101 protein-coding genes and 1 pseudogene (2 of these 102 cut by a window edge) are annotated in these 113,876 nt (G+C 63.7%); 50 read left to right on the forward strand and 52 right to left on the reverse strand.

All coding sequences use genetic code 11. The annotated features are described in order from the left end of the window. Positions 1-440, reverse strand: partial view of an APC family permease gene (locus tag LAN61_00230; protein MBZ5538922.1) — the 5' end (the start) only. Its footprint begins 952 nt before the window's first position; the window shows 440 of its 1,392 coding nt (coding positions 1-440); its start codon is at positions 438-440; the stop codon falls past the left edge of the window. A 368-nt stretch (positions 441-808) separates the two neighbouring features. Between LAN61_00230 and LAN61_00235 the strand changes: the two genes are divergently transcribed. The 7 genes from LAN61_00235 (at position 809) to LAN61_00265 (ending at position 11,388) form a co-directional block, all read left to right on the forward strand. Next, positions 809-3,355 carry a response regulator gene (locus LAN61_00235; GenBank protein MBZ5538923.1) on the forward strand — a complete coding sequence of 849 codons (2,547 nt, stop codon included), beginning with the start codon at positions 809-811 and terminating at the stop codon, positions 3,353-3,355. A gap of 31 nt (positions 3,356-3,386) precedes the next feature. Continuing rightward, entirely contained in the window at positions 3,387-4,400 is a 1,014-nt protein-coding gene (locus LAN61_00240) for a hypothetical protein (protein ID MBZ5538924.1), read from the forward strand. A 250-nt stretch (positions 4,401-4,650) separates the two neighbouring features. Further along, positions 4,651-5,490 (forward strand): cupin domain-containing protein, encoded by an 840-nt coding sequence (locus LAN61_00245; GenBank protein MBZ5538925.1) that lies wholly within the window; start codon positions 4,651-4,653, stop codon positions 5,488-5,490. Between the two features lie 405 nt (positions 5,491-5,895). Next, the gene (locus LAN61_00250) at positions 5,896-9,024 is read left to right on the forward strand and encodes a carboxypeptidase regulatory-like domain-containing protein (GenBank protein ID MBZ5538926.1); all 3,129 of its coding nucleotides are present in this window, start codon (positions 5,896-5,898) and stop codon (positions 9,022-9,024) included. A gap of 238 nt (positions 9,025-9,262) precedes the next feature. Further along, positions 9,263-9,706, forward strand: a complete 444-nt coding sequence (locus LAN61_00255) for a hypothetical protein (protein MBZ5538927.1) — start codon at positions 9,263-9,265, stop codon at positions 9,704-9,706. Between the two features lie 142 nt (positions 9,707-9,848). Beyond that, positions 9,849-10,328 (forward strand): transcription elongation factor GreA, encoded by a 480-nt coding sequence (locus tag LAN61_00260; GenBank protein MBZ5538928.1) that lies wholly within the window; start codon positions 9,849-9,851, stop codon positions 10,326-10,328. Positions 10,329-10,470: 142 nt separating this feature from the next. Next, on the forward strand, positions 10,471-11,388 hold the full coding sequence (locus LAN61_00265) for an isoaspartyl peptidase/L-asparaginase (GenBank protein MBZ5538929.1): 918 nt from the start codon (positions 10,471-10,473) through the stop codon (positions 11,386-11,388). A 163-nt stretch (positions 11,389-11,551) separates the two neighbouring features. Here LAN61_00265 and LAN61_00270 read toward each other — a convergent pair whose 3' ends face one another. Beyond that, entirely contained in the window at positions 11,552-12,373 is an 822-nt protein-coding gene (locus tag LAN61_00270) for a transporter (protein ID MBZ5538930.1), read from the reverse strand. Between the two features lie 361 nt (positions 12,374-12,734). On the opposite strand from LAN61_00270, the gene fusA reads away from it, so the two are divergent. Continuing rightward, entirely contained in the window at positions 12,735-14,861 is a 2,127-nt protein-coding gene (gene fusA, locus LAN61_00275; GenBank protein MBZ5538931.1) for an elongation factor G, read from the forward strand. A 116-nt stretch (positions 14,862-14,977) separates the two neighbouring features. Here fusA and LAN61_00280 read toward each other — a convergent pair whose 3' ends face one another. The 3 genes from LAN61_00280 to LAN61_00290 are packed head-to-tail and all read right to left on the reverse strand — an operon-like array spanning position 14,978 to position 18,138. Next, entirely contained in the window at positions 14,978-16,525 is a 1,548-nt protein-coding gene (locus tag LAN61_00280) for a response regulator (protein ID MBZ5538932.1), read from the reverse strand. Further along, positions 16,526-16,975: a response regulator gene (locus tag LAN61_00285; protein ID MBZ5538933.1), complete on the reverse strand. Its 450-nt coding sequence runs from the start codon at positions 16,973-16,975 to the stop codon at positions 16,526-16,528. It abuts the gene before it with no gap. A 26-nt stretch (positions 16,976-17,001) separates the two neighbouring features. Beyond that, a complete protein-coding gene (locus LAN61_00290; GenBank protein ID MBZ5538934.1) occupies positions 17,002-18,138 on the reverse strand; it encodes a two-component sensor histidine kinase in 1,137 nt (378 codons plus the stop codon). Positions 18,139-18,401: 263 nt separating this feature from the next. On the opposite strand from LAN61_00290, the gene LAN61_00295 reads away from it, so the two are divergent. Further along, the gene (locus LAN61_00295; GenBank protein MBZ5538935.1) at positions 18,402-19,586 is read left to right on the forward strand and encodes an aminotransferase class I/II-fold pyridoxal phosphate-dependent enzyme; all 1,185 of its coding nucleotides are present in this window, start codon (positions 18,402-18,404) and stop codon (positions 19,584-19,586) included. A 3-nt stretch (positions 19,587-19,589) separates the two neighbouring features. Here the strand turns inward: LAN61_00295 and LAN61_00300 are convergent, their stop codons facing one another. The 4 genes from LAN61_00300 to LAN61_00315 form a co-directional block, all read right to left on the reverse strand. Further along, entirely contained in the window at positions 19,590-20,339 is a 750-nt protein-coding gene (locus LAN61_00300; GenBank protein ID MBZ5538936.1) for a GGDEF domain-containing protein, read from the reverse strand. A gap of 204 nt (positions 20,340-20,543) precedes the next feature. Next, positions 20,544-20,846: a hypothetical protein gene (locus tag LAN61_00305; protein MBZ5538937.1), complete on the reverse strand. Its 303-nt coding sequence runs from the start codon at positions 20,844-20,846 to the stop codon at positions 20,544-20,546. After that, positions 20,843-21,082, reverse strand: a complete 240-nt coding sequence (locus tag LAN61_00310) for a hypothetical protein (GenBank protein MBZ5538938.1) — start codon at positions 21,080-21,082, stop codon at positions 20,843-20,845. Before LAN61_00310 ends, LAN61_00305 begins: the two co-directional genes overlap by 4 nt. Before the next feature lie 93 nt (positions 21,083-21,175). Further along, positions 21,176-21,382: a cold-shock protein gene (locus tag LAN61_00315; GenBank protein MBZ5538939.1), complete on the reverse strand. Its 207-nt coding sequence runs from the start codon at positions 21,380-21,382 to the stop codon at positions 21,176-21,178. 338 nt (positions 21,383-21,720) lie between these two features. Here LAN61_00315 and LAN61_00320 point away from each other — a divergent pair, with 338 nt between their 5' ends. From LAN61_00320 to LAN61_00335, 4 genes are all read left to right on the forward strand, one after another. Then, positions 21,721-23,496, forward strand: a complete 1,776-nt coding sequence (locus LAN61_00320) for a transglycosylase SLT domain-containing protein (GenBank protein MBZ5538940.1) — start codon at positions 21,721-21,723, stop codon at positions 23,494-23,496. A 276-nt stretch (positions 23,497-23,772) separates the two neighbouring features. Beyond that, positions 23,773-24,102 carry a hypothetical protein gene (locus LAN61_00325; GenBank protein ID MBZ5538941.1) on the forward strand — a complete coding sequence of 110 codons (330 nt, stop codon included), beginning with the start codon at positions 23,773-23,775 and terminating at the stop codon, positions 24,100-24,102. A gap of 195 nt (positions 24,103-24,297) precedes the next feature. Beyond that, complete coding sequence (locus LAN61_00330) at positions 24,298-25,131, forward strand: phosphatidylinositol kinase (protein ID MBZ5538942.1); 834 nt, start codon at positions 24,298-24,300, stop codon at positions 25,129-25,131. Positions 25,132-25,134: 3 nt separating this feature from the next. Then, entirely contained in the window at positions 25,135-25,962 is an 828-nt protein-coding gene (locus LAN61_00335) for a DUF3037 domain-containing protein (GenBank protein ID MBZ5538943.1), read from the forward strand. Positions 25,963-26,200: 238 nt separating this feature from the next. Here the strand turns inward: LAN61_00335 and LAN61_00340 are convergent, their stop codons facing one another. The 6 genes from LAN61_00340 to LAN61_00365 all read right to left on the reverse strand — a co-directional run bounded on the left by LAN61_00340 (position 26,201) and on the right by LAN61_00365 (position 33,013). Then, positions 26,201-27,553, reverse strand: coding sequence for a 2-oxo acid dehydrogenase subunit E2 (locus LAN61_00340; GenBank protein MBZ5538944.1), 1,353 nt, complete (start codon positions 27,551-27,553; stop codon positions 26,201-26,203). Between the two features lie 145 nt (positions 27,554-27,698). Next, positions 27,699-28,673 carry an alpha-ketoacid dehydrogenase subunit beta gene (locus tag LAN61_00345; protein MBZ5538945.1) on the reverse strand — a complete coding sequence of 325 codons (975 nt, stop codon included), beginning with the start codon at positions 28,671-28,673 and terminating at the stop codon, positions 27,699-27,701. Between the two features lie 2 nt (positions 28,674-28,675). After that, positions 28,676-29,893 (reverse strand): thiamine pyrophosphate-dependent dehydrogenase E1 component subunit alpha, encoded by a 1,218-nt coding sequence (locus LAN61_00350; protein MBZ5538946.1) that lies wholly within the window; start codon positions 29,891-29,893, stop codon positions 28,676-28,678. Between the two features lie 110 nt (positions 29,894-30,003). Next, the gene (lipB, locus tag LAN61_00355; protein MBZ5538947.1) at positions 30,004-30,756 is read right to left on the reverse strand and encodes a lipoyl(octanoyl) transferase LipB; all 753 of its coding nucleotides are present in this window, start codon (positions 30,754-30,756) and stop codon (positions 30,004-30,006) included. A 3-nt stretch (positions 30,757-30,759) separates the two neighbouring features. Continuing rightward, a complete protein-coding gene (gene lpdA, locus LAN61_00360; GenBank protein MBZ5538948.1) occupies positions 30,760-32,157 on the reverse strand; it encodes a dihydrolipoyl dehydrogenase in 1,398 nt (465 codons plus the stop codon). A 202-nt stretch (positions 32,158-32,359) separates the two neighbouring features. Continuing rightward, a complete protein-coding gene (locus tag LAN61_00365) occupies positions 32,360-33,013 on the reverse strand; it encodes a CGNR zinc finger domain-containing protein (protein MBZ5538949.1) in 654 nt (217 codons plus the stop codon). 138 nt (positions 33,014-33,151) lie between these two features. Here LAN61_00365 and LAN61_00370 point away from each other — a divergent pair. Then, positions 33,152-33,458 (forward strand): annotated as a pseudogene (locus LAN61_00370) (antibiotic biosynthesis monooxygenase). After that, positions 33,455-33,955, forward strand: coding sequence for a DinB family protein (locus LAN61_00375; protein MBZ5538950.1), 501 nt, complete (start codon positions 33,455-33,457; stop codon positions 33,953-33,955). The pseudogene LAN61_00370 and the gene LAN61_00375 overlap by 4 nt, the downstream one beginning before the upstream one ends. On the opposite strand, the gene LAN61_00380 is transcribed toward LAN61_00375, so the two are convergent. Next, on the reverse strand, positions 33,952-34,224 hold the full coding sequence (locus LAN61_00380) for a DinB family protein (protein ID MBZ5538951.1): 273 nt from the start codon (positions 34,222-34,224) through the stop codon (positions 33,952-33,954). The two genes, LAN61_00375 and LAN61_00380, sit on opposite strands and share 4 nt — an antisense overlap. Before the next feature lie 56 nt (positions 34,225-34,280). On the opposite strand from LAN61_00380, the gene LAN61_00385 reads away from it, so the two are divergent. Further along, positions 34,281-35,057 (forward strand): acetoacetate decarboxylase family protein, encoded by a 777-nt coding sequence (locus LAN61_00385; GenBank protein ID MBZ5538952.1) that lies wholly within the window; start codon positions 34,281-34,283, stop codon positions 35,055-35,057. 299 nt (positions 35,058-35,356) lie between these two features. Here LAN61_00385 and LAN61_00390 read toward each other — a convergent pair whose 3' ends face one another. The 4 genes from LAN61_00390 to ffh all read right to left on the reverse strand — a co-directional run bounded on the left by LAN61_00390 (position 35,357) and on the right by ffh (position 38,545). Next, positions 35,357-35,899, reverse strand: coding sequence for a DinB family protein (locus LAN61_00390; protein MBZ5538953.1), 543 nt, complete (start codon positions 35,897-35,899; stop codon positions 35,357-35,359). Positions 35,900-36,024: 125 nt separating this feature from the next. Continuing rightward, on the reverse strand, positions 36,025-36,675 hold the full coding sequence (locus LAN61_00395) for a hypothetical protein (GenBank protein ID MBZ5538954.1): 651 nt from the start codon (positions 36,673-36,675) through the stop codon (positions 36,025-36,027). A gap of 11 nt (positions 36,676-36,686) precedes the next feature. Further along, positions 36,687-37,037 (reverse strand): hypothetical protein, encoded by a 351-nt coding sequence (locus tag LAN61_00400; protein MBZ5538955.1) that lies wholly within the window; start codon positions 37,035-37,037, stop codon positions 36,687-36,689. Positions 37,038-37,201: 164 nt separating this feature from the next. Beyond that, a complete protein-coding gene (gene ffh, locus LAN61_00405) occupies positions 37,202-38,545 on the reverse strand; it encodes a signal recognition particle protein (GenBank protein MBZ5538956.1) in 1,344 nt (447 codons plus the stop codon). Between the two features lie 375 nt (positions 38,546-38,920). Here ffh and LAN61_00410 point away from each other — a divergent pair, with 375 nt between their 5' ends. Next, entirely contained in the window at positions 38,921-39,391 is a 471-nt protein-coding gene (locus LAN61_00410; GenBank protein ID MBZ5538957.1) for a PH domain-containing protein, read from the forward strand. A gap of 77 nt (positions 39,392-39,468) precedes the next feature. On the opposite strand, the gene LAN61_00415 is transcribed toward LAN61_00410, so the two are convergent. From LAN61_00415 to LAN61_00425, 3 genes are all read right to left on the reverse strand, one after another. After that, positions 39,469-39,771 (reverse strand): hypothetical protein, encoded by a 303-nt coding sequence (locus LAN61_00415; GenBank protein MBZ5538958.1) that lies wholly within the window; start codon positions 39,769-39,771, stop codon positions 39,469-39,471. 242 nt (positions 39,772-40,013) lie between these two features. Further along, complete coding sequence (locus LAN61_00420) at positions 40,014-43,031, reverse strand: TonB-dependent receptor (protein ID MBZ5538959.1); 3,018 nt, start codon at positions 43,029-43,031, stop codon at positions 40,014-40,016. Between the two features lie 144 nt (positions 43,032-43,175). Further along, the gene (locus LAN61_00425) at positions 43,176-44,030 is read right to left on the reverse strand and encodes a DUF6159 family protein (GenBank protein ID MBZ5538960.1); all 855 of its coding nucleotides are present in this window, start codon (positions 44,028-44,030) and stop codon (positions 43,176-43,178) included. A gap of 289 nt (positions 44,031-44,319) precedes the next feature. On the opposite strand from LAN61_00425, the gene LAN61_00430 reads away from it, so the two are divergent. Further along, entirely contained in the window at positions 44,320-45,609 is a 1,290-nt protein-coding gene (locus LAN61_00430; GenBank protein ID MBZ5538961.1) for an aminotransferase class V-fold PLP-dependent enzyme, read from the forward strand. Between the two features lie 65 nt (positions 45,610-45,674). Here the strand turns inward: LAN61_00430 and LAN61_00435 are convergent, their stop codons facing one another. Together LAN61_00435 and LAN61_00440 are read right to left on the reverse strand one after the other, a co-directional pair. After that, positions 45,675-46,835, reverse strand: a complete 1,161-nt coding sequence (locus LAN61_00435) for an IS30 family transposase (protein MBZ5538962.1) — start codon at positions 46,833-46,835, stop codon at positions 45,675-45,677. 263 nt (positions 46,836-47,098) lie between these two features. Further along, complete coding sequence (locus LAN61_00440) at positions 47,099-48,256, reverse strand: hypothetical protein (GenBank protein MBZ5538963.1); 1,158 nt, start codon at positions 48,254-48,256, stop codon at positions 47,099-47,101. A gap of 787 nt (positions 48,257-49,043) precedes the next feature. Between LAN61_00440 and rpmH the strand changes: the two genes are divergently transcribed. The 5 genes from rpmH to LAN61_00465 are packed head-to-tail and all read left to right on the forward strand — an operon-like array spanning position 49,044 to position 52,158. Further along, positions 49,044-49,184, forward strand: a complete 141-nt coding sequence (gene rpmH, locus LAN61_00445) for a 50S ribosomal protein L34 (GenBank protein ID MBZ5538964.1) — start codon at positions 49,044-49,046, stop codon at positions 49,182-49,184. Positions 49,185-49,194: 10 nt separating this feature from the next. Further along, a complete protein-coding gene (gene rnpA / locus LAN61_00450; GenBank protein MBZ5538965.1) occupies positions 49,195-49,524 on the forward strand; it encodes a ribonuclease P protein component in 330 nt (109 codons plus the stop codon). Next, on the forward strand, positions 49,431-49,856 hold the full coding sequence (gene yidD / locus LAN61_00455; GenBank protein ID MBZ5538966.1) for a membrane protein insertion efficiency factor YidD: 426 nt from the start codon (positions 49,431-49,433) through the stop codon (positions 49,854-49,856). Before rnpA ends, yidD begins: the two co-directional genes overlap by 94 nt. Next, positions 49,853-51,619 carry a membrane protein insertase YidC gene (gene yidC / locus LAN61_00460; GenBank protein ID MBZ5538967.1) on the forward strand — a complete coding sequence of 589 codons (1,767 nt, stop codon included), beginning with the start codon at positions 49,853-49,855 and terminating at the stop codon, positions 51,617-51,619. Before yidD ends, yidC begins: the two co-directional genes overlap by 4 nt. A gap of 14 nt (positions 51,620-51,633) precedes the next feature. After that, on the forward strand, positions 51,634-52,158 hold the full coding sequence (locus LAN61_00465) for a single-stranded DNA-binding protein (GenBank protein ID MBZ5538968.1): 525 nt from the start codon (positions 51,634-51,636) through the stop codon (positions 52,156-52,158). Between the two features lie 75 nt (positions 52,159-52,233). Here LAN61_00465 and LAN61_00470 read toward each other — a convergent pair whose 3' ends face one another. Next, positions 52,234-53,430: a metal-dependent hydrolase gene (locus LAN61_00470; protein ID MBZ5538969.1), complete on the reverse strand. Its 1,197-nt coding sequence runs from the start codon at positions 53,428-53,430 to the stop codon at positions 52,234-52,236. Further along, entirely contained in the window at positions 53,430-54,509 is a 1,080-nt protein-coding gene (gene selD, locus LAN61_00475; GenBank protein ID MBZ5538970.1) for a selenide, water dikinase SelD, read from the reverse strand. Before selD ends, LAN61_00470 begins: the two co-directional genes overlap by 1 nt. 216 nt (positions 54,510-54,725) lie before the next feature. On the opposite strand from selD, the gene LAN61_00480 reads away from it, so the two are divergent. The 7 genes from LAN61_00480 to LAN61_00510 all read left to right on the forward strand — a co-directional run bounded on the left by LAN61_00480 (position 54,726) and on the right by LAN61_00510 (position 60,517). Beyond that, positions 54,726-55,439, forward strand: a complete 714-nt coding sequence (locus LAN61_00480) for a CPBP family intramembrane metalloprotease (protein ID MBZ5538971.1) — start codon at positions 54,726-54,728, stop codon at positions 55,437-55,439. A 17-nt stretch (positions 55,440-55,456) separates the two neighbouring features. After that, positions 55,457-56,101: a 16S rRNA (guanine(527)-N(7))-methyltransferase RsmG gene (gene rsmG / locus LAN61_00485; protein ID MBZ5538972.1), complete on the forward strand. Its 645-nt coding sequence runs from the start codon at positions 55,457-55,459 to the stop codon at positions 56,099-56,101. 257 nt (positions 56,102-56,358) lie between these two features. Continuing rightward, positions 56,359-57,165: an AAA family ATPase gene (locus LAN61_00490; protein ID MBZ5538973.1), complete on the forward strand. Its 807-nt coding sequence runs from the start codon at positions 56,359-56,361 to the stop codon at positions 57,163-57,165. After that, positions 57,113-58,009, forward strand: coding sequence for a ParB/RepB/Spo0J family partition protein (locus tag LAN61_00495; protein MBZ5538974.1), 897 nt, complete (start codon positions 57,113-57,115; stop codon positions 58,007-58,009). Before LAN61_00490 ends, LAN61_00495 begins: the two co-directional genes overlap by 53 nt. A 176-nt stretch (positions 58,010-58,185) precedes the next feature. After that, complete coding sequence (locus LAN61_00500) at positions 58,186-58,599, forward strand: polymer-forming cytoskeletal protein (GenBank protein ID MBZ5538975.1); 414 nt, start codon at positions 58,186-58,188, stop codon at positions 58,597-58,599. Between the two features lie 209 nt (positions 58,600-58,808). Next, positions 58,809-60,089, forward strand: coding sequence for a phosphoribosylamine--glycine ligase (gene purD, locus LAN61_00505; protein ID MBZ5538976.1), 1,281 nt, complete (start codon positions 58,809-58,811; stop codon positions 60,087-60,089). A gap of 5 nt (positions 60,090-60,094) precedes the next feature. After that, positions 60,095-60,517 (forward strand): MOSC domain-containing protein, encoded by a 423-nt coding sequence (locus tag LAN61_00510; protein ID MBZ5538977.1) that lies wholly within the window; start codon positions 60,095-60,097, stop codon positions 60,515-60,517. Between the two features lie 3 nt (positions 60,518-60,520). Here the strand turns inward: LAN61_00510 and LAN61_00515 are convergent, their stop codons facing one another. Continuing rightward, positions 60,521-61,471, reverse strand: coding sequence for a hypothetical protein (locus LAN61_00515; GenBank protein ID MBZ5538978.1), 951 nt, complete (start codon positions 61,469-61,471; stop codon positions 60,521-60,523). Positions 61,472-61,642: 171 nt separating this feature from the next. Between LAN61_00515 and LAN61_00520 the strand changes: the two genes are divergently transcribed. After that, positions 61,643-62,197, forward strand: a complete 555-nt coding sequence (locus tag LAN61_00520) for a pentapeptide repeat-containing protein (protein ID MBZ5538979.1) — start codon at positions 61,643-61,645, stop codon at positions 62,195-62,197. Between the two features lie 141 nt (positions 62,198-62,338). Continuing rightward, positions 62,339-65,308 (forward strand): 1-acylglycerol-3-phosphate O-acyltransferase, encoded by a 2,970-nt coding sequence (locus tag LAN61_00525; protein MBZ5538980.1) that lies wholly within the window; start codon positions 62,339-62,341, stop codon positions 65,306-65,308. Between the two features lie 11 nt (positions 65,309-65,319). Here LAN61_00525 and LAN61_00530 read toward each other — a convergent pair whose 3' ends face one another. Beyond that, complete coding sequence (locus LAN61_00530; GenBank protein ID MBZ5538981.1) at positions 65,320-66,105, reverse strand: energy transducer TonB; 786 nt, start codon at positions 66,103-66,105, stop codon at positions 65,320-65,322. Positions 66,106-66,416: 311 nt separating this feature from the next. Between LAN61_00530 and LAN61_00535 the strand changes: the two genes are divergently transcribed. Further along, entirely contained in the window at positions 66,417-66,731 is a 315-nt protein-coding gene (locus LAN61_00535; GenBank protein MBZ5538982.1) for a hypothetical protein, read from the forward strand. A gap of 75 nt (positions 66,732-66,806) precedes the next feature. Here LAN61_00535 and LAN61_00540 read toward each other — a convergent pair whose 3' ends face one another. Both LAN61_00540 and LAN61_00545 read right to left on the reverse strand, forming a co-directional pair. Beyond that, positions 66,807-67,136, reverse strand: coding sequence for a hypothetical protein (locus LAN61_00540; protein ID MBZ5538983.1), 330 nt, complete (start codon positions 67,134-67,136; stop codon positions 66,807-66,809). A 192-nt stretch (positions 67,137-67,328) separates the two neighbouring features. Next, complete coding sequence (locus LAN61_00545; protein ID MBZ5538984.1) at positions 67,329-68,201, reverse strand: TIGR00730 family Rossman fold protein; 873 nt, start codon at positions 68,199-68,201, stop codon at positions 67,329-67,331. A 157-nt stretch (positions 68,202-68,358) separates the two neighbouring features. Between LAN61_00545 and LAN61_00550 the strand changes: the two genes are divergently transcribed. Further along, positions 68,359-69,522: a VWA domain-containing protein gene (locus LAN61_00550; protein ID MBZ5538985.1), complete on the forward strand. Its 1,164-nt coding sequence runs from the start codon at positions 68,359-68,361 to the stop codon at positions 69,520-69,522. Between the two features lie 107 nt (positions 69,523-69,629). Here LAN61_00550 and LAN61_00555 read toward each other — a convergent pair whose 3' ends face one another. The 9 genes from LAN61_00555 to LAN61_00595 all read right to left on the reverse strand — a co-directional run bounded on the left by LAN61_00555 (position 69,630) and on the right by LAN61_00595 (position 82,103). Further along, positions 69,630-69,992, reverse strand: a complete 363-nt coding sequence (locus LAN61_00555; GenBank protein MBZ5538986.1) for an antibiotic biosynthesis monooxygenase — start codon at positions 69,990-69,992, stop codon at positions 69,630-69,632. A gap of 156 nt (positions 69,993-70,148) precedes the next feature. Continuing rightward, positions 70,149-70,577: a hypothetical protein gene (locus tag LAN61_00560; GenBank protein MBZ5538987.1), complete on the reverse strand. Its 429-nt coding sequence runs from the start codon at positions 70,575-70,577 to the stop codon at positions 70,149-70,151. Positions 70,578-70,859: 282 nt separating this feature from the next. Beyond that, the gene (gene gyrA, locus LAN61_00565; GenBank protein MBZ5538988.1) at positions 70,860-73,493 is read right to left on the reverse strand and encodes a DNA gyrase subunit A; all 2,634 of its coding nucleotides are present in this window, start codon (positions 73,491-73,493) and stop codon (positions 70,860-70,862) included. A gap of 184 nt (positions 73,494-73,677) precedes the next feature. Next, positions 73,678-73,929 (reverse strand): hypothetical protein, encoded by a 252-nt coding sequence (locus LAN61_00570; protein MBZ5538989.1) that lies wholly within the window; start codon positions 73,927-73,929, stop codon positions 73,678-73,680. Between the two features lie 32 nt (positions 73,930-73,961). After that, positions 73,962-76,397 carry a DNA topoisomerase (ATP-hydrolyzing) subunit B gene (gyrB, locus tag LAN61_00575; GenBank protein ID MBZ5538990.1) on the reverse strand — a complete coding sequence of 812 codons (2,436 nt, stop codon included), beginning with the start codon at positions 76,395-76,397 and terminating at the stop codon, positions 73,962-73,964. Positions 76,398-76,890: 493 nt separating this feature from the next. Further along, positions 76,891-77,529, reverse strand: a complete 639-nt coding sequence (locus LAN61_00580; protein ID MBZ5538991.1) for a DJ-1/PfpI family protein — start codon at positions 77,527-77,529, stop codon at positions 76,891-76,893. After that, a complete protein-coding gene (gene dnaN / locus LAN61_00585) occupies positions 77,529-78,641 on the reverse strand; it encodes a DNA polymerase III subunit beta (GenBank protein MBZ5538992.1) in 1,113 nt (370 codons plus the stop codon). The genes LAN61_00580 and dnaN overlap by 1 nt, the downstream gene beginning before the upstream one ends. Before the next feature lie 667 nt (positions 78,642-79,308). Further along, on the reverse strand, positions 79,309-80,646 hold the full coding sequence (dnaA, locus tag LAN61_00590; GenBank protein ID MBZ5538993.1) for a chromosomal replication initiator protein DnaA: 1,338 nt from the start codon (positions 80,644-80,646) through the stop codon (positions 79,309-79,311). A gap of 425 nt (positions 80,647-81,071) precedes the next feature. Next, a complete protein-coding gene (locus LAN61_00595) occupies positions 81,072-82,103 on the reverse strand; it encodes a hypothetical protein (protein MBZ5538994.1) in 1,032 nt (343 codons plus the stop codon). A 198-nt stretch (positions 82,104-82,301) separates the two neighbouring features. On the opposite strand from LAN61_00595, the gene LAN61_00600 reads away from it, so the two are divergent. Beyond that, on the forward strand, positions 82,302-82,778 hold the full coding sequence (locus tag LAN61_00600; GenBank protein MBZ5538995.1) for a nuclear transport factor 2 family protein: 477 nt from the start codon (positions 82,302-82,304) through the stop codon (positions 82,776-82,778). A 140-nt stretch (positions 82,779-82,918) separates the two neighbouring features. Here LAN61_00600 and LAN61_00605 read toward each other — a convergent pair whose 3' ends face one another. From LAN61_00605 to LAN61_00615, 3 genes are all read right to left on the reverse strand, one after another. Next, positions 82,919-83,722 carry a TIGR00282 family metallophosphoesterase gene (locus LAN61_00605; protein ID MBZ5538996.1) on the reverse strand — a complete coding sequence of 268 codons (804 nt, stop codon included), beginning with the start codon at positions 83,720-83,722 and terminating at the stop codon, positions 82,919-82,921. A gap of 282 nt (positions 83,723-84,004) precedes the next feature. Beyond that, the gene (locus tag LAN61_00610; protein ID MBZ5538997.1) at positions 84,005-86,677 is read right to left on the reverse strand and encodes a TonB-dependent receptor; all 2,673 of its coding nucleotides are present in this window, start codon (positions 86,675-86,677) and stop codon (positions 84,005-84,007) included. 127 nt (positions 86,678-86,804) lie between these two features. Next, positions 86,805-87,104 carry a hypothetical protein gene (locus LAN61_00615; protein ID MBZ5538998.1) on the reverse strand — a complete coding sequence of 100 codons (300 nt, stop codon included), beginning with the start codon at positions 87,102-87,104 and terminating at the stop codon, positions 86,805-86,807. A gap of 94 nt (positions 87,105-87,198) precedes the next feature. Here LAN61_00615 and LAN61_00620 point away from each other — a divergent pair, with 94 nt between their 5' ends. The 4 genes from LAN61_00620 (at position 87,199) to LAN61_00635 (ending at position 93,309) form a co-directional block, all read left to right on the forward strand. Continuing rightward, positions 87,199-87,564 (forward strand): hypothetical protein, encoded by a 366-nt coding sequence (locus LAN61_00620; GenBank protein ID MBZ5538999.1) that lies wholly within the window; start codon positions 87,199-87,201, stop codon positions 87,562-87,564. Positions 87,565-87,643: 79 nt separating this feature from the next. Next, on the forward strand, positions 87,644-88,957 hold the full coding sequence (locus LAN61_00625) for a TolC family protein (GenBank protein MBZ5539000.1): 1,314 nt from the start codon (positions 87,644-87,646) through the stop codon (positions 88,955-88,957). Next, positions 88,954-90,141 (forward strand): efflux RND transporter periplasmic adaptor subunit, encoded by a 1,188-nt coding sequence (locus LAN61_00630; protein ID MBZ5539001.1) that lies wholly within the window; start codon positions 88,954-88,956, stop codon positions 90,139-90,141. Before LAN61_00625 ends, LAN61_00630 begins: the two co-directional genes overlap by 4 nt. Positions 90,142-90,168: 27 nt before the next feature. After that, positions 90,169-93,309 carry a CusA/CzcA family heavy metal efflux RND transporter gene (locus LAN61_00635; protein MBZ5539002.1) on the forward strand — a complete coding sequence of 1,047 codons (3,141 nt, stop codon included), beginning with the start codon at positions 90,169-90,171 and terminating at the stop codon, positions 93,307-93,309. A 115-nt stretch (positions 93,310-93,424) separates the two neighbouring features. Here LAN61_00635 and LAN61_00640 read toward each other — a convergent pair whose 3' ends face one another. The 3 genes from LAN61_00640 to LAN61_00650 form a co-directional block, all read right to left on the reverse strand. Next, complete coding sequence (locus tag LAN61_00640; protein ID MBZ5539003.1) at positions 93,425-93,715, reverse strand: cell division protein ZapA; 291 nt, start codon at positions 93,713-93,715, stop codon at positions 93,425-93,427. A gap of 26 nt (positions 93,716-93,741) precedes the next feature. Further along, positions 93,742-94,785, reverse strand: coding sequence for an L-threonine 3-dehydrogenase (tdh, locus tag LAN61_00645; protein MBZ5539004.1), 1,044 nt, complete (start codon positions 94,783-94,785; stop codon positions 93,742-93,744). 134 nt (positions 94,786-94,919) lie between these two features. After that, positions 94,920-96,947, reverse strand: coding sequence for a M28 family peptidase (locus tag LAN61_00650; GenBank protein MBZ5539005.1), 2,028 nt, complete (start codon positions 96,945-96,947; stop codon positions 94,920-94,922). Between the two features lie 277 nt (positions 96,948-97,224). Here LAN61_00650 and LAN61_00655 point away from each other — a divergent pair, with 277 nt between their 5' ends. Beyond that, positions 97,225-97,443, forward strand: coding sequence for a hypothetical protein (locus tag LAN61_00655; GenBank protein ID MBZ5539006.1), 219 nt, complete (start codon positions 97,225-97,227; stop codon positions 97,441-97,443). A gap of 468 nt (positions 97,444-97,911) precedes the next feature. Further along, on the forward strand, positions 97,912-99,177 hold the full coding sequence (locus LAN61_00660) for an MFS transporter (GenBank protein ID MBZ5539007.1): 1,266 nt from the start codon (positions 97,912-97,914) through the stop codon (positions 99,175-99,177). Between the two features lie 40 nt (positions 99,178-99,217). Here LAN61_00660 and LAN61_00665 read toward each other — a convergent pair whose 3' ends face one another. After that, a complete protein-coding gene (locus LAN61_00665) occupies positions 99,218-99,700 on the reverse strand; it encodes a tetratricopeptide repeat protein (GenBank protein ID MBZ5539008.1) in 483 nt (160 codons plus the stop codon). A gap of 166 nt (positions 99,701-99,866) precedes the next feature. On the opposite strand from LAN61_00665, the gene LAN61_00670 reads away from it, so the two are divergent. Beyond that, positions 99,867-100,241 (forward strand): c-type cytochrome, encoded by a 375-nt coding sequence (locus LAN61_00670; GenBank protein MBZ5539009.1) that lies wholly within the window; start codon positions 99,867-99,869, stop codon positions 100,239-100,241. Between the two features lie 217 nt (positions 100,242-100,458). Here LAN61_00670 and LAN61_00675 read toward each other — a convergent pair whose 3' ends face one another. Further along, positions 100,459-100,752, reverse strand: a complete 294-nt coding sequence (locus LAN61_00675; GenBank protein MBZ5539010.1) for an HU family DNA-binding protein — start codon at positions 100,750-100,752, stop codon at positions 100,459-100,461. 318 nt (positions 100,753-101,070) lie between these two features. Between LAN61_00675 and LAN61_00680 the strand changes: the two genes are divergently transcribed. Beyond that, positions 101,071-101,799 carry a DUF169 domain-containing protein gene (locus LAN61_00680; GenBank protein MBZ5539011.1) on the forward strand — a complete coding sequence of 243 codons (729 nt, stop codon included), beginning with the start codon at positions 101,071-101,073 and terminating at the stop codon, positions 101,797-101,799. 76 nt (positions 101,800-101,875) lie between these two features. Here the strand turns inward: LAN61_00680 and LAN61_00685 are convergent, their stop codons facing one another. After that, positions 101,876-103,240, reverse strand: a complete 1,365-nt coding sequence (locus tag LAN61_00685) for a dipeptidase (protein MBZ5539012.1) — start codon at positions 103,238-103,240, stop codon at positions 101,876-101,878. A gap of 228 nt (positions 103,241-103,468) precedes the next feature. Between LAN61_00685 and LAN61_00690 the strand changes: the two genes are divergently transcribed. Next, positions 103,469-103,831 carry a hypothetical protein gene (locus LAN61_00690; protein ID MBZ5539013.1) on the forward strand — a complete coding sequence of 121 codons (363 nt, stop codon included), beginning with the start codon at positions 103,469-103,471 and terminating at the stop codon, positions 103,829-103,831. Between the two features lie 140 nt (positions 103,832-103,971). On the opposite strand, the gene LAN61_00695 is transcribed toward LAN61_00690, so the two are convergent. The 3 genes from LAN61_00695 to msrP all read right to left on the reverse strand — a co-directional run bounded on the left by LAN61_00695 (position 103,972) and on the right by msrP (position 106,621). Further along, the gene (locus tag LAN61_00695; GenBank protein ID MBZ5539014.1) at positions 103,972-104,628 is read right to left on the reverse strand and encodes a PEP-CTERM sorting domain-containing protein; all 657 of its coding nucleotides are present in this window, start codon (positions 104,626-104,628) and stop codon (positions 103,972-103,974) included. A gap of 389 nt (positions 104,629-105,017) precedes the next feature. Further along, positions 105,018-105,632 carry a sulfoxide reductase heme-binding subunit YedZ gene (locus LAN61_00700; GenBank protein ID MBZ5539015.1) on the reverse strand — a complete coding sequence of 205 codons (615 nt, stop codon included), beginning with the start codon at positions 105,630-105,632 and terminating at the stop codon, positions 105,018-105,020. Positions 105,633-105,658: 26 nt separating this feature from the next. Then, positions 105,659-106,621 (reverse strand): protein-methionine-sulfoxide reductase catalytic subunit MsrP, encoded by a 963-nt coding sequence (gene msrP / locus LAN61_00705; protein MBZ5539016.1) that lies wholly within the window; start codon positions 106,619-106,621, stop codon positions 105,659-105,661. A 575-nt stretch (positions 106,622-107,196) separates the two neighbouring features. Between msrP and LAN61_00710 the strand changes: the two genes are divergently transcribed. The 6 genes from LAN61_00710 to LAN61_00735 all read left to right on the forward strand — a co-directional run. Next, positions 107,197-107,745, forward strand: a complete 549-nt coding sequence (locus LAN61_00710) for an Rrf2 family transcriptional regulator (GenBank protein MBZ5539017.1) — start codon at positions 107,197-107,199, stop codon at positions 107,743-107,745. 161 nt (positions 107,746-107,906) lie between these two features. Beyond that, entirely contained in the window at positions 107,907-108,323 is a 417-nt protein-coding gene (locus LAN61_00715; GenBank protein MBZ5539018.1) for a hypothetical protein, read from the forward strand. Positions 108,324-108,428: 105 nt separating this feature from the next. Further along, positions 108,429-109,151: a 4Fe-4S dicluster domain-containing protein gene (locus tag LAN61_00720; GenBank protein MBZ5539019.1), complete on the forward strand. Its 723-nt coding sequence runs from the start codon at positions 108,429-108,431 to the stop codon at positions 109,149-109,151. Then, complete coding sequence (gene nrfD / locus LAN61_00725) at positions 109,148-111,190, forward strand: polysulfide reductase NrfD (GenBank protein ID MBZ5539020.1); 2,043 nt, start codon at positions 109,148-109,150, stop codon at positions 111,188-111,190. Before LAN61_00720 ends, nrfD begins: the two co-directional genes overlap by 4 nt. A gap of 147 nt (positions 111,191-111,337) precedes the next feature. Further along, entirely contained in the window at positions 111,338-113,413 is a 2,076-nt protein-coding gene (locus LAN61_00730) for a c-type cytochrome (GenBank protein ID MBZ5539021.1), read from the forward strand. Next, positions 113,410-113,876, forward strand: partial view of a cytochrome c gene (locus LAN61_00735; GenBank protein ID MBZ5539022.1) — the 5' portion only. Its footprint extends 13 nt past the window's final position; the window shows 467 of its 480 coding nt (coding positions 1-467); its start codon is at positions 113,410-113,412; the stop codon falls past the right edge of the window. The genes LAN61_00730 and LAN61_00735 overlap by 4 nt, the downstream gene beginning before the upstream one ends.

The following is a 113,876-nucleotide window of genomic DNA, read 5'->3' on the forward strand; positions in this document are numbered from 1 at the left end:
CCGGAGATGGCCTTCTGCTGCCACGCCGGGAACGGGTGCAGGTAGGTGGCGTACTGCGAGAAGCCGATCGCCCCGCTGGCGATGACCAGGGGCGCCTGGATCAGCGTCTGCCACACGAAGAGGAAGGACATCAGCCGGCCCCAGCGCGGCGCGCCAAAAGCTTCGCGCAGGAAAACGTAACTGCCCCCGGCGCGGGGCATCGCCGCGCCCAGTTCCGACCAGACGAGGGCATCGAGCAGCGCCAGTGCCGCGCCGCCGATCCACGCCAGCAGCGCCTGCGGCCCGCCCATTTCGCGAATCACCAGCGAACTCACCACGAACGGGCCGATGCCCACCATGTCGATCATGTTCAGGGCCACGGCTTCGCGCAGGCCCAGCCCGCGCTCCAAACCCGCTGGGGGGGCGCTTTGCGGCGTAGAGGGCTCGGGTTGGGTAGGCATCGGCAGGGGCACTCCGCGCAGGAACAGTGAGGATAGCAAAAAGGCCCAGCCGCGCCTAACGCGGAGCGCGGAAAAAGCTTTCCACGACCTTTGCGCTATCGGCTACGCCGGGTCCTGTTGCTCAGGCCAGAATTGTGGTATGATCCCCGTCGTAAATTCAGCAGGTCCGATCCCCCCTTTCGTTTTGGTTTCTGCTGGACTCTCCGGGGCCAGGTTGTCTGCTTCATCCCCTCCCGCCATTGCCCCGAAGCCCCCAACCGTTCGGAAGTTACAGGAGCGCGCGTGCCGCCACGAAAGTCTGGCGCAGGCGGAGCGCCGGGAAAAAGCCCATGGGCACAAAGATCTCAGGCCGCGGTGTCCGGAGGAAATTGCTTTCTCCTCGCTCCGCGCGCTTTGCGCTCGCCTCCCTGTTTCCGCTGATGACGGTGCCGGGGCTCTTTGCGCTAACCCTCTGGCCGCCCAACGCCCTGCCGCGCGAATTCGGCTACCTCGGCCCGGTCCGCGTGCTCGGGACGGGTACGACCGTCAACCTGCTTGTCGGCCTCGCTTACCTGATCATTTCCGTCACGCTGTTCTGGCTGATTCGCCGTGCCGGCCGCGCTCTGCCTTTCCCCGTTTGCTTCTGGGCGTTTGGTGTTTTCATTTTCGGTTCCGGAAGCTTGCACCTCCTGGAAGTAGCCATGGCCGGGAAGCAGGGGAACTGGTTCACAATCTCGTTTATGGTTCTCACTGCGGTTTCTTCGCTCGGCGCCGCGGCCGTCCTGCTCTTCGGTGCAAACAAGATTCTTGCCTTTGTGCGTACCGCCGCAGAAGCCGCGGAACGCCGCGGTAATGAACGTTTCCGCGTGATGATGCAGGCCGCGCCCACGAGCGTCATCGGTTTTGACACCGAGGGCCGCATCAACGCCTGGAATGCGGCCGCGGAGCGCCTGTTCGGCCAGGGTCCCGGCACCATCGCGGAAGCGGAGAGACGCATCGTTCCCGGGGACCGGATGGCCGAGCACGAAGATTTGCTGCAGAGAGCGCGCGCCGGGGAAGTGATCACCGGATACGAGACCGTGCGGCTGCGCGCCGACGGCGCGCCCTTTCCGGCCAGCATCTCCCTGGCCCCTTTTTACAGCGATCAGGACAAACTGGAAGGCCTGCGGATGAACGTTGAGGATATCAGCGCCCGCAAGCGTGCCGAGCAGGAATTGCAGGAGAAGACAGCCACCCTGGCGGCCGTGACCCAGGCGCTGACCTCCTTCCTGGATAGCGGCGACTGGAGCCATGCCAGCCAGCATCTCCTGCAATTCGCCCTGCGCCAGACGCAGAGCGAATACGGCTTTCTCGGCGTGCTGGTGGACGGCCCGGTGCTGCGCGTCCTCGCGCACGACGGCGTAGTCTGGGACCAAACCCTCGGCCGCGCCCTGTACGAAGAGAAAATGCGGCAGCAGGCCGAAACGGGCTATTTCGATGTGACCCACATTCACAATCTTCTCGGCTACGTTATCACCCAGCACGAACCCGTCATCGCCAACTCCCGCGCCAGCGATCCGCGCTCCGGCGCGCTTCCCCCCGGCCATCCCCCACTGGATGCCTTTCTCGGCGTCCCCATCTTCAAGGGCCAGGAAGCCGTCGGCTTGATCGCCGTGGCCAACCGGCCGGGCGGCTATTCCGCGAATGAGTTGCGGGCCCTCGAAACCATGTCCCAGGCCACCGGCGTGCTCTACGACAACTACCGCCAGAGCCTGAAACAGAAGAAGCTCGAGGAAGAGCAGAAGCAACTGGAAGCGCAGATGCGCCAGGCGCAGAAGATGGAAGTGCTCGGGCGGCTCGCCGGCGGCGTAGCCCACGACTTCAACAATATGCTGATGGTGCTCAGCGGCAATTCCGAGATGCTCGACAAATTCCTCCCGCCGCGCTCGCCCGCCCGCAACTATCTGCAGCAGATCCACCGCACCACCGAGAAGGCCGCCGGGCTCACCCGGCAGCTTCTGGCTTTCAGCCGCAAGCAGGTCGTGGAGCTGCGCCGCCTCAATCTCCACGATGCCCTATGCGAGGCCGAAACCATCCTGTCCCGCCTCCTCGGCTCCGATATCCAACTCGAGTTTGTGCACCAGGCGGCGGACCCCTGGATTCTCTCCGACCCCTCACAGATCGAGCAGGTCGTCGCCAACCTGGCCATCAATGCCCGCGACGCCATGCCCCAAGGCGGCCATCTGCGAATTTCCACGCGCCACGCCGTGGTTCTACCCCAGGATTTTCCCGGGGTGGGGCCTAGTTCGCGTGGCTGGATTCTCCTCGAAGTCGCCGATACCGGCTTCGGCATGGACGAAGCCACCCGCGCACAGATCTTCGAGCCTTTTTTCACCACCAAGCCCGTGGGCAAAGGGACGGGGCTCGGGCTCTCCACCGTATACGGCATCGTGAAGCAGAGCGGCGGGGGCATCCGCGTGGAATCCGCCCCCGGCCTGGGAGCGCGCTTCGAGCTGTATTTCCCGGCCGCGGAACCCCTGGAACCCTCCGCGTCCGTGCTTCCGGTTAGAGTTCCGGAGATCGTCCGCGGGGAAGGAAGGACGGTTCTGATCGCCGATGACGAAACGGCGCTGCGCCACGCCCTGGTGGAAATGCTCCGCGGTTCCGGCTACCGCGTCCTCGAAGCCACCAGCACGGCCGAAGCCCTGGAACTGGCTGCCAACTTTTCCGGCACCCTCGATGTTCTGCTCACCGACCTGGACATGCCCGATCTACGCGGCACCGAGCTCGCCCGCCGCCTCAGCGAACAGCACCCGGGCGTCCGCGTCATCGTCATGTCCGGCTACGCCGAGGAACTCCCGGAAACGCAGCTCCCCCCGAACAGCACCCTGCTGCAGAAACCATTTCCGTTTGCCGCGCTCCTCGAAGAGATTAAACTAGCGCATCCCCGGCCGTAGCCGTTCGCAACGCTACGCGGGATGCCAATCCATGCGCCGCCCCTTCTCGCTCTCGAAATTTGTCCTTTCCCTGCTGGCTGGCCTCCTCTTCGTTGCCGGAAGCGCCCGCGCCGGCCTCTCCATGCCGCCGGCGGCCTCCGCGGGCCTCGAAACGCTCTATGGCGGCGATCCCGACGCGGCCATCGCAGAGTTCCGCGCCCTGCAGCAGGCCCAGCCCGATCATCCTCTCGGCTATCTCCTCGAGGGGGAGGCGCGCTGGTGGAAACTCTATTGCGCCTCCGCCGAATTCAAATACGGCATGACCGACGCCTGGCACCGCGCCAAATCCGCCCCTACGCTGGCCGAAGACCGCGCCTATCTGGACCTGGCGCAGAAGGTGGTGACGCTCGCCGAAGCCCGCCTCCGCCAGGGCGACTCCGCCGAGATGCAGTTCTATTCCGGCATGGGTGAGGCGCTGGCCGCGCGCCTCTACGGCCTGCGCTGGGAAAAGGGCCCCGCGGCGCGCGCCGGTGTGCGCGCCCGTGAGCATCTGCTCCGCGCGCTGGCCCTGGACCCCAGCCTGGCCGACGCCGAGCTCGGCCTCGGCCTCTACAACTATTACGTGGACACCCTTTCCGCCATGGCCAAGGTGCTGCGCTTCTTCATGGGCATTCCCGGCGGCAGCAAGCGCGCGGGCCTGCTGCAACTCGAGCGCGCCATGACCCAGGGCACGCTGGCCCGTGCCGAAGCCCGCTTCTATCTTGCGAAAAACCTGCGCAACTACGACCGCGACTACGAGCACGCTCTCGCCGTCGTCGCCCCGCTCACCGCGCAGTACCCCGGAAATCCGCTCTTCGCGCTGCTCCGCGGCGACCTCAACGCCAAACTCGCCCGGAAAGAAGAAGCCGCCGCGTGGTACCGCAAGGCTGCCGCCCTCCCCCTGCGCGATGCCGAGTGCCGTCGCCGCATCCAGGACCTTGCGCAAGCCTCCCTCGCCGCTCTCGGCCCGGATTTCTCTCTGCCAGCGTCTCCCGCAGAGACAGCGCTCCCTCCGGCCAACCCCTAGCCCGGAGCGTCCCGGTCATTTGCGAGTCATGGACCACGGGTCATGTCACCCCTGCGAATTTCCGCGTGCTGCGCCTGTCGCCGTGACGCGGGCCAGCCCCGTCCAGCCGCCGCCGGTCGAACGGGAGCGACGGGCTAATTCCGGCTGGCCGCCGGGCAGGGATTTGCGATACTTTGAGGGTTATGCCCCCGCGATGGTTGTTCCCTTTTGCGGGCGGAGCGCATCGCCGGTTTCTGCTGGAGGTGTCCCGATGGCCATCACTTGCAATGTAAGTGCGGTTGCCGCGGAGCCGCTCGTCAACGGGGTCGAACGCCAGAGGCTTCTCACGCAAGAGCGCGTCGCAGGCACGAACATCCTGCTCGACCGGCTGACGTTCGCGGCGGGCGCCTCGTTCGAGTTCGCGGTTCCCGGGCAGAGCCTCGCCTGGTTCCAGATGCTCGCTGGCGAGGCCAGGATTACTCACGCCCAGGGCAGCGAAGCGCTTTCCGAGGTCCACGTCGTCTTTCTGCCCCCGGGCTTCCGGGGGACGCTGACGAGCGCTCGCGGGGCGCGCCTGCTTTACGCCGAGGTTCCCAACGCCACGCGCTTCGATCCCGCCCTCGCGGCGCATCCTCCCCAATTCCGCGTAGTGGATTGGACGCGCGAGCCCGTGCTCCACTCGCAACATGACGCGCGCAAGCGCATCTATCTCGCGACCCCCAAGCTCTTCGGCACCAAGGCCATCAAGGGCGAGATGATCATCTACCCGCCGGGAACGACCGCGGCGAACCATCATCACGAGGGCGCGGAGCACTTCATGTACATCCTGCGCGGCCACGGCACCGCGTACGCCAACGAGAAGCCCTTCCCGGTGCGCGAGGGCGACGTGGTGTACTACCCGGATCGCGAGCGGCATTATTTGTCTGCCGGGGGCGACGAGGACATGGTGTTCGCCGAGTTTTTCGCGCCCGGCGAATGCACCACCGTCTGGGTGGACGAAAGCAAGGTGTGCACCTGGCTGCCCACCGGCCGCGATATCCGCGGCGGCACGCCGGCGCGCGAAATCAAAGGCCACAGCCTGGCGGAGTCCGCGATTCCCCAGGACGTGTAAACGCGCGGCACCCGGCGGAAACATTCCGGGCGCTTCCTTCGTCCAGCAGACTGCGATAAAATTCCTTTTTTTAGGTTTTCTAGCGCCTGGCGCAATTCATCCCGACTTGGCCGGATCCCGGCCTCTTCTTTTCGATGCTTTGCCCGCCTGAAGGCCGCCGCTATACGTGTTTTTAGCCCTTTTCCGCGGCCTGCTAACGAGCAGGGATGTTTTTAGAGAGCTTTGACCCATCCCGGAAAACTTATCGTAATCGGCAATTGAGTGTGTTATGCTCCGGCCAATTTCTTGAACATGGGGGGCTGGGGACCTCGCCGTGTCGCTTACCTAAACCTCGACCGGGCCTCGAGACACGGACGGAAGTCCACTGACCATTACGAGTTCAAACTTAGGAGTGGAGGGGTGATTATGCTTCGTTCAATGATCTGCGTTTTGTTGTGTCTGATCTTTTCACTGGCAGCGATGGGACAACTCCCGACTGCCACCTTGAATGGAACGGTGACGGATCCGCAGGGCGGATCGGTCGCCAGCGCTAAGGTCACGATTACCAACCAAGGCACAGGCATCGCGCGCGACACGACCACCGATGCGCAGGGCTTCTACACCTTCGCCAACATGGCTCCGGGAGACTACACGCTGCGCATCGAGGCTCCCTCGTTTGCGACCTCGGAAGCGAAAGATGTCCGCTTGGAGGTTGGCCGCACCACGACGGTGGACGTGAAGCTGGTCCTGGCTAAAGTGGGCCAGGTCGTAAATGTGCAAGTGGGCGAGGTGCAGGTCGAGCTGACCCAGTCCGAGGTCCAGGGCTTGGTGGAATCCCAGACAATAGAAAACATCCCTTTGAACGGCCGCAACTTCCTGGAGCTGGCCTTCCTGATTCCCGGCAACCGGCCGGCGACCAATTTTGATCCGACCAAGACGAATACCCTGGAAGTTTCGTCGGCAGGCGCGTTTGGCCGTGGCGGCAACCTGACGATTGACGGCGGTGACAACAACGATGAGGTCGTTGGTGGAACGCTGGCCAACCTGCCCGAAGACAGTGTGCAGGAATTTCAGATCGCCACGAACAAGTTCACCGCGGAAGTGGGCCGTTCGGGCTCCAGCATCATCAACATCATCACCAAATCCGGAACCAATGACCTGCACGGCTCGGCCTTCCTCTTCTTCCGGCACAAGACGCTGCAGGGCCTGCCCGCGACCTTTGACCGTACCCAGCCCACGCCCTCGTTCGCCCGCGAACAATTCGGCGGATCCGCCGGCGGGGCGTTTAAGAAGGACCATGCATGGTGGTTCGTCTCCTCGGAGTACCGCCACCAGACGCACGCGGTCTCCGTGGGCCAGCGCGATTTCACATCGAACACGGTTGTCAGCGGCTCGGCGCCCGCGTTCCTCCACGATTTTCTTCTGGACGCGCGCACCGACTTCAGGCTGACGAGCAAGGACACCCTGGCGGTGCGCTACTCGTTCAATCGCTCCCTGGGCATTGACAACGGCAGCTTGAAGCAAGCGCAAGGCACGGCCGCCAACCGGCAGTCCGCTCTGAATCGCTTCAATTCCGTGCTCGCCAACTGGACGCGCATGATTTCACCGAGCGTGATCAACAGCCTGATCTTTCACGCCGACTACTTTTTGAACGATATGCCGGCCTTCAGTCCGGATGATCCGATCACCAATCCCGGGGGACTGGCCGCGGGCAACGAACTGCGATTCCCCACCCTGCAGGACGGAGCCAACTTCCGCATTCCGCAGATCACGAAGTTCAACCGTTACCAGCTCCGCGACACCCTGAGTTGGGTGCTGGGCAATCACACCGTGCGCTTCGGCGGCGAATGGCAGCACCTCAATACCTACGCGCTCTTCGACCTCTACGGCAGCGGCAGCATTGTCCTGACCCAGAATTTTGCCACTCAAGACCTGAACGGAGATGGCTTAATCAATGACCTCGACATCCCCATTGCCTATGCGCTCCAGAGTGCGGCGCCCTCGCGCCCGCCGAGCGTTCCCTTCTACCCCAACGCCTATTTCGGCACCTACGTTCAGGATGATTGGCGGCTGCGGCCAAGTTTCACCGTGAACATGGGTTTGCGCTGGGAGTTCGACGACGTCGTAGGCGACGCCAGCAACCTGCGCCCCTGCCCAGACCTCACCACTGCGGATAACACCTGCGAGTTCGCCGAGAATATCCTGGGCACCCATAGCGGGAAGGACCTGAAGCAGTTTGGGCCGCGCATCGGTTTCGCCTGGGATCCGCTCAAGCACGGGGAGACAGTGGTCCGGGGCGGTTACGGCATCTACTATGACCGTGTAGTCACGGAGGTGCCTCTGCTCGAGCTGCTCTTGAACGGGCGCATTCTGCCCTTGGCGGCGTTTAACGGCTCGACCTGCACTTCGGCTATTGCTCCGGCTTCGCAAGACCAGACGCTCGGCGGATGCTTCTATAGCGATTCCACTTATGATCCGGGCACACCCACTCTGGCTGCTCCCTTCTCCGGGGGAGCAGCCGTATTCGGCATCGGCGTCAACCATATCGACCCGAAAGCCAAGCATCCCTACGTCCAGCAATTCACTCTCGGCGTGCAGCAGATGTTCGCCAAGAACTGGCTGATTTCCGCCGACGGCCTGCACAACTTCGGGCAGCGCTTCCTGTGGGGCCGGCTGTTGCGCAACACCACCAGCACCTCGCCGAATATCGTCTGCACGAACGGATTCGACCCGTGCACCATCACCGACCCGCTGACGGGGCGTTCCGACCAGGTGACCAACATCGAGTCCTCGGCCAAGAGCTGGTATGACGCATTGCTCTTCAGCCTGCAGAAGCGGCCCACGGGCAGCGCCAATTTCCGCTGGGGCTTCAACGTCAACTACACGCTCTCGAAAACCCTCAACTACTCGAACGACGACCAGATTCCCTTTAACGGCGCCGAGGATGCCGTCAACCTCATCTTCCGCAGCAACAACTCGCAACTAGAGAAGGGCTATGCGCCCACCGACGAACGCCACCGCCTCGTCTTCTACGGCGTTTTCGAGGTGCCCTGGAAGATCACCCTCTCACCTATCTGGACCCTGAGCTCTTCCGTGCCCATGAATTCGCTGGTGCCGGCCCTGGGCACGCGCCTGCCCCTCCTGGCGCGTAACGCCCTGGGGCGCAGCATTACGACGGGAGCTGAGTTGAACACGGTCATTGCGGCGTGGAACGCACTGCCGGTGTGCAGCGGCGTGAACCAGATTCCCTGTAACCCTGGGATCACGCTGAACCCAGTAAACCCCAACCTGAAGTTTGGCAGCAGCTTTAACTCCTTCGACCTGCGGGGCACCAAGACCTGGACTCTGTTCAAAGAACAGAAGCTGCAATTCATTACCGAGGTCTTCAACCTCTTCAACGTCACCAACATCCGCGGCCTGAACGGCAACAACTTCTCGGGCTACAACAACGACATCACTTCCCCGGGCTTCAATCAGCCGCTGCGCACGGCCGGCGGCTTCTTCGGCTCGGGCGGCCCGCGGGCGTTCCAGTTCGCATTGCGCTACACGTTCTGATCCGTGTCGTAAACGCGAAAGGGGGAAGTCTGGAGGATGTGGCGGGGGAGAGCCAGGCGGGTTCTCTCCCGCCATTTGTGTCTTGGCGCGGATGCGATCCGCGGGGAGGCTCCGGAGCGTCAGAGGGGAAGCAGTTCGAAAACGGACAGTTTTCGGCAAGGGCGAAAAAGGATATCTTCAAGGAAGTAACCGCTTGCACCAGTCGAATTTTCCACGAGGATAGCCGCGAGGAGCGCCCATGCACTCTGGCTCGCCGCAGAAAACCAGAGCGGCGCTGAAAAATCCGCTGCTGTACACGTCGCTGGCGCTGGGCGTGGCCCTGCTCTATGTGGCCTGGATTTTTTTCGGACGCTGGCAGGAGAACCGCGCGCTGGAACAGCGCGCGGCGGAGAAGCGGCGCGCCGAGGACCGGCGGACGGTGGAATCCCTGGGCGGGAAGCGCCTGGAAATCCAGACTTTTTATGCTTCTCCGGGGATGGTGCGGCGCGGGGAGACGGCGCAGTTGTGCTATGGGGTGGCCAACGCCAAGAAGGTGACGCTGGAGCCGCCGGTTGGACCGGTGTGGCCGTCGTATTCCCGCTGCCTGGACGTAAACCCAACGAATGACACGACCTACACCCTGACCGTGGAAGATGGCCAGGGAAACAGCAAGAGCGCGACGCTGACCATCCAGGTGCGCTAGGCAGCCGCGCGGCGGCCATCCAGGGACCAAGCCGGAGTTGCTCTTGTGGCGGGAAATCGCCCCACACTATAATAGAAGCTTGCGGGGATAGACCGGCCTCCCAGTGGCCGCTCGCCCCGCAAGACCTTTTTGGAAGAGACCTATGTCCGACCCACTGAGCAAGATCAAGAAAAAGCTTCAGGAAGAGATCGCCGCGCTGGAGCACGAGCTGAACATTGAGCTCCCCAAGGAGATCGCGGTGGCGCGGGCCCACGGCGACCTCTCCGAGAACGCGGAATACAAGTACGCCAAGGAGCGGCAGGGATACGTCAACGCGAAAATCGGCCACCTGAAAAAGCGCATGGGCGACCTGGGGATGCTGAACCTGACGAACATCCCGAAAGACCGCTCGGGCTACGGCTCGCGCATCTGGGTGATGGATGTGCAGAGGTCCGTGAAGGTGGAATACAAGCTGGTGAGCACCGAGGAAGCCGACGTGGAGAAGGGGCTGCTCTCCACGACCTCGCCGATCGGCAAGGCGCTGCTCAACCGGCGCGTGGGCGACGAGGTGCAGGTGCAGACGCCCGCGGGAATCAAAGAGTTCGAAATCGTGCGCCTGCTGACCATCCACGAAGACGACTAGATTTTCCACCGGAATTGCGCGGGACACTTTCCTGCCTGTCCCGTTGCTGCGCAAAACGATAAAACCAAGAGGACCGGCAGGAATGCCTGTCTTGCTTCCTCCCGTCTGGACAAAGCGGCAGCGCTTTGCCATGCTCGCCGGGATGAAACCCTCTCTGATCGTGCATGGTGGCGCGTGGGATATTCCGGACGAGGCGGTGGAAGCCTGCCAGGATGGCCTGCGGCGCGCCCTGGAGGCCGGCTGGGCGATCCTGTTGCGCGGGGGCGCGGCGCTGGACGCGGTGGAAGCGGTGATCGTGGTCCTCGAAGACGCCCCGGTCTTTGACGCGGGCACCGGCTCGCACCTGAACCTGGACGGGCGCGTCGAATGCGACGCCATCGTGATGGACGGTGAGACGCTGCGCGCCGGCGCGGTGGCCGCGGTGCAGCGCATCCGCAATCCGATCCGCCTGGCGCGCGCGGTGCTGGAGAACTGCGCGCACATGATGCTGGTCGGGGAAGGCGCGGAGCGCTACGCGAAAGACCAGGGCATGGCCTGGTGCGATCCGGAAGAGCTGGTGACGGCGGCGGAGCGCGAAGCCTGGAAACGCTGCCGCGAGGGAATGCACGCCGCGGCGCACCACCGGGGCCACGAGCAGGGCACGGTCGGCGCGGTGGCGGTGGATCGCGAGGGACGGCTCGTCGCCGGGACCTCGACGGGCGGCACCTGCTGCAAGCTTCCCGGGCGTGTCGGCGATTCCCCGCTGATCGGCTGCGGCTGCTATGCCGATGCCACCGCCGGCGGGGTCTCCTGCACGGGCCATGGCGAGGCCATCATGAAAATCGTGATGGCCAAGACCGCGGCGGACAACCTGCGGCGGCTCGCGGACTCGGATGAAAAACCGGCGGAGCTGGCCATGCTGGCGGCCCGCGAAGCGGTGCGCGTGCTGGCGGAACGCGGCCGCGGCACGGGCGGGCTGATCCTGCTCGACCCCGACGGCAATCCCGGCTACGCCTTCAACACCCCGCGCATGGCCTACGGCCTGGTGGACGCGCGCGGCGCGCTCGTCACTGGGGTCTAGCCTGGAAGCAACGTCCGCAATCCCGTCAGAGTTTCCAGTCCATCCTGTCGTTTCCGCAAAGATTTCGCCTGGTTCGAACGCATGCGGCGGAAGCCACCCCACGGTGCCGGACCGCGGGGCCAGCGCAGCAGGAGCGCGCCCGACGGAAGCCTGTGCTACCGGGCTAGCGGCGGGAAGAGCGGTTTGCCAGGCGGCCGTGGTACAGGTCGGCGATGGCGTAGGTGACGCCGGCGAAGACGGTGACCCGGGGCAGATGGCCGTAGACGGCGTAATAGGCGCCGGCGTCGAGAACCAGCCAGGGGCGCAGCGCGTAAGTGGGAGCAGCGAGCAGGGTCAGCGTCGCCGGCGAATCAGTGTTGGCCCAGCTGAAACCAGCAATCTCCGCGGTCACGCCCCACTGTTTCGTGAAGGAAGTAGACCAGGAGAGCGCGGAGAAGTAGCTGCGGTCTAGGCCGCTGGCGCCCTGCCGCCCGAGAAAGTTCACACCTTCGTTGACGTCGAAATGCTGCTTTCCGAAATCCTTGCTGACCAGGACAAGCGCCTGGTGACTCGTGGCGCCGATTCCCAGGCCGTTTCCCGCCGTCGGCAAAAACGCCGAATACAATACGGAAACCGTGGGCCGCTTGCCTTTCTGCGGAAACATCTTCCATTTGAAGCCCGCGCCGCAATCGCCCATTGCGGAGATACCGCCGTCGCGTTCATAAGGATTATGAAGAAAGCGAAGTTCCAGGTTTTTGAACAGGCCGAACTTGATCAACCCGTTGATGTTCTGGTGCCCGCGGCCACCTTCGAAACCGTATTCGATTTCCAGGACTCCGCGCTGTACGGCCTCTCCGGTAGTGGCCAGCGTCGGGCGATTAGGCACGGCCGCGATTTGCTCCCCGCCGGGGTCCGGGGCCTGCGCAAAGACGCGCGGAATGCAAGGTCCGAACCCGATCGTGGAGAAGGCCAGGGCGGTGATGGCGGCTTTGCTCGGTATACGCATGGTCTAGCGGCAAAATCTGAAAAATTTTAGCACGCGCAGGACCCGTGGCCCTGCTTTTGCCGCACCGCAAAGCTTGTGCGTTACTCCTCCGGCAGGTACCCCGCGGGGGTGCTGCCTCGGCGCGCGAGTAAACACCCCGCCCTGCAAGAGCGCTCTCCTGGCGCCGCGGCGCCGGGCCGCACATTGCTCCGGGCGAAGGCGTGTGCTAGCATCCGGAATTTCAGGGAGCGGTCCGGGCACTACTGCCTGCTCTGAGCCTCGCAGCATGAGACCCCAGGATGGGCCGCGCTCTCCTGCCAGCACCAAACGAACCTCGGCGGCGGCCTGCTGCCCGGTAGACCCCCGCCCACTGGGGGACTGCATGAAGGCCTATCTCACCAAGGACATCCGCAACGTGGGCATTGTCGGCCACGGCGGCACCGGAAAAACGCAACTGGTGTCGTCGTTGCTCTTCACCGCAGGCGCCACGCCGCGTTTCGGAAAGGTTGCGGACGGCAGCAGCACCACGGACTGGGACGAAGAAGAGATCGCGCGCAAGCTGAGCATTCAGACCGGGCTGGCGTATGCGGAGTGGCCGGCCACGGGCGCCTCCGAAAAAGTGAAGATCAATCTCCTGGATCTCCCCGGCTACAGCACCTTCATCACGGAAACGAAAGCCTCGTTGATCGCCGCGGACGCCGCGCTGATCGCCGTGGACGCCCACGTTGGCGCGCAGGTCACCACCGAAAAGGTCTGGGACTACTGCATGGAGTACGACATCCCGCGGGCCTTCGTGCTCACCTGGATGGACCGCGAACTGGCCAGCTTCGAGCGCTCCCTGGAGTCGCTGGAGCAGACCTTCGGGCGCACCGTGGTCGCGCTGCAGCTGCCCATCGGCACGGAAAAGGGCTTCCGGGGGGTGATCGACCTGGTGGCTATGAAAGCGCATTTCTACAAGCCGGACGGCGACGGCAAGGCCACCGTCGAAGAGATACCCGCGGCGCTGGCCGACGAGGCCAAGGAAGCTCACGAAAAGCTGGTGGAGATGATCGCCGAAGGCGACGACGCCATGATGGAGGAGTTTTTCCGGGAAGGCACCATCCCCATCCACGACCTGATCCCCGCGGTGCGGCGGGCCATCGTCGCGGAAAAGATCGTGCCGGTGCTGATGGTCTCCGCGCTGCGCAATGTGGGCACGGCCAGCCTGCTCACCTTCCTCGCCGACGCCTTCCCGCATCCCGACGAGCACGCGCAGGTGGGCTTCCGGGAGCCCGGCGGCAAGAGTGAGCGCGTGGAGCGCAAATACGACGACGCCCAGCCACTCTCGCTCTTCGTGTTCAAGACCCTGGCCGATCCCTTCGCCGGGCGCATCAACTACTTCAAGGTCAAGAGCGGGGTGCTGAAGAACGACGCCACCCTCAGCAATTACAACCGCAACCTCCCGGAGCGTTTTCAGCACATCCAGGTGGTGCAGGGCAAACAGCTCTCCGAAGTGGCCGAATTGCACGCGGGGGACATCGGAGCCATCGCCAAGCTGAAGGAGACGACCACCGGAGAGACCCTGGGGGATAAGGCGGCGCCCATCTACTATTCGCCGGCGCAGTTGCCGGAACCCTCCATCACCTTCGCCATCGAGCCCAAGACGCGCGCCGACGAAGACCGCTTCGGCGTGGCCATCCACAGGATCCTGGAGGAAGATCCGGCGCTGCGCTTTGCGCGCGACCCGCAAACCAAGGAGTTCCTGCTCTCCGGCTCGGGGCAGCAGCACATCGAAGTGGTGGTGGCCAAGCTGCACAAGCGCTATCACGTAGACCTTACGCTCAAGCCCCCCAAGGTGCCCTACCGCGAGACCATCCGCGGCAAAGCCGACGCCGAAGGCAAGCACAAGAAGCAGACCGGCGGGCACGGGCAGTTCGGCGTCTGCCGCATTAAGATGGAGCCGCTGCCGCGCGGCAAGGGCATCGAGTTCGTGGACGACATCTTCGGCGGAGCGATCCCCAATAACTGGATCCCCTCGGTCGAAAAAGGCATCCGCGACTCGGCCGCGCGCGGCTATCTGGCGGGCTTCCCGGTGACGGATTTCCGCGTCAGCCTGTACGACGGCAAGTACCACGACGTGGACTCCTCGGACATGGCCTTCAAGATCGCCGGGTCCCTAGCCTTTAAGGAGGCCATGAAGCAGGCCAGGCCGGCGCTGCTCGAGCCGGTGATGAACGTGGAGGTGTACGGGCCCGACCAGTATTCGGGGGACCTGATGGGCGACCTCAGCTCGCGGCGCGGGCGCATCAGCGGCAGCGAAGTGCGCGGGCACAACGTGATCGTCAAGGCCCAGGTGCCGCTCGCGGAGATGCTCAGCTACGCCACCGACCTGACCTCCATGACCCAGGGGCGCGCCACCTACACCATGGAGTTTTCGCACTACGACTACGTGCCGGGGGAACTGGCGGAGAAGGTGATCGCCGCGGAGAAGGCCAAGCGCGGCCTCGAGCCCGTGGAAGAAGAGGTGTAGGAGCGTGATCCGCGGCTGGTGCTCGCTGGCCCGTGTCGCGCGCGCCCGGCTCGCGGGCGGCTGCTGCGCGAGCCGCAGCGCCCCGTGGCCGGCGTGACTCCCGGATGATGGCGCGGTCAGGATTTCCGATCCAGCACATCCCGGATCTTGCGTCCAAGAATGTTGGGAACGTAGGGTTTTTGCAGAATCATGACGTTGTCTTTCACCATCGAAGCGAGCAAGGCGGATTCTGAAGAATACCCGGTGGTGAAGATCACCGGGATCTCCGGCCGGATCGCCCGCATGCGCACCAGCGCGTCCGGGCCGCTCATCAGGGGCATGACCACGTCGAGCAGCAGGAGGTCAATGGACTCCTGGTGCTGCAGGAACAGCCGCAGGGCTTCCTCGCCATTCGCGGCTAAGAGTACGCGATAATCCAGCGATTTCAGAATTTCCTGGATGGCTTCGCGGAGATCTTCGTTGTCCTCCGCCAGGAGAATTGTTTCAGTTCCGCCACGGACTTCGCAGGCCAGGATTTCCTTGTGAGTTTCCGCCGGCCCGGCGCCCACGGGAAGATAGACGCGAAAGGTCGTGCCGCGGTTCACTTCGCTCTCGGCAAATACGTATCCGTTGTGCTGTTTCACAATTCCGTACACCGTGGCGAGTCCTAGACCGGTTCCCTGGCCAAGTTCTTTCGTCGTGTAAAACGGTTCGAAAATGCGCTCCATCGTCTGCGCATCCATTCCCGTACCGCTATCCGACACGGAGAGCAGCGCATAGGAGCCGGGACGCACAAACTCGGGAAACGAACCGCGGCCCTCGCCGATTTCGACTTCTTTTGTTTCGATGAGCAGTTTTCCTCCCTGCGGCATCGCGTCTCGTGCATTCAAGCAGAGATTGGTCAGCACTTGTTCCGCCTGGCTGGGGTCCGCCCAGACGGGTCCTAGATCGGGAGCCAGGTGGATCTGGACCTGAATCTGTTCTCCGATCACTTTGCGGAGAAGATTGAGAGTCTCCGTGACCAATCCGTTCAGTTCGATATTGCGCGTTTGGAGGATCTGCCGCCGGGCAAATGCCAGCAGCTGCCGGGTCAGCCCCGCGGCGCGCTGCGCCTGGTCGTGAATCTTCTTGAAGCGTTCGCGAAAACGGTTGTCGGGCGGGAGTTCGTCATATCCCAGTGTCGCCCAGCTCAGGATGGCGGCGAGGGCGTTATTGAAATCGTGGGCGATTCCGCCCGCCAGCTGTCCAATGGATTCGAAGCGCTGCAATTGCCGGACCTGCAATTCCAGACGCTTGCGCTCCTGGCGTTCCCTGTATTCGCGCAGCTCGCGCTGCACCGCGGGGACCAGTCGGCTCAAGTTGCCTTTCATCAGGTAATCCTGGGCCCCGCATTTCAGCGCCGCGACCGCCGTTTCCTCGCCGATGGTGCCGGAAACGAAGATGAAGGGGATTTCCAGGCCATTCGACCGCGCCATATTCAGGGCATCAAAGCCGGAGAAGTGGGGCATGGAATAGTCCGAGAGGATCAGGTCCCACTTTTCGGCATGAATCGCCGCAGTCATTGCCGCCGCGGAATCGATCCGCTGAGCCGTCACCTCGAAGCCCCCGTGCTGGAGCTCGCGGAGAAGCAGCTCGGCGTCGTCTTCAGAATCCTCGACGATGAGCAAACGAAGCGGCGTCCTCATTCAGATCCTCCGGGGGCTGGGGGGCGGTTCATTCAGAATCAGCCAGTACAATCCAAGCTGCCGTACGGCTTCGATAAACTCCCCGAACTCAACGGGCTTGCGCACATAACTGTTCGCCCCAAGGCCGTATCCGTTGATGCGGTCCTTTTCTTCATTCGACGAAGTGAGGATCACGACCGGAAGCAGCCGCGTGCGTCCGTCCGCACGCAGCCGCTTCAAAACCTCGAATCCATCCAGCTTCGGCAGTTTGAGGTCCAGAAGAACTACCTGGGGCATCACGCGTGTGTCTCGCCCGGAGTGGATCCCTTGTCCAAAAAGGAAGTCGATCGCTTCCTGCCCATCCCGGGCGGTCACGACTTCGTTGCTGATATTGTTCCTCTTCAAAGCGCGCAAGGTGAGTGCTTCATCATCGGGATTGTCTTCCACGAGCAAGATTGCGGTATCGTCCATGCGTACCTCCCCTTCAACGGCTACCCTCAAACGGTGAAATAAAACGTTGCGCCTTTTTCGACAGCGCCTTCGGCCCATACGCGGCCGCCCAGGCGGTGGATAATGCGCTGCACGGTTGCCAAACCCACCCCGGTTCCGGGAAACTCGCTGGCGCTGTGGAGCCGCTGGAATACGCCGAAGAGGCGCTGGGCATAGGCCGAATCAAAACCCGCGCCGTCGTCTTTCACGAAAAAGATGGATTCCTTTTCGTTCCGGAGCTTTCCGAACTCGATGCGTGCCGCGGGGTGTTTGGAAGTGAACTTCCAGGCATTGCTGAGCAAATTATCCAGTACGATTCGCAGCAGGTGCGGGTCCGCTTCGGCCTCCAGACCCGCTGCCGCGTGAAACTCTACGCTGCGCCCGGGATACGTCTTCAGCAGCTCTGCCGCTACCGACCGCGCCAGAGCGCTCAGGTCTACTCTTTCCCTGCGGATCTCAAACCGCGTCACCCGGGATAAATTCAGAAGGTCGTCAATCAGCGTTCCCATGCGCTGGGTCGCGCCTCTCACGCGCAAGAGATGGTTCTGTCCTCCGGCATCCAGTTTGTCCCCATAGTCCTCGAGCAAAGCCTGGCTGAAGCCGTCAATGCTCCGCAGGGGGGCGCGGAGATCGTGAGAGACCGAATAACAGAAAGCCTCCAGTTCCTGGTTCGCTGCTTCCATCAGCGCGCTTTGCCGCCGGACCTTTCCTTCCGCCTGTTTGCGCTCCTGGATTTCCGCCTGCAGCGCTTCATTGGCCCTTCGCAGTTCCTCGGGGCGGGGAAGAGCCAGCGCCTGCGGCATGAGATGAACAAGGAGAATGGCGGTCGGCACGGAAGCCAGGGCGGTCAGCGCTTTGATGCCCCCGGAAAGCCAATAGGCGGGGATCCAGAGAGTCACGACCTCCATGACGTGTGTGGCGCCACAAGCGACAATAAATATTCCAAAGCACAGGAACATCCAGTTGAAGGGCACGTCCTTCCGTTTGCGGATGAAATAAGTGAGCGTGAGCGGGATAGAGATGTACGCCAGTGCGACCAAAGTGTCCGAAATCACGTGCAGCCAGACGAGCTTCCAATTCCAGAGGTAACAGAATCCATGGGGCATGAAAGGGCCGGGGGACAACAGATTGCGGAGAAACTGCATGGCCTTCCTCCCAACTCACAAGGAAAATTGCTGTGACTGGGCAGGAAGGGGGGGTGCCCGGGCAAGACGATCGACGATCGCTCTCCTAGCAATTTTGAAGGATCGCGGGGTCCTGTCAACATTAAACTTGCGGATATCTCCCAAAGCGGCAATCCTGAAGCTGCCATTTTATGCGCGGCTCTGAACGAGGTCGCCCGCGGAAGCAACCCAGCGTCCAATTTGGAGGCTGTTTTTTTCAGGAGGAAAGTGCAGAATCGTAACTCATGAAAAAACCCACCCCTGCGAAATACGGCACCCAGACCACGGCCATTCATGCCGGAGAGGCGGCGCGGCACGGCGTCAGCGCGCCAGTGGATACACCCATCGTCCGCTCGTCCACCTTCACGTTTCCCAATACCCGGGAGATGAAGCGCTGGGCCGAGGGCAAGAGCAAAGCGTACATCTACACGCGCTACGGCAATCCCACGCTGGCCGTCGCCGAGGAAAAGATTGCGGCGCTGGAGGGCACGGAAGCCGCGGTGGTGACAGCCTCGGGGATGGCCGCGATCTCCTCCGCGCTCCTCGCCGTGTTGAAAGCCGGAGATGAAGTCATCTCCACGGCCCAGCTCTACGGCGGAAGCTACCGCCTGATGCGCGACATTCTCCCGGACCTGGGCATCCACGCGCGGTTTGTGGAAGCGGACCTCGCCGGCATCGGCGGCTGCCTGACCCCGCGCACAAAAGCGCTGTACGTCGAAACGCCGACCAATCCGACGCTGCGCCTGGTGGACCTGCACAAGGCTGTGTCTTTTGCCAAAGAGCACGGCTTGGTCTCCCTGATCGACAATACTTTCGCCACTCCCATCCTGCAGCAGCCGGCGGCTCTGGGTTACGACCTCATCGCGCACAGCGCCACGAAGTATCTCGGCGGGCATACCGACCTGATCGCCGGTGCGGTGGCGGGGAGCCGCGAGTGGGTCGCGCGCGTGCGCCGGATGGTCATCTATCTCGGGGGCTCGATGGACCCGCAGGCGGCGCACCTGCTGCTCCGCGGCATACGCACGCTGGGCGTGCGCGTCGAGCGCCAGTGCGCCAACGCGATGGCCGTGGCGAAATTCCTGGAGAAGCATCCGAAGGTCGCGCGGGTGCATTACCCCGGCCTGGCCTCGCACCCGGACCACCGGCTGGCGAAAAAGCAGATGCGCGGCTTCGGAACGATGATGGCTTTCGATCTGAAGGGCGGGCTGCCCGCGGCCAGCCGCTTCTGCGACCGCGTGCGGCTGTTTCTGCTGGCGGCCAGCCTGGGCGGGGTGGAATCGCTGGTGGTGCTGCCTATCTACACCTCGCACTACAACATGAGCAAGGAAGAACTGCAGCGGGCGGGGGTGCGTCCGGGGACGGTGCGCGTCTCGGTGGGGCTGGAAGACGCCCCCGACCTCCTCGCGGATTTGCGGCAGGCGCTGGCCTAGGGCTCAGCCGGCGTCCACGGGCAGGGTTCGCGCCCCGGGCAGCAGGGAATCGACGATCTCTTCCATCTCCTGCACGCTGGCGACGTCTTTGGGGTAGTCGTACTGCAGGACCTGGGAGGAAAATTTTGCGCTCTCCCCGACCGCGCGGAGAAATTCGCCCACGCGGAGCGTAAGCTGCCTGGCTGTTTCCGGAGAGAGATCCGGCAGGATCACGCCGAACAGACCCGTCCCGAATTGGTAGATGGAGTCGGTGGGGCGCAGTTTGCGGGCCAAGGCCCGGGCCGCTTCGCCGAGGGCGGTCTTGCCCGCCGGCGTATTGGCTTCGTTATCCTCGAGGGTCACCTGCACCAGAAGCAGGGAAAGGGCGCTATTCTGGCTGGCCGCGCGGCGGAATTCCTGCGTCAGGCGGTGCTGAAAGTGGTTCATGTCCGGGATGGTCTGCAGGACGTCCACGCTGGCCTGATCGCGCAATTGCAGGTTGCGGTTGAGCTCTTCGAGCAGGCGCCTTTTCAGTTCGCGCACGGTGGAGTGGCGGTCCAGCAGGTAGCCCACAAAAAGCAGGGACAGCGTGCAGAAGCCGAAGAAGGCGATGCGCGGCGTCCATTTGTTGACTGGGTCCACGTGCACGAAGACCAGCGGGTACATGAGCAGGGCGACGCCGCTCGCGAGAACCAGGACGATCAACGCGGACAGAATCGTCAGATGCAGCTCGCGGCGCTCCAGTTTGTCCAGTTCGGCACGATCAAAGGCCATAGTGGTCCAGACTCCGGCTTCCGGAAGCGGGCGCCCAAGCGGCACCGCGCGGGGAAGAAAGCACCCTTCTCTAGAAATTGTGAGTGGAAAGAAGGCGGTGTTCAATAGAACTGTCCAGGGGTGTGACCTAGCTGCCATCCCAGGGCTTGTGCCGGCGGGAGGAAAACATGCCGGCCTGGGAAAAACCGGCGCTACCGGAGGGGGCTAGGAACGGCGGCCGGGAGTGCGGGGGGCGTGCGCGGCGCGGTATTCGGCGAGTTCGGCTGCGGTGATGAGGTAGCGGGTTTCCTGGGGATGGTTGGCGGCCGCAGCCAGTTCGCGCTGCAGACGCTGGGAACAGATGCCCGGGGCGTCTTGGAAGCGGACGCGGCTCTGAAAGTCTTCATGGGCGATGGTGACGAAATATTCGCAGGGCTCGCAGGAAGTTTCGCGGACGCTGAAGGCGTACTCGCGGCCCTTGGGACTGGGGCGGAAGCCCAGGTACTGGATGGTCGGCTGGCCGTTCACTTGGCACCCGGCGCGGCCAGCGCAACCGGAGCCAGCACCACGGCTTTCTTACGGCGGACGCGCTTGCGCTTGGGGGGCGTGCCTTCGGCGGGTTCCAGCACCACCAGACCGGTGACGAACTTCTTGGGTCCGTGCAGGTCAAAATCGATGGAGGTGCGCTCGGGATTGGTCTCGGTGATGACGCCGAGGCCGTACTGAAAGTGCTTGATGTACTGCCCTTCCGCGAGACCTTTCATGAGAGCTCCTGGGTGGCCGGCGAGGGCCGGTCGGCACATCGTGTAGAGACAAAAATGGGGCGAGCCAGCCGTAGCTGACCCGCCCCGTGAAGCTTACAGAGGCTGAACGTTCGAGGCTTGCAGGCCCTTGGGGCCCTTGGTCACTTCGAATTCAACCGCCTGGCCTTCATTGAGGGACTTGTACCCCTCCGCGACGATCGCGGAGAAGTGCACGAAAACATCCTCGCCACTCTGGCGCTGAATGAATCCGAAGCCCTTGCCGGCGTTGAACCACTTCACTGTTCCTTGTTCTTTACTCACTGTGTTTCCTCTTCTTCTGAATTAAGCTATCTGGTGCCTCGTGTTCCGAACCTCTACTGAGCCTTCGGTGTCTCTGAGCCGTACAACGAAAAAGGCCGCGAGTTAGAGTCTCGCAGCCCCTTCACGAATCCAAAGGTTATACAAGAGCAACAAACGCAGGATTAGAATACCATAAATTGGGGAATCTGCAAGGAATAATATTGCCGCATTGGGAACGTGTTTCCGGAAAGCAAAGCCCGCTGTGCACCCCCGGCCGGACCCTCCGGCACTCTCCAGCCGCGCACATCGGCAGCGGGAAACGGTTGACCCGGGTTGCAGCGACTCTCTACCATAAAGGGATGAAGCGAAGGGTGCACATCGCCGGCGGGATTCTTCTGCTGGCCCTGGGCGTGGCCGGCTGCGAGGACGCAGCGCGGCGCCCGGCGCAGGCCCGCGGCACGGCCCGGCAGCCCGGGCACATACCGGCGCTCGCGGCGGCGCAGACCGCCCCGGCAACTCTTCCCCCGCTGCCCCTGAACAGCCCGGGTGCGGGGCGCCTGGGCGCACTCATCCCGCGGATTGCAGGCGCCCGGGAGTACCTGCTGGCGCAGGTGCAGGCCAAATTCGCGGCCGGCGAAGAGGAATACAAGGCCGGGCATCTGGCGGCCGCGCGGCGCGATTTCGACGCCGCGGTGGACCGGCTGCTGGAGAGCGGCTACGACCTGAGCGCGGACCCCCAGCTGGGCGGGCTGTTCCGGCGCATCGTGGACACCGTCTACGGCTACGAACTGCAGGCCTTCCGCGCGGGGGACGGTTTTGAAGAGGCCCCGGCAGTGGCCGCGCCGATCGACGAAGTCGCGGAGATGACCTTTCCCGTGGATCCGCGGCTGAAGGACCGCGCCGAAGAGGCGGCCAAGAACGTTTCGCACGACCTGCCGCTGACGGTCAACGACACGGTTCTCTCGTATTTGAATTTTTTCCAGACCCCGCGCGGGCGGGCCATCGTGGAAACCGGGCTGCGCCGCGCCGGGCGCTACCGCGGGATGATCGCGCGGGTGCTGCGCGAAGAGGGCCTGCCGCAGGACCTCATCTATCTGGCGCAGGCGGAGAGCGCCTTCCAGCCGCAGGCGTTGTCGCGCGCCGGGGCCCGCGGCATCTGGCAGTTTGTGGCCTACCGCGGGCAGCAGTACGGCTTGCGCCACACCTGGTGGGTGGACGAGCGGCAAGACCCGGAAAAGGCCACGCGCGCGGCGGCGCGCCATCTGCGCGATCTCTACGCGCAGTTCGGCGACTGGTATCTGACCATGGCCGCGTACAACTGCGGCCCGGGCAACGTGCAGAAGGCCGTGGAGCGCACCGGCTACGCCGATTTCTGGGAGCTTTACAAGCGCAACGTGTTGCCCCGGGAGACCAAGAACTACGTGCCTATCATCCTGGCGCTGACGCTGATCGCCAAGGACGCCGCGCACTACGGCATCGCCGTGGAGCCGGAAACGCCGCTGAAGACCGACGTGGTCAAGCCGGAGCGGCCCATCGACCTGCGCCTGGTGGCGGAAACCATCGACGTGGACGTGGAGACGCTGCGCGCGCTGAACCCCGCGCTGCTGCGCCTGGTCACGCCCGCGGAGCCGGGCTACGAGCTGCGCCTGCCCCAGGGCACCGCGGACCGTTTTTTCGCGGAGATCGCGGCCATTCCCGCGGACAAGTGGGTGAGCTGGCGGCGGCACCGCGTGGAAGCGGGAGAGACGCTGACGGCCATCGCCAAGCGCTTTCGCGTGACCCCGGCGGCCATCGCCCAAGTCAACAGCCTGGAACGCAGCCAGCCGCTGGAGCCGGGGCAAAAGCTGATCATCCCGGCGGCGCAGTCGGCAGCGGCCAGGAACCGCCTGGTGCGTTACCGCGTGCGCCGCGGCGACACTCTGGACGGCATCGCCGACCGCTTCAGCGTGAGCAGCGAAGAGGTGCGGCGCTGGAACCGCTTGCGCGCCAAGCGCGTTGGCCGCGGCATGGTGCTGCGCATCTACACGCTGGGCGGTGGCCCGGAGCGGGCCCCCGCGGCGCATGCGCACCGGCCCGGCTCGCGGGCGCGCAAGAGCTTGGCCGGGGGCTCCGTGGCCGCCCAAGGAAAGCCCTGACCCATTTTTTGGACTGGCTGCTAGCCGGTGTCCGGGCCGCGCGGCTCTCCCCCCAGCCGGGCGGCCATCTCCTCCCGCCTCTTCGGACTCATACACTTCAACTCTGCTAGGGGGATACGATGTGAGTAGGCTCTTCCAGTATTCGAGAATCCTTGACAAACATACGCGGACTGCGATACCAAAGCCAGCAGGACAAAAAGCCGCTGCCGGCGGTCTCCGGCCGGCCAGGCGTCCCGCGCCGGCACATCGGGGAGGATTCCCTGTGGGGAGGATGGAATGGATTTCGAAAAGGATGCCTTTGACGACGACAACGAGCTGTCCCGCCTGGACGAGGAAGAAGACATCGGCGCTACGGAACTTCTAGAGGCCGAGGAAGAAGAGCTGGTCATAGAAGAAGAGCCGGAAGCGGCGGCGGCCCCGGCGGTGCGCCCCGCAGGCAGACCGGCGGCGAAGAAGCCCGCCAGAAAAGCCCGGAAAGCGGCCAGGAAAAAGAAGGCCAAAGCCCGGGGCAGGAAAAAGCCGGCCAAGAAAGCCAAGAAGACCAAGAAAGCCCGGAAAGCCAGGAAGGGCGGCAAGAAGGCGGCGAAAAAGCGCAAGAAGCGCTAAGCTTTTGCGCCCGAAGTTTTTGGCAGATCGGACGGGCCCGGAGTCATTCCGGGCCCTTTTTCTTTTCAAAGTGAGACTAGGTGTAGGCGGGGCTCATTCCCGCAGCGAACAAGCTGGATGTCGAAATGGGAATGTTCCAGGAAGAAACAACTCCTTGCTTGCCGTCCACGCGCGACCCCGTTAGCATAGCGCCGCATGTTGCGTGCTCTGGAGCAGATCCGGCGGATGCGCGGCGGCGCCCAGGCGCACCTGGTGCGCTGCAGCGACGGGCACTACTACGTGGTCAAGTTCCAGAATAATCCGCAACATAAACGGGTTCTGGTGAACGAACTGCTAGGAACCAGGCTGGCGGCGCGCCTGGGGCTGCCTACGGCGCCGCTGGCCGTCGTGGACGTGCCGGAAGAGCTGATCCGGCTGACGCCGGAGCTGGCCATGGAACTGGCGCGCACGCGCATCCCCTGCCTGCCGGGACTGCAGTTCGGCTCGCGCTATCCGGGGGATCCGCGGCACCTGACGCTGCACGACTTTTTGCCCGACGAGCAGCTGCGCGCGGTGGAAAACCTGCACGACTTTGCGGGCATGCTGGTCTTCGACAAATGGACCTGCAACACCAACGGCCGCCAGACGCTCTTCTTCCGCGAGCGCGAGGCGGGGGGCGCCGCGGGCGCAAGCGCGGGGGGCGCGCCGGAGGCTTACAAGACGGTGATGATCGACCAGGGCTTCTGCTTCAACGCCGGGGAATGGAACTTTCCGGACGCCCCGCTGCGCGGGCTCTACGCGCGCAACCGCGTCTACGAAGGGGTCACCGGAATGGAATCTTTCGCGCCGTGGCTGGAGCGCCTGGAGTCGCGCATCACCGAAAGCGTGCTGGACGACGTGAGCCGCGAGATTCCTCCGCAGTGGTACGACGACGATCTGGGCGCGCTCTACGCCCTGCTGGAGCAGTTGCAGCGGCGCAAAAAGCGCGTGCCGGACCTGCTGCGCGAGGCTCGAAAATCATCCCGGCAACCGTTTCCGAACTGGACGTGAACCATGCCTGAAACCTCTGCTCCGGCAAGCACCGAGCGGCAAGCCTGCGCCTACCGCATCCTGCGCTACACGCCCAACCTGGTCCGCGACGAGTGGGTCAATGTCGGCGTGCTGGTCTACAACCCGGCCACCGGCGAACGCCGCCTGCGCCTGGTCGAAGAACCCGGCGAATACGCGCGCGTGCGCCGCCTGCACCCCGGCGCCGACGAGGCCCTGCTGCGCGCGCTGCGCGACGACCTCGAACGGCAGTTCGCCGCCGCCAGCGGCGATTGGCAGCAGCTGCTCGCCAAGTGGGACAGCACACTTTCCAACGCCCTGCAGCTGGCCCCCCAGAAGGGCGTGCTGGCCGGCGACCTGGACGCCGAGCTGGAGCGCCTCTACGCCGACCACGTGGCCCCGCCCGCCCCGCGCGCCGGGGCTCTGGAACGCCCGGGAAGCCGCGGCGCCGTGCGCGGCTACTGCAACCAGGTCTTCCGCCAGGCGCGCCTCTGGGAGCGCCTGGAAAAAAATATCCGCGTGGACGACTTCACGTTCCCTGGCGACCCCATGAAGCTGGACTACGGCTACCGCAGAAACGGCACGCGCGGCTTCGTGCAGACGCTCTCCGTCACCCGCACTCCGGCCGACGCCAAGCTCCTGGCCTACACCGCGGAGCGCATCCGCGGCAAAACCTCCTCCGCGGAATTCGCCGCGGTCACCGACGTGCCCCTGGCCGCGGACAACGAGCGCCACCGCTTCGTGCGCGACACCCTGCGCGACGCCGGCGTGGAACCCGTGCCGCTCGAGGGCTTCGCTGTGTGGGTGGCCAAACTCAAGCCGATGATTCAGTAATTGGTAAGTCCTGAATCGTGACTGGTGACTCGTGATTCCAGCGCAGGATTTTGTGCGTACGCGATTCTAACTCGCATTTCTCACAAGGTGTCTGTAGGGGCGGGGCTTGCCGCTTTTATTCAGAAGTGGTCCGCGGGGAGTGGTCACTGGTCAGAAATCACGCTGCGGCATAAAAAAGAGGGACGCAAACCGCGCCCCTCTTTTCACGAATCCCCAGTCACGAGTCACTTCTTCGCTTTTACAATACCGGCTCGGCCCAGTTCTCCAGCGTCTCGCGCACCTTGTGCAGGAACTGGTGCGCGATGGCCCCGTCCACCACCCGGTGGTCGTAGCTCAGCGTGACGTAGCACATGGAGCGGATGGCGATGGCGTCGTCCACCACCACGGGCCGCTTCTCGATGGTCCCCAGCCCCAGGATGGCTACGTTGGGCTGGCTGATCACCGGCAGGCCAAAAAGCCCGCCGAAGACCCCCGGGTTGGTGATCGAGAAGGTCCCTTCCTGCACCTCATCGGGTTTCAGTTTCTTCGAGCGCGCGCGCTCCGCCAGGTCGTTCATCGTGCGCTGGATGCCCAGCAGGTTCTTCTCGTCGGCGCTCTTCACCACCGGCACCAGCAGCCCCCAGTCCAGGGCCACGGCGATGCCGATGTTGATCTCCTTGTGCAGGACCACGTTCGTGCCGTCCAGCGAGGCGTTCAGCGTGGGGAAGGCCCGCAGCCCGGCCACCGCGGCCTTCACGAAGAAGGGCATGAAGGTCAGCTTGGTTTCGTAGCGCTTTTCGAACTCGTCCTTGTGCTTGGCGCGCAGCCCGGCCACCCTGGTCATGTCGATCTCGTCCACCGAGTAGACGTGCGGCGAGACGTGCTTGGACGTCACCATGTGCTCGGCGATGCGCTGCCGCATCACCGACATCGGCTGCACCTCGTAGCTTCCGAAATAGATCTTCTCGGGCGGCACGGCCGTTTCCAGCACCGCGTGGAACTGCGCGCCGTGCACCGCGGGCATCGCCGCAGACGTGGTGGGAGCCGGACGGGGAGCGGCGGGCGCCACGGCAGCCGGAGCCGCCGCCGGCCGCGCCCCGCCTTCGATGATGGCCATAATGTCTTCCTTGCTGATGCGCCCTCCGGCGCCCGTACCCTGCACGGTGGAGAGGTCGATGCCGTGTTCCTTGGCCAGGCGGCGCACCAGCGGCGAGCTGTGAATGCGCTCCTCCTCGGCGGCAGCGGCCGGCACGGGCGCCGCCGCCGGGGCCGCAGCGGGTCTGGCCGCCGGTAGCGGCGCCACAGCGGCCTGGGGAGCGGGCGCGGCGGGCTTGGCCGGAGCCGCGGCGGGCGCCGCAGCGGCTACCGCAGCGCCGGCGGCCTCAATCACGCCGACGATGGTCTGAATGGGCACGGTCTGCCCCTCGCCAACCTTGATCTCCTTGAGCACCCCCGCGGCGGGCGCGGGGATCTCCGCGTCCACTTTGTCGGTGGAGATTTCGAAGAGCGGCTCATCGCGCTCCACGCGGTCCCCGGGCTTCTTCAGCCACTTGGTGATCGTGCCTTCGAAAATGCTTTCGCCCATCTGGGGCATTACCACGTCAACAGCCATCTCAGTCTCCTCGCAGGTCGATTCCTTGCTTTCTTATAAAAAGTTCACCGTCGACAGTTGAAAGTTGAAAGTAAACCGGGAATGCGGCGCGGTTATCGCCAGGTTTCCGTTTTTTACTTTCAACTTTTAACTTTCAACTGTCCTCTCAATACCGCGCCAGCTCCTTCGCGGCGTGGATAATTTTTTCCGCGCTGGGCAGAAAATATTCTTCCAGCGTCGGCGCATACGGCACCGGAGTATCCAGCGACGTCACGCGCAAGACCGGGCCGTCCAGATCGCCGAAAGCCTTCTCGCACAGAATCGCGGCGATCTCTCCGGCAATCCCGCCGGTCTTGGTGTCCTCGTGCACCACCAGGACCTTGTTGGTCCTCTTCACCGACTGCAGGATGGTCTCCTCGTCCAGCGGGAGCAGCGTGCGCAGGTCGATCACTTCCGCCTCGATGCCTTCCCGGGCCAGCTTCTCCGCGGCCTCCAGCGAAGTGTGCATCATCGCCGCATAGGAAAGAATGGTCAGGTGCTTGCCCGGTCGGCGCACCACGGCCTTGCCGATGGGCACGGTGTACTCCTCCGCGGGCAGCTCTTCCTTGATGCGCCGGTAGAGAAACTTGTGCTCGAAGAAGAGCACCGGATTGTTGTCGCGGACGGCCGCCTTCAGCAGGCCCTTGGCGTCGTAGGGCGTCGAAGGGTAGATGATCTTCAGCCCCGGCGTGTGCACGAAATACATTTCCGGATTCGCGGAATGAAACGGGCCGCCGCGCACGCCGCCGCCGGAGGGCCCGCGGATAACCATGGGCGCCGGCGCGCCCCACAGGTAGTGCCCCTTGGCCACGAAGTTGGTGATCTGGTTGAAGGCGCAAACGATGAAGTCGATGAACTGCATCTCCGCGATGGGCCGCAGGCCGAGGTAGCTCATGCCGCAGGCCGCGCCGATGATGGCGCTCTCGCTGATGGGCGTGTCGATCACCCGCTCCCAGCCGAAGCGCTCCAGCAGCCCCTCGCTGGTCTTGAAGGCCCCGCCGTAGACGCCCACGTCCTCGCCGAGCAGCACCACCGCCGGGTCGCGTTCCATCTCTTCGAACATGGCCTGCTTGATCGCTTCGAGAAAGGTCACCGGGGCCATGGCTATCTCCTCTTGCCCTTCGCCGCCGCGGCTTTCGCCGGTTTCCGGGCAGGCCTGCTGGCGGCTGCGGCGGCCGCCGGCTTGCCCGGCTTCTCCGCGGGCGCCGATTCGAAATGCAGCGGCGTGGTGGCCACGCCCACGTCCTTGCCCCGCCCGAAGCCTTCCACTTGCCACACCGCCTCCACGCTGCAGCGCGGCGGCGTCACTTCGGCGATGGGCCGCTCCCACTTGGGCTTCGGCGTGTGGCAGCCCTCGCAGTAGACGCCCTCCGCGGCCAGCTCCGGCGGCGGCAACGGCGAATTTTCGGCAAACTCGCGGTCTTTCTCGAGCAGCGTGTCGATCTTCTTCTCGATTTCGGCTTTCCCTTGAGCGTCGAGCAGCTTTTCGTCCAGGAGAAACTTTTCGTGGCGCGCGATGGGGTCGCGCTTCTTCCAGTATTCGAACATCTCCGGGGGCACGTACTCGGCGGGGTCGTGCTGCGCGTGGCCGCGCATGCGCATGGTCTTGGCTTCGATCAGGATGGGCCCCTCGCCGGCGCGCGCCCGGTCCACCGCCTCCTTGGCCGTGGTGTACACCGCCGCCACGTCGTTGCCGTCCACGATGTAGCTGGAAATCCCGTAGGCCTTGGCGCGGTCCGCCAGATCCACCAGCGGCACTTGTTTCCGCACCGGCGTCGAATAGGCCCACTGGTTGTTCTCCAGGATGAGCACGAAGGGCGCCTTCTGCGACGCCGCGAAGTTCAAGCCTTCATGAAACACGCCCGTCGAGCTGCCGCCATCGCCGATCCAGGTCATGGCTACGATCTTCTGCCCCAGATAGCGCCCGGCCAGGGCCACCCCAGTCATCACCGGGATCAGGTCCCCGAGCATGGAGATGGGCGAAACGATGTGCAGGTTCTCCAGGTCCCCGAAGTGGCTGGTGCCGTCCTTGCCCAGCGTCGGCGAGGTGTATTTGGCCATGTGCTGGGTGAAAATGTCGCGCGGCGGAACGCCCTTGGTCAGCAGCGCCCCGATATTGCGAATCATCGGCGCCAGCCAGTCCTTTTTCTCCAGCGCGTACGCCGTGCCCACGGAGATCGCTTCCTGCCCCAGGCTGGAGTACAGTCCGCCCACGATCTTGTTCTGGCGGAACAGCTTCCCCATCGTGTCTTCGACGGCGCGGTTGAGCCTCATGTAGTAGTAGAGGTCCAGGTGCTGCTGCCGCGTGAGCTCGGTTTTCATTCGTTACTCCGATTCCCCTGTAGCGCCGCCCTAACGGGCGGCATTCGGCCCATTTGGCAGAAGATGCCAGGCGGAAGCCCGGCGCTGCGCTCGCCGCCGCGGCCCCGCCCCTACGCGGAAACCGCGACCGATTGCTCGCAGGCTTCCAGCCGCTCCAGTAATTCCCCGCACGTTGCCGTCTGCGTCTCCAGACCAAACAGTTCCCCGAAATGCCGCACGAGGCGCGGAGCGATCTCCGCGCGCTCCACGCTGCGCCCCAGCAGCTTCTCGAGCGAAGTGGCCTTGCGCCCGGCGATCCCGCACGGCACGATCAGATCGAAATAGCGCAGGTCCGGCGCCACGTTATACGCGAAACCGTGTGAGGTGACCCAGCGGCTGATGTGCACCCCGATCGCCGCCAGCTTCTCGCTCGGTTCTTCTTCTCGCGGCGCCAAATCTTCTTTCTTCCCGGTCGTCACCCACACACCCGTCTTCCCCGCCTCGCGCCTCGCGGCCAGCCCCATCTCCGCGGTCGCCCGGATCATAACCTCTTCCAGCGTGCGCACGTACCAGACCACGTCGCGACGGATAACCCCGAGATTCAGGATCGGGTAGCCGACGATCTGTCCCGGCCCGTGATAGGTGATGTCCCCGCCGCGGTCCGTGGGGTGCAGCTCCACCCCGCGCTCCCGCAGCAGCTCCTCGGAAGCCAGCAGGTGCTCGCGCTTGCCGCTGCGCCCCAGCGTGATCACGTGCGGGTGCTCGCAGAGCAGCAGCACGTCCTCGATCGCGCCCGCCTTGCGTGCCGCCACCACACGCTTCTGCAGCGCCCACGCCTCGGCGTAGCCGCTGCGGCCCAACTCGACAATGAGGCAGCCGTTCATTTTTCAGAAATTAATCTGCAGTCCCCGCACCGAGGCGAAAGCCTCGCCCATCGCCTCCCACACCGTGGGATGCGCGTGCACCATGTTCATCATGTCATCCACGGTGCCCTCCAGCTGCAGCACCGTCGCCGCCTCGGCCAGAATCTCCGTGGCCAGCGGGCCGATGATGTGCACGCCCAGGACTTCGCCGTAGCTCTCCTCGGAGACGATCTTGATGAACCCGCCGTGGCTGCCGAGAATCGTGGCCTTGCTGTTGCCCAGGAACGGAAACTTGCCCACCTTCACCGCGTGTCCGGCGTCGCGCGCCTGCTTCTCCGTCAGTCCGATGGAGCCGATCTGCGGCTCGCAGTAGGTGGCTCCAGGAATGCGCGTCTTGACGATGGGCTGCACGGGCTTTCCGGCGATGTGCGTCACCGCCACGATCCCTTCCGCGGAAGCCGCGTGCGCCAACTGCGGCATACCGGCCACGATGTCGCCGATGGCGAAGAGCCCCTTCTCCGCGGTCTCCATGTACGGGCCCACGTGCACGAAACCGCGCTCCACCTGGGCCTTGGAGTTCTCCAGGCCGCAGCTTTCCGTCAGCGGACGCCGCCCCACGGCGATCAGGATCTTCTCCGCTTCCAGCGTCTGGCCTTTGCCATCTTTGTCCTGGAAGGTGACGCTGACGCCCGCGGCGTTCTTCTTCACGGACTCTACCGCGCTGCTGGTGAAAATCTGGATGCCCTTCTTGCGGAAGGCTTTGTCCAGCTCGGCGGAGATCTCTTCGTCCTCGACGGGCACGACGCGCGGCAGCGCTTCCAGGATGGTCACCTGGGTGCCGAAGGTGTGGAAGATGGAGGCGAACTCCACGCCCACCGCGCCCGCGCCCACCACGATCATGGACTTGGGGATCTCCGCCAGCTGCAGGATTTCCCGGTTGGTAAGGATGGTCTTGCCGTCCGCCTCGACCCCCGGCAGCATGCGCGCCTCGGAGCCCGTGGCCACAATGATGTTCGCGGCTTCGATCTCGCTTTTCTTGCCGTCCTTCTCCACGCTCACGCGCCCCGGCCCGGCGTAGCGGCCCCAGCCCTGCACCAGCTCCACCTTGTTCTTCTTGAACAGCATCTCGATGCCCTTGGCGTGCTTCTTGACGATCTTATCCTTGCGCGCCAGCGTGCCGCCCCAATTCACCTTCACCCCGCTGACTTCGAAGCCGTATTCCGCGGCGTTCTTCAGGTGCTCGTAGACATCGGCGTGGTGCAGCAGCACCTTGGTGGGAATGCAGCCGACGTGCAGGCAGGTGCCGCCCAGGAAGGCGTCCTTTTCGATGACCACGGTTTTCAGGCCCAACTCGGCGGCCCGAATCGCGGTCACGTACCCTCCCGGACCGCTGCCGATAATCGCTACATCGTACTTTGCCACGCGTAGTCTCCCTTCGCTGCGCCCCACAACCAGATGGCCTTTGCCAGTGTACCCGTCGCCGCCCGTCGCCAGAAGTCCCGTGGTGGTCCGTCTGCCGGACACCGGGTTGACCGCTTCGCGGTCACAAATACAAACGCAAATCTTAGCAGCCGCCCCACCCAGCCGCAACTCCGCGCCGGGGCCAGGTTTTTCCGGAAGTTTCTTACGCGGCAACCGCCCGGCGCGCGCGAAACCGCCGGACTTTCGCCAGGTTCCCGCAATCCCGCATGGTGCACCACTGGCGGCTGTGGTTCTTGCTCTTATCCAGAAAGAGCCATCCGCAGCGCTCTCCGGGACATTCCCGGACGCGCCCCAGGGCCGGGGAAGACAGTAGCGCCGCCGCCGATTGCGCCAGGGGCCACAGGGGACGGTCCAGCGCCGTTTCCTCGCCGTCCCAGCGCCAGATCCATCGCCGGTCCACAAAAAGCAGGCGTTCCCGTCCCCGGGCGATGCCCAGCTCGCGATTCAGGGTGGCCAAATCTGCCTTCTGCGGGGAACGCCCATCCAGGACCGCCACAAAAATTCGGTAGAGGGCCTCGCGCAGACAAAGAGCGCGCGCAAAGACCGCGCCAGCCGCGCTCCCTCTCCGCCGCCCCAGGCGGGCCAGCGCGGCCGCCTCGCGCTCCGTCACCGCGCCGGAATGGCGGCTCCAGAACAGGAGGTCTTCGTAGCCGAGCAGCTTCTCGCGCAGAATCGCGCCGCCACTCCTGCGCCGGCTGGCCGCAGGACGCAGGCGCCCGCCGACGCTGTTGACGAAGTCCAAACAGAGCGCGCCGGCGACAAATTTGAAGGGCCTTGCTTGTGCGCTCCCGGTCATTTCTGGAACCTCCATCTGTAACCTGCAAAATAGAACTTGACAAGTTACTGTGCACCGTCGTATTGGTCACTATCATAACGCAGTCTTGCCGGTTACGGACGCGTTTCTGGAACCGCGCCGCTGCGAAAGGAGCCCCCGATGATTGCCCGCATCTGGCATGGAGCCACCCCCCCCCGCGCAAGCCGGCGCCTACTACCGCATCTTGCAGCGCACGGGCTTGCCCGACTACCGCAAGACCCCGGGAAATCGCGGCGTTGTAGTCCTGCGCAAGATCGAAAACGAACAGGCCCATTTTCTTCTGGTTTCCTACTGGGACTCGATGGCCGCCATCGAAGCCTTCGTCGGCGCGGACACGGCCCGGGCGCGCTACTACCCGGAGGACGACGGCTTTCTGCTGGAGAAAGAGCCCTTCGTGCAGCACTACGAGGTCTTGGAGGAACGATGAAAGCGGAACTGCCCGTCTCCGAAGCCGCGGATTTCGCCGCGCAGCTCCGCGCCATTCACGAAGGCGATGCCTGGCACGGTCCCGCGCTCCGCGAATTGCTCTCCGGTCTTTCGCCGGCGCAGGCCGCTTCGCGGCCCTTCGCCCAGGCGCATAGCATCTGGGAAATCGTCCTGCACATCGCGGCTTGGGAGAACGTCTTCCGGCGGCGGCTCGCAGGCGCTGCGCTGCACCAGCCGGAAGAGGGCGACTTCCCGCCCATTGCAAACCTCACTCCAGCGGCGTGGGAAGAGTCGCTGGCTCATCTCGAGGGTGTCCACGAGGAATTGCAGCGCGCCGTCGCCGCGTTGCCGGAATCCGCGCTCGAACAAATCGTTCCGGGCCGCCCGTACACGGTGCGCTTCATGCTGCAGAGCGCCGTCCGCCACCACGTCTACCACGCCGGCCAGATCGCCCTGCTCAAGAAAGCCCTAGTGCCGCCGGTTGCGCCGGCTCTCTAGCGAAAGAAACGATTCGCAACGCGCCGGCGCCTCGCAAACCGGGCTTGCGCGCGGGGAATGGCCGGGAAATACTGCGCTTCGAAGAGCTTGGCGTGATGCTGGGCGTGGCCAGCGATCATGTAGGCCAGCGCGCGCACGCTCACTTCGTTCTGGCTGGCCGTGCCGCGGCGCAGCCAAGCCGCCTCGTCCAAGCCGCGGAACAGCGCCACGCTGGCGCGCCGCACGTGCGTGAACTCCTCGCCGGCTCCGCTTTCTCCACTACCAAACAACTGTTTGCTGCGGTAGGCTAGCCAGCTCCAGCAGGCGGAGCATTTCGGGAGGCACCATGGGCTCACTCAAGGTTGGCAAACTTCCCTGGACCCAGCCGGCTTTCGGCCCGCTCTACTCCGCGTCGGCCTTTCCGGTGATCACGCGGGAGCGCTGGCAGGTGATGGTCAGTTTCGAAACCGACGCCGCCTACGTGGACTCCCTCCTGCCGGAAGGCGTGGAGGCCGCCTCCAACCCGCCGGTGGCGGCGCTGTGGTGCGCCACCCACGCGCACTCCACCATGGGCGGGCCGTACCGCGAGGCGGGCGCCGGGGTCGTCGTCGAGTTCGAGGGCACGACCTACTTTTACCCTCTGGTGGTCTATCTCGGCCCGGCTCCGGAAGAGTGGTTCGCCGCGGGCCGTGAAGTGTGGGGCCACCAGAAAAAATTCGGCGACGTGCAACTGCTCGAGCCCGCCGGCAGCGGCGTCGTCACCGGCATCCTGGAGCGCAATTCCGCGCGCCTGATGCAGATCTCCGTGGGCCCGCTGGAACGCGAAGCCCGCCCGGAGGAGATCGCCTTCCTGCCGGTGCTCAGCCTGCGCATCATTCCCCATCCGGAGAAGCCCGAGCCGCAGACCGTGGAGCTGATCCTGACGCGCGCGGAGCTCGTGCCGCGCCGCGGCTCGGACGGGCGCGTGGAGTTCTGGACCGGGCCGGGCGAAGTAGCTTATCCGGTGGCCTCGGAGCGCGATCCATTGCACCACCTCGCCTGCCAGCGCGTGCTGGGGGCCTCCTACGGCTGCTACGAGAACATCGTCACGCCGTTCGGAAAAATCCTGAAGAAGCTGGTGTAAGCGCTACTGCCACACGCGGAGAATTCGCCGGGTGCGCTATCCTTGCTTGTGTGGAAACCTCCGCGAACCCCGAGAAGGAACGGGCGTCAGCCGGACTCTGTGCCGGGTGCCGCCACGCGCGGTGGATTGCCAGCGCGCGGAGCTCGCTCTTCCTGCTCTGCCAGCGTTCCGCCGGCGATCCCGCCTATGTGAAATATCCCCGCCTTCCGGTTCTCGCCTGCCCCGGCTACACCCCTGCTTCTCAGCACAGCAACGGGTCGTAGCGGCCGGGCTTCAGCCCGGCCCTGCACTGACCGGGGCTAGGCGCGGGGAATGGCCGGGAAATACTGCTCTTCGAAGAGCTTGGCGTGATGCTGGGCGTGGCCGGCGATCATGTAGGCCAGCGCGCGCACGCTCACTTCGTTCTGGCTGGCCGTGCCGCGGCGCAGCCAGGCCGCCTCGTCGAAGCCGCGGAACAGCACCACGCTGGCGCGCCGCACGTGCGTGAACTCCTCGGCCAGCTCCGCGAGGCGGCGCTGCGCGAAGCCGCCGTTGCGCACGTAGTCGTCCTGTTCGAAGCCCGCCAGCGGCGTTTTGTCGCCGCGGGCCATGCGCAGCGCGCGGTAAGCGAAGATGCGCTCGGTGTCGTTGACGTGCCCCAGGGCTTCCTTCACCGTCCATTTCCCCGGCGCGTAGCGGAATTCCCCGTCGCGCTCCCCGCGCCCGGCGAACAGCCGCGTGAACAGCACCAGCTGCTCTTCCAGAAAGCGCAGGATGTCGTTCCCCGGCACCAGCGCGATGTATTTTTCGTAATAGGGGGCGTATTCCCCGGCCGCGGGCCGCGGCAGCAGGATTCGCTTCATACTCATGGGGCTGAGTATACCCCCGGCGGGCAGCAGCAGCACAGTCTTCCGCGCGAGCTACCGGGTCAGGAGAGTCCGGCGAGCTTGCCCAGGCCCTTCATCTTGCCGCGCGCGGCCGCCGTGTCCTACCTTGCCGGACCGGAGAGGGACCCGGCGAAATCGGGCCAATTCCCAAGCTGCGCCACCGGCCGCACCGGCACAGAGACGTTGGTGGTCACACCGGTATCCGACATCTCCTGCCATCCCACCGGCCCCATTTCGAGGCGCAGGAAACGCCACTTCGCGGGATCGTAATGCAGCTTGTTATCGCGATAGTTGACCACGGGGTAGTCGCCAGCCGTAGAATCCGTCATCAGGGGAATGCAGTACCAGACCGCCACCGGAGGATTGCGGTAGTAAGACGTTCCGGCTGGCCAGTCCCGCGTGAATGTCTGACTCGAGTCCGCCGTTCGGCGAAAAACAACGTGCATGGGAAAGGAAAGCCCGCTGCCCCGCTGGCTTGGTGTGGCGTTGGGATCGCCGATGTAACGCTGATTGCTCGCGGGATCAATCACGGTGACGTAGCCGTAGAGGGCGGACGGCTCCGGCCCGGAATTGTCCACCGGCGGCGCGCTGGGCGTGGATCTTGGCGCCGGGCCGGGCTTGACTCCCGGAGGCAAGGGCTTGGCTGACGGCGGCAGCTGGATGCCCGTGACGGGCTTCGGCTGTTGCGCCTCCAGCGTCACCCAGCCCGCCACCATCAGGAACAGCGCGATAAGCACGATCGCTTTTTTCATCTTCGCTTCCCTCAATTTCTCGGGGCTGGCGGCTTGGCCCGCGAACCCGCAAAATCTGTGCGCAACGGGGCCCCCACGGAACCCGCCGGAGTCGTGGAAACGTTCGAACGCGCCGGCATCGCCCGGCTTCCCATGAAGTCACGGCGCAAGGGCGGACCGGCCACGCCGGCGGAGACGCCGCTCGCCGGGGGCGCCGGCTTCGGCCTGTTCCCGGCGAAGTCGATGCGCACCGCCGGGCCCGTGCCCGGTCCCTGGGCTCTCGCGTTCACCCAGGCATACGCCAGCGCCAGAAAGGCCGACAGCACCAGCCAGGTTGCGCGCCCGCGGACAAAGCCGCGAGGACGGAAAAATTTTGTGTTCATCAATAGGCCCTGTGTTGCGTACTTTGAGGGTCTCCCGGTTTGCGGAGAAGTACAACACCTGCGCCGGGCGCTCTGTGTTGAATTGAGCAACTGTCAGTGGAAAAACGAAAGAGCGAAAAACACGCGAAAGGAGGAGAGATTTTCCTCGCGGAAAGCGCGAAAAATCAGGAGAGTCCGGCGAGCTTGCCCAGACCCTTCATCTTGCCGCGCGCGGCCAGGGCCCCGTACTGTTTCATCATCGTGCGCATCTGCAGGTACTGCTTGATGACCTGGTTGACGTCCTGCACCGACGTGCCGCTGCCGCGCGCGATGCGCTTGCGGCGCTTGCCGTCGAGCACGTTGTGGTCGCGGCGCTCCTGGTTGGTCATGGAATTGATGATGGCCTCGACCTGCTGGATGCGCTTCTCGTCCACCGCCGTGTTCTTGGGCAGGTTGGCCAGCGGGCCCATCTTCGGCAGCATGTCCATGAGCTGCTCAAGCGGGCCCATCTTGCGGATCTGCTTCAGCTGGTCGCGGAAATCCTCCAGCGTGAACTCGTTGTGGCGCATCTTGCGCTCGAGTTCCGCCGCGGCTTTCTTGTCCACGGTCTGCTCGGCGCGCTCGATCAGCGAGAGGATGTCGCCCATGCCCAGCACGCGGGAGACGATGCGCTCGGGATAAAAGCCCTCCAGCGCGTCGTACTTTTCCCCCAGCCCCACGAACTTCACCGGCGCCCCGGTCACCTTGCCGATGGAAAGCGCCGCCCCGCCGCGCGCGTCGCCGTCCAGCTTGGTCAGGATCACGCCCGTGAGGCCCAGCCGCTTGTGGAACTCCCCGGCGGAGCGTACCGCGTCCTGCCCGATCATGGAATCGGCGATAAACAGAATCTCGCTGGGGTTCAGCTCTTTCTTCAACGTGCTCAGCTCGTTCATCAGCTCGTCGTCAATGTGCAGCCGCCCCGCCGTATCCACCAGGATCACGTCGCTCGCGGAGAGCTTGGCTTCCTTGATCGCCCCGCGCACGATCTCCAGCGGCTTGTCGGTCCCCGCGCCGGGCCACAGCGCCGTGCCCACGGCCTTGGCCACCTGCGCCAGTTGTTCCCGCGCCGCCGGACGGTACACGTCGGTCGAAACCACGATGGGCCGGTGCCCGTTCTGCGTCAGCCATTTGGCCAGCTTGCCGGTGGTGGTGGTTTTGCCCGAGCCTTGCAGGCCCACGATCATCCACACCGAGGGCGGGCGCGAGGCGAAGAGCGGCTTGGCGTGCTTGCCCAGCAGCGCGGTCAGCTCGTCGCGCACGATCTTCAGCACCTGCTGGTCCGGGGAGAGTTGCAGCATCACTTCGCTGCCCAGCGCCTTGGCGCGGATGTTGGTGAGCAGCTCGTCGGCCACCGCCACGTTGACGTCGCCTTCGAGCAGCGCGTCGCGGATCTCCCCGAGCGCCGCGTCGATGTGCTCCTCGCTCAGCTTGCCCTGCCCGCGCAGGTTCTTGAACGTGCGCTGCAGCTTCTCTGTCAGGTTCTCAAACATGGTTCGTGATCAGTGTCTCGTGTCTCGTGAAAACGATTTTTGTAGATGCCGGGCTTTAGCCCGGCTCTTGTTTTCAATGCGTTGCCCGCCTGGAAACGGCCGCTACGCTTGTTCTGGCCCTTTGTAGCCGCCCTCTTTAGAGGGCGGGCCTATTGCCTCTACAGCGCAAGCCCCGCACCCTGAAAACCACCGCCACAGCAGGCGATTCTACAAACTCCCCACTCTTCATTGTAGAGGCCGCTGGAACAGCGGTCAAACGCCCGCAAAGAGCGATCAACGCATCGCAACAATTGCAATGAAGGCTGCCTTTCCTCCTGTCCCCCTGGCGCCGCCGCCTCGCGGTACAATGCCGCCTGCCGCTCACAGGAGGACACCGTGTCCGAAATGATCATTTGCCCGACCATGAAATTCATCTACGCCGGCTACGCGGTCGTGCTTCTGCTCGTAGCGGCTGCGGTCGCCGCCATGCTCCGCATGCCATGGCCGTCCTGGATTCCCTCGCCCTGGCAACCTTGGCTGCCCTGGTTGCCCGCGCTCCTTCTGCTCTGGCCGCTGAAACGCCATCTCCAAAACCGCCTGACTAAAATGACCATCCTCGAGGACCGGCTGCGCTACGAAACGGGCTTCCTGAGCAAGACCACGCGCACCATCCTGATCTCCCGCGTGCAGGATCTCACGGTGCATCAGCGCGTCGGCCAAAGAATGTTCGGCGTGGGCGATCTTTCCATCGAGACAGCGGGGGAGGCCAGCAGGCTGACCATTCCCGAAATCGACCGCCCGCAGGAAATCGCGGACCGCATCAATAAACTCTCGCGGAGCGCACCTCCAAAAGAGCCACTCACGTAAGAGCAACGAAGCTGGACAGCCGAGTGGCCGATCACACGGCCCATTACCGTTTCCCGTGCAGTGCCGGCAATCTGGTGCTAGGAGCGTGGCGCCGTACGGCTCCGGCGATGCTTGCGCGTCGAGGCTTTCGCTCTGGGATGCTTCGCTTTCAGCTTCTTAATCTCGTTCTTCAGCGCATCGTTCTCTTTGGTCAGGGCCGCGCCGGAAGCGGTCGCCGCTTCGAGACGGCTCCCCAACTGGCCATTTTCTTTCTGCAGTTCCGCCACCTGGGCCTTCAATTGTTCGTTCTCTTGCAGCGTTTTTGTGTCCTTGCAGGCCGCTAGAGACAAACTTAGTGCCACTGCCATCACAAATCCCGCGAGATAGTTTTTGCGCATCATCCTTTTTCCTTTATGAGCATTTGCACTGCAACCGGAACATCCGGTAACGGGTGAGGGGGAAACGCCGCTAGCAGCTCCGCCAGCGTAATGGAGTTTCTTGGACGGCGCAAGCCGGAACCTCCGTTCGCACCGCTGCCCCGCCTTCGTCTGTCCTCCGCTTTTTCTTTTTGACGGCGACAAACGTTAAGCGCTTCGCGATCACGCATACAGAGGAAGAGATTGCATGGACAAAACGAAGCCGCTCAGAAGATGAGCTTTACGCCGATCTGCGCCGCGAAGGGGATGCCCACGGTGGTGCCCGGGCCGAAGAAATCGCCCAGCGCCCCGGCGGGCACACGCAGTTGGCTGAGGCTGGTGATGGGCTGCGTCTGCGTGCACGCCGGGCCGTCCAGGCAGAAGGCCGTGGCGTTGGCAAGATCGTTTACGGGAACGGGCAGGGCGGCCAGGTCCCCGACGTAGTTGTTGCCGGGATTCGCGCGGTTGAACAGGTTGAAGAACTCCGCGAACGGGCGCAGCGTGACGCGCTCGCCCAGCGCGATATTGCGGCTCACCCGCAGGTCCACCTGCGCGAAGGGCGTGCCGCGGAACTGGTCGAGCGTGGTCTGCACCCCGTTGACCACCGCGCGGTCGTTGCCGTCCGTGCCGTCCCCGTTGATATCCACGGGGGTGCCGAGCGTGAACGGCCGCGCGCTCTCGAACTGCGACAGCGTGGACAGCTCGAATTTCCCGGGAAGCTGCAGCACCCCGGCCAGCACGAAGCGATGGCGGATGTCTTCGCCGGAAGGCCCGTGGTCGCCGGGGCCAAACGGATTGCGCACGTCGGAGACGCCATTGACGTAATCGAAAAGCTCGCCGACGACCGCGCCCCAGGTGGTGGCTTTGCCCAGGACGTAATTCGCTGTCAGCTCGAAACGCTGCGCGAAGCGGTGCTGCATCTGAATCGCCAGGCCGTCGTAACGCGAGCGGTTGTCGGTGCGGAAAACAGAAAGGCTCGGCGCGGCCCCCGGCAGCGTCGCTCCGGAAACGTATTCGTAGCGCCGGTACTGGTGCACGCCTTGCTGGTGCTCGTAGGTGACGTTCAGCCGCCAGTTCTTCCCGAAGTCGTGCTCCACGCCGGCGCTGGCCTCCAGCGCATACGGCGTGTGGTAGTTCGGGGCGATCAGTGCGCCCTGGTCGCCCGGGCCCAGCGGCGTCGCGGCGTTGCCATTGTTCACCGCGGTGAAAGCGTCCACCCAGCCGTTCTGTGTCAGGTCGTTGAAGTACAGGCCCACACCGGCGCGCAGCACCGTCGTCGCCGAGCCGCCTGGCGCGTAGGCCAGGCCCAGGCGCGGCGCAAAGGCCTTGCGGTAGTCATGCGGCGTGCCGGGCTGTATGCCCAGAACGCCTCCGAGGCCCAGCGCATTTGCGGCGATCACCGCGGAATTCTGCGATTGTTCGCGCCCGGAGGCCCGGAAAAGCCCGAACGTGGTGTCGTAGCGCAGCCCGGCGTTGATCGTGAACGAGGGCCGCACGCGCCAGGAATCCTCGGCATAGAAGCCCAGCCGCCGCACGCTCTGCGCGAACGTGCCATCGCCGCCGGGAAAATAGCTGGCGTTGGGGCAGGTGCTGGCCACTGGATCGCAGGCGAAGATGGCCGCGAGCGCGGCGGGATCGGCAAGATAGAACGTGGGATTGAAATCGAAGCTGTAGAGCCGCTCGGCGTCGCTGGCCAGCGCCCCGCGCAGGACCGGCTCGTGAATGAAATTCACGCCGAAGCGCGCGGCGTGGCTTCCCGCGGAGCGCGTCACGTCGTAGCGGAACTGGTACTTCTGCTGGTCGCGGGCCACGGGAAACGCGGTGATCTCCGTGGCGAACTGGTTGTCGCCGAAAGTCTCGAAGCCGGAGGTGGTGTGAAAGTTGGCGCTGAAGGGAAACGCCAGCGCCAGGCCGAGGTGCGAGTTGCGCTGCTTGGTGTGGTGCATCCCGCTGGCCTGCAGCGTGAGCACGCCGAGCCACGCCGGCGTGAACTGCCACTGGTTGCTGAGCAGCACGCTGTAGTAGTTCGACTGCGTGGTGGCGCCGGTCGAGGGCAGCGCGGCCTGCTGCACCAGATCGTTCTCCGTGTGATTGCGGTCCAGCGCGCCGCGCAGAAACCATTGCGAGCGCGCGGACTGCGTCCAATCCAGCCGCCCGGAGAAAAGCGTGTCGCGGAAGGGCACGGGCACCGCAGCCGGCACGGTGATGGACGGCACGCCGGGAATCAAGCCGCCGGCCGCGAGCTGCGCCAGCGCGTCCAACTGGGTGCGGCTCGTGGCGCTGTAGGCCACGCTGGCGTCCTCGTTCACATACTCGAACGAAGCGAAGAACCATAGCTTCTCGCGGACCAGTGGCCCGCCCAGCGTGCCCACGCCGTTCTGCCGCGAGAACGGCTGCTTGGGGTCGGGTTCCGGATTGTCCAGCGCATTGCGCGCGTTGAGCGCGTCGCCACGGTAAAAATACGCGGCGCTGCCGTGCCAATCGTCGCTGCCGCGCCGCGTCGAGAGGATCACGCTGCCGCCGTTGGTGCGCGAGGTGTCCGCCCCGAACTGCGCCGTGCGCACCACGAACTCCTGCATGGCCTCCGGTGAATAGTTCTGCAGGAATCCGCCGATGTAGTCGTCGTTGTTGTCGCCGCCGTCCACGGAGAGGTCCACGTTCAGGCCGGAGCTGCCGCCGAAGGAGACGGCGGTGATGCGCGCCTTGGTGGGATCGGAAGGCTCGACCGGAGCGGTGAAGGGCGAGAGCAGGGCGATATTGGCGAAGCTGCGTGCGAAGAGCGGAAGTTCGTCGAGATCCGCTGCGGTGATGATGGTTTTCTGCGCGCTGCTGGTGGTCTCCAGTGGCTGGCTGGCCAGCGAGGGGCCGCGGTCGCGCACCAGCACCGTTGCACTCACGGCTTGCGGAACGAGCGTCACGCCCAGCGTCGGCTGCGCCCCCACACCGACCACGGCGTCCGTCGTACGCAGCGCAAAGCCGTCCGCTTCTACCGACAGCCGGTAGGTTCCCGGTGGCAGCGCCGCGAAACGGAACTCGCCGCGGCTGTCCGTGCGGGCGCGCCGCGCGAAACCCGCGCCTGGCTGCGCCAGCGTGAGCCGCGCACCGGCGATGCTCCCGCCGCTGGCGTCCTGTACCACGACCAGCAAGGCGCCGCGCGGCTCCTGCGCGCAGGCCCGCTCGGCAACGCTCAAGCTGAGGAGCGCGCACAGAAAAAAAAGACCGCATTGGAAAAGAGAAGACCGCATGGAAAGAAACCCTCACCCCGCCCGAGGCGTGCCCTGCTTTTATGACGTTATAACACGCCACACGGGTTTCACGCCGCGGCCAGGAGAAAAGACTCCGTGCCGGCCTCTTTCCGTCACATGGACTTCTTCCTGCGGTTCTTGGCGTCAGCTCTTGGGCGCCCAGGCGGAAGCGATCAACTCCGGTGAAAAGCCCTGCGGCACTTGCTTGAAGCAGGCGTAGCGGTACAGCGCGGCATTGTAGATGCCCTGCACGGCCGAACTCATCACCGCCAGCGCCAGGAAGTATAGGATCATCACCGCGAGGCCGATGAACATGCCGTAAGCGCCGCCGAGCATCATCGCGGCGATCCAGAAAGCGAACCCCGGCAGCGCCAGCACGAAAAAGACCAGGCCGATGCTGAGCCCGCCGACAACCTTCTCGCCCCAGGTGTCGCGGAAGAGTTTCGCGGAGCGCTTGACCGCCTGGATGGGCGTCAGGTCCTCGAAGGCCAGCACGGGGATGACGAAATAGCAGGCCAGCGCCCAGGCCACGCCGACGAAGCGGACGATGATGCGCCCGAGCAGCCCCATGCGCTCTTCCAGGTTGCGCAGAATAATGCCCACGGTGGCGGCCACCAGCGCCCACTGCAGGATCGTGAACTTGCGCGCCCAGGCCAGCGCGATGCCGTCGCGGAACGTCCACTGGCCGCCCATCAGGCGGCTGTTGGCCACGCCCACCAGGGCCACGTTGAAAAACACGATCACAAAGTAGTTCACAACGTACAGCGCGAACATCCCCAGCACAAAAATCGGCGACTGGCTGGGATTCCATTTTTCGCCGGAGGCCGCCGCCGCGCTTATCGACGGAAGCAGCAGCAGGGTCCCGCTGCCGGCGATGACCCCGGTGACCACCAGACACGACAACGCGGACAGGATGGGGAAGAGCATCAATTCTTTATCGGCCCGGAGAAGCGCGAAACTCTGCTTCACCAGAGCCCAACTGCGCGAGAACTTGCCCATGGCATCCTCTCTTTCCGTGACCGCGAAGCGGCCAGCTTCCCGTGTGACCGCGAAGCGGTCAACTTCCGGCGTGACCTCTAAGCGGTCAACCTGCGCGGTTGGTCGCGCCTGATTCGAGACGCTGGTTCCAGCCTGCCGAACCCCCGCCAGTCCGTCCATAGTACTCGCTGGGGTATGACACTCAACAGGCAACTATTGCGGCCAACAGCTCGCCCGCAGACGTATGTTGTTCCGGGGAAGGGGGTCGAGTAGAATCCGCGCCATCTACCCGGCAGCACCGGAGGCCGCCATGTTCGATCGCCGCAACTTCCTCGCTTCCCTCGCCGGCTTTGCCGGAGCCCTCACGCTTCCCCAGCGCCTGCTCGCGGATCTCGCGCAGGCTCCTGGGAAACTGCCCGATGCGGCGCTCTACGAAGCGAACGAAGAGGCTTACTGGACGGAGTTGCGCAAACAGTTCCTGATTCCCGAGGACGAGGTCTATCTGAACAACGGAACGGTGGGCTCTTCTCCCGCGCCGGTGCTGCGCGCCATCTTCGACGGTTACAACGACACGGAAAAAATGGCGCAGAGCGATCCCGAGGACTACCCCATCTGGGGCTACGCCGCGTGGAACGAGTTCCGCGATCCGCTGGCCGCCTTTCTCGGCTGTACACGCGACGAAATCGCCATCCTGCGCAACGCCACTGAAGCCAACAGCTACATCGCCAACGGCCTGGACCTGCAGCCCGGCGACGAAGTGCTGATGACCGACCAGGAGCATCCCGGAGGCGAGGGACCGTGGCAACTGCGCGCCAAGCGCTACGGCATCGTGGTGAAGAAGGTGACCCTGCCGAGGCCCGTGCCCAACGCCGCGGCGGTACTCACTCTTTTCAGCGACGCCATCACCCCGCGCACCCGCGTGCTCTTCTTCAGCCACATCACCACGGTGACCGGCGTGGTGCTGCCCGCGCGCGAGCTTTGCGCCCTGGCGCGCTCCAAGGGCATCCTCTCCGCGGTGGACGGCGCGCACGTCACCGGGATGATGCGGGTGAATCTGCACGAGCTGGGCTGCGACATGTACACCTCCAGCCCACACAAATGGCTGCAAGCGCCGAAGGGCACCGGCTTCCTGTATGTGCGCGACGAAGTGATCGACCGCGTGTGGAACACCATCGTCACCGAAGGCTGGAACGAGCCGAAACTGCGCGCCGAGCGCTTCCAGCGCATCGGCAGCTCCAATGTTCCCGTGCTGTGGGGGCTGCGCGCGGCGATTCAACTGGCGAATCAGATCGGCCTGGAGCGCATCGAGCGCCGCCACCGCCAGATGGCCGACTACATCCTCAAAGAGATGTTGGCGCGCGGCGCGGAATCCTGGACCTCGCCCGATCCCGCGCTGCGCTGCGCCATCGCCACTGTCAACGCGCCGCAGATCCAGACCATGGAAGTCGAGACTTGGCTGTGGAAGAACAAGAAGATTCGCATCCGCGGCGGCGCACCTTCCAAGATCCGCCTCTCCACGCCCTACTACCTGCTGCGCAAGGATGTGGACCGCTTCCTCGCGGCCTTCGACGAGTACCGCCGGCTGAAACATCCGGCCTGAAGGCGCCGCGGGGGCAGCCAACCGCTTTCCCGGTAGTGGGTCCGTTTCCGATTAGCGCTGCCGGCTCAGACGGTCGACGCAACACTTTGTTGAAGTCTACTCGCAGGAGTCTGGAATCCTAAAGTCTTTCTGGGACGTTGATTCAAGCGCAGCGCGACCTGGTCGAGCTGCGCTTGCGAATAGCCAGACAGGTCCGTGCCTCGCGGGAAGTATTGCCGTAACAGCAGATTGGTGTTTTCGTTCGTACCGCGCTGCCAGGGACTCTGCGGATCGCAGAAGTAGACCTGCACATCCGTAGCTACCGTGAAGTCCTTGTGTTTCGCCATCTCCAGTCCGCGATCCCACGTCAGCGAGCGTCGCAGCGTCGCTGGAAGTTTGCGAACATGCTGACTCAAGGCGGCAACCACAGCTTCCGTTTCTTTGCTCGGCACCTTGATCAGCATGGCAAAGCGCGAATGACATTCTACCAGGGTTGCAATGTAGCTGTTCTTGGCGCCGCTCAGCAGATCGCCTTCCCAATGACCAGGAATCGCTCGATCTTCCACTTCCGCAGGCCTTTCGCGGATCGAGATGGCATCGACGATTTGCCCCCGTGACTGTCCGCTGACCGTTGCATGGCGCGAGCGGCGCATGCGCCGCTTCGACCGCAGGTGGTCCATCAGCTCTTTTTTCAATACTCCCCGCGCTTGGATGAACAGGCTGCGGTAAATGGTTTCGTGGGACACGTGCATGCTCCCGTCGTCGGGATACTCAGTCTTCAGCCACCCGGAAATCTGTTCGGGCGACCAGTCCAGAATCAGTTTACTCACAACAATCTCTCGCAACCTCGGGTGCAGGGCAAGAAGGCACTGCTTGGGTCGCAAGGCTGAGTCCCAGGCGTGCTCATCCGCTTCATGAGCGCGATAGACAGGAAGGCCACCATGGCGCGAGACCTCCCGGCTCACCGTTGAGGCCGCTCGATCCAGGTGTCTGGCGATCTCACGAAACGACGAACCGGAAGCGATCCCTCGGGAGATGTCCTCTCGCTCAGCCAGGGTGAGCGCTAGCCGTGAGCGACGACGGGCGGCGGGAGGAATCCCTCCGCGAGGCAACAACAAACAGCGAATGGAGTTATGTGGCTTGTCAAAGGCGCGCCCAATCTCATGCAGCGACTGTCCCGCCTTCCATCGGCTCCAGATGTCGCTCTTCTCGATCGCAGAAAGCCCAAACCGTTTCCCTGGCCTCATACAACACCACCTTTAGAGAGCAGACTTATATCAGCTGGTGTTGCATCGACCTATTGAGACCACCACGTTTACCAGGACTTGAGTTGATTTAGGTGAGGGGAAATCCTGTTTGCAGCAGTCATCTGACATCTCACACTTTCAATTTCAGATGCCAAGCCGACATTGGTTCGTAAACAGTTTGTCTTCGTTGCAGCAGTGTCCGGCATGAAGAATGCACTGCCGGATACTTCCGAAGCTTTAACCAGCAACGCTTTTCTTTTTCATTACGGGGTGAGTTTGAACACCGTCCCAAAGCCGGAAGCCCCGCCGGGAGAAGCACCGCCGCCGTATATGGTAGTGCCGAAGAGGTTGCCCACTGCGTCCTGCACTAAACCCGCGTAGGGAAATGCCCCGTCCGTCCCTCCAGTGAAGCTGTGCAGTACGGATTCCCCGCCGTTCGCGTCCACTTTGAATATAGTTCCGGCGTTGGAAACGCCGCCCCAGTAAGTGGTGCCGTAGAGGTTTCCCGCCTCATCTAAGGCCAAGCCTGCGAATGGCTGCGCCCCGTCCCCGCTTCCAGTGAAGCTGTGCAGCACCGTGAGCTTGCCCGACCTACCCAACTTGAAGACATTCCCACCAATGCCACCCTGCGTGGTGCCGTAGAGGTTTCCTCTTTCATCCAGCACTAAATCTGCGTATGGATATGACCCGTCGGTTCCTCCAGTGAAGCTGTAGAGTACCGTCTCTTTACCTGACTTACTCAGCTTGAAGACAGTCCCGTAGCCGGAACTTCCGTAGTTCAATGTCGTGCCGTAGAGATTGCCTGCTTTATCCAGGATGACACCTGATGGATTTGAGCCATCTGCGCCTCCAGTGAAGGTGTACAGTACCTTCTCCTCGTTCCTTATCACATCCAGCTTGAAGACGATACCGCACCCGACTACGCACGAGCCTGAGCCGCCATTGTAAGTGGTGCTATAGAGGTTGCCTCTCCCATCCTGCACCAAACCTGCACGGGGATTAGCGCCATCCGCGCCTCCAGTGAAACTGTACAGCACTGTCTCCTTGCCGCTGGTGTCCACCTTGAACACCGTCCCCTTTCCGAAGGTGCCGCCGAACTGGGTAGTCCCGTAGAGGTTACCCGCCTCATCGAGCATCAAGCCCGCGAACGGATACTGCCCGTCCCCCGTGCCACTCACTTTGAAGCTGTGCAGCACGGTCTCCGTACCGCTACTATCCAGCTTGAACACAGCTCCCTGTTGGTAAGTACCGCCGTACTCGGTAGTGCCGTAGAGGTTTCCCGTTTCATCCAGAACCAAAGGAGCATAGGGATATGCTCCGTCCGCCCCTCCTGTAAATGAGTAGAGTACGTTGTAAGTCTGCGCTTGTGCCGATTGGGTGCCAGTGACTGCCACTCCAAATACAATGATGGCAACTGCCATCGCGCAACGCTCCGCCCACTGACACACTTTGGAACAACACAGTTGACGTTGTGTAAGCATCATAAGTCCATCCTGTCCTGATATAGATTGCGCGCTTGGCGTGCCCTACCTCGGGCGGAGTCTTCGCTGGACGTGGGGACTTACTCTGTCGAGGTATTCGAACTGTAAGACAGGCTTTACGCTGCTGTCTGTGATGGCAGTCACTCCCATCTGTTCGCCGATAAAGAGGGCAACGGCTGCCTAGCTCCTGATAAGTCGGGTTATCGGAAACTGGCTCACTAGCGCTTTCCCGCTTTCCAAGAAAACTCGGAAACTTGCGCCTACATCTTCCTAGGTATATAATTTAGTTAATGAACAACCGTGCTGAGATTCGGAGCCGCGGCGCTCGGGAATCTGCCCCGCACAACGCTGAACCTCACCCAACTCAAGTGCTTCCATTCGGACGTTACGGTGTAGGTCTTTTGACGGGGCACCCCATCGGGTTAGTGATTGTACTCGGTCTGCTCCTGATGGGTTTAGTAGGACTCCCAGAGTTCCGCTGGTTTTTCGCAGGTTCTCTCGTTCTGGGCGGCGTCTGCGGTTTCTTCCTCTGGCTTCGCCACCGATAGAAAGTCCTAGTTCCCTCGCACTTCAATGGAACGCACCTAGCCGGTCGGATGACTCCCCATAAGTCGGGTTATCGGAAACTGGCCCACTGCCGCTGTCCCGCTTTCCTTGACCGCTTCGGACAGGCCGATTACACTAGTATTTTTGAGACTGGCCAGAGAACCGGCCGGGGGAGACGGTTTTGCCGAAACGTACCTTTCAACCGCGAGTGCGCCGCCGCAGCAAGACGCACGGCTTTCGCGCACGCATGAAGAGCAAGGGCGGGCGCAAAGTTCTGGCCGCGCGCCGCAAGAAGGGCCGCCATCGCCTCACGCCCGAGTAGCCCGGGCCGCTTGCGCTTTCCGCGCGAGGCGCGCATCGTGCGCCGCGGGGAATTCGACGCCGTCTATCGCGCCGGAAAGCGCCGCACGAGCGCACATTTCACCGTTTTTCTCCGCGCCAACGCCTTGCCGTTGAGCCGCTTCGGCTTCAGCATCAAAAAAGCGCTCGGCAACGCGGTGGTGCGCAATCGTATCCGGCGGCGCCTGCGCGAAATCGTGCGCTGCCATCGGGGGGAGATACCGGCAGGATGGGATATTGTGGTGCATCCGAAGAGCAGCGTGGCCCGCGCGGACTTTGCGGCGCTGGCGGCGGAATTTCTGCGCCTGATTCCGAAAGCGTAGGGCCGCACATTCGCGCCGCGCTCTTCGCCCTGCGCGTCTACCAGGCCTATCTCTCCGTGCTCTTCGCCGGGAGCTGCCGCTTCCATCCCACCTGCTCGCAGTACTCTTACGAAGCGATCGCACGCTTCGGCCTGGCGCGGGGCGCCTGGCTGACCCTGCGGCGGCTGCTGCGCTGCCACCCGCTTTCCCGCTCTTTCGGCTTCGATCCCGTGCCGGAGCCACCTGAAATAGAAGAGGCCAGCCATCAGGCCGGCGCTGTAAATCCCTGCGCGGCCCACGCCGCGGCCGCGACCGGCCGCCCGGCGGTTGCCCCGAACGAGGTGCGCTCGTGAGCGAGCCGCAAAAGAAAAAAGGTCTTTCCCCCGAGCTGCGCCTGCTGCTGGCCTTCCTGCTCTCGCTGGGGGCCATGTCTCTGTGGATGCACTACTTCGTGCCGAAGCCGCCCGCCCGCCAGCCTGCGGCGACCGGCACGGCCAAACCTGCCGCGCCGGCAACACCCCCCGCGCAGACGCCTGCGGCGCAGGCTGCGCCGGCAAGCGCGGCGCCTGCTGGCCCCGCCGCCGCGGCGGCCGCGGCCGTGCCGGTAAAGGCCGACACGCAGGAGCGCACCTTCGTCGTCGAAAGCGACCTCTACCGCGTGGAATTCACCAACCGCGGCGCGGTGGTCAGGAGCTGGCAGCTCAAAAAATACACGGATGACGCCAAGCCCCGGCGCACCCTGGACCTGGTGCATGCAGACGCCGCGCGGCAGACCGGCGGCTGGCCCTTTTCGCTGATGCTGGACGACGCCACCGATGAAACCACGGTGAACAACGCCCTGTATCAGGTCGAGCAGGGCCCCACGGATGCCCAGGGCCATACCACGCTGCGCTTTTCCTGGAGCGACGGCCATCTGGAAGTCAGCAAGGTCTTCACCTTCGACGGCAGCTACGTCGTGCAGGTGGAAGCCTCGGTGCGCCACGCCGGCGCCCCGATCGTCTCCGGTCTGGCCTGGCGCGGCGGCTTCGGCGATGTGACCGTACAGAATCCCGCTCCCGCCGAGCAGGTCAACGTCATCTTCGACACTGCCGGCAAGCTGCAGAACCTGCCGCACAAGAAGCTCAATGCACCCGACCAGACGCCCCGGGCCTTCTGGTACCGGGGCATGTTGTACGCGGGCATCGAGGACCGCTACTTCGCCGCGGTGTTCCTGGCCCCGCTGGACGCCGCTCCCGGAAATCTGGCCACGCGCTACTGGAAGCTGGAGCGCGAGGTGAAGAAGGGCGAGCAGACCGAGCAGGAGCCGGTCGCGGAAGTGGCCGTGGGCACCGGCGACGCGGGCCCCTTCGCCCTGCGCGTCTTCGTCGGTCCCAAAGACTACGACGCCTTGAAGAAGATGAACCCGCCGCTCCACGCCCTGGTGCAGTTCGGCTGGATGGAGTTCATCGCCGACCCGCTCTTTCACCTGCTCAAGTGGCTGCACACCTACATCCCCAACTGGGGCTGGGCCATCATCGTCCTCACGCTGGTCATCAACATGCTGCTCTTCCCCCTGCGCATCTCCAGCTACCGCACCGCGCTGAAGATGCAGAGGATCGGGCCGGAAGTGAAGCAGATCCAGGAGCGTTACAAGAAGTACAAGATGAACGATCCCAAGAAGGCCGAGATGAACCAGGAGATCATGGCCATCTACTCCCGCGAGGGGATCAATCCGATGGGCGGCTGCTTCCAGATGCTCCTGCAGATGCCCATCTGGTTCGGGCTGAACACGGCGCTGCGTTACTCCATCGAGCTGCGCCACGCCACCTGGGTGTGGGTCACCGACCTCTCCGCGAAGGATCCCTACTACATTCTTCCCGTGACCGTGGGCCTTTCCATGTATCTGGTCTCGAAGATGACCCCGATGACCAGCACCGACCCCAACCAAGAGATGATGATGAAGATCATGCCGGTCAGCATGGCCGTCATGTTCGTGGTTTTCCCGTTTTCCAGCGGTCTGGCGTTGTATATTCTTACCAGCAGCGTCGTGGGCATCGGCCAGCAGTGGTATCTGAACAAGACCCATCCCGCGTCCGCCATCGTGCCGGTCAAACCCGGGCGCGGCAAGAAAGCCTGATCCGCGAAACCAGCATGGCCACGGAACTCATCCGCGACGGACAGCTCGACCGCAACGCAGCCGCGGAAGCCCTGCGCGGCTTCCTCGAGGAGGTGATCCGCGCCTCGCGCTGGCAGCTCACCTTCTCCGTGAAGGCCATGGCCCCCGGCGAAGGCCCGGATATCGCCGAAGTCGTCGCCGAGTTCGGCGGGCGTGACAAAGAGCTGCTGCTCGAACGCGGCGCCGAAGTCCTCATGGCCCTCGAGCACCTCTCCTTGAAAGCCCTGCGTCTCGATTCCGCCTTCCAGGAGCGCATCCATCTGGACTGCGACGGCTACCGTGCCCTGCGCATGGAAGAGCTGCGCATGACGGCGCGCGTGGCCGCCGAGCGTGTGCAAACCGGCAAGCAGCCCTTTCGCCTCAATCCCATGTCCCCGCGCGAACGCCGCGTCGTGCACCTCGCGCTCCGCGACATCCCCGGCGTGCGCACCGAAAGCGCTGGCACCGGCGAAGAGCGCCAGGTGGTCATCTATCCCGCCGACACCAAGCCCGCCCAGTAATATTTTCCGTGAAGATAACTTTTGCAGTCGCCGGGGCAGGCCATGCCCCGGACAGCAGCCGGGGCCGTGCCCGCCCTATTCCCGGGCCCAGCCCTGCGAGAGGATGTGCCCGTCCTTGTCCAGGCGGACTTGATAGGTGAACGGCGCGGCGTGCCCCGGGCGCGTGGACTGGAACCGCAAGTCCACAATCTCCACCACCACCTGGCTGCCCTCTCTGTGGAAGCGCGTCACCGGAAAGCGCGCGAACCACAGCACCTTGCGCACTTCCGGCATCCGCCACACCCGCTCGATCTGCGGATTCTCCGGCGCTTCCGGATAGAAGCGGTATTCGAGGACGTGCGCAGCATCGCCGGCTCTAGCCTCGCGCTCCGCCAGATTCATGCGCAGTTCATAGACGCCGTGCGGCGTGCGCACCAGGCCGTCCCAGCGCCAGACCGAGGGCGCCGCCGGCAGCGCGGCCAACGATTCCACCGGGAGATGCAGGACCTCCGCGAAGCGCTCGACCCGCGCCAGCGCCGTGCGGTGCGCCATCTCCGCTCCGCCCAGGTAGGCGACGCTCAGTAGCAGCCCCACGCGGCACCACGCCGCGCGGGATATGCGGAATCCGCGCCCCCGCAGCAGCGGCCCGAAAAACAGCGCCGCGAGAAACACCGTCAGCCCCAGCACCGTTTCCGGGGAAATCGGCACGTCGGCCACGTGCGAGATCCCGCTGATCACCAGCACCGCAAGGACGCACAGCAGCCACCAGCGCAGCGCCCGCCGCGGCGCGTTCTCCGGTCTTTCATAAACGCTGGAAAGAAGCTGCGGCAGGAGCAGGATGGCGCTGAACGTAAAATCGAGAATGAACAGCAGGTCCAGTGTGGGCCGCGTCCAGGCGAGCGGCGACCAGATCATCGTCCCAAAGCTGGTGGCCAGATCGAGAAAGATGTGGCTGAGGATCCCGACAGCATAGATCAGCGTCAGCAGGGCGAACGACGGGCACTCCCACTTGCGCCGCCGCACAAACCACTGCGTCAGCGCCGCCAGCCCCAGGGCAAACGCCGGCACGCACAGCAGCGAGTGCGTCACCCCGCGGTGCCAGGTGAGCACCAGCAGTTCGTTGCGCGAGACAAGGTGCCGGAGGACGTCCGAGTCCGGAAAGATCGCCCCCAGCATCGCCGCCCACGTCAGCACCCGTTCGCGCGACGCGGGCCGCTCCGTGAGCAGGTCATCGCCGCCAAAAACCGCCTTGCCGATCAGCGCGCCTGCTATTCCGTGGGTTATCGTGTCCATTATCGGATAAAGATGAGCGGTGTGCGCTTGGCGGCCACCCGGCCGATCGCCCGGGCGGTGACGCCGTGGCGCGCCAGCGCGGCCAGCGCAGCTTCGGCGGCTTCGCTGGCGATGGCCACCAGCAGCCCGCCGGAAGTCTGCGGGTCGAAGAGCAGGTCGCGGTATTCCTGCGGCACTTTCGCGTCAAAAGCGGCGCAGTCGCCGATGAATTCGCGATTGTTCTTCAGCCCGCCGGCGAGATGCCCGCCGCGCGCCGCTTCGAGCGCGCCGGGCAGACAGGCCACCGCGGCGTGATCGATTTCCAGCGAGACGCCATCGATGTTTGCCGCGGGATCTCCCAGCGCCATCTCCCGCGCGTGGCCCAGCAGGCCAAAGCCGGTCACGTCGGTGACCGCATGCACGGGCCGCGTGCCGCCGGATTTTTCGTCCACTTCATGCAGGGCTTCCGCCGCAGCGCGATTGAGCTGCGTCATCGAGGCCACGGCGGCGTCCAGCGCTTCCTGCGGCGCTTTTTCTTTCTTCAGCGCCGTGGCCAGCACCCCGGTGCCGATGGCTTTGGTCAGCAGCAGAGCATCCCCCGGCCGCGCGCCCACGTTGCGCCAGATCGCGTGCGGGTTGATTATCCCGGTCACCGCGTAGCCAAACTGAATATCCTCGTTGCGGATGGAGTGCCCGCCAAGGACCACGCAGCGCGCTTCCTCCATCTTGGCCAGGCCCCCGCGGATGATCTGCTCCAGAATCGCCGCGTCGCCTTTATCCGGAAAGCCCACGATGGATAGCGCCGATACCGGCCGCCCGCCCATGGCGTAGACGTCGCTGAGCGCATTGGCCGCGGCGATCTGCCCGAACAGGTGCGGGTCGTCGACGATGGGAGTGAAAAAATCCACCGTCTGCACCAGGGCCACACCGTCGCCCAGCAGATACACCCCCGCGTCGTCGTTGGTGTGAAACCCAACGAGCACGTTCGGATCAGTGGGCCGCGGCAGGCGGCGCAAAATTGAGTCCAGCGTCCCGGGACTCAGCTTTGCCGCTCAACCCGCTGCCTTGACCATCGCCGTCAATTTCACCGGCTTAGTCAAACCGTACCTCCTTCGCAAAGCTCACCGATTATAGCCATTCCCGGCGCCCTTGGCGCGCACCAGAATCTCTTCGTTGCGGTTGCCTCTTATGGAGGCGCCTTTATGCCGCCGCCACGCGGCAGACAAATTGAGCTGTGACCGCGAAGCGGTCAACTTCGCCGCTGCAATTCTCCATCCGGGTTGCACTCCGCCGCCGAACGTGTTTTCATCGCCTCGATGCCCTGGGATTTCGCGCTGATCCTCCTGACCCTGGCCGTGCTCCTCCCCTGGCGCGGCCGCGCACGCATGAAGAAGTTGCTGGCCATGCCGCGCGTCACCTCGATCGAGCGCATCGCCCTCTACGCCACCACCATCGCTTTTCAATGGCTGGCCGTCGCCGTGACTGCGTGGCGCGCCTGGGCCCGCGGCCTGCGCGCCACCCAACTCGGCCTGCTGCTCCCCAACCGTACGGGCATTGCCGTTGCCGCGCTCGGCGGAGCCGCCGTCATCGCCGCATTGCATTGGTTGAATCTGCGCCGCATCGGCCGCCTGCCTCCGGAAGAGCGCGGCTTTCTGCAGCCGCTCGCCGAGCGCATCCTGCCGCAGTCCAGCGTGGAGGCCCTGCTCTACTTTGCGCTGGCGGTCACCGCCGGCGTCTGCGAGGAGTTTCTCTACCGCGGTTTCGCCATGGCCGCGTTCACCCGCACCGGTCTGCCGGTGTGGACTACGGTTTTTTTGTCGGCGGCGATTTTCGGATTAGCGCATCTCTACCAGGGGCGCAGCGGTGCAGTAGGAACATTCGTGCTCGGAATCGTGTTTGGGGTGGCCCGCCTCGCGTACGATAGCCTGGTGCCAGTTGTGCTTTGGCATACCGCCGTGGATATCGTCGCCGGCTTGGCCGGGCCGCGCTATTTGCTGGTGAAAAGAGACGAAACACAGCTTTCTAGTTAACATAATATAGAGGCCGCATGTCATCCCGTTACCCAGCTGCAGTCACTCCGGAAATGGTCACCCGGGCCCTAACCCAGTATCAGATCGCCGCCAGTTCCCAGCAGATAGAGCAAGTGCTTTTGTATCTTAAACTTCTATTGAAATGGAACGACAAGGTCAACCTTACCGCCATTCGCGACCCTCTGGAAATCCTGCATCGACATTTCTGCGAATCCATGTTTGCCGCAGAAAATGTACCCATTGAGCGTGGTCGGCTGGCCGACGTTGGTTCGGGCGCCGGTTTTCCAGGCCTGCCCCTGAAAATCATGCGTCCGGAGCTGGAAATTTTTCTGATCGAGTCGAATTTGAAGAAAGCCACGTTCCTGGCCGAGGTCATTCGGGAGCTGGCGCTGGTCAAAACCCGCGTGATTGTCGGCCGCTATGAAGATCTTGGCGAGGAGCTCGCGCCTCTGGATTTTGTCTGCTCCCGGGCGCTCGGCGATTTTGACGCCTTTCTCAAGTGGGCGGCGTCAGAAACGTTGGCGGCCAAGCGTGTAGTCCTATGGGTTGGCGGCCGGGATCTCGAAGAGATTCGCCGGAACACGCTGTGGACCTGGCGCGAGCCGGTCACCGTGCCGCAATCGCTGCGGCGCTATCTTCTGGTGGGCGAGCGGAATCCGTGAGTGTCGGCTTCTTCTGATATTCGGTGTTTATCTTTTTTTCCTGACATTTTGTTCCACGTGGAACACTCCATGCGTGACCGCGAAACGGTCAACATTCGATCCAGACCAGATCCTGCTCCCGCCGGGAATCCCGGAAATGTTCCACGTGGAACACTGCCAGAGAGTGCCTTAAAACCAGATATCCAGATTGTTCCACGTGAAACAACTTGCAACCTCTATGTCTCTTTGCTAAATTTTCGCTTGCCGGGGGGAATTGGTTGGCTCGAATCATAGCCGTTGCAAATCAGAAGGGTGGCGTCGGTAAGACCACGACTGCAGTCAATCTCGCTGCCTGCCTCGCCGCTGCAGAGCAGCCCACACTTCTCGTCGACTGCGATTCCCAGGCTAACGCCACATCCTCCATCGGTTTTGCCAAGGATCCTTCCCGCCGCACCCTCTATCACATCCTCATTCTCGAGGAAGCCCCTGAGCGCATTATCCAGAAGTCCCAAGTCGAAGGTCTGGACGTCATCCCCGCGGATAAGAATCTTTCCGGCGCGGCTATCGAACTGGTCTCCGCTGAGAACCGCGAGTACCGCCTGAAAGCTGTCCTGGACAAATTGCGCGACAATTACAAATTCATCATCCTCGATTGTCCACCGGCACTTGACCTCTTGACCCTGAACGCCTTGGTCGCCGCGGACGCCGTCCTCGTGCCCATCCAGTGCGAGTACCTGGCGTTGGAAGGCGTCTCCGAACTTCTCGACACCCTGATGCGCATTCGCCGCACTCTCAATCCATCCTTGGAAATCGAAGGCATCCTGCTCACTATGTACGATGAGCGCACCTCGCTCTCCCGCCAGGTCGCCACCGACCTGCGCAGCTTTTTTGGCACGCAGGTTTTCCAGAGCGTAATCCAGCGCAACGTAAGGCTTGCGGAAGCTCCAAGCTTTGGTAAACCTATTATTTTCTATGACATACACAGCAAGGGCGCAGAAAGCTACTCGCAATTCGCACAGGAGGTAATTACCAATGTCACGAAACGCACTGGGACGGGGACTCGGAGCGCTCATTCGGGAGCCTGAAGCGCAGCCTGCGGGGATGACGACGGGAAGTGCAGCTGCGGCCGCGCCGGCGCGCGAGGCAGTTTCCGCCGGACCGCGCCAGATCGATATCGACCTGATCGACCCCAGCCCGTTTCAGCCCCGCACGCGCTTCCGCGAAGAAGCGCTCGAGGAACTGGCGCGCTCGATTCAGAACAGCGGCATCATTCAGCCCCTGGTGCTGCGCCCGGTGGGCAGCCGCTTCCAGCTCATCGCCGGAGAGCGCCGCTGGCGCGCGGCTCAACGCGCCGGGCTGGCGCGTGTACCGGCCGTGCTACACGCGGTCTCCGACGAAAAAGCGCTGGAGATGACGCTGGTGGAAAACATCCAGCGCGAGGACCTGAACCCCATCGAACAGGCCCGCGCCTTCGAGCGCCTGATGGACGAATTCACGCTGACCCAGGAAGCGGTGGCCGAACGCACCGGCAAGGATCGCGCCACGGTGGCCAACGCTGTGCGCCTGCTCAAGCTCGAGCCCTTGATTCTGGATCTGATCGAAGAAGGGCGCTTATCCGCGGGGCACGGCCGAGCGCTCCTGGCCATCGCCGATACCGCCATCCGCAAGAAGCTGGCGCAGCGCGCGGCGCGCGGCGGCCTCACCGTGCGCCAGATCGAGCGGCTGGGCGCGCGGCGCGCGCGGGTCACCACCGCAGCGGCTACCGCGCATCCCGACGCCAACATCCGTGCCGCGCTCGAAGAGCTGCAGCGCCACCTGGGCACGCGCGTGCATCTGCGGCCGAAGACGCGCATCCGCCCGGGAGCGCTCATCGTGGAGTTCTACGATGACGCGCAGCTGCTGGGCATTTACGACCGTCTGATGAAGTAGCGAAGCGGCGGCGCGGTGGCCGTTGCGCCATCCGTCCACGCTCTATGTGACCGCGAAGCGGTCAGCGCTATGGGTGACCGCGAAGCGGTCAACTCATTGAACATCAGCGGGGACCGCGCCGCTTGACTTGTATTTGCGGCGGGCTAAAGTCAGATGGGGCATCTCTGGGGGCATTCATGGAATGGAAGTGGTCCGGCAGTTCAAAAAACACCAGCACTGAAGAATGGACAGGCTTCATCGATCAAGGCGTGTCGCTGGAAGGCACGCTGCAGATTACCGGCACGTTCCGCATCGACGGCGCCGTGAAAGGCAACATCATCTCCGAACAGACCCTGGTACTCGGCGAAGGGGCCAAGGTCGAAGGCCAGATCGAAGGCAACCGCGTGGTCATCTCCGGGCGCTTCGACGGCGTGATCTTTGCCAAGGGGCGCGTCGAGATCCAGCCCAAGGGCGTGGTCACCGGCGAAGTGCACTCGCCGTGCCTGGTCATCGAGCCCGGTGGAATCTTCGACGGCCGCTGCCACATGCTGGCCTCCTCGGATGCCACTGCCTCTGGCGTGACGATTCCCATCCGCGCCGTCGCTCCGTAAGATTCGCGGCACAGCCACTCCCGGCTGTACGTCTCTCCTATTTGCTGCACTGCGCTTCCGCGATGCCGCTTCAGCAATTGTCCGGAAACCGGCGGGCCGCGGATAGCCGCGAGGTTGACGCGCTCCAGAAGCCCGACTATCGTCTATTTTGGTGAGCGTGAAGCGCTCCGGGCGCGCGGTGCAGCCAAGTTCCGGCAAAGGAAGAACGGATGAAGATTCTGGTGATCGGCAGCGGCGGGCGCGAACACGCTCTGGTGTGGAAACTGAAGCAGAGCGCGCGCGTGGAAAAGATCTGGTGCGCGCCGGGCAACGGCGGCATCGCCGGCGAAGCCGAGTGCGTGCCCGTGGATCCCGGCGACGTGCCCGCCCTGGTGGCCCTGGCGGAGCGCGTCGCGCCGGATCTGACCGTGGTCGGCCCGGAGCTGCCGCTGGTCAACGGTCTCACCGACGCCTTTGCGCGCCGCCAGTGGCCGGTCGTGGGCCCCAGCCAGCAGGCCGCGCAGCTCGAGGGCAGCAAGATCTTTTCGAAAGAGTTTCTCGAGCGCCACGCCATCCCCACCGCAAAACGCTACGGCTGCTTCGACTCCGCCGCGGAGGCCCGCGCCGCCCTCGACCACGTCACCTGGCCGCTGGTGATCAAAGCCGACGGCCTGTGCGCCGGCAAGGGCGTCCTGGTGGCGAGCGATCGCGAAGAAGCCGCCGACTTCCTCACCCGGGTCATGGAGAAAGACGAACTGGGTCCCGCGGGGCGTCGCGTCCTGCTGGAAGAGGGGCTCGCAGGCGACGAACTGTCGTTCATCATTCTCACCGACGGCAAGCGCTACGCGCCGCTCGTGCCCACCCGCGATCACAAGCGCGCCTTCGACGGCAATCGCGGCCCGAACACCGGCGGCATGGGCGCCTATTCCACCGACGACCTCCTGCCCCCAGCGCTGCGCGCCACCATCGTTTCCACCATTGTTGATCCCACCTTGCGCGGGCTGGCCGCCGACGGTATCCCCTATCAGGGCTTTCTCTACATTGGCCTGATGCTCACGCCCAGCGGCCCGAAAGTCCTGGAGTTCAATTGCCGCCTGGGTGATCCCGAAACCCAGGCCATCGTCGCGCGCATGGATTTCGATCTTGCCGATGTGCTGGCCGACGTCGCCGCGGGACGCCTGGACCCCGCCAAACTGCGCTGGAAGCCCGGGGCAAGCGCCTGTGTGGTCCTGGCTTCCGGGGGTTATCCCGGCAAGTATGAGATCGGAAAGCGTATCGATGGCCTAACCGCTATTGCAGAAAATAGCGGTGTGAAGGTTCTGCACGCTGGCACCAGAAAATTAAACGATTCCATCGTCACCAGCGGCGGCCGGGTTCTCAGCGTCACCGCTGCCGGCGCCACCCTTACTGCCGCGCTGCAAGCCGCCTACCAGGCGGCTGGCAAGATCCGCTTCGAGGGGATGCACTACCGCAAGGACATCGGCGCCTCCGCGGGGCCGGGCGGAGACTGACGACCGTGCCCAGCGTCCTGCACCTGTTTCGAGCTCTCAAGCGCGGCCTGCCCATGCGCGAAGAAGAGGCCGTTCATGCCGTCGCGGACCTCGGCTTCGAAGGCTGCGCGCATGCCCGCGCGGACGGCGGCAAGCGCCAGATTCTGCTGATGGACCGCGAGACGCTCGATGCCCTGCAACTGGCTCCCGGCATCGTGCGCGAGAACATCACCACCGAGGGCCTGGACGTCAACGGCCTGGAGACCGGGCAGCGCCTGCGCATCGGCGAAGCGCTCCTGGAAGTTTCCGGGCCCTGCACGCCCTGCGGCCTGATGGAGAAGCTGCGCCCCGGCTTGCGCCGGGAGATTCGCGGGCGCCGCGGGACGCTCTGCCGCGTCGTCGCCGGGGGCGGCATCCGCCGTGGCGATGCCATCGAAAAACTTTCCTGAGCGTTACGGCTTGGGCTTGCGGAGCAGCGTGGGCGCTTCGGGCGGGCGGTCCTTGTCTTCCTGGGCCTTCTCGAGAGACTCCGCGGGCGGCACCAGCCAGTCGAGCCCGCGATTTTCGGTCCACGAGCCGATGGCGAAGCGGCCCTTGCCGGCCAGCGGCACGACAACCGCCCGGAGAAACTCGGCGGCGTCCGCAGGGTCAGCGGCGTTGGCCTTGCCGGCCTGGATCTTCTCGACCACGCGCGCGAATTTCGGTTCGGAGCGCGCCAGCCGGGCGATCACCAGATCGTTGTGCTCGATTTGTTCCTGCAGCGTGGCTCCCGCCGCATCGCGCGGGTAGCGCACTTCCAGCAGGGTGTGCGGCGCGTGCTTTTCCGGGGGGTAAAGCTGCGTCGTGCGGGGCCGCAGGACGCGCGTCTGGTAGTAATCGCCGCTCACCGCCTCCTGCACCGCGCGGTAGTCGTAGAGCCACACTTCGGGGCCGTAGCCGCCGGGCGCATAGCCGATAACCACGAGCTGCAGCAGCGGTTCGTCGGGCTGCAGCTCAATCCTGTGGTGCAGCCGTTCGGCAAACTTGCGCAGCGCCTCGAGGTAAGCCACGCCGATCATCTCCAGGTCGGTGTTCTCTTCCGCGAGCTGGGATGGCGGCAGACCCTCGACGCCTCCCAGGCGGGGGACTTCCTTCTCCACGCGCAGCGGCTTGGCCCCCGCGGGGATTTGCCACTCGACGGCCCCGAGAAGCACGCCGATGTGCCTGGCATCCAGAGGCACGACGCGGGGGGCTAGGGAATCGGCTTCGGCGGCTTGCTCGATGGTGGCGAAGACAATGCTTTCCCGGGCCACGTGCACGATCACCCGCCCCGCCGCGAGGTTGGCCACGATCTCGTCGTCGCGCGCCTGCGCCAGCGGCTCCGGCGGGGCCGCACAGGCCACCAGCACAAGAAGCGCGAGCACTCTTGCGAGCGAAGATGCAGTAGGTCTGGAGTTAGCGCCCTGCATGGACCTGCGTTTCCCACATTACCACAGTGCCACGGGGCGGGGTGGCGCTGCGCCGGAGGAGACAGTTCACCTCCGCCGTGCCCTCCGCTACAATGCTTGTTTGGGCGAATGCCATGGGAGCGGATGATGGGTCTTCGAAAACCGAAGAGTATCAAGCACAAGGGACGGCGCGTCTCGGATATCCTGGCGCTGCACGAGCAGTTCTTTCGCGGGAAGGACGGCGGGGCGCGCGCCGATCTGGAAGGCGCGGACGTGTCCCGCGCCGACCTCCGCGGCGTCAACCTGAGCGGGGCCATCCTGCGCGGAGCGAATCTCGAGGGCAGCGATCTGCGCGGGGCCAAGCTGCCCGGCGCCGATTTTTCCGGAGCGCGCCTGCGCCAGGCGGACCTGCGCAACACGGACATGACCGAATCGATCCTGGCCGGCGCGGACCTCTCTGAAGCGCAGGCCAGCGGCGTGGAGTTCTTCCGCTGCGACCTCTCGGGCGCCAATTTCCAGCGGGCCCTGCTGCGCAACGCCAATTTCCGCAACGCCACCGTGCACGGCGCCAAATTCACCGGCGCGGACATGGGCGTGGCCATCCTGCGCGAGACCGACCTCAGCCAGGCCGACCTTTCCGGCGTGGACCTCTCGACGGCCCTGCTGCCGCGCGGCTACGCGCTGCAGCCGGAGAAGAAGTAGGCCGCACAGGCTTCCGCCTGTGCCTGCGCAACGTGCAAGAACACAAGCAAAGAGCACAGGTTGAAGCCTGTGCTACTCCGATGACAACGCGCCGCGCGCCGTGGTAGCCTCTCGCGCTGTAGACTAGGTTTGCAGGAACCCGTGGCCGCTTCCACTCCGCTTCCGCCCCTCGATCTGGCTGCCGCACGCGCGCGCGTCCTGGAGATTCTACGCGCCCTGCTCGAAGAGCTGGGCAGCCAGGGCGCCCTGCCGATCCTGTCTCCCGATTCGCACCTCGACCGCGACCTCGGCCTGGGCAGCCTGGAGCGCGTGGAGCTGATGGCGCGCCTGGAAAACGCCTTTGCCGTGCACCTTCCGGACAGCGTGATCGCCGACGCCGGCACCCCGGAGGAAATGGCCCGGGCGCTGCTGCGCCTCCTGCCGGGGGAAGACGGCCCTGGCGCAGCCGCGGGCAGCCCCATTTCCGGAGTGCGCGCCGCGGTGACCGCGCAATTGCTGCATCGCGCAGCCGCGGCGGGCGCCGGGCGCATGGTGGAGGGCGCCGAGACGCTGATGGACGTCTTCCGCCACCGCGCGGTGCACGACGCCGGCCGCGCCCATCTGCACATCAACGAAGAAGGCGCCGAGAGCGGGCAAGAAATCACACTCACGTTCGGCGAGCTGCACGCCGCGGCGCAGCAGTGCGCGGCGGAACTGGCGCGCCGCGGCGTTCCCGCGGGCGGCCGCGTGGCCCTGATGCTCCCGACCTCGCGCGAATTCTTCGTCACCTTCGCCGGGATTCTCCTGGCCGGCGCGGTCCCCGTGCCCATCTACCCGCCGTTTCGCGCGGACCGCATCGAAGAGTACGCCGCGCGCCAGGCGGCCATCCTCAACAATGCCGAAGTCTGCCTGCTCCTGACCTTCCGCCGCGCCGAGGCCGTGGCCCGCCTGCTCCAGCCGCGCGTGCGCTCGCTGGCAGCCGTTGCCGACGCGCGCAAATTTCTCGCCGCCGCGGAAGCCGCGCCGCCCCCCGCGCCCGGCGCACTGCCCGCGCACCTCAGCGGCAGCCGCGCGCGCAAAGGCAGCGACCTGGCCCTGCTGCAGTACACTTCCGGCTCGACCGGCGACCCCAAGGGCGTCATGCTCACCCACGCCAACCTCCTGGCCACCATGCGGGCCATCGGCGAATCCCTGGAGCTGCGCGCCGATGACGTCGGCGTGAGCTGGCTGCCCCTGTACCACGACATGGGGCTGATTGGGGCGTGGCTCACGCTGCTCCATTTCGGCCTGCCCCTGGCGGTGATGTCTCCGCTGGCCTTCCTGACCCGCCCCGAGCGCTGGCTGTGGGCCTTCCAAAAACATCGCGGGACCATCGCCGCCGCCCCCAATTTCGCCTACGAGCTCTGCGTGCGCAAGATTGCGGACCGCGACATCGCCGGGCTGGACCTCCGCTCCTGGCGCGCCGCGCTCAATGGCGCGGAGCCCGTGCACCCAGAAACCCTGGCGCGCTTCGCCGAGCGCTTCGCCCCGCACGGCTTTCGGCCCGAGGCCATGCTCCCGGTCTACGGCCTGGCCGAAGCCGCGCTGGCCGTGACCATGCCCCCGGTGGGCCGCGGCCCGCGCGTGGACCGCATCGAACGCGAAACCTTCGCCGCCGAAGGCCGCGCCGTCCCCGCCGCGGAGGACGACGCCACGGCCATTACCTTCGTCTCCTCGGGCCCCGCCGTGGCCGGCCACGAAGTGTGCGTCGTGGACGAACTCGGCAACGAGCAGCCCGAGCGCCTGGAGGGTTTCCTGTGGTTCCGCGGCCCCTCGGCCACCGCCGGCTACTACCGCAACGTCGCGGCCACCGAAAAACTTTTTCCCGCCGGCCTGCCCGTTCCCGGCGGCGACTTCGCCTGGGTGAATTCCGGCGACCGCGCCTACCGCGCCGAGGGCGAGATCTACATCACCGGCCGCGTGAAGGACATCATCATCAAGGGCGGCCGCAACATCTATCCGCACGAGGTGGAAGAGATGGCCGGGCGCGCCGAAGGCATCCGCAAGGGCTGCGTGGTGGCCTTCGGCTTGCGCGACGCGGGCAGCGGCACGGAAAAACTGGTGATCGTCGCGGAATCGCGCGCCAGCGACGCCGCGGCCCGCGCCCGGATTGCCGCCGCCGTCACCGAGCGCGTGAACGAGGGCCTGGGTTTGCCGCCGGACCGCATCGAGCTGGTGCCCGCCGGCAGCATCCCCAAAACCTCCAGCGGCAAGCTGCGCCGCGACGAAACCAAGCAGCTCTATCTCGACGGCGAGCTCACCGCGCGCAAGCCCCCCGCCTGGCTGCAGATCGCGCGCCTCGGCGCCGCCGGCGCCGCGCGCAGTTCCGTGCGCGGGGTCACCACGGGCTCGCGCCGCGTCCTGCGGACGCTCTACGGCATCTACGCCGCCGTCGTGTTCTTCGTGTGGATCGTCCCGGCATGGACCATCGTGCAGTTCATCCACGACCACCGCGCCGCGGGACGCTACACCTCCGCCGCCGTGAAGCTTTTTCTCGGCCTGGCGGGCTGCCGCGTGCGCGTGGTCAACCGCGAATACCTGGAAGCGCCCGGCGCCAAGATCTACGTCTCCAATCACACCAGCTATTTCGACGTGCTCCCGCTGATGGCCGGCCTCGGGGTGCCCTACCGCTTCGTCTCCAAGATGGAAGTGCACAACATGCCCTTCATCGGCACCTTCCTGAAGAAGATGGGGCACCTGGCCTTCGACCGCAGCAACGCCGAAGCCCGCCTGCAGCAGGAGCAGGAGATGGAAGAGCTGCTGCGCCGCGGCGAATCCATTTTCGTTTTTCCCGAGGGCACGTTCACCAGCGACGACGGCATTCGCCCCTTCCAGCTCGGGGCTTTCAAGGCCGCGGTGGCCACCGGCGTGCCCCTCGTGCCCGTCTCGCTCGCCGGTACCCGCAAGTTCCTCCGCGACGGCACCTTTCTCCCGCGCCCCAGCCGCGTCACCATCACCCTCTCCCCGCCCATCCGCCCGCAGAACTCCAGCATTGCCGCTTCCGGAGAATCCGCGGACTGGCACGAGCTGATCCGCCTGCGCGATGCCTGCCGCACCGCCATCGTCGAGCATTCCGGCGAGTCGTTGCTCTAAGCGGCGCGCGCTCACTGCATCCGGTAAATCACCTCGATGGTTGTCTCCACCTCGACCGCCTGGCCGTTGAGGATCGTCGGGAGGTAGTGCCACTGCCGCACCGCTTCCAGCGCCGACTGGTAGAAAGACGGATCGCCGCTGATCACCTGCAAGGCCTGAATGCTCCCATCAGTGGCAATGATGGCGCGCAGTTCCACGCGCCCGCCGCGGTGGATCTGGCTCATCAGCGGCGGATAGCGCGGCTCGACGCGCCGCACCAGCATGGCCGGCTTCAGCGTGCCGATGATGCGCCGAGTTGTTGGAGTGGTTGCGGGAGGCGGTGGTGGCGGAACGCGGCGCGAATCGTCGCCCGTATACGGAATCCCATGCGGATCGCCCCAGGGAACTCCCGGCCCGACCGGTCCAACGGGAAAATTGAAATCACTGGGCGGCGTTTCGCCGGGTTCGGAGTTTGCTGTGGGAGGATGATTGGGGATCACGTTCGGCGGGCAGAACGCGCAGACCGCCGGGCGCTTTGTGCCGCTCGGGCGCTGCGCCGCGTCCGGTCGACGCTGCGGACTGCCGAATACATCCACGATCCCTTGCCGGCTGCCGGCCAGCGCGATGCGCTCCGAGCTCCAGAGCAGCGGCACCAGGATCACCGCCGCGAGCGCCGCGCCTTGCAGAAACAGTGAAAATCCCAGCGCCTTGCGCCGCGCCCGCTGGGCCTGGGCCAGCTGCGCGGCATCGCCTTCGACCAGACAGCCACTCAGGGAACCGGGAAACTCTTGGCGAACAGCTTGGTGTTGGACAGGCATCGCACACCTCCACAAGAGTTGCCCCGCGAACAGACGCTTTTTCCCGTGGCGCCAGTCTCCGGCCTGCTCGTTCCCTCCGGAAACCGGCGCCGCGTTCGCAGGGTTGCGAGGGTGCGCGCGTCCTCCTAGCGTTGGACACCGCGCCGCGGCACAAGTTCCCCGGGCGGCGGCATACGGACAATGCTGGCGATTCCAAATGATGTGGAAGATTTCCACAATACGCTGATTCTACGGGAGTTAAAATTCTGTACCCGCGACGCTCTGCGCCGCATCTCTGTTAGTGAGAGTCATCCCCAGGAGGAAGTAGCCCCATGACCCGGCAGTACAAAGAGACGGTGGGCGTGCGCCGCACCGGTTGGGCGGCGTTGGACCGCGATCCGCAAGAGGACAAAGTGGAGTTCACCTGTCCGCACTGCGGCGAACGCGGCAGCAAGACGGCGCGTCGCGAACGCGCTCTGTATCACTTCACGGACGGCTTCCTGCAGGATCTGCAAGGCGAGGTCACGCAGTGCCGCTCGTGCGGCCACTCGATGCGCGTCGTCCCGGTAGTGCTCTTGCACGATCAGGACGAAGCACGGCGCTTCGAAGCCGTGTTCAGCGAAGAGCTGGCCACCAGCGCTCCCTGAAGCACGCCGAAACAATTCGGGGCGCAGGCACCTGGCCGGGCCCCATTGCTTGCGCAGAACTATACCTGCCTGCTGCTAACGCTCATCGCGATCGCCATCATCCCAATCGCGCCCGTGGTGCCGGCGCCGCCCCTCCTCGCGCCGGCGCTCCTGCTCCTGCCAGCAGCGCTCGCGCTCCTCGCGCAGCTCATGCCGCCAGTGATTCGCTTGCCGGCTGTAGTAGCCGTGGCGCTCGATGACGATTTCCAGTTTCCACGCGGCGCGCTGCACGCGGCGCTGGCAATCCGTCCGGTCGTGCGCTTGCGCGCTGCCGGCGCCCGCGAACAGGAAAAAGCCGCCCAGTACCGCCGCGGCCAGGGCCGCCTGCCCGAATCGTTTCTGCATGGAATCGCGCAATGCGTGCATGAACCCCTCCCGGGCTATTCCTCCCGGGCGGGGGCGGGGGAATGTCTGATTCATCGAACACGGCGGCAGGGAAAAACTCTCGCGGGGAGTGGGAGGGTGAAAACTTTTGTTGTTTATGCAGCAGCGCCGTGCGGAATTTATCCCGGCCATGCCGGAAGGCTGAGGCTACCAGATGATGCCAAAAGACAGGCCTCAGTACGCTTGCAGGAAGGAATCGAGCTTCATGTGGTACTTCTCGAGGCCGCCGCGGATGTGGTCGAATGCTTCGTCCACGGTATCCGCGAACTGCAGCAGCTTGTACTCCTCCTCGCGGATTGTGCCCCAGCGCAGAAAGGCCTTCCAGTTCATCACTTCATCCCAGTATTTGCGGCCATAGATCAGCACGATGTTGTGCCGGGGGATCTTCCCGGTCTGCAGCAGCGTGAGCATCTCCCACAGTTCGTCCATGGTGCCGAAGCCGCCGGGAAACACGATCAGGGCCTTGGCGATCTGCGCGAACCACAGTTTGCGCATGAAGAAATAGTGGAAATTGAAGCTCAGCTCCGGACTGATGAAAGGATTCGCGTACTGTTCGTGGGGCAGCTCGATGGACAGACCGATGGACTTCCCGCCGGCTTCGATAGCCCCGCGGTTCGCGGCCTCCATGATGCCCGGGCCGCCGCCGGAGCAGATCACGAAACGCCGCGGCTTGGGACCGAGGGTCAGCGCCCAGGTGGTGATCTTGTGCGAGAGCTGGCGCGCCTCTTCGTAGTAGCGCGACATTTCGACCGAGCTCTTCGCGTGACGCAGCGCCGCGCGGTGTGCCGGGCGTTCCGCCGCAGGCAGCTTGGCTTCGCGCACATGCTTCAGCCGCGTCAGGCGGGCCGCCGCCGTCTCGTGCGCTTCGATGCGCGCCGAGCCGAACATCACGATGGTGTCGCCGATACCTTGCTTCTTGAGCTGCACCAGAGGATGGAGATATTCGGAGAGGATACGGATCGGCCGCGCGGGAATGCTTTTCAAGAATCTTGCATCTTCGTGAGGCGCGGGCGGTGCATGCGTCGGCTTCGGGCGGGAATGGGACATGGGGCTTCCTCCAGAATGCAGCGACATTCATTCTAGGAGCTGGTGTGACCCGCGGCAACGATTCCCGCCGCCCCTGCGTCCTATTGGGTACACTGCAATAGCACGGATGGACCTAGTTCCGACCCGCTCGGGGGTCTACGCTGCCAGGGAGCCCGCCATGAAGCCACTCTCGACTTCTACCTTGACCCTCCTGCTGCTGGGGCTTTCCCTAGCCGCCGCCCCTCTCCGCGCGCAGGCCCCCGCTGGCCCCCTGCCCCCCGAGCCCGGTACCCCCCTGCAGGAGGCGCCGCAGGCCAAAGCGCCGCGCATTCAGGTGCGCGTCTCCCTGGTGAGCACCCCGGTGACCGTACGCGACAAGAGCGGCCAGATGATCCACAACCTCGCGGAAAACGAGTTTCGCGTCCTGGATAACGGCGTCCCGCAGAAGATCACGCACTTCGATCTCGGCGGCGACCCGCTCTCCCTCGTCCTCCTCATCGAGAACAGCTCGCGCGTCGCCCCGCTGCTCCCGGAGCTGCGCAAGACCGGCATACTCTTCACCCAGACGGTCATGGGCCCCACTGGCGAAGCCGCCGTGGTCACCTTCAACGATTCCGTCGACAAGTTGCAGGATTTTTCCGCGGATGCCGAGAGCATCGAGAAGACCATCGCGCAGCTGAAAGCCGGCACCTCCGGCGCGAAACTCTTCGACGCCATGGCCGTGGCCGTGGAGATGCTCTCCGGCCGCGGCAATACCACGGCTGCGGGCGCGCCGGCCGGCGTTCCCACGCGCCGCCGCGTCCTCCTCGTGGTCTCCGAAGCCACCGACGCGGGCAGCGAGTCCAAGCTCGGCGAAGTCCTGCGCCAGGCGCAGCACGCCAACGTCACTATTTACAGCGTGGGCCTCTCCACCACCCGCGCCCAGTTGCAGGCCGAACCCCGGCAAACCACGCCGCAGATCACCCCGCCGGGCACCTTCCCGCAGCCTCCGCAGCCCGGCACGGTGCAGACCCCCACCAGCGAGCAGCAGCGCTACGGCAACATCGACCTCATGGCTTTAGTCGTCTGGGCCATCAGCCACGTGAAAGGCCAGGTAAAAGATCACGCCCTGGAAGTCGCCACCACCGCCACCGGGGGCATGCATGTCGCCACCTTCCGCGACCGCTCCATCGAGAAGGCCATCGATGAGATCGGCGGCGAGCTGCACTCCCAGTACACCCTCAGCTACACGCCCAGCGGCGCCAGCGACTACGGCTACCACGAAATTAAAGTGGAAATTTCCCGCCCCGGCCTGAAGGTCCGCGCCCGCCCCGGCTACTACCTCGCCGCTCCGGAAAGCTGACGATCCGGCGAGGAGGATCGGCATCCGGAGGAGCATCGCGACGAAGGGTCTCTCCCTGTCGCGCACTGCTTATCTGTTGAAAGCATCGCGGTCACACGTGAAATTGTTCAGAGCATCTGCTGCCAGAAGGCGGACTCGCGCGAGGCCAGCACCGCGTCTTTGCGCGCGTTCCAGCGCAGGAAATGCGGCGTCTTGGTGTGCCGCGCGTGGTCCTCGCGGCTGGCCCACACTTCGTGCAGCAGCAACGCGCCGGGGGCATCCGCCGCGCGGTACAAGTCGAAGCGCAGGCAGCCCTCTTCGCGGCGCGTGGGGGCCACCAGGGCGCGCAGTTCGGCCTCCAGCAGCGTGGCCTGCCCTTCCTTGGCGCGCAGAATCACGATCAGCGTCTCGGCGCCCTTCGGCAGCCGCGCGCTCTTCCCCGCGGCGCGCCTGCGCCTGGGGGCCCGCTTCTTCCGTGTGCGTGTGCTCATGGCGCGGGATTCTACTCCAAAACGCTCTTCGGCGCTTCCTGTAGCACAGGCTTCAGCCTGTGCCGGCACAGCGTCCCCTGCCGGCAGAGAAGTGCGCACAGGCTCCCGGCCGAGCCGGGGCCAGTTCGGTCTGGGGGTACAAAGGCAGGAACCCGCTCAGGTGGCCGGGACGAAAATCCGCGGCGGCACCAGCCCTCCGAAGATCTCTTCGTAGTCGTAGGCCCCGGTTTCGTTCTTCTTGTAGGGCATGAAGCATTCCATGGAGGTGCCGTCGGCAGCTTCCAGGGAAATGGCGATGGCGCTGACCTTTTCGCCTTCCGCTTCTTTCGCCACCAGCACGTCGCAGCAGATCGCCCCGGCGCGGCACTCCCCGCGCTGCGCCGCTTCGCGCAGGCTCTCCACCAGCAGCTCCACCAGTTCCGCCGGGGGCAAACTCTCGGCCTCGGGCTTGGCCGCGAATCCGCGGACCTGGCCCTGCGCATCCATGGTTCCGGCAAACGGCGGAAACGATCCGCGCTCGGTGAGTACCTGCTGGGCAAAGGGGATCAGGGCTCCGAGCAGATTGCTGAGGTCCTCACGGCTCATTGCAGTGCTCCTTGGAAACGCGCTCTTCCGCAGAGCGTGAGCCGGGCCGCTTGAAAAAGCTGGGCCGGCGCCCTTTGAAGGAAGCGTATCTTACGCCTGCCCGGCAGGCCGCGCATTCTTTTTCTTGCCGCGCGGATGGTAACGGCGCCCTGTAGCGCGGGGCGCCAGCCCCGCGGCCTTTTCTTCGCATGCCGCGGCCGCCGCGAACCCCCCGCACGGCTCCCGCTGGTCGCCCTGCGCTACAGCGCCAACGCCAGGGTGCGGGCCAGAGCAGGGTTGCCGCTATTTCTTCACTTCCTCGTGATCTTCTTCCTGGAGTCCGGCGGCCGCGGCCACGCTGTCGTCCCCGTCGAGGCGCAGCAGGCGCACGCCCTGCGTGGAGCGCCCGGCCTCGCGGATTTCGTTGGCGTGCACGCGGATCACTTTGCCGTGCTCGGTGATCAGCATCACGTCGGATTCTTCGGTCACCTGCAGCGTGCCCACCACCGAGCCGTTGCGTTCGGTGGTCTTCATGTTCACCACGCCCTTGCCGCCGCGCGAGGTGATGCGGTATTCCGCGAGCGGGGTGCGCTTGCCGTAGCCTTTTTCGGAAACCGTCAGCATCAGCGTGGTCAGCGAATCCTTGATGTGCTCGTTTTCCAGTTCCTCGAGATTTTGCGTCGTCGTCTGGTGCTCCTTGGCGATGATCTCGAAGTCCGGCTGCACCGCGTCCATGCTCACCACGTAATCGTCCTTGTCGAGATCCATGCCGTTGACCCCGCCCGCCGCGCGGCCCATCGAGCGCACTTCCGTCTCCCGGAAGAGAATGGCCTGGCCCTCGTGGCTCGCCAGGAAGATCATCTGCTTGCCGTCGGTCAGCTTGGCCCCGATCAGCTCGTCCTTGGCCTCCAGGCTGATGGCGATGATCCCCGTCGAGCGCGGGTTGGAGAATTCCGTCAGCGCCGACTTCTTCACCGTCCCATTCTTCGTGGCCAGAAAGACGAAGCGGCCCTCTTCCTCCAGGTTGTGCGCCGCCACCAGCGCCGTCAGCTTCTCGTCCTCCTGGAATTTCACCAGGCTGGAGATGGCCTTGCCGCGCGTGGCCGCCGCCGCTTCCGGCAGCTCGTACACCTTGAGCCAGTACACCCGGCCCTTGGAGGTGAACAGCAGAATGTAGCTGTGCGCCGAAGCGACGAAGAGATATTCGACGAAATCCTCTTCCTTGGTGCGCGCCCCGATGCGCCCCTTGCCCCCGCGCGACTGGTGCCGGTAGGTGTCCACCGCCGTGCGCTTGATGTATCCGGCGTGGCTCACGGTGATAAGCATGTCCGTGTCCGCGATCAGGTCTTCCAGCTTGATCTCGTCCACCTTGTCCACGATCTGCGTGCGCCGGTCGTCCCCGTAGGTCTTCTGGATCTCGCGCAGCTCGCTGACGATCACCTGCTTCAGCTTTTTCTCGCTGCCCAGGATTTCCCGCAGTTCGGCGATGCGCTCGCGCAGCTGCTTCAGTTCCTTGAGAATGTCGTCGATGGAGAGCTGCGTCAGGCGGTGCAGTTGCAATTCCAGGATGGCATCGATCTGCAGGTAGGAGAGCCCGGCCGGCGCCGTGAGCCCGTATTTCTTGCGGTCCACGGTGACGCCCGCCAGTTTCTTCTCCACGCCCTTCTCGTTGACCACCACCTGCGTGTTGCTGAAATACTTGAACAGGTTTTCCCTGGCCTCCGCGCGGTTCGCCGATCCGCGGATGATGCGGATGACGTTGTCCAGGTGATCCAGGGCGATCTGGTAGCCCAGCAGGATGTGCTCGCGCTCCTCGGCCTTGCGCAGGTCGAAGCGCGTGCGCCGCACGATGACGTCGCGGCGGTGCTCGATGAACAGGCGGATGAACTCCAGCAGCCCCAGTTCTTTCGGCTGCCCCCCGACGATCGCCAGCAGGATCATGCCGAACGATTCCTGCATCTGCGTGTGCTTGAAAAGATTGTTGAGGATGAGCTGCGACTCTTCGCCGCGCTTGAGCTCGATGACGATGCGCATGCCGTCGCGGTCGCTCTCGTCGCGCACGTCGGAGATGCCTTCGATCTTCTTGGTCTGCACCAGGTCGGCGATGCGCTCGATCAGCTTGGACTTGTTCACCTGGTAGGGAATTTCCGTCACCACGATGTTCTCGCGGTCCTTCCCGGCGTCCTCGATCGCCGCCTTGGCGCGCATGGTGAAGCTGCCGCGCCCCGTCTTGTAGGCCTGCTCGATGCCTTCGCGCCCCGCGATGTATCCGCCCGTCGGCAGATCCGGCCCGGGCACCAGCTTCATCACCTCTTTCAGCGTGGCTTCCGGCTTTTCCACCACCAGCACGGTGGCTTCGACGATTTCGCGCAGGTTGTGCGGCGGGATGTTCGTGGCCATGCCCACCGCGATGCCGCTGGCCCCGTTCACCAGCAGATTCGGCACGCGCGTCGGCAGGACCGTGGGCTCCTGCTCGGTTTCGTCGAAGTTCGGCAGGAAGTCGACGGTTTCCTTCTCGATGTCCGCCAGCAGCTCTTCCGCGATTTTCGCCAGGCGCGCTTCCGTGTAGCGCATCGCCGCCGGCATGTCCCCGTCCACCGAGCCGAAGTTGCCCTGGCCGTCCACCAGCGGATAGCGCAGGTTGAAGGGCTGCGCCATGCGCACCAGCGCGTCGTATACCGGCGAGTCGCCGTGCGGGTGGAACTTGCCCAGTACTTCGCCGACGATCTTCGCGCACTTGCGGTAGGACTTCGTGGACGTCAGCCCCAGCTCGTACATCCCGAAGAGGATGCGGCGGTGCACGGGCTTCAGCCCGTCGCGCACGTCGGGCAGCGCGCGGCCGATGATCACGCTCATGGCGTAGTCGAGATAGGACTTCTTCATCTCGGCTTCGATATCCACCGGCAGCATTACGGATGTATTTGTCTCGTCAGCCATTGTTCCTCGTCTATTTTCCTGTCGCTTATGCAGCGCCGGCCTTCAGGCCGGCATCTCCTCGGTCATTCCGAGCACAGCGAGGAATCTCTCTTCGCTGCGTGATTCGTGAAACCCTTCACTACCCGAAATTCGCGGTGGCTTTAACCTGCTCGCTCGTGTTTCGAATTTCGTTTTTCGAGTTTCGTCATTTCCCCCGCGCCAGCCGCTCCACCACGTACGCCTTCACCGTGTCGAACGCGTCCGCCGCGTTGGTAAACCGCCGCGCCGCGAAATACTCCTCCAGCTCCCGCAAAAACGCATCGCGCTCGGCCGCGCCCGCGAATTCCACCGCCACGCCGCGCTCGCTATCCGGCGCCGCGCTCGGCGTCGCGCGAAACCCGCTGCAGCTCAGTCCCCGCAGCCCCGGCTCCGTCGTCCACCCCAGTTGATACCGCATCCCCACGCACCATTTCTCAAACCTGTCATTGCTTAAATGTCCAGATTCACGACTTCCAGGGCGTTGTCCTCGATGAACTTGCGGCGGTCCTCGACGTTTTCACCCATGAGCGTGGTGAAAATCTTCTCCGCCTCCACCACGTCCTCCAGCTTCACCTGCAGCAGCGTGCGCGAGTCCGCGTTCATCGTCGTTTCCCACAACTGCTCGGGGTTCATCTCCCCCAGGCCCTTGAACCGGGTGATGGCGAAGTCCCGTTTGGCGTCCTCCAGGATGTAGCTGAGCACGTCCTGCGCCTTTTCCTTGCTCACCTTGTCCCCGTTGCGCGCCACCGTGAACGGCGGGTAGTTATACTCCCCCACCTGCTTGGCCAGCGTGCGCATGCGCTTGTATTCCGCGGTCGAAGCGAGCGCCCAGTTGATCTTGGTATGGTGCGGCGCCCCGAACTGGATCTCGTGCAGGCTGTGCTCTTCGTCGAACACAATCTTCCCGTCGAGCTTGAGCTTGGACTTTTCCACGGCCTTCAGCAGCTTCTCCAGGGCCTTCTTGTCCTCGAAATCCGTCTTCTTCTCCAAACCGCTTTCCGCCAGCAGTTCCACGAGGCCCGCTTCGCGCAGCCGCCGCCCCAGCTTGGCGGCCACGGCTTCGTATTCCTGCACGTTCAGCAGGAAGGAGGTCAGCCCCGCGCCCTGCAGGCTCACGCCTTCCCGGGCCTTCACCACGTGGTCTTCCGTGGCCCGCTTCATCAGTTCGCGCGTGAATTCCCGCTCGTCGCGGATGTAGCGCTCGCTCTTGCCGCGCTTCACGCGGTACAGGGGCGGCTGCGCGATGTAGATGTGCCCGCGTTCGATCAGCTCCTTCATGTGCCGGAAGAAGAAGGTCAGCAGCAGCGTGCGGATGTGCGAGCCGTCCACGTCCGCGTCGGTCATCAGGATGATCTTGTGGTAGCGCAGCTTGCCCGCGTCGAAATCGTCCTTGCCGATGCCCGTGCCCAGCGCGGTGATGATGCAGCGGATTTCCTCGTGCCCCAGCATCTTGTCGTAGCGCGCCTTCTCCACGTTCAGGATCTTGCCCTTCAGCGGCAGGATCGCCTGGTACTTGCGGTCGCGCCCCTGCTTGGCCGAACCGCCGGCCGATTCCCCCTCGACCACGAACAGCTCGCAGCGCGCCGGATCGCGTTCCTGGCAGTCCGCCAGCTTGCCCGGCAGCCCGCTGGAATCCAGCGCGGACTTGCGCCGCGTCAGCTCCCGCGCCTTGCGCGCCGCCTCCCGCGCCCGCGCCGCCTCGATGCATTTGCCGATGATGCGCCGCGCCACGGTGGAGTGCTTGTCGAACCAGTCGCCCAGCTTTTCGTTCACCAGTTGCTCGACGTCGCCCTTGATGTCGCTGTTCAGCTTGCCCTTGGTCTGCCCTTCGAACTGCGGCTGCGGCAGGCGCACGCTGACCACCGCCACCAGCCCTTCGCGCACGTCGTCGCCGTTGATGGTGACCTCGTCCTTCTGTTCCTTCAGCATGCCCGCCGCCGCCGCGAAGTTGTTGATCGTGCGCGTCAGCGAGGACCGGAAGCCCGAGAGGTGCGTGCCTCCGTCCACCGTGTTGATGGTGTTGGCGAAGGCGAAGACGTTTTCCCCGTAGGTGTCGTTGTACTGCAGCGCGATCTCGATCTCCACGTTCCCGCGCTTGCCTTCGATGTAGATCGGCGAATCGTGCAGCACCGTCTTTCCGCGGTTCAGGTGCTTCACGAACTCCCCGATGCCTCCGGTGAACCGGAACTCCGCCGTCTTTTCCGTGCGCTCGTCGGCCAGCGTGATCTTCAGGCCCTTGTTCAGGAAGGCCAGCTCGCGCAGCCGCTGCGAGAGCGTGTCGTAGCTGTACACCGTCTTCTCGAAAATGGCCGGATCGGGGTGGAAAGTGATCTTCGTGCCCGTCTTGCGCGTCTTGCCGGTCTGCTTCAGCTTGGAAGTCGGCTTGCCCTTCTCGTAGGTCTGCTCCCACACCGCGCCGTCGCGCGAAATCTCCAGCTCCAGCCAGTCGGCCAGCGCGTTCACCACCGAGACGCCTACGCCGTGCAATCCGCCGGAAACCTTGTACGTGTCGCTGTCGAACTTGCCGCCGGCGTGCAGCACCGTCATCACCACCTCCGCCGCCGGGCGCTTCTCCGTCGCGTGCATGTCCACCGGGATGCCGCGCCCGTTGTCCACCACGGTCACCGAGTTGTCGGCGTGCACCGTGACGTTGATCTCGTCCGCGTACCCGCCCATGGCCTCGTCCACCGAGTTGTCCACCACTTCCCACACTAGGTGGTGCAGCCCCATCTCGCCCGTCGAGCCGATGTACATGGCGGGACGCAGGCGCACCGCTTCGATCCCGCCCAGCACCTTGATGGACTTGGCGTCGTACTGGTGGCCCGGCGCTTTCCCGGTTACTGTCTCGTTGGCCGCTTCGCGGCCACCGTTAACTTTGTCACCCATGAGCTCTCCTGACGAACCATTGCCGCGCGCCACGCGTTCCCCGCCGCTCGGAACGAACGCGTGCGCAAAAAATCCCGCGAAAAATTCTGCACTGCAGTTTCTGCCTATCAGGGGAAGGCGTGCTTGCGGAATGCTCCCGACGTCGCCTTACCCTTTGTCCCGATGCGTTCCATCGGAATCGTAGGGTCCCTTGCTTCATCCCGTCGCGCGCAGCGCGACGTGGCGAAGACTTACAATTTCCAGGCTCGTTTCACTTCCTCGGCTCCTGGCGCAGAGCCGTAAAGCGAAAGTAAATCGCCTGGCCGACGTGTCCCGATTTTCCGGGGACGAGCCGTTCAGAGGACACCGAACTGCCCAACAACTACATTCAAAGTGTACCCGATCCAGGCCATTTTCTCAAGGCCGCGATTCATCCTTTTGCGCCTATAACGTTTTATTTTTCTGTTACTTAGAGGCAAGACGGAGAAGAAAGTTGGAGGTTTTGCGCTCTCCTTCAGCATCCCTCTTTTCCGCGCTCCTCAGCAGGCCGCGAAAGAGGATATTCGATGTAGCGCGCCGTTTCTTCCGCCACCTCCCGGCCGCAGAGATGTTCCACCACGGCGAACGCCATTTCGATTCCCGCGGAAACTCCCGCCGAGGAAAATATTTTGTCGAAGACCACGCGTTGGTCGCGCAGCACGGTCACTCCAGCGTTCATTGACTCCAGGAAATCGCAGGCGCCCCAGTGGGTCGTGGCCCGCCGGCCCTGGAGCAATCCTGCCTTGGCGAGTACTAGGGCACCGGTGCAGACCGACGTCAGCAATTCGCAGGAACCGGCCTGCCGGCGAATCCACGCCAGTGTCTCTTCGTCCGTGAGGAGCGGCCGCGTCCCGAATCCACCCGGCACGACGAGAATATCGATGCGCGGAGCGTCGCGGAAAGACCACGAGGGTATGACCTGCAGATCTCCGGTGGTGCGGATGGGCGCTTTTGTCCTGGCTACGGTGAAAACGTAGAAGGGAGCGCTCTCGTCCGATCGGCGCGATTCCACACCCGGAAGGAGCCGAGTGCGGGAAAAAACTTCGAAAGGCCCGGCAAAATCGAGGACCTCGACGTCGTCAAAGAGAAGAATGCCGACGTTGAGCTTCTCCATCAAATCCTCATGGGCATGATGATGTAGCGGTAGCGGTAATTCTCGTCGGCCAGCGGCCGCAGTTGCCCGGCGGACTGCTCGTCCTTGAGCTCGATGCTGATCGGCCCTTCCGCCGCGGCGGCTAGAAAATCCAGCATGTACTGGGCGTTGAAGCCGATGGCCAGCGGCTCGCCTTTATATTCCTTGTCGATCGTTTCCTTGGCCTCGCCGTACTCCGGGCTCTGCGCGGAGATCTCCACGCCTTCCTTGGACACCGCGAATTTCACGGCGTGCGAGCGCTGATCGGCCAGTTGCGAAACGCGGCGCACGGCATCGCTCAACTCCGCGCGCTCCAGCACCACCGTGCGATTGTTCTCCTTCGGCAGCACCGCCTCGTAATTCGGGAATTGCCCGGTGAGGATCCGCGAGATCAGCAGCCGGTGCCCGGCCTGGAAGAAGAGGTGGCTCTCGTCCTTGGCGAAATCCATGTGCGCGTCGGAGCCCGACGCAGCCGCGAGCTTCTCGACTTCGTCCATGGCCTTCTTGGGAATCAGCACGCGCACTTCGCCGTTCAAGCCGGCCAGCTTCTGATCCGTCTCCGCCAGCGCCAGGCGGTGCCCGTCGGTGGCCACCATGGCCAGGGTGTCCGGCTTCAGGATCATCAGCCCGCCGTTGAGCGTGTAGCGCGACTCCTCCATGGAGATGGCGAATTTCGTCCGCCCGATCAGGCTCTCCAGCACCGCGGCGGGAATCTTCACCAGGGCGTGCGGCATCGCCGGGATGGCCGGGAAATTTTCCTTGGCCATGCCCACCATCTTGTACTTTTTCTTGTCGCTGACGATCTCCACCCAGTGGTTCTCGAGCAGCTTGAACTTGATATCGCCCTCGGGGAGCAGGCGCACCAGGTCCAGCAGTTTCTTCGCGGGGATCGTCCCGGCGCCCTCTTTCTTGATCTTGGCTTCACAGGAGGTGCGGATGCTCAGTTCCAGGTCCGTCGCCGTGATCGTCAGGCGCGCTCCCGTGGCCTCCACCAGCAGGTTGGACAGGATGGGGATGGTGGTCTTGCGCTCCACGACACCCTGCGTCGTGGTGAGTTCATTCAACAGCGCGGATTTAGTGACGCTGAATTCCATCGCTTGATTTTCCTCGTGTGCGGTTCCAGGTGCGGCCATCGGCTGCTTCCCTCGGCACTGCTCTGCAGCCGTACTCTACTCGTTTTTGGCCAAAGTATAAAGCGTGTCCCATCAAAACAGCCTGTGGAAATGGCTATCCTCCCGGGCTTCCCTATTTACCAAGCCTCTCCGGGTCTCCTTGCCGTTGCGCCAACTCTCCGACATAAGCGGTTTTTTCACAGCTTGCGATACACACAGCTCAAGAAGTATCTTCATCAAAGCAGTTTTATTCTTAACTCGAAAAAGAGCTTGTTGTTGTGATGATGCCTGTGAGTCCGTGGAAAACTATGGAACAGACTCGCAGTGTGAGGCTTGCCGGAAAATTGCCATGTGTCCGCAATGTGCGTATCGCGGAAAATTCCACCCCACCCCACGCTTGACCCGCAAAACACAAAATTCCCTCCACGCCTCCAACAATCCTTCCGCAGCTTGTTCAGCGCTTCTGCACACGTTTTCCTCCGCCTGTGCCCGGCAAAAAATACCACTCTGCGGAGACCGCAGTCGCTGGGTAAGTAAGTAGCAGCGATGAGACGGCAGTTTGCGGGGAGAATAAGGAATTCACGAGAGGATACTCCTCCGGCACCCAGAACAACTCCCCGAGCTGCCGGACCAAATACCCGTGTGCGGGTTATTGCAGGACGTCTAGCAGGCGCGTGATTGTGCGGTTTAAGTCTTTGTCGCTCTTGCGCTGTTCTTCGATCTTGTTGATCGAATGCAGCACAGTGGTGTGGTGCTTGCCGCCGAACTGCCGGCCGATCTCCGGCAGCGAAGCCGTGGTCAGCTGCTTCACCAGATACATGGCTACCTGGCGCGGGAAGGCGATGGCCCGGGTGTTGCTGCGCACCTTCAGATCCTGGTCGCGCAGGTTGTAGTGCTCGCACACGCGCTTCTGAATCACCTCGATAGTGACCCGCTTTTCCTGCGTGGCGATGATGTTCTTGAGCACCTGCTGCGCCGTGGCCAGGGAAACGATGGTGCCCGTCAGCGAGGTGTAGGCGATCAGCCGCGTCAGCGCCCCTTCCAGTTCGCGCACGTTGGACTTGATCGAGCGCGCGATGAATTCCGCCACGTCGTTGGGCAGCGGGAAGCGGTCATTCTCCGCCTTCTTCTGGAGAATGGCGATCTTGGTCTCTAGGTCGGGCGGCGCGATGTCCGCGATCAGACCCCATTCGAAGCGCGAGCGCAGGCGCTCTTCGATCGAATTGATCTCCTTGGGCAGGCAATCGGAGCTGATCACGATCTGCTTCTGCTGTTCGTAAAGCGAATTGAACGTGTGGAAGAACTCTTCCTGGGTGCGCTCTTTCCCGGCGATGAACTGAATGTCGTCCACCAGCAGCACGTCCACGGTGTGGAAGCGGTCCCGGAAGCTGATCATGCGGTCGAAGCGCAGCGAATTGATCACTTCAATCGTGAACTTTTCCGCGCTGATGTAGGTCAGCCGCGCTGCCGGATTGCGCTTCTTGATGGTGTGTCCGATGGCGTGCATCAGGTGCGTCTTGCCCATGCCCACTCCGCCGTACAGGAACAGCGGATTGTAGGCTTTCGAAGGTTGCTCGGCCACCGCCCGCGCTGCGGCATGCGCAAAAGCGTTGGACCCGCCCACGACGAAGGTGTCGAAGGTGTACCGGGTGTTGAGTTGGTACTCGGCGTTGTCGAAGTCCAGCTTGGACTGCCGGATCGGCACCACCGGCGCCACGCTGTGCGCCGGCGCGGCCTCTTCTTCGGTGCAGACGTATTGCACTTGCGCGGTGGGCAGACCAATCTGGTGCAGAACCGCCTTCACGATCTCCCCGTAAGTCTGCGTCAGCACCCGGCGGAAGACCACCTTAGGCACATGCACAAACAGTGTTCCATTTTCAACACGCTCCAGCCGCGTGGGTTGGAACCAGGTCGAGAAGGTGTTGGTGTTCACCCGGGGTTTGACGTGCTCGAGGAACTTGTCCCAGGTATTTATCGCGTTAGTCATCGGATCCAGATCGAAATTTGGAGCTGCATTTAAAGCATGCCCCTTCCCAGCATCATTTCCACAAGTGTGGAAAAGCTGTGGAAGCTTATCCCCTGCCATTTTCGTCGGGCTTCGAGAGTCTTATCCGAACCGCAATGGGTTACTGTGCCCCTGATTGCTCCCCCGCGGCTCGGTTCAGGTCGCCGACTCACAACACTCGCTTGTGAGATGCGGGCGGATTGTCTCCGATTGGCTGGACGGGGGCAAGCGAAAAGTGTGCGAAGGGATTCACCGTGGTTCACACGCCGTCCACAGCTTTTCCACAAGCCTCAAAGCGGGGCATTTGACCGCAAATCGTCAATGTTTATAAGGCTATTTACAATTTTCGCGGCTCCGCGCGAGTTCCTGCGCCTTTTTCGAGCACTCTCGCGCATCGTGCCTGCCGCTCATCTCGGCTTGTCCGGGCGCGCGAATTCGTATACCCCCAGCGGGTCGCTCCCGATCAGCAGCCGCTGCGCTTCGATCAGGATGCTCGTGGCTTCGAGCCGCGCTCCTTCCGGCGTATACAGCCGGTATGTGGAGCGGCGGTTCCCATCGCGGTCGAAATGGAAAAGGGTGTTTTCCAACGCTATCCACACCTCCCCGCTAACCGGGTCCACCCCCACGGCCGTCAGCACCCTCTTAAACGTGGGCGAATCCCCCCGTTTTTCCTGCCTCTGGATCTCCCGCCGGATGGCCTGGGCCTTGGGCAGGACGTCCAGGCTGGTCACCTGGATCTCCGTTTTAGAGTAGCCCTGGCGGTCGAACACTCGCACCGTGGGCTCGGGCAGGTAGTCGAAGGCGTAGTAGAGGTGGTCCTGGGCATCTCTGGCCAGCCGGCCAATGTTCAGAAAGCGGTTGAGGTCCTTGCGCTCGGCAATATCCGCGGGGTCCCCGAATTCCCGCACCTCCCGCCCATTCAGGTCGAAGACGGTCACCAGGTGCGGCCCGCGCAGCGTGGAGACGGCAACCTCACCCCCGGACAGGCTCGCCAGCGAGATGGGCATGGCCACCGGAATGGTCCGCAGCAGTTCCCCCGCGGGCGAGAAGATCTTGACCGCATCGGCCCCGCGGTCGGCCACATAGATGCGCCCCGCGGCGTCCACATCGCAATCCTCGCCGAAGAGGATGGGCGGCTTAACCCGGGCGGGAACACCCGTCTGAACGGCGCTGGAGAGCTGCAGCAGGGTCTTGCCCGCGGCATCGAAGACCGTCAGCCCCGGAGCCGGCGAGGCCAGCACGTAGTAGTGGCCCGCGGCGTCGCGCTTGATCGCGCGCAGCCCCGGCCCGATCCCCGGAAACAGCCGCTGCGTCGCCGTCAGCGTGTCCGCGTCATCTATCGCTGTGACCGCGAAGCGGTCAACGTCCTGCGCCAAGGCGCATGACGCCGCGCCCGCCAGCAGAGACACCGCCACAATCATTCGGAGAAGGAAACCCACACCCTGTCGCATGCTTCTTCAGATTACATCGCCGCCGCGCAGGTTGCCCGCAATTCCCCCCTGGTTGCGTTGACCGCTTCGCGGTCACACAGATCGTTGACCGCTTCGCGGTCACACAGATCCAGGACACAAACTTTCCGTTCCCGCAGTTGACAACTTCCCGGCGCTCCTATAACTACAGCGCAGGAGCACTATCCCATGAAAACCAAACTGTTCCTGGCCGTCCTTCTGACTTTGGCTGGCGTCGTCTATGCCCGGCAGCCCGCCGCCAAGCCCGCCGCTGTCGAGCAGGAAATCCGCGATCTGGAAAAGAAGTTCAACGACACTTACGCCGCCAATGACCTGCCCCGCTATTTCGCCTTCTACGCCGCCGACTTCACGCAGTGGCTGCCCGAGGGCCGCACCGACCTGCCCACCTACCAGAAGGATTGGACCACGTACATCCGCAGCGGCAACCGCGTCGAAGCCGCGGAGATCTCCGACCTGCACGTGCAGATCGGCCCCAGCCAGGACACCGCCGTCGCCAGCTACCTCTTGCATGTGCGCACGCGCACGGCGCAGGGGCCGGTGACCGACGAGGACTTCCAGGAGAGCGACGTCTTCTTCAAACGCGGCGGCGCGTGGAAAATCGTGCACCTGCACTACTCCCCCGCGCCAAAGAAAGAAACCAAGTAAGGCCGCTCACCAGCACTGGCCACACTGCAACCCGCGGTCATCCCGAGCGAAGGGCCGATGATGCTTAGCGGCCCGGAGCCGATCGATATCGGATTCCGGCCTTGGCGGAGCTCTCTCGACCCGGCTGGAAAGGATCTCTCCTAATCGATGTGGAAGCAGAGGCGCGCGATGGAGCGCGCGCGCAGGCGCCCAGCGGCGTTGCGCGCGCCGTCGTCATCGGTTTCCACCAGCACCGTGTTCATCTGCACGTCGCCGGAGGCCACGTCGAACTTCGTGGGCATGGCGTCCAGGAAGCGCTTGATGATGTTCGCGCGGTCCATCCCGATGATGCCCTCGTGCGGCCCGGTCATGCCCACGTCGGTGATGTACGCGGTACCCTGCGGCAGCACGCGCTCGTCCGCGGTGGTTACGTGCGTGTGCGTGCCCACCACGGCGCTCACTCGCCCGTCGAGATACCAGCCCATGGCGATCTTCTCGCTGGTGACCTCCGCGTGCATATCCACCAGGACAAAAGCCACTTCCGGCGGCAGCTTGGCCAGCTCCCGGTCCGCGGTGCGGAAGGGATCGTCAATGGCCGGCATGAACACCCGCCCCTGCAGGTTCAGCACCGCGTAGGACACGCCGTTCTTCGCCGTGCCCACATATACCCCGCTCCCCGGATTGCTCTCCGGAAAATTCGCCGGGCGCAGCAGCTTCGGCTGGTGCGGAATGTGCTCCAGGATCTCGCGCCGGTCCCAGCTGTGATTTCCCCCGGTGAGCACGGCGATCCCCGTTCCCAGCAGCTCTTCCGCGAGCCGCGGCGTGATCCCGAAACCCGAGGCGGAGTTCTCCCCGTTGGCGATGACCAGATCGATGCCGTGATGCTCCACGATGTCCGCCAGGCGGTCGTGGACGATGCGCCGGCCCGGGGAGCCGACTATGTCGCCGATGAATAGGATGCGCATAAAAAACGGAGCAGACTGCTTGGCCGTGGGGAACTAGGTCGTGAACCTCTGAATTAGGTGGGCGCCACGAGCCAGCCGTTAGGCTTTCCTGCCCCGCCGGCTTCCCGGTCTTTCCGGGACGCCGGCGGGACAGGCCGTGCACACAGGCTGGCTATCCGCAGCTCCTCAGAGATTCTCCATTGGTTCGAACGACTTTCGTTCCCGCACCTGCTTCGAAGTACCGCTCCACTTCCATTCTAGCAGGATGCCCGCCGGAAATATCCAGCAGAGCCCGCGCCCCCCCTAGAAGTGGAATCCGAGCTCCGCCGTGTACGAGCGCGGTGCGACGAAATGCGTCCCGCTGAAGGTCGACAGGAAGTTGAACAGCGTCACTTTGTTCGTCAGGTTGATGACCGTGAAGCGCAGGCTCCACTTGTAGTGGTCGCCATGGAAGAGGTCGTCATCGCCCACGCTGGCGTCAAAGAGGTTGCGCGGGGTCACGCGCGTCGGATTGCGGTCGACGTCTCCTTTACCGGGCAGCGGGAAGTTCAAAAGCTTGGCCCCGAAGTTTGTTTGCCCGGCACAGCCAGCCGGCGTCAGCGCGTTCGCCAGGGTCGCCACCTGGTTGCCGCAGTAAAGCCCGATCGCGGCCTGCTGGTCCGCATCCAGGAACCCCAAGGCGGTAGGAAAATCGGCCAAGTTGGGGTTGCTGGCCACTAGCCCGCTGTCGTAGCGCCAGTTCATGGCGATCCACGGCAAGGTCTTCCACGGCTGGTATTGCGCATGCGTCGTCTGCTGGAAGGCCTGGTCGTGATCGATGCGGAAGACTTCGCCGCCCGTCACCGTGGCCCCCAATCCTCCCACTTGTGGCGGGAAGAACCGCGCTCGAACGTGTCCCAGAATCGTAAATGCCGTCAAGCCGTGGTAATTCGGCACGCTCACGCGCACCGAAACTCCGTCCACCTTCGAGTTGTGCCAGGCAATGGGGAAGAAAATCGGTGTGTTGCCAAAGGCGCTGAAGTCGTACCCGTTGTGCGTGTACTTCCACAGGTAGTCCGCATCCACCACCAGAAAGTTCCCGAAGGCTTGCTGCAACCCGGCATTGAACTGGTTGCGCTGCCCGGAGCGAATCGGCGCTTGTAAGCTCTGCCCGCCGATCACGCCGGTGATCACCGGGTTGCTCGCCCCCTGACTGGCGAGAATCAAGTTCTCATTGAACGGGGTCTCCATGACGCGCGCATAGGAGGCACGCAGAACTGTGTTCGTTTTCTTGATGTTATAGGCAATGCCCACGCGCGGCTGCACTTGCGTATCGTGGACCATCCCGCGATATCCATCACCCCGAATCCCCAAATTAAAGGCCCAATTGCCTTTCGTGATCGTGTCCTGGATGAATAACCCCAGTTGCTTGATGTCCGTGTGGCCGCGGAAGGGGAACAGCGCGCTTTGCCCGCCCGGGCAGTTGTCCGTCGCTGCCGGCGCGGGCCTGCTCAGGTCGATGCAGCCGAGCGCCGCCACAAAGTTCGGATTGGGCTGCAGCGCACCCGTGCACTGCGCCGGGTCCGTCAGTGCGGGGTTCGTGTCAGGCCTCCCATCAGCATTCAGACAGACTGGATTGGTGAACGGGCTGGTAATTCCGAAGTTGAAATTCTCCGTGAGGAACGTGTGTTCAAACGTGACGCCTGCTTTGATGTTGTGAATGCCTTTCACGTAGGACACGTCCGAGTGCATGCCCGCATTGGTCAGTTTTCGCTGCTGCGTGACCGTCGCCGGTTGATCCGCAAAAACATTCTGGCTCGGGAAATAGCCATACTGGTCCTGCCGCACGAAGGCCCCCACGGTCAACAGCGTCGTGGGACTGACCAGCCGCGTCCAGGTTGGCGCGATGTTGAAGGTCTTGATCAGCGAACGCTGATCCGTCTGGCCTACGAGATTATTCTGGAGGCCGCTGAGGCCCGCATTCAGGTTATCGAACGTATTCGGCGTCTGAAACCAGGAACGCGTATAACCAAGGTTCACGTGGACCGTGTCCGCGCCGCTCAGCTGATAGTCCACGCGGTCGAAGAGGTTTTCCTGATTGCCCTTGTCGTGGAGGGCTTGCAGTTCCGGTGGATCCAGAAACCGGCTGGTGCTCAATGCGCTCGCGGCGATGAAATTTCCCCACTTCTGCCCCCCGAAGGCCACGTCAAAGCCGCCGTTTACGGAGCCAAAACTTCCGTACGAAACCTTGACGCTGCCTGTGGGCTTGCTCTGCCCAAGACCCGAACGGGTCGTCACTTTAATGATCAAGCTGGTCTTGTCGCCAAATTCGGCCGGCGGAGCTCCGGAAACCACCTCCATGGACTGGATCGATTCGGCGGGAATCTGGTTCGAAAAAACTTTGCTCTGCTGGTCGGTAATCGGCTGGCCGTCCACAGAAAACGAATTCTCCGCGTGGTCCCCGAGCCCGTGGAACAGGCCGTTCGAGTCCGCCACCACTCCGGGAGTCGCCAGCGTCACCAGAGAACTCACCGACGAGGACTGGCTTTCCAGCGGAAGCTTGTCGAACAAAGCGCGATCCACGTCCGTGTGAAACGTGGAGTCGGTCTCTACGAGGTCGGCGCCAGTGGCCTCCACTGTGATGCTGGTCTCCGCACTGCCGATCTTCAAGCTGACCGGCACCGCCGTCGGAACGCTCGAGCGCACATCCACGTCCTGCGTGTAGGATGCGAAGCCCGCGGCCGTCACAGCCAGGTGATACAGGTTGAACGGCAAGTTCGTGAAACGAAACTCTCCGGCGTTCCCCGTGGTTGTCTCGCGGCGAAAGCCGCTCACCGCGTAGGAGATTTCCACTGTCGCGCCGGCAACCGCCGCTCCCGACGGGTCCTTCACCACCCCCTCGAGCGTGCCCGACGATTGTGCCCAGCCCGGCACGGCCGCGAACAGCAAACTCCAACTGAAAACCAAAAGTGCAGTACTGCGCAAATTCCTGGACATTTTTCCTCCGCCCCCTCGGGGGCTCCCTGCGGTTGTGGGTGAATGGAGGCCGCCAAAAAACCGGCGGAGACGCGGCCCTGGCAGAGGGGCGGCGTGCGTTTAGCGCTTCACAAAAAACAGCGGGAATTTACGCGGCGGGAGGTGCGCGCGAGGCGCGGTGCAGTCCGAAGGATTCCGTGGCAGCGGCGTCCAGCGCAATCGCGGCGTTCCAGGTAACCAGTTGAGGCGACTGGGCGGCGTGGTGTTGCGCAGCGGCCAGCGCCGGCATGTGCAGCGACTGGCAAGTGTGACACACGGCCCCTGGCCCGTCTTTGTGCCGATGCAGGAGCGTGCCGCCCACGGCGAAATAGAGCAGCACCGCGCAGGCCAGCAGTGCCAGCATGCGGCGGGCGGAGGGAGCAGCGAAGATAGGTCCTTGTGTGCGCATCGCTTTGCAAGCTTGACCGCGAAGCGGCCAACTTACACTTGACTGTACCAGCTTTGACGCTGCCGCGGGCGGGCGGGTTGTGCAAGAGCCACCTGTGCCGCGCATTGACCGCTTTGCGGTCACCCAGAACAAGGCCTGCTTGACCACGCAACCATTTCAGCCTAAGCTCCGTCTTAGCAAGGGCATGTCTGGCAAGACACACCGGATAGCGCTTTTCGCTTTGCTCCTCGGGGTTATCCTCCTCGCGGCGCAGTTCCATTTGTGCGCCGACCTGACGGCCGGACCCTTGAGCTCGCACATTTGCCCGATCTGCTCCACCGCGGGTTCCGTGATTCCCACGCCGTCTCCGAGCATGGCGATCGTTCCGGCCATGAACCGGCTCGAAGTCTTCGCCGTGATCGTGCTAGTTTCCACAGAACTTCCGCGCACCATTTCTCCACGCGCGCCCCCCGTCCAGTAGCCAGCCGCGTTTCTCTCCGTCGTTTTCATTCACCGTTGCTATCCGTCCTTCTCGCAGGGACGTTTGAGGAGTATCCATAATGAAGAAAGGAATGGCATGGGCCGCGGCACTGCTGGCCTGGCCTGCTTTCGCGGCGGCGCAGCAAAACCCTGCGCCGGCGCCGGCCGCGGCGCCTCCCCGCGCGGCGGCGCCCCAGCCCCCCGCTGCTCGAATTTCCATCGAGGAGGCCATCCGGCTCGCCCTGCAGCACAACCATGCGCTGCAGGCCGCGCGCTCCACGATTTTGCAGTTCCAGGCCCTGGAGACCACCGCCAATCTCCGCCCTAACCCGGTGCTTTCCTGGGACGCGCAATTCCTCCCGCTCTTCCATCCCAGCCAGTGGAGCGCCGATTACCTCGACAATCAGGCGCAGTTCGACGCCGGGCTCGGCTACACTTTCGAGCGCGGCCGGAAACGCCAGCACCGGCTGCAAGCGGCGAAGGACCAGACCGCGGTCGCGCGCTCGCAGGTCGCGGACAACGAGCGGCAGTTGGTGTTCAACGTTTCGCAGCAGTTCATCGCCGTGTTGCTGGCGCAGTCCGCCCTCGATTTCACCCAGCAGAGCCTCGACAGCTTCCAGCAGACCGTCAAGATCAGCGAGGCGCGGTACAAAGCCGGCGACATCAGCGAAGGCGACCTGCTGAAGATCCAGCTGCAGGCGCTGCAGTTTCAGACCGATGTTTCCGCGGCGCAGCTCGCCAAAGTGCAGGCCCTCGCCGCGCTGCGCCAGCTCGTGGGCTTCGAATCGGTGCCGGACAATTATGCGGTCGAGGGCCGGCTCGACTATCAATCCGTGCACGCGGGACTCGACGACCTGAAGGCCCTGGCCCTGCGCAGCCGCCCCGACCTGCAGGCCGCGCAGCAGAATGTGATCGCCGCCCGCAGCCAGGAATTGCTCGCCGCAGCCAATGGCAAGCGCGACCTCGGCGCAAGCTTCAACTACTCGCACGCGGCGGGGCTCAGCACCGGCGCGCTGTTCTTCAATATCCAGCTCCCGCTCTTCGACCGCAACCAGGGCGAAATCGCCCGCACGCGCTACGCCATTACGCAGTCGCAGGAGCTGGCCAGCGAGACCGCGCAGCAAGTGCTCACCGACGTTGTGGACGCCTACGAAGCGCTGCGCACCAACGATCAGATCGTACAGCTCTATCGCGGCGGCTACGTCGATCAGGCCAAGGCCTCGCGGGACATCAGCGAGTACGCCTACAAGCGCGGCGCGGCCAGCTTGCTCGACTATCTCGACGCCGAGCGCACCTACCGCGCAAATCAGCTCGCCTACCGTCAGGCGCTCGCCAGCTACATGGCCGCGCTCGAACAGACGCGCCAGGCTGTGGGAACGAGGAACCTGCCATGAAAACGCACACGCACGCTCGAATTTTTCCAGCCGTCGCGCTGGCGGCCGGGTTGGCACTGGCCGTCGCCGCGGGATGCGGTTCGGGCCCCGCCGAATCCGAATCCCAGATGACCTCCTATTCCGGGCGCGAGACCAAGGCCGACACCGCGGCGCTCTTCACCGTGCCGCAGGAGCAGATGGCCCATGTGCAGGTCGTCCCCGTGGAAAAGGCGCGGCTGCCGCGGGTCCTGCGCCTCACCGGCTCGGTCACTTACAATGCTTTCAAGACCACTCCCGTCTTCACCGCCATCGGCGGGCCCGTGCATGAAATCCTCGTCGCGCCGGGCGAGACCGTGCGCGCCGGCCAGCCCCTGCTGACCGTCAACAGTCCCGATTACTCCGCTGCGCGCTCGGCCTACCTCAAGGCGCGCGACGTGGCGCAGCTCACGGAAAAGAATTATCTGCGCGCCACCGACCTCTACAACCACCAGGCCATCGCGGAGCGCGACCTCCAGCAGGCCGAATCCGACCGCACGCAGGCCCTGGCCGACGTGCAATCCAGCGAAGATGTCCTGCGCGCGCTGGGCATCAGCGATCCGGAGGCGGTCGTGAAGAATCCGCCGAAGGCTGCGTCGCAGATTCCCTTGCTGGCCCCGGCCGGCGGCGAAATTGTCGAGCGCCTCGTCGGGCCCGGGCAGTTGCTGCAGGGCGGCGCCACGCAGTGCTTTACCATTTCGGACATGAGCACGGTCTGGGTGCTGGTGAACGTCTACCAGAGCGACATGGCCTTCGTGCACGCCGGCGACAACGTGGACATCACCACGGACTCTTATCCGGAAATTTTTCACGGGCGAATTTCCTATCTCGCCCCGGCCCTCGATCCGAACACGCGCACGCTCCAGGCCCGCATCGTCGCCGGCAACCCGGGCAAGAAGCTCAAGAAAGACATGTACGTCACCGCGACGGTGCAGGCCGGTGCGATTCGCGATGCGCTGACCGTGCCCGACGCGGCCGTTCTGCGCGACACGGAAAATCAGCCGTTTGTCTATGTGCAGTCGGGCCCCAACCAGTTCAGCAGGCGCCTGGTCCAGCTCGGAGACAGCCGCGGAGGCCGCACACAAATCACGGAAGGCTTGCGGGAAGCCGAGCGCGTGGCCGGCGACGGCGGCCTCTTCCTGCAGTTCAAGAATTCCCTGCAGCACTAGTCAGAAAGGCAGCCAAGAGAGATCCTGATGATTCATCGCATTGTCCAATTCGCGCTGCAGCAGCGCTTTCTGGTGCTGATGGTGACCGTGCTCATCATTTGCGCCGGAGCGCTCTCCTTTCAGCGCATGCCCGTGGATGCCTATCCCGATCTCTCCCCGCCCATGGTCGAGCTGGTCACCCAGTGGCCCGGCCACGCCTCGGAAGAGATCGAGCGCCTCACCACCTTGCCGCTCGAACTGGCGATGAACGGCACGCCGCATCTGAAGGTGATGCGCTCCATCTCGCTCTATGGACTGTCGGACATCCGCCTGACCTTCGACGAAAGCGTGGATCCCTATTTCGCGCGCCAGGTGGTCTTCGAGCGTTTGAGCGACGCCACGCTTCCTGCGGGCGTAACGCCCAGCATGGCCCCGCTCTTCAGCCCCAGCGGGCTCGTGTACCGCTACGTGCTCGAGAGCCCGGACCGCACACCGCAGGAATTGAAAACCTATGAAGACTGGATCGTCGAGCGCGCCTATCGCAGCGTCCCCGGAGTAGCCGACGACTCGGGCTTCGGCGGCACGACCATGCAGTACCAGGTCCTCCTCGATCCGGTAAAGCTCTCCAACTACCACTTGCCGGTGGTGCAAGTCTTGAATGCCCTGGCGTCCAACAACGCCAACACCGGCGGCGGATTCTATTCGCAAGGCGGGCAGTTTTACTACGTGCGCGGACTCGGCTTAATGAAGACCACCGAGGACATCGGAGAAGTTGTGGTCGGCAGCGCCAACGGCGTGCCCATCCGCGTGCGCGATATCGGCCGCGTGGAAATCGGCCATGCCCCGCGCCTCGGCATGTTTGGTTTCCAGAAGAACGACGACGCCGTAGAAGGCGTCATTCTCATGCGCCGCGGCGAGCAGACGCAGACCGTGCTTCAGGGCGTCGAGAAGAAAACCCTGGAACTCAACCGCAGCATTCTGCCCCCCGACGTGAAGGTGCGGCCGTTCTACGACCGCAGCGACCTCGTCCGGGTGACCACGGACACGGTCGAATGGAACCTGCTCCGCGGCATGCTCCTGGTGCTCCTCGTGCTCATCTTTTTTCTGGTCAGCGTCCGCGCCGCGGTCATCACCGCGCTGACCATTCCTCTCGCGCTGCTCTTCGCCTTTATTTTCCTGCACCAGACCGGCGAAGCCGCCAACCTGCTTTCCATCGGGGCCATCGACTTCGGCATCATCATTGACGGCACCATCGTCATGGTCGAGAACATCTACCGCGAGCTCGGCTTGCGCCGCGGCCAGTCCTACAAGTTGCACGAGGTGATTCTCGCCGCGGCCCACGATGTGGACCGCCCCATCTTTTACTCCGTCGCCGTGATCATCGCCGGGTACCTGCCGATCTACGCCCTGACCGGCCCCGCGGGGAAGCTCTTTCACCCCATGGCCGATACCATGGCCTTTGCGCTCATCGGCGCGCTGATCCTTACGCTTACCGTCGTTCCCGTGATGGCTTGGTACGCTTTCAAGAAAGGCGTCGAGGAAAAGCACAATCGCATCTTCGACTGGATCCGCGACGCTTACGCGAAGTGTCTCGATTGGTGCCTCGCTCATCCCAAGATCACTCTTTTCACCAGCGGCGCGATCTTTGCTGCAAGCCTTCTCCTCGTCCCTCTCATTGGCGGAGAATTCCTTCCGCATCTCGACGAAGGGGCGCTCTGGGTTCGCGCCACGATGCCGTACACCATCTCTTTCGAGGAGTCGAGCAAGTTCGCCCCGCAAGTCCGCGACCTGCTCTCAAAGTACCCTCAAGTCACCATCGTCGGCTCGGAACTCGGCCGCCCCGATGACGGCACCGATCCAACAGGTTTCTTCAACTGCGAGTTTTATGTCGGCTTGAAACCGTACGACGACGCTTCCTGGAAGAAAGGGCCTATCCGTACGAAAGAGCAGCTTATCGTCGACGTGCAGAAGAAGCTCGAAACCTATCCCGGCGTCATTTTCAACTACACCCAGCCCGCCGAAGACGCTGTCGACGAAGCTCTCACCGGACTCAAATCCGCTCTCGCGGTCAAAATCTTCGGTCCCGATCTCGATGTCCTCCAGAAAAAGGCCGTCGAGATCAAGAATGTTCTCGATAAGACGCAAGGTTTCAAGGAACTCACTGTCGTTCGCGAGCTCGGCCAGCCCAGCCTGATCATCGACGCCGACCGCAAGAAAATCGCCCGCTACGGCATCAACGTCGCCGATGTCGAAGCCGTGGTGGAGGCGGCCGTCGGCGGCCAGGCCGCCACGCAGGTGATCCAGGGCGAAAAAATCTTCGATCTCGTCGTGCGCATGGAGCCGCAATTTCGCTCCAGCGCCCGCGACATCGGCGACTTACTCGTGCCCGCGCCTGCCGGCCAGCAGATTCCCCTTTCCGAGCTCGCCACCATCCGCGAAAGCACCGGCGCCTCCTTCATCTATCGCGAAAATAACTCGCGGTACGTCGGCATTCAATTTTCTATTGAGGGCCGTGACCTTGAGAGCGTCGTGAAGTCCGGCCAGCAAGCCGTGGGCAAGTCCGTCGCGCTGCCAGAGGGCTACTCGCTCGACTGGGGCGGCGAGTACAGCGAGCTGCTCGCGGCCAAATCGCAATTTATTATTATCGGCCCGCTCGCCGTCTTGCTCATTTTCCTCATTCTTTTCGCGCTTTACGGCAACTTCAAATTTCCCGTTACCATCGCTATCGGCGCAGTCGTGACTCAGCCGGTCGGCGCGCTCATCGCTTTAAAGCTCACGCACACGCCGTTCAGCGTCTCCAGTATCCTCGGCCTTCTCGCATTGCTCGGCGTCTCGGTCCAAACTGCGGTCATCCTCGTCAGCTACATTAATAAGCTGCGCCTGGAGGGCAAGTCCATCCATGAAGCCACGCGCGAAGCCTCGCTCCTCCGCCTGCGCCCCATCATGATGACCGCGCTCGTCGCCTGCCTCGGCCTCCTGCCCGCGGCCATGTCCACCGGCGTCGGCAGCGACACCCAGAAGCCGCCGGCCGGCGCACTGCTCCTATTTCCGTCCTCCCCGGCGCAGGGCCGATGCCTTCGATCGGCCCGCTCCCTGCCGCGTTGCATGCCGCCCCGCGCCCGCAGCGCTGGAGCCGCACCCGCACGGCGCGGGGCCAGCAGTGCCATAGGCCTGTGGGGTTACCTTTGAGTTTTGCCGGAATCTTACAGGACCAGCCGGGGATCGAAGTGATTCGTAATTCGTGGCTCGTGGAAAAATACTGCGGCGCCTCTCTTCCACGAGTCACAAGCCACAAATCACGGCTTCACGCCGTCTGCTTCAGCGCCCGCTCCACCAGCGCCAGGCAGCGCTCGGCCTGCTCACGCAGCAACTCTTCGCGCTCGCCGCGCTCGTGCCGCGTGCTGTGCAGCTCGTCGGCGATGGCCAGCGCCGCCAGGACCGCCGCGCGCTGCGTGTCCACGGTGCCGGTGGCTTCGGCGATGGCGTGCATGCGCGCGTCCACGTACGCCGCCAGCTCCTGCACGTAGGCCTCGTCCAGCTCCCCGCGGATCGAGTAGCTCTGCCCGAAAATCTGCACTTTCACCGGCGCGCTCATGGCGTCTTCCTCATGCGCTGTGCCGTTCAGCGCGGCATCCCGTTGGGATACAGCAGGATCTTCCCCGCGTGCCCGCTCTGCAGTTTGGCGAAGGCGCTCTCGAACTGCTCCAGGGGGATGCGCTCCCCGAACAGCGGATCGAGATTCACCCGCCCGGTCTTGAGCAGCGCGGTCATCTGCATCCAGGTGTCGTACATGCGCCGCCCGAAGATGCCCTGCACGGTGGCGCCCTTGAAGATCACGGCATTCACCAGGTCCAGCGTAACCGGCTCCGTGGGAATCCCCAGCAGCGAAGCCCGGCCGCCCGCGCGCAGCGCCTGGAAGCCCTGCGCGATGGCCGTGGGGTGGCCGGACATCTCCAGCAGGGCGTCCACGCCCGTGCCGCCGGTTTCCGCCCGGACGCGCGCCACAACATCTTCCGCCGCCGGATTCAGCACCGCGTCCGCGCCCATCTTCACCGCCAGGCCCCGGCGATGCTCGTTCACTTCCGTGGCAAACACCGTCGCGCTGCCGCAGGCCTTGGCCACCGCGATGGACATCAGCCCGATCGGCCCGCAGCCCGTCACCAGCACCGTCTGCCCGGCAATCGGCCCGGCCAGCACCGTGTGCACCGCGTTGCCCAGCGGATCCAGGATCGCCGCATAATGCTCGGGAATGGCTGCATCCAGCTTCCAGATGTTGCTCGCGGGAATGCGCACGAATTCCGCGAACGCCCCGTCCCAGTCGATCCCGATCACCCGCACGTTCTGGCAGACGTGCGCCTGGCCCAGCCGGCACTGGTGGCAGTGCCCGCAGTTGACGTGCATCTCCGCGCTGACGAAATCGCCGGGCTTCACCGCGGCCACCTCGTCGCCCACGCGCTCCACGATCCCGCAGAATTCGTGCCCCAGCGTCACCGGCGGCTTGATGCGCCCCTGCGACCAGCGGTCCCAGCCATAAATGTGCAGGTCCGTCCCGCAGATGGACGCCGCCTTCACCCGCACCAGCACGTCGCCCGGCCCAATGGCCGGCACTGGCGCTCTTTCCAGCGACAGCCCGCGCCCCGCCTGCATTTTGCGCAGCGTTTTCATGGTGGTGGGTGTGGCGGAAGACATCGAAATAGCTCCGAAAGGAGGCGCAGCGATGGTAGCACACGCCGTTCCGCCCCGTGTAGCGCAGGCCTCCTGTAGCGCAGGGCAACCGCAGGGAGCCCTGCGGTTTTTCCTCACTTCACCTGCGCCACCACCCCGATCCTCTCCAGCGCGCGCAGATATTCCACCACCAACTCGAGCGCCACCGGCCCGTATTCCGCGGCGACAGCGTCGCGGATCTGCTGCGCGTTGCGCGTGCCGTCGGCGAAGTTCAGCACTTCGTACGCGTACTCCTCGCCCCCGCCCCACAGCCCCTCGTAGCTGAGCAGCTTCGGCGTGGCGATGCCCGCGGCCTGCGCATGATCGGCAAAGTAGTCGTAGCCAAACACCGCGAGCGGTCCTCTGGGCTGCGCGCTACGCCGGAAAACGAGCAGGCCATCGCCCATCGCAGTTCGCTGGGATGCGTACGTGGAAAGCTCGCGAGCGAGTGCTTCGCGTCCGTTCGAACCTCCCCCGGCAAAATCCAGAAGCGCACTCTTGGCGAGCGTGGCATTGACGATGGCATGGCCATACAAATTATTTGCCTCCTCCCGGGAGAGTTCTGCGCCGCGCCGGGTGCTTGCTGCGAGAAGCTCGTAGTCAATCGTGTGCATCGTGTTCTGAACGAGGGCCTGCACGTCATTCTCGCCGAGCTGCGCCAGGAAGTAGCCGCTGGCGGCCCCGATGAAGGCGGCGCGCTTCAATTTGGTGGTGTCAATGTTGGCGGCGGTGTCGAGATTGGTGTGGATGTAGCGGTCCGGCCAGTCGTTCAGATAGATCGCGGGGATCTTGAACGAGCTGTCCTGATAAACGTCGTGGTCGCTGCCCATGGTGTAGGCGCTGAACTGCGCCTCGAGCGGCTCCTTGCCCCCCTCGGGGGCCGCCAGGGGATACTCGGCGCTGCCGGTGGCGGCGAACTTGTAGGTCTGCTCGTTGACGAATTCCGCGAAGGCCCAGGCGACGTCGTGCACGAAGGAAGGCAAACTCATGGGACCGCGTGTCACGTGGAACACCGCTTTGGTCGCCGGCCCACCCCCGACCATGTCCATGTGAATGGCGGCCTTGATGCGCCGCGCGAATTCCGGTTTGCCGTTGAGCAGCACCACCGTGCCTTCGACCTCCGGCGGCCAGATAAAGCGTATCGTGCGCGCGGGGCGCGGCAGTTTTCCTTCGTGGATCAGCTTCTGCAGCGTGCGGGCGACCTCCAGGATGGTCACGCAACCACTGGCATTGTCGTTGGCCCCGGGCCGTTGGTGGTCGAGGTGGCAGCTGAAGGCGATCTCTTCGTCCTTTAGCTTGGGGTCGGCGCCGGGGATCGTGGCAGTGACAATCTCGTAGTTGCCAGGATGCTGCCCGGCCTTCACCGTGGCATGCAGGCGGATCTGCTCGCCGCGCGCGAGGCGTTCGCGCAGCGCCCGCGCGGTCTTCAGCGACACCATGAAGCCGAAAGTCTTGTTGGGCGAGAAAGTCTCCAGGTGGCCCCAGCGGATCAGGTTTTCGTCCTCGCCATACCACGCGGTGCGCTGGTTCTGCGCGTAGCTGACGATGCCCGCGGCGCCGTATTTGCCCACCGCCAGCTCCTGCACCGCGCCGGCCTGCGCCGCGGCCAGGACCATCTTCCCGCGCACCTCTTTGCCCGCGTAGTCGGCGTCGGCTGTGCCGTTGCCCACGTCCACGAGATCGGCGGTGGCGTCCGCGCTCTCGCTGTCTTCCGCCAGCGTGATGGGTTGAGCCTCGTAGCTGGCCATCAGCACGCCCGGCTTCCAGCCATTCCCATCCTTCTGCATCTCCCACAGCTCGGCGAAATCGGCGTCCCATGGCATGCGCGAGCGCTGCGTGCCGTAGAAGATTTTTCCGTCCGCGGGAAACTGCAGGATCTGCACGTCGGAAAGTCCGTAGGCGCGGGCGCGCTCCGCGACCAGTTCCGCCGCGGCGTGGAAGCCGCGCGAGCCGCGTTGCCGGTGATAGCGCACGATGCCCTCGAGATTGCGCTTGGCCGTTTCTCCGGAAAGCTCCTGCGCCAGCGCCGCCACCTCCTTTTCCGCAAGCAGCGGCGCCTTCTGCGCCGCGGCGACGGCAGAAACCAGCAGCAGGACGAAAAGTAAGATGGCAATGCGGCGCATAAGCATTCCTCCAGAGCGGTCGGGGCAAACTCCGCCCCAGAGTCTTCCGGGAAAGGGTACAGGACCCCGCCGGCGCATTCTACCGCCATCGCTCCTTCGCTTGCGAAACTCATGGCTCCGCTGGATCGGCTACAGCTTGGGAGCGGCGCGGCGCGCTGTAATCGGAGTAGCACAGACTTCAGTCTGTGATCTTGGCGGTGGCAGGCCCTTAGCCCCTGGGAACCGACTGGGTGCCGGACCCTTTGTTTTGTAAGGCTCCGGGTTTAGAGTCAGCTTCATGCTCAACTTACGCGAAATCGGCAACGCGCCTCTTTCCTCCCCGATGGTTTTTCGGAACCGCTTCGCCATCCTGTCTAGCCCATCGTACTATCGCGCCAGATACTACGACCAAGCTACCGGCCGCTTCCTCTCCCAAGACCCGGCTCGGTTTAGTCGTGGGGAAAATTTCTGTCCGTACGTTTCGAGTCGGATACTGTTGATTTCCATTGACTATTAGTATCGAATCAGTTATATTTAGTTGTTTTTGGCGGAGGAGATTGGACGCACCCCGTGTCCGCCCCACTCTGCCGTCCACACCCCTCTCCTACCCATAAGCCCTTTAGAATCTGCTCTTGCGAACCCCGCACTCTTTTGCACCCCAAGCCCGCAAATAATCCCTGTAAAATCTGCACGTTACACACTCTTTCCGAAGAGTGCGCATCCATTACAAAAAACAAATACTTAATCTCCCGCCGAATCACACTCTTGCACAAGAGCGAAAAAGAACTCTTTCCAAATCAATGTCTTGCGCACACTTTACAAAAAACACGGGGGGTGCAGGGGGGTATCCTCGTATCTTTTCATCCTCGCCCGAGCCCTCTACCTGGGCGCACGCTCTTTCCTTATCTCCTTGCCTCGTTACTTCCTTGCTTCGCTTCTTTGCCGGGCTCCTATACAATCCCGCCTCGCAATCCCCGGAGGCTCCATGAGTCTTAGCCAGCGGCTGCAGGAGATACGCGAAGGATTCCAGCCGGCGTTCTGGGTCGCCAACATCAGCGAGATTTTCGAGCGCTTGTCGTATTACGGAGCGTTCGCTTCGCTGGCCAACTATCTGCACGAGACCCTGAAATTCCCGGCGGCGCAGACCGGCACGCTCACGGGCATCTTCGGCGGCATGGTGTGGTTCCTGGCGATTTTCGGCGGGGCGCTGGCCGACCGGCTGGGATTCCGGCGGGCGCTGTCGCTGGCGTTTCTGATCCTGAGCGCCGCGTACTTCCTGCTGGGCTCGCTGGGCGCGGGCTGGATGGCGCCCATACGCGCGGCGGTGCCCCTGGTGGCGCTGGTGGGCTTCGTGCTGATGCTCCCGGCGCTGGGCGTGGCGCTGGTGAAGCCCTGCGTGGTGGGCACCACGGCGCGCGCCTCCAACGAAAATGTGCGCTCCATCGGCTATTCCATTTACTACACGCTGGTGAATATCGGGGGCACGGCCGGGCCCTTCGTGGCCTCCTGGGCGCACCGCCACCTGGGCGTGGAAAACGTCTTCCGCATCTCCGCAGCCAGCGTCTTCCTGATGTTCTTCGCCGTGCTGCTCTTTTTCAAGGAGCCGCGCCGCTCCGGCGAGGTGCAGACCGCCAGTCTCGGCGAAGTCGCGCGCAACTTTTTCGCCGTCCTAAGCAATCCCAAGTTCATGCTTTTTCTGCTGATCTTCTCCGGCTACTGGATCGTCTTCTGGCAGCAGTACATCGCCCTGCCCGTCTATCTGCACAGCTACGTGGACGCCAGAGCCGACGTGGAGATGATCCTGATCACCGATGCGCTGACGGTGATCAGCCTGCAGGTGGTGGCCAGCTACCTCACGCGCAAAATCCCGGCCTTCCGGGCGATCATCATCGGCACGCTGATCACCTCGCTCTCCTGGCTGATCCTGGCGGCGCATCCCTCGGTGTGGACCGCGGTGGCCTCCATCTTCGTCCTGGCTATCGGCGAGATCACCCAGGCGCCGCGCTATTACGAATACATCTCGCGCCTGGCCCCGGCCGGGCAGCAGGGGACGTACATGGGCTTCGCGTTCATGCCTATCGGCATCGGCTCGCTGGTGGGCGGATGGTTCGGCGGGCGCCTGCTCCACCACTTCGGCGAAGTGGCGCACCAGCCCGAACGCATCTGGTGGGTGCTGGCCGGCATCGGTCTGGTGACCACGCTGCTGCTGTGGATTTATGACCGCGCGGTGCGCCCCGGAGAGAAGGCGTGAGCGGTGGAAATTCTGCGCTCTGGAGGACGCTCTACGGCCGTCAATTGACCAGGCGGCGCAGGGACTCCAGGGCCTCGCGCGCTAGACGGTAGCGCGGCTCGATCTCCAGCGCCTTCTGGAAGCAGGCCCGCGCCCGCGCATACATTTCCTTGGCCAGATAAGCGCGGCCCAGGTTGAAGTGCGGGAAATGCCGCGGCTCGTAGCGCTGCGCTCCGATGGCGCTCTCCAGCCACGGGATGGCCTCGTCGTAGCGCTGCAGCTCGATCAGGTAGGCCCCGATGTCGTTATAGGGATTGCCGAACTCCGGATCGACCTCGATGGCCTTCTTGCACTCGGCGATGGCCTCCTCGAAGTGGCCCTGAAAATGGTAGGCCCAGCCGAGGAACGTGTGCGCTTCGGCCGTCGGGTGCAGACTGAGCGAGGCGCGATAGAGTTCGACGGCGTGGTCGTAATCGCCTTCCATCTGAGCCTGGTAGGCGTCCTGCAGGAGTTCCCATGCGTTGGAAAAGGTTTCCGGGTTCATCACACTTCCAGCTAACACCCGCGCTTCGACGGCGTCAAAAGTACCAAAGTTTGGGTGTGTCCGGGACGCAACTGTACCTCCGCCCAGCAGATTTCCCGGCTGGAATTTGTCCGGCGAAACAGGGAGAATATCCCCTGTCCAATCCCAGCAGGAAAAAGGGGGCTTCGTGAAGCGGGATCTGATCTGGCTGGCCGTGACGGTTCTGGCGATGGCCGGCGTGGCCTTGGCGGAAACATCCGCGCCGCAAGGCGGAGAGAAAAAACAAGCGCGCGCCAGTTCGGCGGGAGCGGTGCAGCGCGGCAAGGCCATTTTCGACAAGAAATGCGCGGTGTGCCACTACGCGACCTCAGTGGAGCGAAAAATCGGGCCCGGGCTGAAGGGATTGAACAAGCGCGGCACCTTTGGCGTCACCGGCGGCAAGATCACCGATGAATCGCTGAAAACCTGGATCGAGAACGGCGACAATCTCATGCCCCCCTTCAAGGATGTGCTCGGCGCCGACGAGATCAAGGACGTAGTGCACTACGTGCGCACCCTGTAGTTCTCGCGCGCAATTTCCGCGACCGGTTTACGGGCGGGCTCCGGGACAGGCAGGAATGCCTGTCCCGTTTTTTCTTCGCCGCCCTGGGCGTAAAAAAGCCCTTCGCGGGCTTGAGTCCTCTCAAGCCCGCGAAGGGCGAATTCACTTCTACCGCCGCCCGGCGCCGGCGCGTTGCACGCCGGAGCAAGCAGAGTGTCCCGCTGGCGCGGAACGCTGCTTATCCGAGAACGGCGTCCTTGAACGCCTTCGCTGGACGCAGGCGAACCACGGTCTTGGCCTTGATCTTGATGGCCTCGCCCGTCGCCGGGTTGCGGCCCATGCGCGCCTTGCGGTGCGCTTTGACTGCGCGGCCAATGTTCGGAATCACGAACTTGCCCGCACCGCCCTTGCACTCTTTCACGGCCAGCTTGAACAGTTCTTCAAAGAACTGGGCCGCGGTCTTCTTCGGCGTGCCGCACTTGTCGGCAATGGTTGCCACGATCTTGCTCTTGCTCATCGGCTTGGCTGCCATTTAGTTTGCCTATCCTCCTGTTTATCGTTCCATTGATCCCGAGAGTCTCGGGGCAGGCCGCGCGGTCTTTACCGGATTCGGTGCCCAGAACGCGTGCCGCACGGCACTATAGCCAAGGGATAAGCGGAACGCAAGAAAAAAACCGCAAAAAAGCCCGGAAAAATGAGGATTTTCCGGACCGCTCCTTTTGCCGGGCCCATCGGTGGGTTTTTTTTGCGCGGATTTTTTCGGGGCGGCCCGCAGTTTTCCCCTGGGGAGAACGGCGGGGCCCCTTGTGCTAAGCTCTGAAATTCGCTATCCCGCGGAGGAAGCAGACCCATGAGCGGTGGTCCAAACTGGAAAGAGCTGGAAGTGCACATCAGGGGAGCGCTCAAGCTGGCCCGCCGGCCCGTGGCCGTGGCCTTTCTGGACGCGCCGCCCGCGGCCTCCTTGAAGATGGCGCAATTTTCGGGGACGGAGCCCTCCGGATGCAGCTTCTGGCGGCTGGCGGCGGAGGGGCGCGTGTTTTACACCGTGCCGGAAAATCATTTCAATTGCGCCGTGGGCGCCTACACGCACAATATCCCCCTTTCGCCGGAGCGTGAAAAAGAGACCGGAGAGACGCTGCAGATGATGTTCGAGCTGGGCTACGTGCGGCCGGAGGAAGTGCCGCAGATTCCGCGGCTGGCGAAGACGCCGGCGGCAATCGTCTATGCGCCGCTGGGGGAAGTACCCGTGGCGCCCGACGTGGTGCTGTTTGCGTGCCCGCCGGCGGCGGCCATGCTGCTGAATGAAGCGGCGCTGCGCGCCGGCAAGGGCGCGGGGATGCCCGCGCTGGGCCGCCCGACGTGCATGGCGCTGCCCGCTTCGCTGGAGCACGGCGCAGTGATGAGCCTGGGGTGCATTGGCAACCGCGTCTACACCGGCCTCGGCGAGGGGGAGATGTACATCGTGCTGCGCGGCAGTGATCTGGCGGCGGTGGCCGAGGCGCTCGGTGTGATCACCGGCGCCAACGCCGCGCTCACCGGCTATGCCCAGGGCCGCCGCTCCCAGCTCTCCACACTTTAGGAAAAATTCCCTGCAAAAAAAAGAAGGAGCACGATACATCGTGCCCCTTCGCGTTTGTGATCGGCGCTTGCGGCGATCAGAGGGAGGCCAGGTCCTCGTAGAAGTGGGCGATGGCCTTGATGCCGCTGAAGTAGTTTTCCAGGGCGATGTGCTCGTCGGGGGCGTGGGCGTTTTCGTCGGGCAGGCCGAAGCCGAGGAGCACGCAGGGCACCTTGAAGGTATCGTGCATCTGGGTGACAAAGGGGATGGAGCCGCCCTCGCGGATGAAGACGGCCTTCTTGCCGAAACCCTTCTGCAGGGCGCCCTGCGCGATGTGGAAGATCGGGGCGTGGAACGGCGCGACCCAGGGCTTGCCGGTGCTGAGCGTTTCGAACTTCATCTTCACCGTTTTCGGGAGCAGCTTGCGCAGGTGTTTTTCGACGAGGCGCGCGATTTTTTCCGGTTTCTGATTGGGCACCAGGCGCGTGGAGAATTTCGCATAGGCCTTGGAAGCGATGACCGTCTTGGCGCCCTCGCCCTGGTAGCCGCCCCAGATGCCGTTGAGCTCCAGCGTGGGCCGCGCCCAGAGGCGCTCGACGATGGAGAAACCCTTCTCCCCGCAGTAGCCCGGGGCGCCCACGGCCTTGCGGAAGTCCTTCTCTTTCCAGGGCAGGGCGTTGAGGGCCTTGCGCTCGGCGGCGGAGAGCTTGGCGACGCCGGTGTAGAAGCCGGGGATGGCGACGCGGAAATCCTTGTCGTGCAGTTTGGCGAAAAGCTCACAGAGGATGGTGAGGGGGTTGGGGACCGCGCCGCCGTAAACACCGGAATGCAGGTCGCGCTCGGGGCCGGTCAACTCGATCTGATAGTAGTTAAGGCCGCGCAGGCCGTAGGTGATGGAGGGCACGCCCTTGGCCAGCATGGAAGTGTCGGAGACGATCAGGGCGTCGGCCTGCAGCTTGGCCTTGTTGTTCTGGACGTAGTTCCACAGGCTGACGCTGCCCACTTCCTCTTCGCCTTCGATCAGCACTTTGACGTTGATGGGCAGCTTGCCGTGCACCTTGTGCAGCGATTCCAGCGCTTTCAGGTGGATGTGCACCTGGCCCTTGTCGTCGGCGGTGCCGCGGCCATAGAGATTGCCGTTGCGCACGGCGGGTTCGAAGGCCGGCGAGGTCCACAACTCCAGGGGCTCGGGGGGCTGCACGTCATAGTGGCCGTAGAAAAGAACGGTCGGCTTGCCCGGCGCTTGCAGGGATTCCGCATAGACCAGGGGATGCATAGCGGTGGGAACGACTTCCACGGTTGGGAAGCCGGCGGAGCGGAGATGGTCCGCGACCCAGTTGGCAGCGCGCTCGATATCCGGTTTGTGCTCGCTCTTCGCGCTGATGCTGGGGATGCGCAGGAATTCGCACAACTCCTGGAGGTGTGCATCGCGTTGTGCATTAATGTAGTCAGCCAGGTTCATGAGCCCCTCTGAGGTGAATGTCTTCTTAATCCGTACGAAAACAGAGACAAGAAAGTTCGCTCCCTGGGGAGAAGCGAACCGTTGATAACACCCCCCGCTACCCCTGACAGGATAGTATGATTATCGAGTTCCTATCAACCTTAGAGAGCCTGAAATGCAGGTACATTTTCAGGAACAGCACGGGACTGGGGAATTGACCCTTCTTAGCCCTTGGCGGAAGATAGCGCCATGAGTTCCGTGCCCTATCCCGCGCGGCGCCGCTGTGCACGGGTCTTTCACCGCATGCGCTTGCAGGCCAGCGGGCGGGGCCACGACGGGCGCAAGTTCCGCGAAACATGCGAGACGCTGGTGGTGGACGCCAACGGCGGACTGCTCTGCCTGCACCACGAAGTGGATGAGGGTGAATTGCTGATTCTCGGCAACCCGCTCACGCAGGAAGAGCAGGAGTGCCGCGTGGTGTTCCTGGGGGAAAGCGGGGAAAAGGGCCAGCGCATCGGGGTGGAGTTTCTCTCCCCGGCGCCGCATTTCTGGGGCCTGGAATTCGGGACCCAAGGGTTGCCGGGGGCCGGCGAATCATCCCACGGTCATTGACAGGTGTGACCGCGAAGCGGTCAACGAAACAGTGCGCTGCCTACTGCGCCGCGGGTCATCGGTGAGCCGCAAGACTCCCAAAAACAAAATACCGCGGCACATTTGTGCCGCGGTACGCTTACCCAATTTGCACTCCGTGTTCAGGACCGGAGGAAGCGGGAGAGCAACCCGAAAAACGCCAGCCCCATGACCGCCATGCTCAGGGAGGACGGCTCGGGAACGCTCGTCCGCACGTTGTCGAAATTGACCTGTGATCCGCTGCCGCTCAACACAATCGTCAGATCCCCAGGGGTGACCGTGCTACCCGTGGTGTACGTCAAAACCACATCCATAAACGTGCCCGGGGTGATAGACGAATTCGAACCGGTCACAGTGGCCAGCACAGTCGAGCCCGCATCCAACTGAATCGTATATTGCCCCGAAGAGGTATAGCCACCCAGCCGGTTCCCCACAGCAACCGTCAGGGTGTAGGTGGAATTGGGTTGCAGGGAGACGCCGGTCAACGTCTGGGAAAGACTGCCGCCGTTGCTGTAGGCAATGACGTTGCCGTCCGGCAAGGGAAGATTGTAGTAGCTGGAATTGGGCTGCCAATCTCCGGTAGCACCTGTTATCGTCCAACCCGGTATGGGGCCGCTATTGTAGAAGCAGCCGGAACCGCAGCTAACCGACACCGCGCTTGCGCTTATGATCTCAAACGAGGCGTTCTGAATAGGAAGACTGGTATCGGCAAAAGCCGGAACTCCTGTCAGAGTCAAGCAAAGAACAAAAACGAACATAAGAAGCCATTTCATTGCCACAGACAGCCTCCGTGACCTCTGGTTAAAATCCCTTACTGGCCCTTCCGCCTACTGCTGTTCAGCCTTCTGGGCGAACATGGCATAGCACTAGAGTCTTCTAGCCATAGGATTATTAGCAAGTTCCAAGCCAACCCTCTCTAATCGTAAGCTATAGATATTATGGAAGTTATTATTTACACCGAAGAGAGTCTTGGGATAATGAAGACCAGCGATTTCACAAAATAGGCAATTATGTTCCAAAATGGAACGGTCCGGATGACCTAAAACTGTCAACGAATATTAGATACCCCTTGGCCGCATTCGATCCAGAAATGATCCCTAAACATGGCACGCTGTAAATGCGTGTAATAGCCGGGCCAGAGGGGGCCCTGCTCGTTGCATCCTGCTATTCACGGCGAAACAGGACCGTGAGCCAGGGCGCGCCGGCGCCGCGCTGACCATTCCGCTAAACGCCATAGCAGCAAGATTCCGACAACCAGGCCATAGGCCAGGGGCCGGAGCACGGCCGACTTCACCAGCCAGTAATAATGAATGACTCCGGCGGTCGCGCTGAGGTAGATGGCGCGGTGCAGGAGCTGCCAGCGTCGCCCGCCGAGGCGGCGGATCCAGCCGGCAGTCGAGGTGACGGCCAAGGGTATCAGCAGCAGATAGGCGGTGAAGCCCACGGTGATGAAGCGGCGTTTGGCCACGTCTTTGCCCATCTCTGCGAGATCGAAGAATTTGTCGAGGCCGATATAGGTGGAGAAGTGCAGACAGGCGTAAAAAAAGGCGAAAAGGCCGAACATGCGGCGCAGGCGGATCAGCTCGGGTAGACGCAATGCCTGGCGCAGGGGCGTGATGGCCAGGGTGAGGAGGAGAAAGCGCAGCGTCCAGTCCCCGGTGGCGTGGGTGATGAACTCGATGGGATTGGCGGTGAGACCGTGGTGCAGGCTGCGCCATACGAGGTCTGCCAGTGGCAGCAGGCCCGCGAAGAAGACGATGGTTTTGGCCCAGTTTCCGGCCAGGAAAGCGCGCACGCGGAGGCCCCAGCTCAAAAATATTTCCGGAGATCCATGCCGGAGTAGAGGCTGGCAACCTGGTCGGCATAGCCGTTGAAGGGCAGGGTGGCGCGCTTGAAGAAATCCCCCAGACGGCGCTCCTTGGCCTGGCTCCAGCGCGGGTGGTCCACGGCGGGATTGACGTTGGAGTAGAAGCCGTACTCACGGGGATTGGCGAGGTTCCAGCTGGTGGGAGGCTGGCTCGAGGTGAAGCGGATTTTCACCAGCGACTTGATGCTCTTGAAGCCGTATTTCCAGGGAAGAACCAGGCGCACCGGCGCGCCGTCCTGATTGGGCAGCGTTTCCCCGTACATGCCGAGGCAGAGCAGCGCCAGGGGATGCATCGCCTCGTCGAGGCGCAAACCTTCGACGTAAGGAAATTCCAGCCCCGCATATTTGGCCTGCGGCATCTGCGCGGGGTCGTAGAAGCTCTGGAAGGCGACGAAGCGTGCCTTGGGCGTGGGCTCGACGAGTTTGGCGAGAGCCTGAAAGGAGTAGCCGATCCAGGGCACGACAATCGACCAGGCCTCCACGCAGCGGTGCCGGTAGATGCGCTCTTCCAGGGGCGCCAGCTTCAGGAGTTCTTCCAGGGAGAACTTGCGCGGCTTGTAGACCTCGCCCTCGACGGAAACGAGCCACGGCGAGGTGCGAAAGTTTTGCGCGTTCTTTGCGGGATCGGTTTTGTCGATGCCGAATTCATAGAAGTTATTGTAGTGGGTCACGTCGTTGTAGGGAGTGGGTGGCTCGTTGGTGCGGAACGCGCCCGGGATGACGCCGCTGAGCTTGGTGGTGGCCGCGGCCGCGCGCGCCGGGGCAAACAGCTCCAACAGGCCTTTGCCGGCCAGCGCCGCGGCGCCCGCCAGGCCCACCCCGCGGAGGAACGTTCGCCGCTCCTGGTAGACGGATTTCGGCGTCACATCGGCGCTTGTCAACTCCGGTTTCCGTCGCACCAGCATTCCTGCCCTCCGGCGGCCATGAGCACGGCTTGCTCCGCATGGTCCGCGTCTATCTTGTCATTAGACGCAGAATTTGGCCCGGGGATTCGCGATCTGCACCTTACAACAGTGTGCCTCGGAGAGGCTTCGGGCTACAATAGGCGGCAGAGGAGTGGGTGAGCGGTTAAAACCGGTGGTCTTGAAAAATGAAACCGGTGGCAGTCGTGCCTCCTTCCGCCAATCATCGGCGAAGCACTGCAGACCGCCCTTCGGTTAACAGCCGGAAGTCTCAAAACTCTAAGTGTCTTTTTTGGGTATCGCTTACAAGAAAATTGGAGCTATTTTCCCCTCTTTGGTTGCACCCACACCTACACATCTGTACTAAAAATGAAGCCCTGATTGTCCAAATTAGTGTGGTGCACTATAGATGTCTTGAAAGCAGATGATTCTGGTTAAGCTAGTCCGTATTTGCGTTAAAACCCTCAACTTAGCGAAATTTCACACAGCAAACATTTTCCCCGAATCTTGGGAGTGAGCAGGCGGTGGATCGTCCAGCCTTTGCGACTACTTGAAAATTAAGGATTTAGATCCGAACGATGGCGCAGCCCGAGGTATGGTGGTCCAACTGCATTACGGAATCCACAGAAGATACCCAGAATGGCCTAAAAATGTCCCTGCAAGTTCTCTCAAGGTCAGTGGGGCACGCGATAAAGATACTGATCTATCTTGCCATCTCGGCCGGACACCCGGTCCCGGCTTCCCATGTGGCGGAGTGCGCTCAAATCCCCTGCTCCCAGGCTGCCAAAATTCTGCACTATCTGACTTTGCGGGGGTTAGTGCGCTCGCGCCGCGGTTCGAGCGGAGGCTATCTGCTTCGGGAAGGTGCGGAGCAGGCTACCGTCGAGCAGGTGATGCAGCTTTTCACGCCGCCAGTCCCTGATGAGGAAGACTATCAACCCTCCGGCCCTCTCCGGGAGATGTGGCTGGAGACCACCCGGCTCTACCAGCAGGCCTGGGGACAACTCACCATCGCAGAACTTGCAAAACGCACCGTCAACGGGAGCGAATGCCCGCTCGAAGCGAGCGGGGGTGAATCGGAACCGGCTTCGGCAGCCTCTGCTGTAAGCAAGAGAGAATCACGGTGAAAAAGCCTCTCCCAGCAGTCGCTCTTGTGGCCCTCCGATTGGCCGCGGAGTGCGCCGGCAGGCAGCACCGGAACGGGCGCGCAAATCTGACGGACGAAAAAACGGAGACAATCCTGAAGTATGTGACGCACTGAAGAAATTCTTTTTGCGGAGGTGATTCAATGCATTTCTCCAGATATTTCATGGCGGGCAGCGTGGTGCTCGGCGGGCTGTTGCTGCTCGGACAAGTCCCGCGAGTGGCTCGAGGCGGGCCGAAGGTCATCAACGTGATTGCGGATAAGGACAACCGTTTCAAGATCCCCGGACAGACCAAGCCCGTCATCACCGTGAAGGCCGGCGAGGTCATTCGCTTGCGCATCACGGCGCACAAGGCCGGCGAGTGGGACAAGGACGGAACCGTCCATAGCTTCACGATCAAAGAACTGAAAGATCAGGGCTGGGACCTGCGGCTGAAAGAGGGCGTGCAGGAATTTACCCTGGTGGCGCCGAGTGACCCCGGGGAGTATCTGATCGAGTGCACGGTGAAATGCGGCGACGGGCACGATGACATGAGAATGAGCTTGGTCGTCACCCAGTGAGGACATCCCATGACGCTGCCTCGTAGAAGCTTCTTCCAATTCCTGGCCCGCGGAACCGGGGCCATCGTCGCTTCGTGGGTGGCCATGAAGGGAATCTCAGCCACGATGTTCCGCGAAGTGCTTCCGGCGCGTTCCCTTGCTCCCACCAATCAAAAGTGGGTGATGGTGATTGATCTGGCGAAGTGCGATGGCTGCCGGGATTGCACCCGCGCCTGCAGCACCATGCACTTTGTTCCGCCCATGCAGGAATGGGTCAAGGTTTTCGAAGTGCTCGACAACCCGGCGGCGGGCCGCTATTTCCTGCCGCGCCCCTGCATGCAGTGCGATAACCCACCCTGCGTGCGCGGCTGTCCTGTGGGTGCGACGTTCAAGCGCACCGACGGCATCGTGATGATGGATCAGGAGCGCTGCATCGGCTGCCGCAACTGCATCGCGCAATGCCCGTACTCCGCGCGCTCGTTCAATTGGGGAGAACCGCAGCACACCCCGGCGGAGCTCTCCATGCCGTACTCGATGGAGTACAACTACCCGCACCGCAAGGGCGTCGTCGAGAAATGCATCTTCTGCCCCCACATGCTCCGCGCGGGCAAGCTGCCCGCCTGTGCGCAAGGGTGCAAGATGGGCGCCATCTATTTCGGGGATGAACTGGAAGACGCGGTCACGAATAGCAAGGGCGAAACGATTCAATTCACAAAAATTGCCAAGCGCGGTGCGGCCTTCCGCCTGCTGGAAGAACTGGGAACGGAGCCGCGCGTCTACTACCTTCCTCCGGCCAGCCGGAAGTATCCGACGCCGGATGAAAAGAAGGCACTGGAGATGCATTCGTGATTTCCAAACGAGAAGCGCACTTACTCAGCACCCTCACGGAAACCTCCGGGCGATTTTATCGGTTGATTGCCCTGCTACTGGCCGTCGTGCTGTGGGGGCTCTATGCCTACGTGCATCAGCTCCGCCACGGCCTGGTCGTAACCGGAATGCGCGATGAAGTCTCCTGGGGCTTGTACATCACCAACTTTGTCTTCTTTATCGGCATCAGTCATGCCGGCACCCTGATTTCCGCCATCCTGCGCGTCACGCATACGGAATGGCGGCGCCCCATTACCCGGCTGGCCGAAGCCATCACCGTGTTTGCGCTGTGCATCGGAGGACCGATGGTGATCATCGACCTCGGGCGCCCGGAGCGCATGCTCAACCTCTTCCGCTACGGCCGCATCCAATCGCCGATTCTCTGGGACGTGCTTTCGGTGTCCACCTACCTGACCGGCTGCATTCTCTACCTGTACATCCCGATGATTCCGGATTTCGCATTGCTGGCCGAGCAGTCGAGTCTGGGGGCGTGGCGGCGGCGCTTCTACAAAAAACTTTCCCTGGGCTGGACAGGCAGCAGCACACAGTGGGCACTGCTGGAACGTGCCATTTCGGTGATGGCTGTGGTCATCATTCCGCTGGCCATTTCCGTGCACACGGTCGTCTCCTGGATTTTTGCGATGACCCTGCGCCCCGGCTGGAATAGCAGTATCTTCGGCCCCTACTTTGTCGTGGGCGCCATCTACTCCGGAGCGGCGGCGGTGATTTTCTCGATGTACGTGCTGCGGCGCGTGCTCCGCTTACAGGATTATCTGGAACCCGTACACTTCCGCAATCTGGGGCTGCTCCTGCTCTCCTTCGCCATGCTTTACCTTTACTTCAACATCAACGAATACCTGACCATGGGCTACAAGTTCGAAGGAATCGAGAAGGAGTATCTCACGCGGCTCTTCTTCGGAGATTACGCGCCGATGTTCTGGACCGTGCAGGCCGTCGGTGTGTTCATCCCAGCGCTGCTGTTAATGGCCGTGTTGGGGCTGGGCCGCCATCAGTCCTTCACCATCCCCGGCGTCGCGCTGGCTTCGTTTTTGGCCATTGTGGGCGCCTGGGCCAAGCGCTATCTCATCGTGGTTCCCACGCTCTCGAGCCCCTTCCTTCCCGGGCAAAGGATTCCCTGGGAATGGACGCACTATCGGCCCACCTGGGTGGAATGGTCCGTCACCGCGGCGGCCGTGGCCGTGTTTCTGCTGATCTATGCGCTGTTCTCCAAGCTGTTCCCGATGGTCTCTATATGGGAGACGCGCGAGCCGGAAGTAGCCCCAGTGGAAACGGAAGCTGCTGCGCCCGCCCCTCGCGGCTGGGGCGCGATTTCCTCGATCCCGATCGTCCTGATCACGCTGACTCTCGCAGGCGCCAGCCTGGCCCACGCTGGCGAGACCCGAAAGCCCCGGAAACCTGCGCCGACCGCGCTCTCCTTGGAATGGCAAGCTCTCCCTGCGGACAAACTTGCAGCGACCTCGCCGGAGGAAGCGCCGCCGGACGCCATTACCGCAGGACGGGTGCAGCACAGCCTTTCGCAACTCTTTGGACAACTGCACTTCGGTTCCAAGAGTGGGGAAGAGCAGAAGCCGTCCTCCGCAATCGCCCTGAAGGCCACGTTGAAGGATGCGAGGGGAGCTCCTGTTGCCATGCAGGCGGTGAGCTTTTCCTTGCGCACCTCCTTTGGACTTGTCCAGTACGGGAGCCGGCCAACTAATGAAGAAGGAAAAGCGGAATTAGTTGTTCGCGACCAGCGCTACGGCAGGTACCCGGTGCTGGTCGCCTATGGCGGCGATGAGGCCTTCGGCGGCACCCGCGCCGAGATCCTGGTGGATTTTGGCTCGCGTCCGACTCCTGCGCTGCCCACAGCGGGCGTTCTTATCGCCCCGTACGCCACGGCCGCCATCGGCCTGCCCTTTGTAATTTTTTACGGGATCATGTGGGTTGTGTATTTGTACGCCTTTGGCTACTTAATCCTCTGGCGCATGCGCCGTTCGGGGCAGGAGAAACATCCCCACTGACCGCTGGGTGTCTGCCGGGCGGCGATTCAGACGCGCGCCGGAACCAACCGCTTTTTGCATGCGCTAAGCCAGGGAGAAAGCACAGTCCTTGCAATTGCGTAAGGCAGGTGACGGATGAGAGGAAACAGGTTACAGAGTGCGTGCAAAGTGCAGCGGACCTCTGCGCTTTCCCAGTTCAATTCCTGGCTGACCTTCCGCCGCCTCTCCTCGTGCCTCTCCGTGCCCGTGTTGTGTGCGGCGCTGCTGCTGGCAGCCGGAGCAGGATTCGGGCAGGGGAACCCTGCTGCGGCAGGGGCGGACCAGCACCCCAACGCCGGCCAAGTTTGGACGCCGCAGTTGAACGCGGCGGATCGCTGCGCAACGTGTCATCCGCAACTCCCCCCGCCCAACACCACGCAACTCTCCCTCCAGCAGCCCAACCGCGTGGATCCGCTCGTCCCCCATCACACGAAGGACTGGGGCTGCACCGTGTGTCACCGCGGCCAGGGCGCCGCTGCAGAAAAAGAGCAGGCCCATCAGCCCGAGCTCGCCCCGGCGCAACCCCTCCTTCCGACCAGCTACATCCAGGCTTCCTGCGGCATCTGCCATCGCGCGGATCTCCCGGATACTCCTCAATTGAACCGCGGTCGCCTGCTGCTCAGTGAATTCGGTTGCCTGGGGTGCCACCGTCTGGAGGGTATCGAGCGCCCCGCCATGCTCGGTCCGGACCTGACCGACATCGGAAGCAAAGTCAGCGCCGAGTGGATCTACAAGTGGCTGAAAGAGCCGCGCACGATCATCGACGATGCGGGCAACGCCATAGTGAGCGGCTACCAAATGGAGCCGCGCATGCCTCAGTTCCGCCTGAACGAGGAGGAACTCCGGGACCTCTCCGCGTACTTGAGTTCCCTCCGCAGCAAGCCGCTGGAACCCTATAAGTTCGATCCCCAAGTGGTGGCGGCCTTGGAAAACAGTCCGGATCTGGTGGATCAAGGAGAAGCTCGCTTCCGCCAGATGTTTTGTACCACGTGCCATTCCCTGGCCGTGACCCGGGGCGGCGAGACCAAGCTCATTGGCGGAGACATCGGACCCGAAATGACCAAGGTCGGCAGCAAGGTGAATCCAGACTGGCTGGTGGCCTGGCTCCGCAATCCGCAGGCCTTCCTCCCGAAGAGCAAGATGCCGCGCTACGAGTGGTCGGATCAGGACCTCTATGTGGTCACTCGTTTTATCAGCACAAAACTGACGGACCCGGACCTGCTGCAGGGAATTCCGAAACTGGGGGCGCCTACCCCGGAACAGATTCGTTTCGGCCGTCGCCAGTTCCTGAAGAAAGGATGCGGGAGCTGCCACGCGGTTTCGGGCATGAAGCTGCAGGAAGATTTTGGGCCGAACCTTGCCAGCCTGGGCGCGGAGAGTATTTCCCACCTGCATTTTGGCAATGCCAAGATTCCTCGGAGCCTGGTCGCCTATCTCCAGGCGAAAATCAGCGACCCTATCTCCGTGAATCCCACCGCGGAAATGCCGCAGTATCGTTTCAACTCCGCGGACCTGGATGCGATGACGACGGCGCTGCTGAGCATGACGGGCGCTCCCTCCAGCGGCGCGATGGAGCGCCTGATCGTGCCGCGCACGCAAGCGGAGTTTCACCCCACCGGCGCATTCGCGCAGGTCTACGAGCGATACAAATGTTATGTCTGCCACCAATTCAACGGTTACGGCGGGACGCTCGCGACGGACCTCTCTTACGAAGGCAGCCGCGCGCAGCGCCAGTGGCTGATTGACTTTCTAAAGAACCCGCAGACCCTGCGTCCCAGTCTCATACTGCGCATGCCGCAGTTCAACATGACCGACCAGGAAGCTTCCATCCTGGCTGACTCCATCGGCCGGGATCTCCGGAGTCCCGCGGTAAATCCCGCCAGCGTGGAACCCGCGCAGTTCACGCCCCAGATGGCGGCGCTGGGCAAGCAGCTTTACGAGGTGAAGTATCAGTGCCAGGCCTGCCACTCCATCGGGGCGGGCGGCGGATACGTCGGACCCGACTTGAGCAACGTGGGGAACTGGATGACGGCGGCCTGGATCGAAGCGTGGCTGAAGGACCCGCAGGCGCTGCTGCCCGGAGGCATCGAGCCGCGCCGCGCTCTGGCCGAAGACGAGGTCAAGGCGCTCACTGCGTATCTGATGACTTTGCGGCAGAGCGAGCCAGCGGGGCGCGCGGCTGCGGCAGCAGGAGTGGGGCAATGAGGAAGCACTTTGCGTTTGTCGCGCTGGCGCTCTACCTGGCCATGAACTTTTCAGCTTACCGCGGGGGCGCTACGGTACAAGCTGAACCGCGGCAAAAAGCGTATGCGATGGAGCCCGACTGGAACGACCCGCAACGCTTGATCCCGCTGAATTATCAGCAGGCGCGCGGCAAACGCCTGTTCTATCAATATTGCGTCTGGTGCCATGCGGATTCGACTCCAGCTGGACCCTCCAACCGCTCGAACCTGAACCCGGTCCCGCCGTTGCTGAATGACGGGGCCGCCTTGAACGGAAAGAGCAACGAATTCCTGCTCGACATCACCACACTGGGGGGCAGCGCGATGGGGAAATCGGCGATGATGCCTCCTTATGGACGGACGTTGACCCGCGAGGAAATTCAGGCGTTGATCGCCTATGCTCGTGCTATTGCACAGCCGCTCTATCAGCCTCCGGCCCCTCGAGA

The sequence above is a fragment of the Terriglobia bacterium genome (genome assembly GCA_020072785.1).
In the GTDB taxonomy this organism is placed as follows: Bacteria; Acidobacteriota; Terriglobia; order Acidiferrales; family UBA7541; genus Acidiferrum.

Excerpts from the sequence above, each read along its gene's own strand:
- LAN61_00440 (MBZ5538963.1), bottom strand. The coding sequence starts at position 48,256 with ATGGCAGTTGCCATCATTGTATTTGGAGTGGCAGTCACTGGCACCCAA.
- LAN61_00480 (MBZ5538971.1), top strand. The coding sequence starts at position 54,726 with ATGCCCTGGGATTTCGCGCTGATCCTCCTGACCCTGGCCGTGCTCCTC.
- LAN61_00255 (MBZ5538927.1), top strand. The coding sequence starts at position 9,263 with ATGCACTCTGGCTCGCCGCAGAAAACCAGAGCGGCGCTGAAAAATCCG.
- LAN61_00335 (MBZ5538943.1), top strand. The coding sequence starts at position 25,135 with ATGCCTGAAACCTCTGCTCCGGCAAGCACCGAGCGGCAAGCCTGCGCC.
- LAN61_00240 (MBZ5538924.1), top strand. The coding sequence starts at position 3,387 with ATGCGCCGCCCCTTCTCGCTCTCGAAATTTGTCCTTTCCCTGCTGGCT.
- fusA (MBZ5538931.1), top strand. The coding sequence starts at position 12,735 with ATGAAGGCCTATCTCACCAAGGACATCCGCAACGTGGGCATTGTCGGC.
- LAN61_00265 (MBZ5538929.1), top strand. The coding sequence starts at position 10,471 with ATGAAACCCTCTCTGATCGTGCATGGTGGCGCGTGGGATATTCCGGAC.
- LAN61_00295 (MBZ5538935.1), top strand. The coding sequence starts at position 18,402 with ATGAAAAAACCCACCCCTGCGAAATACGGCACCCAGACCACGGCCATT.
- LAN61_00630 (MBZ5539001.1), top strand. The coding sequence starts at position 88,954 with ATGAAAACGCACACGCACGCTCGAATTTTTCCAGCCGTCGCGCTGGCG.
- LAN61_00465 (MBZ5538968.1), top strand. The coding sequence starts at position 51,634 with ATGGCCACGGAACTCATCCGCGACGGACAGCTCGACCGCAACGCAGCC.
- LAN61_00680 (MBZ5539011.1), top strand. The coding sequence starts at position 101,071 with ATGAGCGGTGGTCCAAACTGGAAAGAGCTGGAAGTGCACATCAGGGGA.
- LAN61_00345 (MBZ5538945.1), bottom strand. The coding sequence starts at position 28,673 with ATGGCCCCGGTGACCTTTCTCGAAGCGATCAAGCAGGCCATGTTCGAA.
- LAN61_00430 (MBZ5538961.1), top strand. The coding sequence starts at position 44,320 with ATGTTCGATCGCCGCAACTTCCTCGCTTCCCTCGCCGGCTTTGCCGGA.
- tdh (MBZ5539004.1), bottom strand. The coding sequence starts at position 94,785 with ATGAAAACGCTGCGCAAAATGCAGGCGGGGCGCGGGCTGTCGCTGGAA.
- gyrB (MBZ5538990.1), bottom strand. The coding sequence starts at position 76,397 with ATGGGTGACAAAGTTAACGGTGGCCGCGAAGCGGCCAACGAGACAGTA.
- LAN61_00290 (MBZ5538934.1), bottom strand. The coding sequence starts at position 18,138 with ATGCAGTTTCTCCGCAATCTGTTGTCCCCCGGCCCTTTCATGCCCCAT.
- LAN61_00320 (MBZ5538940.1), top strand. The coding sequence starts at position 21,721 with ATGAAGCGAAGGGTGCACATCGCCGGCGGGATTCTTCTGCTGGCCCTG.
- yidD (MBZ5538966.1), top strand. The coding sequence starts at position 49,431 with ATGGGATATTGTGGTGCATCCGAAGAGCAGCGTGGCCCGCGCGGACTT.
- purD (MBZ5538976.1), top strand. The coding sequence starts at position 58,809 with ATGAAGATTCTGGTGATCGGCAGCGGCGGGCGCGAACACGCTCTGGTG.
- LAN61_00375 (MBZ5538950.1), top strand. The coding sequence starts at position 33,455 with ATGAAAGCGGAACTGCCCGTCTCCGAAGCCGCGGATTTCGCCGCGCAG.
- LAN61_00560 (MBZ5538987.1), bottom strand. The coding sequence starts at position 70,577 with ATGAGCCGTGAGGACCTCAGCAATCTGCTCGGAGCCCTGATCCCCTTT.
- LAN61_00625 (MBZ5539000.1), top strand. The coding sequence starts at position 87,644 with ATGAAGAAAGGAATGGCATGGGCCGCGGCACTGCTGGCCTGGCCTGCT.
- LAN61_00260 (MBZ5538928.1), top strand. The coding sequence starts at position 9,849 with ATGTCCGACCCACTGAGCAAGATCAAGAAAAAGCTTCAGGAAGAGATC.
- LAN61_00340 (MBZ5538944.1), bottom strand. The coding sequence starts at position 27,553 with ATGGCTGTTGACGTGGTAATGCCCCAGATGGGCGAAAGCATTTTCGAA.
- LAN61_00470 (MBZ5538969.1), bottom strand. The coding sequence starts at position 53,430 with ATGGACACGATAACCCACGGAATAGCAGGCGCGCTGATCGGCAAGGCG.
- LAN61_00650 (MBZ5539005.1), bottom strand. The coding sequence starts at position 96,947 with ATGCGCCGCATTGCCATCTTACTTTTCGTCCTGCTGCTGGTTTCTGCC.
- ffh (MBZ5538956.1), bottom strand. The coding sequence starts at position 38,545 with ATGTTTGAGAACCTGACAGAGAAGCTGCAGCGCACGTTCAAGAACCTG.
- LAN61_00675 (MBZ5539010.1), bottom strand. The coding sequence starts at position 100,752 with ATGGCAGCCAAGCCGATGAGCAAGAGCAAGATCGTGGCAACCATTGCC.
- LAN61_00710 (MBZ5539017.1), top strand. The coding sequence starts at position 107,197 with ATGGCGCAGCCCGAGGTATGGTGGTCCAACTGCATTACGGAATCCACA.
- LAN61_00520 (MBZ5538979.1), top strand. The coding sequence starts at position 61,643 with ATGGGTCTTCGAAAACCGAAGAGTATCAAGCACAAGGGACGGCGCGTC.
- lipB (MBZ5538947.1), bottom strand. The coding sequence starts at position 30,756 with ATGAACGGCTGCCTCATTGTCGAGTTGGGCCGCAGCGGCTACGCCGAG.
- LAN61_00635 (MBZ5539002.1), top strand. The coding sequence starts at position 90,169 with ATGATTCATCGCATTGTCCAATTCGCGCTGCAGCAGCGCTTTCTGGTG.
- LAN61_00415 (MBZ5538958.1), bottom strand. The coding sequence starts at position 39,771 with ATGATGCGCAAAAACTATCTCGCGGGATTTGTGATGGCAGTGGCACTA.
- LAN61_00300 (MBZ5538936.1), bottom strand. The coding sequence starts at position 20,339 with ATGGCCTTTGATCGTGCCGAACTGGACAAACTGGAGCGCCGCGAGCTG.
- LAN61_00685 (MBZ5539012.1), bottom strand. The coding sequence starts at position 103,240 with ATGAACCTGGCTGACTACATTAATGCACAACGCGATGCACACCTCCAG.
- LAN61_00250 (MBZ5538926.1), top strand. The coding sequence starts at position 5,896 with ATGCTTCGTTCAATGATCTGCGTTTTGTTGTGTCTGATCTTTTCACTG.
- rsmG (MBZ5538972.1), top strand. The coding sequence starts at position 55,457 with ATGTCATCCCGTTACCCAGCTGCAGTCACTCCGGAAATGGTCACCCGG.
- LAN61_00715 (MBZ5539018.1), top strand. The coding sequence starts at position 107,907 with ATGCATTTCTCCAGATATTTCATGGCGGGCAGCGTGGTGCTCGGCGGG.
- msrP (MBZ5539016.1), bottom strand. The coding sequence starts at position 106,621 with ATGCTGGTGCGACGGAAACCGGAGTTGACAAGCGCCGATGTGACGCCG.
- LAN61_00570 (MBZ5538989.1), bottom strand. The coding sequence starts at position 73,929 with ATGCGGTATCAACTGGGGTGGACGACGGAGCCGGGGCTGCGGGGACTG.
- LAN61_00390 (MBZ5538953.1), bottom strand. The coding sequence starts at position 35,899 with ATGAAGCGAATCCTGCTGCCGCGGCCCGCGGCCGGGGAATACGCCCCC.
- LAN61_00550 (MBZ5538985.1), top strand. The coding sequence starts at position 68,359 with ATGAAGCCACTCTCGACTTCTACCTTGACCCTCCTGCTGCTGGGGCTT.
- LAN61_00555 (MBZ5538986.1), bottom strand. The coding sequence starts at position 69,992 with ATGAGCACACGCACACGGAAGAAGCGGGCCCCCAGGCGCAGGCGCGCC.
- LAN61_00660 (MBZ5539007.1), top strand. The coding sequence starts at position 97,912 with ATGAGTCTTAGCCAGCGGCTGCAGGAGATACGCGAAGGATTCCAGCCG.
- LAN61_00425 (MBZ5538960.1), bottom strand. The coding sequence starts at position 44,030 with ATGGGCAAGTTCTCGCGCAGTTGGGCTCTGGTGAAGCAGAGTTTCGCG.
- LAN61_00665 (MBZ5539008.1), bottom strand. The coding sequence starts at position 99,700 with ATGAACCCGGAAACCTTTTCCAACGCATGGGAACTCCTGCAGGACGCC.
- LAN61_00280 (MBZ5538932.1), bottom strand. The coding sequence starts at position 16,525 with ATGAGGACGCCGCTTCGTTTGCTCATCGTCGAGGATTCTGAAGACGAC.
- LAN61_00245 (MBZ5538925.1), top strand. The coding sequence starts at position 4,651 with ATGGCCATCACTTGCAATGTAAGTGCGGTTGCCGCGGAGCCGCTCGTC.
- LAN61_00655 (MBZ5539006.1), top strand. The coding sequence starts at position 97,225 with ATGCTCAACTTACGCGAAATCGGCAACGCGCCTCTTTCCTCCCCGATG.
- LAN61_00435 (MBZ5538962.1), bottom strand. The coding sequence starts at position 46,835 with ATGAGGCCAGGGAAACGGTTTGGGCTTTCTGCGATCGAGAAGAGCGAC.
- LAN61_00495 (MBZ5538974.1), top strand. The coding sequence starts at position 57,113 with ATGTCACGAAACGCACTGGGACGGGGACTCGGAGCGCTCATTCGGGAG.
- LAN61_00330 (MBZ5538942.1), top strand. The coding sequence starts at position 24,298 with ATGTTGCGTGCTCTGGAGCAGATCCGGCGGATGCGCGGCGGCGCCCAG.
- LAN61_00325 (MBZ5538941.1), top strand. The coding sequence starts at position 23,773 with ATGGATTTCGAAAAGGATGCCTTTGACGACGACAACGAGCTGTCCCGC.
- LAN61_00350 (MBZ5538946.1), bottom strand. The coding sequence starts at position 29,893 with ATGAAAACCGAGCTCACGCGGCAGCAGCACCTGGACCTCTACTACTAC.
- LAN61_00395 (MBZ5538954.1), bottom strand. The coding sequence starts at position 36,675 with ATGAAAAAAGCGATCGTGCTTATCGCGCTGTTCCTGATGGTGGCGGGC.
- dnaN (MBZ5538992.1), bottom strand. The coding sequence starts at position 78,641 with ATGGAATTCAGCGTCACTAAATCCGCGCTGTTGAATGAACTCACCACG.
- LAN61_00400 (MBZ5538955.1), bottom strand. The coding sequence starts at position 37,037 with ATGAACACAAAATTTTTCCGTCCTCGCGGCTTTGTCCGCGGGCGCGCA.
- LAN61_00535 (MBZ5538982.1), top strand. The coding sequence starts at position 66,417 with ATGACCCGGCAGTACAAAGAGACGGTGGGCGTGCGCCGCACCGGTTGG.
- LAN61_00580 (MBZ5538991.1), bottom strand. The coding sequence starts at position 77,529 with ATGGAGAAGCTCAACGTCGGCATTCTTCTCTTTGACGACGTCGAGGTC.
- LAN61_00310 (MBZ5538938.1), bottom strand. The coding sequence starts at position 21,082 with ATGAAAGGTCTCGCGGAAGGGCAGTACATCAAGCACTTTCAGTACGGC.
- LAN61_00500 (MBZ5538975.1), top strand. The coding sequence starts at position 58,186 with ATGGAATGGAAGTGGTCCGGCAGTTCAAAAAACACCAGCACTGAAGAA.
- gyrA (MBZ5538988.1), bottom strand. The coding sequence starts at position 73,493 with ATGGCTGACGAGACAAATACATCCGTAATGCTGCCGGTGGATATCGAA.
- LAN61_00600 (MBZ5538995.1), top strand. The coding sequence starts at position 82,302 with ATGAAAACCAAACTGTTCCTGGCCGTCCTTCTGACTTTGGCTGGCGTC.
- LAN61_00285 (MBZ5538933.1), bottom strand. The coding sequence starts at position 16,975 with ATGGACGATACCGCAATCTTGCTCGTGGAAGACAATCCCGATGATGAA.
- LAN61_00640 (MBZ5539003.1), bottom strand. The coding sequence starts at position 93,715 with ATGAGCGCGCCGGTGAAAGTGCAGATTTTCGGGCAGAGCTACTCGATC.
- dnaA (MBZ5538993.1), bottom strand. The coding sequence starts at position 80,646 with ATGACTAACGCGATAAATACCTGGGACAAGTTCCTCGAGCACGTCAAA.
- LAN61_00615 (MBZ5538998.1), bottom strand. The coding sequence starts at position 87,104 with ATGCGCACACAAGGACCTATCTTCGCTGCTCCCTCCGCCCGCCGCATG.
- LAN61_00420 (MBZ5538959.1), bottom strand. The coding sequence starts at position 43,031 with ATGCGGTCTTCTCTTTTCCAATGCGGTCTTTTTTTTCTGTGCGCGCTC.
- LAN61_00690 (MBZ5539013.1), top strand. The coding sequence starts at position 103,469 with ATGAGTTCCGTGCCCTATCCCGCGCGGCGCCGCTGTGCACGGGTCTTT.
- LAN61_00530 (MBZ5538981.1), bottom strand. The coding sequence starts at position 66,105 with ATGCCTGTCCAACACCAAGCTGTTCGCCAAGAGTTTCCCGGTTCCCTG.
- LAN61_00270 (MBZ5538930.1), bottom strand. The coding sequence starts at position 12,373 with ATGCGTATACCGAGCAAAGCCGCCATCACCGCCCTGGCCTTCTCCACG.
- LAN61_00605 (MBZ5538996.1), bottom strand. The coding sequence starts at position 83,722 with ATGCGCATCCTATTCATCGGCGACATAGTCGGCTCCCCGGGCCGGCGC.
- LAN61_00610 (MBZ5538997.1), bottom strand. The coding sequence starts at position 86,677 with ATGTCCAGGAATTTGCGCAGTACTGCACTTTTGGTTTTCAGTTGGAGT.
- LAN61_00545 (MBZ5538984.1), bottom strand. The coding sequence starts at position 68,201 with ATGTCCCATTCCCGCCCGAAGCCGACGCATGCACCGCCCGCGCCTCAC.
- LAN61_00540 (MBZ5538983.1), bottom strand. The coding sequence starts at position 67,136 with ATGCACGCATTGCGCGATTCCATGCAGAAACGATTCGGGCAGGCGGCC.
- LAN61_00720 (MBZ5539019.1), top strand. The coding sequence starts at position 108,429 with ATGTTCCGCGAAGTGCTTCCGGCGCGTTCCCTTGCTCCCACCAATCAA.
- LAN61_00385 (MBZ5538952.1), top strand. The coding sequence starts at position 34,281 with ATGGGCTCACTCAAGGTTGGCAAACTTCCCTGGACCCAGCCGGCTTTC.
- LAN61_00365 (MBZ5538949.1), bottom strand. The coding sequence starts at position 33,013 with ATGACCGGGAGCGCACAAGCAAGGCCCTTCAAATTTGTCGCCGGCGCG.